A 114196-nucleotide genomic window follows, 5' to 3' on the forward strand; every position below is an offset into this window, starting at 1 on the left:
AGGCCCGGGGGCCAAGGCCCGGGGGCCAAGGCCCGGGGGCCAAGGCCCGGGGGCCAAGGCCCGGGGGCCAAGGCCCGGGGGCCAAGGCCCGGGGGCCAAGGCCCGGGGGCCCGCCCCATCTCGTCCCGCCTCAACTCGCCCGCCCCACGACGGACCGGTGCCGCCACACCCGTCCCTCCGCTCCCCGCCACGCCACGATCCGCCCTCCGCCCCCGTCCCCCGACGGGTCGCCCGTCCGAGGATCCATGCCCGTCATGCCCGCCGTGCCCACCCCGTCCGCCGTGCTCGCCCTGCCCACCGCGCACGCGCTCCCCGGGCTGCTCTCCGCCTTCGTCCCGCTCTGGACCCTGACCGCGGTCGGCTACCTGGCCGGCAGGACAGGGCTGCTCGGCGCGGACGCGGAAGAGATCCTGGGGCGTTTCGTCTTCAACATCGCCATGCCGGCGGCCCTGTTCACGCTTCTCGCCCGGGCTCCGCTGGCCGGCTTCGCGAACGCCTCGATGCTCGCCTTCGCGGCCGGCACCGCCGTGGCCCTCCTGCTGGGGGCGGTCGCGTCCCGCCGGCTCTTCCACCGCAAGCCCGCCGAGCAGGCGGTCGGCGGGCTCGTCGCCGGCTACGTCAACTCCGGCAACCTCGGCATCCCCGTCGCGGCGCAGGTCCTGGGCGACGCGTCGGTGGTGGCGCCGGTGATCCTGTTCCAGGTGCTGGTGGTGACGCCCCTGATGCTGGCGGTACTCGGCGCCGGTACGGGCGAGGGCCGCCGACGCGCCGGGCACGCGCTCCTGGCGCCCGTCCGCAACCCCATCGTCCTGGCCGCCGCCGCGGGTGCCGTCTTCTCGGCCGCGCACTGGCGGCTGCCCGGCGCCCTGGACGGCTCCTGCGACCTGCTCGGCCGGGCGGGCGTGCCGACGGCGCTGGTCATGCTGGGCCTGTCGCTGCACGGCCGCGGCCGCCACCCGGACGCCGGGGCGGGAACTGCCGCGTCACGGGCGGAAGCAGGGATCGCCGTCCTCCTCAAGACCGTGGCCCAACCGGCGACGGCCTACGCCACCGGCCGCTTCGCCCTCCACCTCCCGCCCCACCAACTCCTCGCCACCGTCGTCTGCTCGGCCCTCCCCACCGCGCAGAACGTCTACGTCTACGCCCGCGAGTACGGCGCGGCCACGGCCCTCGCGCGGGACGCGGTGGTCGCCTCGACCCTGGTCTCGATGGCGACGCTGTCGGGGTTCGCGCTGCTGCTCGCGCCGGGCGGCTGAGGGGACGGGGCCCGGGCGGCGCGCCCCCCTAACGCGTGGTGAACGCTCCCCCGTTGACGTGAATCGTCTGCCCGGTGATGTGCCGGGCTCCCGGCGAGGCGAGGAAGTGCGCGGTCCGGGCGATGTCCTCGACCGTCCCCGGACGCTTGACGTGCGTCTCCTCCACCAGCGCGCGTTCGCGCTCCTCGCTCAGTCCGCCGTGGAAGAAGTTGGTGCCGGCGACGTACCCCGCGGCGATGACGTTGCAGGTGACGCCCTGGGGGGCGAGTTCGGCGGACAGCGAGGCGTTCCACGCGGCCAGGGCGGCCTTGGCGGCCCCGTACGCGCCGCCCCGGCGCTCGGCGCCGATCGAACCGATGCTGACGACGGAGCCGCCACCGGTGAACTTGTCGCGCACCGAGGCCGTGGTGAGGACGGCGGTCAGCAGGTTCTGTGCCAGGTTCTCCTGCCACTGCGCGAGGAGCGCGTCAAGGCCGGGTTCCTCCCGGGCACCCGTCCGGGCCAGTCCGCCGGCGGCGTTGACCAGGACGTCCAGGCCGTCGAGCCGGGCGGCGAGCGCCTCGGCCTGCCGGGGGTCGGCGGCGTCGCAGACGAGGCCGCGCACCCCCAGTTCCGCGGCGGTGCGCTCGACGGTGTCAGGGGTGCGTCCGGTGATGAAGACCTCGGCCCGGTCGGCGGCGAACGCCGCGGCGACGGCCCGGCCGATGCCGCTGGTGCCGCCGGTGATGAGAACGGTGCGTGTCACGGGATCCTCCTGTCCACTGCTACGTTTAGATCTAAACGTAGCAGTGGACGCCAAGCCAGGGGATCAGCAGTGGACGCCAATCCGAGGGATCGCACCGCGCCGGACGCCACATCGGCCGTCTCCGCGATCCCGGTCTCCGGACCGCCCGAACCCGTTCATTCCGCCGCCGAGATCGCCGCGGCCTGGCGCCGGGAACGGCCGGGCACACCGACCGGATCGATCGAGATCGTCACTCCCGTCTGGCAGTTGGCCAAACTCTTCGCGGACGACCGCAACCGGGCCCTCCGGCAGGCGGGAATCGACGCGGCCACCCTGGACCTCCTGTCCGTCATCCGCCGCTCCGGGCCGCCCTACGCCCTCACCACCCGCGAACTCACCCGCCGCACCCTCGTGACCGCCGGGGCGATCTCGCAACGCGTCGCCCGGGCCGAACGCGAGGGACTCGTCGAACGCACACCAGGCACCACGGGCAGGCGAGCCGTACTGGTCACCCTCACCCCCGAAGGCCACGCCCTCATCGAACGCTCCGTCGACACGGTCCTCGGCCGCGAGGCCACCCTCGTCGAGGGCCTCTCGGACACCGAACGTGCCACGCTCGCCGGTCTCCTGGCGAAACTGACCGCCGACGTCCGCGGCTGCACGGCACGCACGGAATCCTGAACGGGTTCGGACCGAACCACACCGGACCGGACCGCGCTGGAGGGCGGCGGGGCGGCGGGGGGGGGCGACCGAGGCGGCGGACGAGCCGGCTTCAGACGGAGAAGCCGGTGACCTTCCGGGGCGTCACCCGGACGATGAGCCGGAGCACGTCGTCCGACTCGGGCGGCGGATTCTCGCCGAGGTACTTCTGGGAGAGCTCGCGCGACAGCGACTTCTCCCGGTCCTCGATCAGCTCGGCGGTGCCGCGGATGTCCACGGACCGGTACGGGTTCGCCGTGTCGAAGACCGTGAGGCTGATCCGCGGGTCGCGGGCGAGGTTGCGCGCCTTCTGGCGGCCCGCCGTGGTGGAGAACAGCACCGCGTCGCCGTCCCTCGCGACCCAGACCACCGAGGTCTGCGGCGCGCCGTCCCGGCCCAGCGTCGCGATGGTGGCGAAGTTCCTCCCGTCCAACAGCTTGCGCGTCTCCTCGCCGAATGCCACTGACACGGCTTCACCCTTCCGTCGAGCGTTCATGATCCATTCCTTGCGCAGAACAGACGCGGGGGCCGAATCCTTCCCGCTCCCCCACGCGAAACACGGGAGTGTGAACTCGGTTGACAGTCGCCAGGACTGTGAAATGATATGGGGACACGGAGGCACGTGACGGCCAGTCAGGCGGCCCGTGTGGCCGTGCCCTGTTCACCACCCACTACGGAGATTGAGACGTGAACCGACTTCCTGGCCTCGCCGCACTGGTGGCCGCCGCCACGCTCGTCGTGACCGCCGCGGGTGCGGCCGTGGCCGATGACGGCCCCGGACGGTCCGCCCTGACGGCGCGCCAGAAGCTGGCACGGGTGCTGCCCGGTGACGCGCCGCACTTCCCGCTGGAGGTCGTCGACGGCGGCGGCAAGGACTTCACCTACATGTGGGGCATGGGAGGCAAGTTGGAGCCCCGCATGGACGGGCTCCTCGATCTGCCGAAGCTGCGGGCGGCGACGCAGGTGGACAGTGACGCGGACAACTACTACGACGGGGACGCGTACTACCTCACCACCGACGGCAAGGTGATCCTCGACAAGCCGCTGGACGGGGTGCGACGCCAGGTGGCGTCCGACTGGGGCGCGTACGACACGTTCTTCTCACCGGGGAACCTGGGCGGGGCGAAGCAGCCGGACATCCTGGTCCGGGACGGGCAGGGGGTGCTCTGGCTCTACCTGGCCAAGGCGGACGGCTCGCTCACCGGCAAGAAGAAAGTGGGGCCGGGCTGGGGGCAGTACACGCAGATCACCGGCAAGGGCGACCTGACGGGCGACGGGAAGACGGACATCGTCGCCCGCGACAAGGACGGGGTGCTCTGGCTCTACAAGGGCACGGGCGACTGGACCAAGCCGTTCGCGGGCCGGACGAGGATCGGCGGCGGCTGGAACCAGTTCAATCTGCTTCACGGCGCCGGCGACACGGACTTCGACGGGCGTACGGACCTGGTGGCCCGCGACAAGTCCGGAGCGCTGTGGCGCTACAAGGGCACGGGCAAGGCGTCCGCGCCCTTCGCGGCCAAGGAGAAGATAGGCAACTCCGGCTGGAACCAGTACCGGATCGTCTACTGACCCCACGAACCAGGGGGCAGGCCGGCGCCGACGTACATCAGGAGGGGAACGCCGGCGCCGGCTTGTCCCCGACTCGGCCGTGACTCGGCTCGGGCGCGGCCCGGGACCGGCTTTGGCTCGGGCTCGGCTCGGGATCGGGCTCGGCTCGGGATCGGGCTCGGGCGCGCCGGGGTTTCTCAGCCCCGGCCCACGTGCCGCAGGTAGGCCGCGCGGTTGAGCGGGTCGCCGTCCGTCCGGGCCCGGACCGGCGGGGTTCCGGGGCAGGGCAGGTCGTCGGTGGGGGCCGACCACCAGAGCCCCTCGCCCCGGGACAGCGCCGGAAGGCGCCGCTCCACCGCCGCCACCCGACGCACCGGGATGGTGCCCTTGACCAGCCAGGTGCCACGGCCGGGCACGGTGTCCCGGATCCTGGCCCCCTGCTCGGCGAGGAGGCCCGTCACGGCGCTCAGCGCGTCGGCGGGCACCTCCGCCTCGTAGGCGTGGCACGGCTCGTACACCCGGGTGCCGGCCTCGTCGAGGGCGCGCATCAGGACGAGGGGGGTGAGTGACCTGAAGTCCGTCCCGGTGCTCACCGGGCTGGCGTAGCCGGAGTGGGTGAGGGTGACGACGCAGTCGGTGACCGGCCAGCCGTACAGGCCCTGTTCGAGGGTGCGGCGCGCGGTCTCCTCGATGGCGCGGTCGAAACCGAGGGGGATCGCGCCGAGTTCCGTCTCCCGGCGGAACGCGACGCCGGAGCCGGGCGCGCCGGGGTCCACCCGGAGCCCGATCGTCGCCCAGAAGGCGGGCGTCCGGTGGCGGTCGATGCCCTCGTAGGCGGCGCCACTCCCGGTGGGGCGTTCGCGGAAGACCGTGCGGCTCTCCTCGAAGACGGCCTCGATCCCGAACTCCTCGCCGAGGGTGGCCGCGATGATCTCTTTCTGGACCTCGCCGTAGAGCAGAAGGGAGGTGCCGGCACCGTCCGGCAGGGGGCGGGTGCCGATCAGCGGGTCCTGGTCGGCGAGCGCGGCCAGCGCGGCGTAGAGGCGCGGGGTGTCCTCCGGGTGCCGGGGCCGGACGACCGTCTCCAGGCTCGGCGGGGCGAATCGCGGCACCACGCCACCGTCTCCACTCGCGTCGTCGGACGCGGGCGTGGGCCCGAGGCGGTCGCCGACGCGGACGCCGGGCAGGCCGCGGAGCCGGGCGATCCCGCCGGGGGTCAGCCGGTGGTCGGCGCCGGGCGGCGCTCCGACGACCTCAAGTGCCGTGATGCGGCCGGTGAGTTCACCGGCGCTGCCGTCGGGGCCGTGCCGGTGCAGGGTGACGCGGTCGCGGCGGTGCAGGGTGCCGGAGAAGAGGCGGAGGTACGCGGTCTTCTCCCCGTTCGCGCCTCGCTCGACCGCGAACACGGTGCCGACGGGGGCGGCGGAAGCGGCCGGTCCGGCGGGCGCGTGGTCCTCGGTGGTCCGCTCCGGGGCGCCCCGGCCGGGGAGCCAGTGCGCGATGCCGTCGAGGAGGTCCGCCACGCCCTGCCCCGAGTGGGCGGAGCCGAAGCAGAGGGGGTGCAGCAGGCCGCGCGCCGTGTGGTCGGCGAGGCCGGACCGGAGCCGTCCGGCGTCGGGGACGCGGTCCTCGACGAGGTCGGCGAGCAGCGCGTCGTCGTCCTCCGCCAGCGCTTCGGCGACGCGTTCGCGGAAGGCGGGGTCGTCGAAGGAGCCGGGCAGCGTCCGGGCGTCCCGGGTGCCGATGGCGTGGACGGTGTTCATGGGGACGATGCGCGGCGTGAGGCGTGTCCGGATCGCGGACAGCGTCTCGGCCTCGCGCGCCCCCGTCCGGTCGATCTTGTTGACGAAGACCAGGGTGGGCAGCCCCAGCCGGCGCAGGGTCTTCATCAGCACCCGGGTCTGCGCCTGCACCCCCTCGACGGCGGACAGCACGAGCACCGCCCCGTCGAGCACACCGAGGGCGCGTTCCACCTCGGCGATGAAGTCGCTGTGGCCGGGGGTGTCGATGAGGTTGACGTGGAGGCCGCCGACGGTGAACGAGGCCACGGCGGAGCGGATGGTGATGCCGCGCCGGCGCTCGATCTCACCGGAGTCGGTACGGGTGGTGCCGGCGTCGACGCTGCCGAGCCGGTCGATGGCGCCGGTGTCGAACAGCAGGCGCTCGGTGAGGCTGGTCTTACCGGCGTCGACGTGCGCCAGAATGCCGATGTTCAGAAAGCCCCGGGCAGTCGGGGCCGGGCTGGAGGTGCGCATCAGGGGAGAAGTCCTCGGGAACGGTCGTCCGGTCAGGGCGCTGGATGTTTCCGAGGGCCTGGCGCATCGTCCGGTCGTCTCCCTTGTGCGGCGTGGTGGTGCGCGATGTGGTGCGCGCGGGCCATGGTGCCAGGGGCAGGGATGGCGCGCGAGGGATTTTCCCCTCCGCCGCCCGGACGGCGATCGCCGCCGCCCGCCGGAAAGGCCTGGTCAACGGGCGGGCGGGACGAGGGGGCAGCGATCTTCGCAGCACTCCCGGCCGAAGTCCACCCCAAGCTTTGTGAATTGGTTCACACCGGCCTCTTGGCCGGGCCCGGTTCCGCGTGCTGTGATCGGAGCAGGCTTGGCTTCCAGCTCGACGGCGCGCTTGGGGAGGGCACTGTGGCGGATACCGCCATGCGGAATTCTGGCTTGACGGAACCATGGGGACCACAGGGGCCGAGCCCGCAGGACGGACCGCTGGAGCGCGCGGTGTGGCGGCTCCGTTCGCGGGCCTGCTGGGAGGACGCCGCCGAGCTGATCGCCCCGCGCGCGGCGGCGGACCCGGGCGCCGCGCGGTGGCGCACGGCCGTACTGATCGAGCGCTGCGTGTTCACCGCCGAGGGCTGGAGCGCCGCCGAGGACGCGCTGCGCGGCGCGGAGGCGCTGGCCGCGGACGACGAGGAGCGGGGCGCGGCGGCCTGCGAACGGGGTCACCTCGCCTACCTGTCCACTCTTTTGGGGGTACGCGACCGGGCGGACGAAGCACGTTCCGCTCTGGGGCGCGCGGCGGCACTGCTCGCGCCCCACTCCCCCGGCCGCCCCCTGCTCGACTTCCGCCGCGGCCTGATCGCCCAGCACCTCTCGGACAACCCGTCCGACGCCACGGCGGCCTTCCGGCGGGCCCACGCGGGGGCGACCGAACACGGCCACCGGCTGCTGCTCTCGTTCACCTGGCGGCACTTGGCGGCCATGGCGGAGCACGACGGCCGCACCGCCGACGCCCGGCACGGCTACACCGAGTCGCTGCGCATCCGCGAGGAGCTGGGCTACCTGGTGGGGATCGCGCCGGCCCTCGTCTCGCTCGCCGCCGTCCTTCCGGACCCGGCCGAGGCGACCCGGCTGCGCGAGGAGGCGGGCCGGCTGGTCCGGCTGCTGGGCGGGGTCCCGTCCTGGCTGGCGGACCGGCTGCCCCCGCGCCCGACGGGGGCGGCGGACACGGCGGAGGCACCGGGCGGCGCGGCGGGCGGCTGAGCGCCCCCGGCGGGCGGGCTCAGTGCGCGGCCCCCGTGTAGTGGCCGCGGAGCAGGGACTCGACGGCCGGCAGGTCGCGGGCGGCGAGCGCGTCGAGCAGGGCGACGTGCTCGGCCGCGTCGGCGACGAGGTCCTCCGTGCGCCGGACCGGGGCGTCGGGGGTCGGCCACTGCGCGCGCCGGTGGAGCTCGTCGGTGACGGTGACGAGTTGGCGGTTGCCCCCGAGGCCGAGCAGGGCGCGATGAAAGGCGCGGTCGGCCTCGGCGTAGGCGGCGCGGTCACCGCCCCGGGCGACGGCCTCCGCCGTCTCGGCGAGCGGCAGCAGTTCCCGCCAGCGGGCCGCGGGCAGCGTACGGGCCAGCCGGAGCAGGACGGGCACCTCCAGCAGTCCGCGGACCTCGGCGAGTTCGGCCAGGTCGCGGGCGGACCGGCTGGTGACCCGGAAGCCCCGGTTGGGCACGGCCTCGACCGCGCCCTCGGCGACCAACTGCTGCATCGCCTCCCGGACCGGCGTCGCCGAGACCCCGAACCGCTCGGCCAGCGCGGGGCCCGAGTAGACCTCCCCGGGGATGAGCTCACCGCTGACCAGGGCCTTGCGCAGGGCGTCGAGGACCTGGCCGCGGACGGAATAGCGCGTCGGCATGCGCCGGGCCGCCACACCGACACCGACGCCAACGCCGACACCGGCCGCCGGCGCACCGGCGGCCCCGTACGCGTGCGCGTGCCCTCCACGACCGGGGGCACCGCGACCGTACTCACCGCGCTCGCCATGTTCCCCGTGCTGGACGTGCTCACCGTGCTGGACGTGCTCGCAACGGTCTCCGTGCACATGCTCACCACGCGCCCCGGCGCCCTCGGTGAGCGGTACGCGCGCGGGCGCGGCGGTGCGCGGGTACGGCACCGCCGGGTGGGGTCTGCCCTGCTCCATGAGAGGTCCTCCTATGTCTCATTCGAACCATAGGCGGAGGATCCGACGGCTCAAACCCCGATCGTCACGAAGTAAGGCCCGACCGTCTCGGAACGGAGGATGTCCGGGTCCGCCCTCCGGCCGACCGGCCGATGACGCGGCAGCCGACACGAGCACCACACGACACCCTTCGTATCACCCGACCGAGCACAAGCTGATCATCTCCAATCCACTCGAACGGGTGGATTGGTTAGAACCCAATTACCGTCGCGCAGCAGGGCGTTCGAAGCAATACACACCTATCCGTATGTCCTTGGCGTCCATTGGCGGCGAGTTGCCCGGAAACCGCTTGGCGCTCTGGCCGATTCCGTCAGGATGGCGCGCGAAAGGCCGGTACCGCGATGCAAGGGACGCAAGATGAGAGTGACCGACATACCGCTGAATTGGGTATTGCCCAGTGCCGTGGCCCTCGCCGGAGCCGTGGTGGCGGTGACGGTGTTCTCCCGGGGCCGCCACGGCGGTCCGGAGGACGCGACGGCCACGGATTCCTGGGAACGCACCGAGGAACGCAGGAGGCGCAAGGAGGCGCTGTACGGCAGCGCGTCCTACGTACTCCTCTTCTGCTGCGCGGCGGTGGCCGCCGCCCTCTCCTTCCATGGTCTGGTCGGCTTCGGACGGCAGAACCTGGGCCTGACGGACGGCTGGGAGTACCTGGTGCCCTTCGGGCTCGACGGCGCCGCCATGTTCTGCTCGGTCCTGGCCGTCCGCGAGGCCAGCCACGGCGACGCGGCGCTCGGCTCCCGCATGCTCGTGTGGACCTTCGCGGGCGCCGCCGCCTGGTTCAACTGGGTGCACGCGCCGCGCGGCATGGACCACGCGGGGGCCCCGCAGTTCTTCGCCGGCATGTCGCTGTCGGCCGCGGTCCTCTTCGACCGCGCGCTCAAGCAGACCCGCCGGGCCGCCCTGCGCGAACAGGGCCTGGTCCCCCGCCCGCTGCCGCAGATCCGGATGGTCCGCTGGCTGCGGGCGCCGCGCGAGACGTTCGGCGCCTGGTCGCTGATGCTGCTCGAAGGCGTACGGACGCTGGACGAGGCCGTGGACGAGGTCCGCGAGGACAAGCGGCAGCGCCGCCAGCACCGGCTGCGCCGCCGGGAGGCCGGCAAGCTGGAACGCGCGCGGCTGAAGGCGTACAACCGGCAGCACCGCGTGCTGTGGGGGCGCGCCCGCGGCGGGCGGCAGGTGGAGGTGACGGCGGTGCCGGCGGCACCCCAGCCGGCGCAGATCGGCTCGCAGTCCGGGGCGGAGCCTTCCATAACCGAGCAGGAGCAGCTCCCCGCGCGCGGCCGGCCGCTCCAGGCCGTGAACACGGCGGGCGCGGCGGGCGCCGCGAGCAACACCGCAGGCCACCCCGGCCCCATCGACCTCACCGCCGAGGACGACACCCAGCCCATCCGACGGCTCGACTCCCTGGAGGAGAAACTGGCACGCATCGAGCGGCAGTTCGGCTGACCCGTTCGCTCCGGGCGCGTTCACCGGCTCGGAGCGGACGGGCGGCGTCGCGTCACCCTTTCCGCCCGTTCCTTCGTGCCGTCCCTCACCGCCCTTCGCCGGCGCCCTTCGTCAGCGCTCCTCGTCAGCGCTCCTCCGCCGCCAGCTCGAACCAGACCGCCTTGCCCGTGCCGTGCGCCCGGACCCCCCAGTCGTCGGCCAGGGCCTGGACGAGCAGCAGACCGCGCCCGGAGGTCGCCGCGCCCTCGCCGGCACACCGGCCCTCGTCCGTCCGCGCAGCGCCCTCCCGGGCCGGTGGCCCGGCGTCGGACGCCCGGAGCACCGGGCGCCGGGGCAGCGTGTCCCGCACCTCCACGCGCAGCAGCCCCTTGACGACGGCCGGCGGGCCACCGCCGAGTACGGCCGTCACCACCGCGCCGCCGTCGGTGTGCACCAGGGCGTTGGTCACGAGTTCGCTCGTCAGCAGCTCGGCGGTCTCCGCCCGGCCGGGCGCGCCCCAGTGGGCCAGGAACCGGCGCAGCCCCGCCCGTACCCCCGCGACCGCCGCCAGATCGTCGCGCCCGAGCCGTCTTTCCCAGAAGGGCTCGCTCTCCCCGCCGTTCACCTCGTTCCGAGCCGTGACGCCCGCGGACCCTTCCCGACCTTCGCGGTTCCCCGCGCCCAACCAGTGTGCAGTCCGCCGCTTCATTTCCGTTCGCCCCGACCCCTCCCCGGCGCCCCGGCATCGAACAGGCTCACGGCAAATGCATGCCCCGCCTGCACAGAAACGACTCCTGTTGAGTCATCAACATGGTGATGCGGCGGAAATGCGGAAACCTCTCGCGGCGCACGGCACCGGCGGAACGCGCCGGTGACGCGCCGGTATTCGATCTCCGGACAGGGCAACCGGATACCGCGGGGAAAGGCCGTCCTCCCGTGCTCTCCTACGCCTCCCAGATCGCGGCGGCCGAACGGTCGTCCGCGTACCCCTTGACGCGCAGCTGAGCGTCGGACAGGAACTCGGCCAGCCCCGGCGGCTGTGCGCGCGTTCCCCACCGCTCGGCGAGAGCGTCGGCCAACGCCGGTTCGCCGCGCAGGGGTTCGGCGAGACCGGCGCTGCAGAGCAGCAGGGCGTCACCGGGCCGGGCGACCGCGGCCCGGAACCGGAAGGGTTCGGTCGGCACCTCCTCGGGATCGATCACGGGGGTCGTGCCGGGGGTGGGGATGCCCAGGTCGACGGTGATGCGGTCGTCGCACAGCGCGTCGCCGCCGGTGCCGTCGGCACCCTGATCCGCGCCGGCCGGGCGCGTGGCCGGGTCGAGGTCCTGCCAGGCGCCCTCGCGGAGCCGGAACAGCCCGCCGCCGCCCACGCCGAAGAACACGCGGGTACGGCACCGGGGGTCGGCCGGCAGCAGGAGGCAGCGCAGGGCGGCGGTGTACTCGGCGGGCGGCAGGCCGAGTTCGGCGGCTCGGGTGCGGAGGCGTCCGTACGAGCGGTCGGTGAGCCGGTGCAGCCCGGAGCGCAGTTCGCCGCGCCGGCCGGCCCGGATGTCCTCCCCCAGCCGGGCGTGGCTGCGCCCGACCGCGCTGCCCAGCCAGGCGCAGATGTCCCGCGCCGCCCGGTGCGCGCCCTCGGCCGCGCGGGCGCCGCTCGCCACGGCGACGAGCAGCACGGCCCCGTCCCCGCTCCCGAACCGGGCGGTCAGCAGCGCGTCCCGCCGCGGCTCGCCGCGGTAGCGCGCGGAGTCGCCGCGCAGGGAGACGGCCCGCAGCGTCATGGCGCCGTACCGGGCGCCGTCGAGGACGGTGTCGGGTACGAGGTCCTCCAGCCCGCCCGGGTCCGCGGCGGGCCAGGCGGTCGGCTCGGCCTCGTAGGTCGGCGGCCCCTGCCCGACGTACTCCTGCGCCCGCGGCCGGACACCTTCCCGGCGCCGCGGCCGGGGCACCTGCGGCACCACGGCGGCCTCCAGCGACGCGGCCGACTCGCACGCCACCGGAGGATCGGACGCGAAGGCGCCGAAGGCGCCGGAGGCATCGGGGGTCGCGGGGGGATCGGAGGCGTCCGACGGCCCCGACGCCTCCGCCACTTCCGGCGGGCCGGCGGCGACGTGGGGTACGGGGACATGGGGGAAGGTGTGGACTTCGGGGACCCGGGGCGCGCCGATGAGCGCGGAGAGGTCGGGGAGGGTGGGGAGTTCGGGACGGGCGGGGTGGGTAAGGCGAGCGGGGCCGGTGGTACGAGGGGCGGCTTCGGGCGCCCCGGAGGATTCGGGCAGCGCGGGAACGTCAGCCCGCGCGGAACGGCCGGACGACGTGGAACGGCCGGACGACGCGGGGGCACCGGACCTCGCCGGGGCGTCCGGTCGGGCGGGGGTTCCGGGTTGAGCGGAGGTTCCAGGCTGGGCGGGGGTCCCCGGCTGGGCGGAGGCTCCCGGCTGGGAAGGGCCTTCCGGCCCAGCGGAGACCTCCCGCCGGGCGGAGGTCCCCGGCCGAGGGGAGGCCACCGGCCGATCAAGAGCTTCCGCTTCCACGGAGACGTCCCGTCCGGCGGATGCCCCGCGCCCGGCGGAGACATCTCGCCGGGCGCGACCTTCCGACCCAGCGGAGGTGAAGGCACCGGACGGGTGTGCGGCATCCGAACCGGCAGAGGCGTCCGGTCGGGGGGAGGCTTCCAGCCCGGCGGAGACGTCCCGCCGGGCGAAGCCCTCCGACCCGCCGGAAGCCTCCGGCCGAGCGAAGGCACCCGACCGATTCGCGGCATCCGAACCGGCAAAGGCGTCCGGGGAGCCTTCCGACCCGGCGGCGGCAGGCCTCCGAGCGAAGCCCTCCGAGCCGCCGGGAGCCTCCGGCCCCGTGGCGGCCTCCCGCCGGGGCGAAGCTCCCGGCCCGGCAGAGGCACCTGGCCCATTGGTGGTTTCCGGCCGATCCAAGGCTTCAGCCCCAGCGGACGCCTCCGGCCGACCAGGGGCACCCGGCCCACCGGAAACACCCCGCCGGGCGGAAACCTCCGGCTGGCCAAAGCCATCCGGCGATCCGGCGAAGGCATCCGAACGGTTCCGGCCAGCCGGTCCAGCGGAGGCACCGCGCCGCCGGGAAGCTTCCGGCCCAGCGGAGGCAGCCGACCGGTCGCCGTCCTCCTGACCGGCCAAACCTTCCGATCCGGTGGACGCCTCAGGCCGATCAGGGGCATCCGACCCGGCGAAGGCATCCCGTCGCGCGGGAAACTCCGGTCCGGCGGAGGCAGCCGACCGGTTGGGGGCCTGCTGCCCAGGCAAGCCTTCCGGTCGGATGGCGGCGTCCGGGCCGCCGGTGAAGGGTTCCGGTCGCCGGGTAGTGGGTGCGGGGCTGGGGCCGTTCTGGCCGTTGTCGGGGCGGGGCGGGGTTCCGTTCGGATCGGGGAGCGGTGCGGGACGCCTGCCGCCGCCGGTGGGACGGCGTGCGGGGGCTTCACGCCGTCCCGTACCGTCGGGTCGTCCGGTTCCGCCGCTCATCGGTTCCCGCGCGTCCGGCGTGCGCGGGCCGTCGACCGCCGCGCCGCCGGAGGCCCGCGCGGGCCCGGGGGCGTCGGGTGTGCCGGAAGCGAAGCCGTCGTCGGCCGCTCCCGGCCGGTTTCCGCCCCTTGGCGGCCGGTCGGCGGGGGCGCTCGATCCTTCGGAACGGCCGGTCGCGTCGGGCCGGTTGGCGGCGAAGGGCTGACGGCTCGCCGACCTCGGCCGGTCAGGGCGGCCCGGGGGATCCGTACGACCGGAGCGGTGCGGGCCGTCCGGCCGGTCGGCCGTCTCTCGTCGCCCGCCGGCCCGGCGTGGGTCGCTTCCCCCGGCCCGGCCGCCCGCCCCGGGCCGTTCCTCTCGCCCGGAGCGGCCGTCCCCCCGGTTCGGAATCTCGGGCCCCGGCGGTGAGGAGGAGGGCGTGCGGCCCGGCGCCGTGGTCCCCGGCCGGGCGCCGCGCGGCGGTGTGTTGAGGTCCCAGCGGGAGGCCGCGGACGGCGGTGGCGGGGGCGGTGGGGGTGGAGGTGGTGGAGGAGGCGGCGGGGGTGGCGGGGTGCCGCGGAGCGGGCCCGCCAGGTCGGGGAGCGGGGGCAGCCGGGAGGGATCCGGAAGTCCGCCGGCCCGGGAGACCGACCAGGCCGCGCGGGCCGGCAGCCCGCTCGGCGGGTGCGCGCCGCGGGCCGGGCGGCCCGGCGGGCGGGGGGAGCCCTGGGGCGGCGGGTCGCCGCCGACGACGGCCGCGGCGGAAGCGAACCGGTCGTCGAGGCTGTCCTCCTCGGCGGCGGCGCCCGGACCGTCCGTGGTCCGGCCGTACAACTCCGCCCACCAGGCGTCCTCTTGTCCCTGATCCCCCAGCTGACTCATGCCCTTATTGTCCACACTGCTGGGTATACGGGAAGAGTGCACGAGGGGCCTCACGCGGCGATGATGGCGGGAGTCGCAACACGGTCGTGGGGAGGGGTGTCACGTGCCCGGTGCCATAGGTCCGGCCGCCGTCGGGGACCTGGAACGCGGAAGAGCCGCAGGACAGCGCAGGCAGGAGCGGTCGGAGGACCGGTCGGGCGGCCCCGGTGCGGCGGTCGAGGCGGTGACCGGCGCGGCGGCCGTCACCGACCGTCTGACGGGGCTGCGACGGCGGGCCGTCGAAGAAGTGTGCGCACTGGTCAAGGACCGCCCCTGGGTTGACATCGGCCGTCCCTGGGTTGACACGGGCACCGGACACCCCGTCCGGCGCGAACACCCCGTCCGGCACCGCACGGTCGTGGACCGCGCGGGGAGCCCCCTCCACGTCCCCATCCCCGCGGGAGCCGGTACGCACCAGGTCCGGATCGCCGACCGCGTACCGGCCGAGCTCTTCCTCGCGGACCGGAGGGAGGCGCTCCTTGTCCTCCCCTCCGGCAGCGCGGGCCCCGCGGCGCTCGTCGTCGGCGAGGGGGAACTGCTGGACTCGCTGGCCGCTCTGTTCGAGACCGTCTGGCACGAGGCCCGCCCGCTGCCGCCCGTCGAGGACGCTCCCTTACCGCTGCCGCCCGCCTCCGACGTCCCCGACGCCACGGACCTGGCGGTCCTGTCGCTGCTGCTGTCCGGCCTGACCGACGCGAGCGTCGCCAAGCAACTGGGGCTGGGGTTGCGGACGGTGCAGCGGCGGGTGAAGCGGCTCATGGAACTGGCCGGAGTGACGACCCGGCTCCAGCTCGGCTGGAAGGCGGCGGAGCGGGGATGGACGACGGGAAGCCCGGGGCCGGCGAGGGCGACGGCGGCGCAGTGGCGGCCGACGGCGGCGCGGAGCTGAGAGGGGGCGCCCCGGGCGGGCGCCCTCACATCCCCGGCAGCCCGTCCTGCACCGGCCGCTCCCCCGCCTCCAGCGCGAGCAGCAGGCGCTTGCGGTCGAGGCCGCCCGCGTACCCGGTCAGCGACCCGTCCGCGCCGATGACGCGGTGGCACGGGCGCAGTACCAGCAGCGGGTTGGCGCCGATGGCCCCGCCGACCGCGCGGACGGCCGCGCGCGGAGCGCCGACGCGGGCGGCGAGTTCGCCGTAGCTGGTGGTCGCGCCGTACGGGACGGCGTCGAGCGCGTCCCAGACCCGGCGGCGGAACTCCGTCCCCTCGACGGCGTACTCGAGCGCGAACTCCTTGACCTCACCCGCGAAGTAGGCGGCGAGCTGGCGCCGGGCCTCGGTGAAGGCGTCCGGCGCGCGGTGCCAGTCGGGGCGGACGGTCGCGCCGTTGGGCTGGCCCGGGACGGAGAGGGAGACGAGGGCGGTGCCGCCCGGGGCGGTCGCGGAGGGACGGCCGGTGAGCAGCAGGGTGCCGAGGGGACTGTCGATCTCGGTGTACAGCGTCGGAAGCATCGGGTGCCGTCCTTACTTCCCCGCAGCAGCGGGCGCGTGGTTCCAGAGGTGGTGCAGTGCGTACGAGCGCCAGGGCCGCCAGTCGTCGGCGGCGTCCGGACCGGCGCCCAGGGCGGCGAGTCCGTGGCGCGCCCCGGCGTCGCCGGGGAGGAAGACGTCGGGGTCGCCGAGCGCCCGCATCCGGATGTAGCCGGCGGTCCAGGGGCCGACGCCGGTCAGGGCGAGCAGCCGCCGTTCGGCGTCGTCGCGGTCGGCGCCCGGGTCGAGCCGGACGGTGCCGTCGGCGAGCGCCGCCGCCACCGTCCGCAGGGCGCGCCTGCGGGACTCCGGCATGCCCGGGTCGTCGGGGCCGTCGAGACCGGCTTCGGCGAGGACGCCGGGTTCCGGGAAGACGTGGGTCAGCGTGCCGTCGGGTACGGGCAGCGGGGTGCCGTGGGCGGCGACGAGCCGCGCCGCGAGGCGGGCCGCCGCGGCGACCGAGACCTGCTGCCCGAGCACGGCCCGGACGGCGAGCTCCTCCGCGTCCGCCGCTCCGGGCGACCGGAGGCCGGGCCGGGCGGCGACGAGCGGGCGGAGCCGGGGGTCGGCGCCGAGGCGTTCCGCCACGGCGTCGGGGTCGGCGTCCAGGTCGAAGAGGCGGCGCATGCGCTGGACGGCGTTGGCGAGGTCGCGCAGGTCGGTGAGGTGGAGGCGGCAGGCGAGCCAGGCGCCGCGGTCGTTCCGCCCGCCCGTGCGACCGTGCCCGGCGGGCGGCTCCTGGACCTCGGCGATGCCCGTGCCGTAGGGCAGGCGCAGGGTGCGCCGGTAGACGCGGGCGCCGACGGTGCCCGTCACCTCTTCGATCCCGGTGATCGCGCGGCGCTCCAGGAAGTCGAAGACCTCCCGCGCGGCGTACGGGCCCCGGTGGGCGAGCCGCAGCGGCACGCCCGCCGGGGTGGTTCCCTTGCCCGCCCGCGCCGGCCTGCCGGTCCTGGCCTGCGCCCGGAGGGCGGTCGGCGTCTGGGCGTAGATCTCGCGGATGGTGTCGTTGAACTGCCGCACGCTCGCGAAACCCGCCGCGAAGGCGGTCTCCGTGACCGGCAGGTCCGTGGTCTGCAGCAGTACGCGGGCGGTGTGCGCGCGCTGCGCCCGGGCGAGGGCGACGGGCCCGGCGCCCAGCTCCTCGGTGAGCTGCCGGTGCACCTGCCGCTCGCTGTACCCGAGCCGCGCGGCGAGCCCCGCGACGCCCTCCCGGTCCACCACCCCGTCCGCGATCAGCCGCACCGCCCGTCCCACCAGGTCGGCCCGGATGTTCCACTCGGCCGACCCGGGCGCCGCATCCGGCCGGCACCGCCGGCAGGCCCGGAACCCCGCCCCCTGCGCCGCCGCCGCGGACGGGTAGAAGCGGACGTTCACCCGCTTCGGCGTCACCGCCGGACAGCTCGGCCGGCAGTAGATCCCGGTCGTCGCGACGGCGAAGAAGAACTCGCCGTCGAAGCGGGCGTCTCTGCTGCTTACGGCCTGGTAGCGGAGGTCGTCGGGGTGGGGGGCGGTTGTTGTCACGTGTTCCAGTGTGCGGGAGGTCGGGTGGGAGGACTGGCGGAAATCGGACGCGGGGCTGGGCCCTCCGGGCGGGGTGCCCCGGTCCCGCCCTTTCACCGTTTCTTGCGGGGGCGCTGCCCCCGCACCCCCGAAGCGCCCTGCGGGCGCTGTCCTCAGACGCCGGACGGGCTGATCTCAGCCCGTCCGGCGTCTGAGGACGAGCGGCGAAGCCGCGAAAAAGGGGGGGTCTGGGGGCGCAGCCCCCAGGAATCGGCGAAGGGGTGGGACCGGGGCACAGCCCGCCGCAGGCGCCTAGCGCGAGCGCCCCCGCTTGCGTTCGACCATGTACGCCCCCTCCGCCCGCCGCAGCTTCCACTCCCGCCGCAGCTCCGCCCGCAGCCGCGCGTCCGTGCGGGCCGCGAGGCGCTGGTTCTCACGGAGAAGCTTGCGGTAGTTGTCGAGGCGGCGAGGAGCCAGCACGCCCTCCTCGATGGCCGCCGTCACCGCGCACCCGGGCTCGCTGTCGTGGCCGCAGTCGTGGAAGCGGCACTCTCCGGCGAGGGCCTCGATCTCGGAGAAGGTGCGGGAGACCCCGCCCTCGGCGTCCCAGAGGCCGACGCCGCGCAGTCCGGGGGTGTCGATGAGGACGCCGCCGCCCGGCAGGGGCAGCAGGTTGCGGGTGGTGGTCGTGTGGCGGCCCTTGCCGTCGCGGTCGCGAATCGCCCGGACGTCCTGGACGTCGGTGCCCACGAGGGCGTTGGCGAGGGTGGACTTACCGGCGCCGGACGGCCCGAGGAGCACCGACGTACCCCCGGACAGCACGGCGGCGAGCACATCGACGCCGTCCCCCGTGGCCGCGCTGACGGCGAAGACCTGGACGCCCGGCGCGGCCGTCTCGGTGTCGGCGAGGAGGTGGCCGAGCACGGCCGGGTCCTGGACCAGGTCCGCCTTGGTCAGGACCACGACGGGCTCGGCCCCGGATTCCCAGGCGAGCGCCAGGAAGCGTTCCACCCGGCCGAGGTCGAGGTCGGCGGAGAGCGGGACGGCGATCAGGGCGAGTTCCACGTTGGCGGCCAGGATCTGGCCCTCGGACCGCTGGGAGGACGTGGACCGCACGAACGCCGTGCGGCGTGGCAGCAGCGCCCGGACGTGACCCGTCGTCAGATCGACGGCCGCCCAGTCACCGGTGCACATGATGCGCAGCGGGTCGCCCGTGGTGACGGGCGAGGTGTCGCCGTGGACGGTGCGGACACCGTCGTCGGCGGTCTCGTCGGCGACGACGAGGTCGCAGCGGCCCCGGTCGACGCGGACGATCCGGCCGGGGGCGAAGCCCTCGGCGGCGTAGGGGGTGAAGGCGTCAGCGAAGCCCTCGTCCCAGCCGTAGCGGGCGAGGGGGTGCTGTGCGGAGTGCGGGAACGACTCGGAGGACAACGCGGTGTTCCTTCGGAAGGAGGGAGGTGAGAGTGGTCGATCGCCGGGTACGGGCCGTCGTGGCCGCCGTGGTGACAGTCATCCCGGGCTCACCTCCTGATTCCGCGCGCGGCACCGCTGCCGCTGTCTCCTGCGCCGCTGGTCGCGGCTGTCGGGGGGACTCTAGGGCGCGGCGGGCCGCGCTCGCGAGCGATTATTCGAGCGCGCTCGCGACCCGGCCCGTAACCGCTCCCCCTACCGCCTCCGGTGCTTCGCGTGCTTGGGCTCCCCCTTCGCCGCCTTCCCCTGCTTCTCCGACCGCACGTGCTGGAGCCGTGTCCGCACGTCCTCGGGCGGCAGGAACTGCGCCCACCGCTCCGGGAACTCCGACGGCGGCTCCCGGTCCCGCAGTCCGTCCTCCGCGTAGTCCTCGGGGTCGTCCTCGTACTCGTGGACCATCGCCAGCGCCGCCCGTTCGGCCGCCATCGCCGCCGCGGCGGCGGCCTTGCGGCGGTCCGCCTCGGCGCGGGCGGCGGCGGTGGTGACCGACGGCCAGACGCGGTCCATGGCCGCGTTGACCGCCGCGCCCACGAGCACGGCGAAGGCGGAGACGCCGATCCACAGCAGGACGGCGACGGGCGCCGCGAGCGAGCCGTAGATCGTCAGACCTTCCACCGTGTGGGTGAGGTAGATCCGCAGCAGGAAGCTGCCGATCACCCACATGGTGAGCGCCACGAGCGCACCGGGAATGTCCTCCCGCCACGGCGACCGCACGGGCACCGACACGTGGTACAGCGTGGTCAGGAAGGCGACGGACAGCACCAGGACGACGGGCCAGTACAGCACCTGCACGACGCCGGCGCTCCACGGCACGATGTTCTCCACCGCCTCCGGCCCCACCACCATCAGCGGCATCACCACCGCCCCGATCAACAGGGCGACGATGTACAGAAGGAAGGCCAGCAGTCTGGTGCGGACGATGCCGCGCCGGCCCTCCAGCCCGTACATGATGGTGATGGTGTCGACGAAGACGTTGACGGCCCGCGACCCGGACCACAGGGCGATGGCGAAGCCGACCGAGACGATCTCGGGCCGGCGGGCGCCGTTCTGTACGTCGTTCAGCAGGGGTACGGTGATCTGGTTGACGCCGCGGTCCGACAGGACGGCCGAGGACGCGTTGATGATGTTGCCCTGGAGGCTCCTGATGGTGTGGGTGCCGGTCCAGTCGTCCAGGTACCCCAGCAGGCTCATGAAGCCCAGGAGCAAGGGCGGCAGCGACAGCAGGGTGAAGAACGCGGCTTCGGCGGCGAGGCCGGTGACGCGGTACTCCATGCAGGAATTGATCGTGTCCTTGAGGAGCAGCCACGCCATCCTCCGCTTCGACACATTTCGGTACAGGGCCCGGGCTCGGTGGAGCCGGCCCTTCCGCTGCCCCGGTGGTTCATTTGTTGCTGCCTGCACGCCCTAACCGTATCCGTCTCCGACCGGTCCGTTCATCCGTCGGACGGCCGTGCGGGGGGCCACCGGGGACCTCCGCGGCGCGCGTGGTTGGGTGAGGCCATGGACAACCGATCGGACACCAGAACGACCCCGGTGACCACCTGGTCACTCCACATGACCGCACCGGACGCCCTCGTCCCCGCCGGCGCTCCCGGTCCGGGCCCCGATGTCCGCTTCGTACGGTCGGAGGTGCCGTCGCCCGAGTTCAGCCGGTTCCTCTACACGGCCGTCGGCGGCGACCACGCCTGGACGGACCGGCTGGCCTGGCCGTACGCGCGCTGGCAGGAGTACCTGGACCGGCCCGGCGTGGAGACGTGGGTCGCGTACGACCGGGGGACGCCGGCCGGCTATGTGGAGCTGGCGCCCGGGGACCCCGGCCCCGAGTTCGGAGGCGCCGGCCCGGCGGGCGACGCCGCGTCCGTCGAGATCGTCTACTTCGGGCTGCTGCCCGCCTTCCAGGGCCGGCGCATCGGCGGCCACCTGCTGACCCACGGCGTCCGGCGGGCCTGGGACCTGGCCGGACGCCATCCGGAACTGCCGCCGACCCGACGCGTCTGGCTGCACACCTGCTCCAAGGACGGCGAGCACGCCATGGCCAACTACGAGCGCCGCGGCTTCACCGTCTTCGCGACGAAGACGGAGGACGAGCCGGACGTTCCGGCCCCCGGCCCCTGGCCCGGCGCGCGTCCGGCCCCATCCCCGGCCCCCGCCGGCACCCCCGCCTGACCATCATCCACATCTCATATCGCAAGATGACCCGTCTCACCATGCGGCGAACAGTGGACTGCCCCCAAACGCCCGTGCCACGCTTCCCTCATGTCTCGAGCTGGAGTTGCCTTGGTGAGTCGGCGTCACGTCGACCTAGGCCGCGTGTCCAGCGCCATCTGTCCAGCGGGCTGACAGGCTCAGCACCACCGCTTCCCTGACCGCCGTCCCCGAAGGCGCGGACCGGCGGGCCCCACCCGATTCCGTCCGTTCTCGGGCCGTCCGCTGCACCCTCCCCACCCTGCTGCTCGCCATACCCGCAGGTCAGCGCCGTCATGCCGTCATACAAACGGCACCGGCGGCCGGCCCGCCGGACAGGCGTGCCGCCGGGATGTGCGGTGCCGGCCCGGCGGGCGGACCTCCCGAAGGACAGAACGCCATGGCCGCCACCGCGCAACCCCCCGCAGCCGCCGCGCCGGAGACATCCCGCCGCAAGGCCGGCCGCCACCGTGGCGAAGGCCAGTGGGCCGCGGGCCACTTCACCCCGCTCAACGCCAACGAGCAGGTGAAGAAGGACGACGACGGTCTCAATGTGCGGACACGCATTGAGACGATCTACGCCAAGGCGGGCTTCGCCGCCATCGACCCCGCCGACCTGCGCGGCCGGATGCGCTGGTGGGGGCTGTACACCCAGCGCCGGCCCGGCATCGACGGCGGGAAGACCGCGGTGCTGGCACCGGAGGAGCTGGACGACGAGTACTTCATGCTGCGGGTGCGCGTCGACGGCGGCCGGCTGACCACCGCCCAACTGCGCGTGATCGGGGAGGTGTCCCAGGAGTTCGCGCGCGGCACCGCGGACATCACCGACCGCCAGAACATCCAGTACCACTGGATCCGCATCGAGGACGTCCCCGAGATCTGGCGGCGGCTGGAGGCCGTGGGCCTGTCCACCACCGAGGCGTGCGGCGACACTCCCCGCGTCATCCTCGGCTCGCCGGTCGCCGGCATCGCCGAGGACGAGATCATCGACGGCACCCCGGCCATCGAGGAGATCCACCGCCGCTTCATCGGCAACAAGGACTTCTCCAACCTCCCCCGCAAGTTCAAGACGGCGGTCTCCGGCTCCCCGCTGCTGGACGTCGTCCACGAGATCAACGACGTGGCGTTCGTCGGCGTCCGCCACCCCGAGCACGGCCCGGGCTTCGACCTGTGGGTGGGCGGCGGGCTGTCCACCAACCCGAAGATCGGCGTCCGGCTCGGCGCCTGGGTGCCGTTGGCGGACGTACCGGACGTCTTCGGCGGCGTGATCGGCATCTTCCGCGACTACGGCTACCGGCGGCTGCGCAACCGGGCGCGGCTGAAGTTCCTCCTCGCCGACTGGGGGCCGGAACGGTTCCGCGAGGTCCTGGAGCGGGAGTACCTGGGCCGCCCGCTGCTCGACGGACCCGCGCCCGAGCGCCCGGCGGAGCGCTGGCGCGACCATGTCGGCGTCCACCGGCAGCGCGACGGCCGGTACTACGTCGGCTTCGCGCCGCGCGTCGGGCGGGTGGACGGCAGCACCCTGACGAAGATCGCCGAGCTGGCCGAGGCCCATGGCTCGGGCCGGCTGCGGACCACCGCCGAGCAGAAGATGATCGTCCTCGACGTGCCGGAGGACCGCGTCGCGTCGCTGACCGCCGGCCTGGAGGCGCTGGACCTGCGGGTGACCCCGTCCCCGTTCCGGCGCGGCACGATGGCCTGCACCGGCATCGAGTTCTGCAAGCTGGCGATCGTCGAGACCAAGGCGCGCGGCGCGTCCCTCATCGACGAACTGGAGCGCCGCCTCCCCGAGTTCGACGAGCCGCTCACCATCAACCTCAACGGCTGCCCCAACGCCTGCGCCCGTATCCAGGTGGCGGACATCGGTCTCAAGGGGCAGCTGGTCACCGACGAGCAGGGGCGCCAGGTCGAGGGCTACCAGGTGCACCTGGGCGGGGCGCTCGGCCTGGAGGCCGGGTTCGGCCGCAAGGTGCGCGGCCTCAAGGTGACCGCGGACGGACTGCCCGACTACGTCGAGCGGGTGCTCCGCCGCTACCTGGCCGGCCGCGCGGACGGCGAGCGCTTCGCCGCCTGGGCGGCCCGGGCCGGCGAGGAGGAACTGTCGTGAGCGAGCGCGCCGCCCCCTTCCACTGCCCGTACTGCGGCGACGAGGACCTGCGGCCCCACGAGGAGGGCCACGGCGCCTGGGAGTGCGCCGCCTGCAACCGGGCGTTCCAGCTGAGGTTCCTGGGGCTGCTGTCCCGGGGCCTCTCCGGAGGGCCGGACGACCGGAGGAACGGAGGATCGGATGACCGATCGTGAGTGGACCGCTCGCGACCAGACCGATCGCGAGCGGCTCGCCCTCCGCGCCGGCCGCGAACTGGAGGACGCCCCAGCCGAGGAGATCCTGCGCTGGGCCGTGGACACCTTCGGCGACCGCTTCTGCGTCACCTCCTCCATGGAGGACGCCGTCGTCGCCCACCTCGCCTCCCGCGTCCGGCCCGGCGTGGACGTCGTCTTCCTCGACACCGGCTACCACTTCCCGGAGACCATCGGGACGCGCGACGCGGTGGCGGCGGTGATGGACGTCAACGTCATCACCCTCACTCCGCCGCAGAGCGTCGCCGAGCAGGACGCCGCGTACGGCCCGGCGCTGCACGACCGCGACCCGGACCTGTGCTGCGCACTGCGCAAGGTGCGGCCGTTGCGGGAGGGGCTGGCGGGGTACGACGCGTGGGCGACCGGGCTGCGCCGCGACGAGTCCCCGACCCGGGCCGCGACGCCCGTCGTCGGCTGGGACGCCCGGCGCGGCAAGGTGAAGGTCGCGCCGATCGCCCGCTGGACGCAGGACGACGTGGACGCGTACGTCGCCGAACATGGCGTGCTCGCCAACCCGCTGCTCATGGACGGGTACGCGTCCATCGGCTGCGCGCCCTGCACCCGCCGGGTGCGGGAGGGCGAGGACGCGCGGGCCGGCCGCTGGGCGGGCCGGTCCAAGACCGAGTGCGGGCTGCACGGATGACCGGATACCACGCGCCACACGAGTCGTACGCGCCACACGCACCTCACGCGTCGTACGCGCCCCACGAACCGAACCGACCGACCTCCTGGGAGAACCGGATGACGGGTGCCACGGTGTGGCTCACCGGCCTGCCGAGCGCGGGCAAGACGACGATCGCCCGCGCGCTCGCGGACCGGCTGCGGGCCGAGGGACGCCCGGTGGAGGTGCTGGACGGCGACGAGATCCGCGAGTTCCTCTCCGCCGGCCTGGGCTTCTCCCGCGCCGACCGGGACGTCAACGTCCGGCGCATCGGCTTCGTCGCCCAACTGCTCGCCGCCCACGGCGTGACGGTCCTCGTCCCCGTCATCGCCCCGTACGCCGACACCCGCGAGGCCGTGCGCAAGCGCCACCAGGCGCTGGGCACCGGGTACGTGGAGGTGCACGTGGCGACACCCGTCGAGGTCTGCTCGGTGCGGGACGTCAAGGGCCTGTACGCCCGCCAGGCGGCCGGCGAGCTCACCGGCCTGACCGGTGTCGACGACCCGTACGAGGCGCCGGACGACCCCGACCTGCGCATCGACGCCCACGAGCGGACGGTGGCGGAGTCGGCGGACGCGGTGCACGCGCTGCTGGCGGGGAGGGGAGTGCTGTGACGGCTCGCGGTGACAGCCCGTACGCCCTGTCGCACCTCGACGCGCTGGAGTCGGAGGCGGTGCACGTCTTCCGGGAGGTGGCGGGCGAGTTCGAACGGCCGGTGCTGCTGTTCTCCGGCGGCAAGGACTCCGTCGTCATGCTGCACACGGCGCTGAAGGCGTTCGCCCCGGCCCCGCTGCCGTTCGCGCTGCTGCACGTGGACACCGGGCACAACTTCCCCGAGGTGCTGGCCTACCGCGACCGCGTCGTCGCCCGGCACGGGCTGCGGCTGCACATCGCGTCCGTCCAGGAGTTCATCGACGACGGACGGCTGCGCGAACGCCCCGACGGCACCCGCAACCCGCTGCAGACCGTGCCGCTGCTGGACGCCATCGAACGGCACCGCTTCGACGCGGTGTTCGGCGGCGGCCGGCGGGACGAGGAGAAGGCGCGGGCGAAGGAACGCGTGTTCTCGCTGCGCGACGAGTTCGGCGGCTGGGACCCGCGCCGGCAGCGGCCCGAGCTGTGGGACCTCTACAACGGCCGGCACTCGCCCGGCGAGCACGTCCGCGTCTTCCCCCTCTCCAACTGGACCGAGCTGGACGTCTGGCAGTACGTAGCCCGCGAGGGGATAGAACTCCCCTCCATCTACTACGCCCACGAGCGCGAGGTCTTCGCCCGGTCGGGGATGTGGCTGACCCCCGGTGAATGGGGTGGCCCCCGGGACGGGGAGCGGGTCGAGAGACGCGTGGTGCGCTACCGGACGGTCGGTGACATGTCCTGCACGGGCGCCGTGGAGTCGGACGCCGCCACCGTCGACCGCGTCATCGAGGAGATCGCCGCCTCCCGGCTCACCGAGCGGGGCGCGACGCGCGCCGACGACCGGCTGTCGGAGGCCGCGATGGAAGACCGCAAGCGCGAGGGGTACTTCTGATCATGAGCATCTCCAGCACCACCGGAATCGCCGGCATCGCCACGGAGCCCGCCGCCGCCACCTCGCTGCTGCGCTTCGCCACCGCCGGTTCTGTCGACGACGGCAAGTCCACGCTGGTCGGACGGCTGCTGCACGACTCCAAGTCGGTCCTGGCCGACCAGTTGGAGGCCGTCGAGCACGCCTCCCGCGACCGCGGCCACGACGCGCCCGACCTGGCGCTGCTGACCGACGGGCTGCGGGCGGAGCGCGAGCAGGGCATCACCATCGACGTCGCCTACCGCTACTTCGCCACCGCCCGCCGCCGGTTCGTCCTCGCCGACACCCCCGGGCACGTGCAGTACACCCGCAACATGGTCACCGGCGCGTCCACCGCCGAACTGGCCCTCGTCCTGGTCGACGCCCGGCACGGCGTCGTCGAGCAGACCCGCCGGCACGCCGCCGTGGCCGCGCTGCTGCGCGTCCCGCACCTGGTGCTGGCGGTGAACAAGATGGACCTGGTGGACTGGTCCGAGGCCGTCTTCGCCCGGATCGCCGAGGAGTTCACGGCGTACGCGGGCTCGCTCGGCGTCCCCGACGTGACCGCGATCCCGGTCTCGGCGCTCGCGGGCGACAACGTCGTGACGCCCTCGGCCCACCTGGACTGGTACGGCGGCCCGACCGTCCTGGAGCACCTGGAGACCGTCCCGGTGATCGCCGACCCCACCGGCGACCCGGCCCGGTTCCCCGTCCAGTACGTGATCCGCCCACGGACCGCCGGCCACCCCGACTACCGCGGCTACGCCGGCCGGATCGCCTCCGGCGTGCTGCGCGTCGGGGAGCGGGTGACCGTCCTGCCGTCCGGCCGGACGAGCACGATCACCGCGATCGACGCGCTCGGCACGCCGGTGGACGTGGCGTGGGCCCCGCAGTCGGTGACCGTGCGGCTCTCCGACGACCTCGACGTCGCGCGCGGCGACCTCATCGCCCCGGCGGCGGGCGCGCCGGAGCCGGTCCGGGACGTCGAGGCGACCGTCTGCCACGTCGCCGACCGGCCGCTGCGGGAGGGCGACCGGGTGCTGCTGAAACACACCACGCGCACGGTGAAGGCCGTCGTCAAGGCGCTTCCCTCGCGACTCGATCCGGCGGACCTGGCCCTCCGCCCGTCCCCGGGCGCGCTGGCCGCCAACGACATCGGCCGGGTGGTGCTCCGCACCGCCGAGCCGCTGGCGCTGGACGACTACGCGGTGTCCCGGAGCACCGGCGCCTTCCTGCTGATCGACCCGGCCGACGGGACGACGCTGACCGCCGGCATGGCGGGCCCGGCGTTCACGGCGGCGTCCGAAAGGCCGGGGCCGGACGCCACGCCCCCGGCCACGGACGACGGCTGGGACTTCTGATGCCCGGCGAAGGGGGCCGAGGCGAACCGCGCCCGAGCGGACCGTCCCGGGACCGGCGGGTTCCCGGCCGCCGGCCGGAACGCCCGACGACGAACGGCGACGGCCGGCGCGGGCCGGGCGCGGGCGGACACGGACCGTGGAGCCACGGCCCCCGGCCCGGACTTCCGACACCGGACGGCAACAGCCGGTACGGAGGGAACGAGGACGGACACCAGCCATCGGGCCCCGGACGACACCCGTGGCTTGCCACGCCGGACGGCAGCGGCCGACGCGGGCCCGGCACGGGCGATCACGAATCGTCAGGCCCCGGCCGGCGGCCGGGTTCTCCGGCCGCGGAGGGTCCGGAGCCCGTTCCGGGCGTCTTCGCGACCTTCGGTCGCCTGGGCGGCCGGGTCGGCGGCGGGACGCTCGGCAGCGGCCGGGGCGGTGTCGCGCGATGTGCGGGCGGGCGGCCCGTGGCGTACGCCGGGTGACGGCGGGCGGTGCGGCGCAGGCCGCTCCCGTGGAAGCCGCTCCGCTGGAGGCCGCTTCCGTCGAGGCCGGGTGACGGGCGTGGCGGGGGCTCGTCCGTCACCCGCGACGGGCCGACGTCCGGGGCGCCTCCGACGCCGGGGGCCGTCCGTCCCGCCGGGCGCGCGGTACACGGAGGAGGCCCCCGCATCCGGCGGCGGCCGCCGTACCGCCACGCGTGCGACGCGTCCGGCGTCCGGTGCCGACCGGTCGGCGACGGCGCCCGGTGCCGGGCACGGGCCCGCCGTGCCGCACCGGCACCGCGCCCCGCGGCACGGCGCCCGTACGGTCGCCGCCGCCGCACCGGACCACACGGGCCGCGAGGCCCGCGCGGCACGGCGGCCCCGCCCGTCGTCGCCGCACCACGCACCGCCCCGCAATATCCGTGCAACAGCCGCGCAACACCCCTGTCGGAACCTCCTGTTCAAGCCCCCGCCGCTCCCCCGCGCCTCGCGCCGACGCTCCCCCACCGCCCCGCCGAGAGGAACCACCCCCATGCCCGCCTCCGCCCGCCGCCGACCACGCGCGGCCGCCGTTCCCCTCCTGGCCCTGGCCCTCACCCTGACTCTGGCGTCCTGCGGCTACGGTTCCGCGAAGGACGACACGCGCCCCGCCGGCCAGGCCGCCGCCGGGGCGGCGAAGCTGTCGGCCGACTCCGTCACCATCGGCTACTTCCCCAACATCACGCACGCCACCCCGCTGGTCGGCGAGCAGGAGGGCATCCTCCGCAGGGAGTTGGGCGGCACCAAGCTGAAGTCGACCACGTTCAACGCGGGCCCGTCCGAGATCGAGGCGCTCAACGCCGGGTCGATCGACATCGGCTGGATCGGCCCCTCTCCGGCGATCAACGGCTACGTCAAGGCCAAGGGCGAGAACCTGCGGATCATCTCCGGCTCGGCGTCGGGCGGCGTCAAGCTCGTCGTCGACCCCAAGAAGATCCGCACGCTCGACGGCGTCAAGGGCAAGCGGATCGCCACCCCGCAGAAGGGCAACACCCAGGACGTCGCCTTCCTCAACTGGATCGCGGGCAAGGGCTGGAAGGTCGACCCGCAGAGCGGCAAGGGCGATGTGTCGGTGGTGCGGACGGACAACAAGGTCACGCCGGACGCGTTCAAGTCCGGTGCGGTGGACGGCGCGTGGGTGCCCGAGCCGACCGCGTCGAAGCTGGTGTCCGAGGGCGGCAAGGTGCTGCTGGACGAGTCGTCCCTGTGGCCGGGCGGGAAGTTCGTCATCACGAACGTGATCGTGTCGCGGAAGTTCCTCGATCGGCACCCGGACGTCGTCGAGGCCGTGCTGCGCGGCTCGGTGCGCACCAACGCCTGGATCGCGGCCAACCCGGCGAAGGCGAAGGAGTCCGCCAACGCGGCGCTGAAGAAGCTGTCCGGCAAGGCGCTGCCGGCCGACGTCCTGGACCCGGCGTGGGCGTCCATCCGGACCACCGACGACCCGCTGGCGGCCACGCTGCGGGCCGAGGCCGACCACGCGGTCACCGCCGGCCTGCTGGACAAGCCGGACCTGTCCGGCATCTACGACCTGGCTCCGCTCGACAAGGTCCTCAAGACCGAGGGCCGGCCGCCCGTCGACGCGGCGGGGCTCGGCCGGCAGTAGGCGGTACGACCCGTTCCCGCACGCACCACCGACCGCACACAGGAGGTCCGGATGGCCCCGACCCCGACCACCACGACCACCGACACGACCGGCACCCCCCTCGCACCGGCGGGCGACGCGCCGCCCGCCGTCCGGATCGACCGCGTCCACAAGCACTTCGGCCGGTCCGGCGACGGCCGCCCGGTCCTGGAGGACATCACGCTCGACGTCCGCCCCGGGGAGTTCGTCTGCCTGCTGGGGGCCAGCGGCTGCGGGAAGTCCACGCTGCTGAACCTGGTCGCCGGACTGGACCGGCCCACCGCGGGCACCATCGACGTGCCCGGCGGCCGGCCGGCGCTGATGTTCCAGGAGCACGCCCTGTTCCCGTGGCTGACGGCCGGCCGCAACATCGAGCTCGCGCTGCGGCTGCGCGGCGTGCCCCGGGCCGACCGGCGCGCGGAGGCCGAGCGGCTGCTCGACCTCGTCCGGCTGGGCGGCGCGCACCGCAAGCGGGTGCACGAGCTGTCCGGCGGCATGCGGCAGCGCGTCGCCCTCGCCCGGGCGCTGGCGCAGGACAGCCGGCTGCTGCTGATGGACGAGCCGTTCGCCGCGCTCGACGCCATCACCCGGGACGTGCTGCACCACGAACTCACCCGGATCTGGTCGGAGTCGTCGGAGCCGGGGTCCGCGCTGTCGGTGCTGTTCGTCACGCACAACGTGCGCGAGGCGGTACGGCTGGGGCAGCGCGTGGTGCTGCTGTCGTCCCGGCCGGGCCGGGTGGCGCGGGAGTGGACGGTCGGCATCCCGCAACCGCGCCGCATCGAGGACGCGGCGGTCGCCGACCTGTCCGTGGAGATCACCGAGGAACTGCGTGGGGAGATCCGCCGCCATGGCAAGCACTGAGACCGCCTCCACGGGGACCGCCTCCACCGACCTGGCCGGGCTGGAGGCCGGACTCGACGCCCTGGACGCCGTCCCGGTCGAACGCCCGCCGCTGCGGCGGGTGCTGCTGCACAAGGTGCTGCCGCCGGTCACGGCCGTCGTCCTCGTCGTCGCCGTCTGGAAGCTGCTGGTCGTCGCCGGGGTCACGGAGGACTACAAGCTGCCCGACCCGTCCGCCGTCTGGCACAGCCTCCGCGAACTCTGGCTCCAGGGAACGCTGTTCGACATCATCTGGACCAGCGTCTCGCGCGGCCTGCTCGGCTTCCTGGCCGCGCTCGCCCTGGGCACGCCGCTCGGCCTGCTGGTGGCGCGCGTGCCCTTCGTCCGCGCGGCGCTCGGCCCCATCCTCTCCGGCCTCCAGTCGCTGCCCTCGGTGGCGTGGGTACCGGCCGCGGTCATCTGGCTGGGGATCACGGACGCGGCGATGTACGCGGTGATCCTGCTGGGCGCCGTCCCGTCCATCGCCAACGGGCTGGTGTCCGGCATCGACCAGGTGCCGCCGCTGTACCTGCGGGCCGGCCGCACCCTGGGCGCGACGGGGGCCCGGGGCGCACGCCACGTCCTGCTGCCGGCGGCACTCCCCGGCTACCTCGCCGGCCTCAAGCAGGGCTGGGCGTTCTCCTGGCGCTCCCTGATGGCGGCCGAACTCATCGCGTCCTCCCCCGACCTGGGGCTGGGCCTGGGCCAGTACCTGGAGAACGCGCGCACCGACTCCGACATGCCGGGGGTGCTGCTCGGCATCCTGCTGATCCTCTTCGTCGGCATCGCCATCGACCTGGCGGTCTTCAGCCCCCTGGAACGCCGGGTGCTCCGCACCCGGGGACTGGCGGCGAAGTGACGGACACGCCCCCCGCGCTGCTCCTCGTCGCCCACGGCAGCCGCGACCCGCGCCACGCGGCGACCGTCGCCGCCCTGCGCACCCGGGTCGCGGCCCGCCTCCCGGGCGTACGGGTCGCGGCCGGCTTCCTGGACCTCCGCGCCCCCGACGTACCGACGGCCCTCGGCCGCCTGGCGGAGGACGGGGTACGGACGGCGGTGGCCGTACCGCTGCTGCTGACGCACGCCTTCCACGCGTCGACGGACATCCCCGACGTACTCCGTACCGCCACCCCGCCGGGGCTGGCGGTCCACCGGACGCCGGTGCTGGGCCCGTCCCCCCTCCTCCTCTCGGCTCTGGAAAGACGCCTGCGCGAGGCGGGCGTCCCCGCGCACGCCCGCCGCACCACGGGCGTCGTCCTGGCCGCCGCCGGCTCCTCCGACCCGACGGCCACCGCCGCCGTCGAAGCCCTGGCCCGCACCTGGCAGTCCACCGGCTGGCACACCGTCCGCCCCGCCTACGCCTCGGCCACCGGCCCCCGCACGGACGACGCGGTCCGCGCCCTCCGCGCCGACGGCTGCCACCGCGTCGCCGTGGCCCGCTACATGCTGGCCCCCGGCCGCCTCCCGGACCGCATCGCGGCGGGCGCCCACGCGGCGGGCGCCGACGCGGTGGCGGAACCGCTGGGCGCGGCGCGGGAGGTGGTGACGCTGCTGGTGCGGCGGTACGAAGAAGGGGCGGTGGGGGCCGCGGCGCGTACCGGCACGCGGGAGGCGCGCGCGGCGGCTTAGCGCCGGGAGCGGCCGATGGCCGCCTCCGGCCCGCCCGGCCGGGCGCCCCTCACTTCCGCCCGGCCGCCTCCGCCCGCAGGCGTTCGGTCTGGGTACGGCCCACCTCCGAGGCGCGGCGGAGGTAATCACCGATGACGGCGAGTTGTTCGTCGGTGTAGCCCGCCAGTACGTCGCCGAAGGCCCGGCCCGGTTCGCCCCATGCGGCGCGGACGGTGGCGAGGGAACCGGGGGTGAGGGAGACGAGGGCGCGGCGGCGGTCGGTGGGGTCGGTGTGGCGTTCCGCGAGGCCGGACTTGATGAGGCGGTCGACGAGGCGGGTGGCGGAGCCCGGGGTCAGGCCGGTGAGGCGGGCGATCTCGCCGGTGCACAGCGGGTGGTCCTGCTCGGCCAGGACGCCGACGCACTGGAGGTCGGTGGGGTGCAGGCCCAGGCGGTCGGCCAGGGCCTGGTTGAACAGGGTCCACACCGCGTAATGGCTCCGGCTCTCGGCCTCGATCCGCGCGAGCAGCTCGGCGCGCTCCGGTACTCGGTCTCCGTCCGCCATGGAAATCCCCTTGCGTTAGTCGATCTTTGCGCGACACAATCTTTGCGTGGCGCACGGTTCGTGTGCCTCCCCCATGCTACGGAAGGCTCTCCAGATCATGACGACTCTCGTGACCGGCGGCCGCGGGCGCGTGGCCCGTGCCCTCGTCGACCTTCTGCGCGCCGACGGCCGTCCGGTCCGCGTCGCCTCGAACGCGCCCGAGCGGCTGGAGCTGCCGGACGGCACGCCCACCGTGCGCTGTTCGCTCGGCGAGCCGGAGACGTTCCCCGCCGCCCTCGACGGTGTGACGTCGGTCTTCCTCTACGCCCGGGCGTCGCACGCCGACGCCTTCCTCGCCGAGGCGGCGCGGGCCGGGGTGGAGCACATCGTCCTGCTGTCGTCGACGGCCGCGCTGGCGCCGGAGGACGTCCGGAACCCGATCGTCGACATGCACCGGGACGCCGAGCGGGCCCTGGCGGCGTCCCCGATCGTCTCCACCGCGCTGCGGCCGGGCGGCTTCGCCACCAACGCGCTCGGCTGGGCCCACGCCATCCGCTCCGAGGGCGTCGTCCGCCTCCCCTACCCCGACGCGCACTCCGCCTCCATCCACGAGCGGGACATCGCCGGGGCCGCCCACGCGGTGCTCACCTCCGAGGCGCACCGCGGCACCGGGCACACGCTCTCCGGACCGGAGTCGCTCACCTACCGGGAACAGGTGGAGCACATCGGGCGCGCCGTGGGGCGGACCCTGACCGTCGAGACCGTGAGCCCGGAGGAGTGGAAGCGGTCGGTCTCCGCCTTCATGCCGGAGGTCAACGCGGACACGCTGCTCGCCGCGTGGCGGGCCGCGGACGGCGTTCCGGAGGCGGTCGCGCCCGGCGTCGAGCTGCTGACGGGGCGTCCGGCCCGTACGTTCGCGGCGTGGGCCGAGGAGCACGCGGCGGACTTCACCGCCTGAGCGGACTTCGCGCCTGAACGCGCTTCGGGCCTGAGCGGGCTGCACGCCTGAACGGGCCTCACGCCTGAGCGGCCGGGAATCAGACCACCGACTCGGCGGCCGTCCCGAGGCCCAGCGCCAACAGGACGCCTCCCGTGGCGCGTTCCAGGTTGCGGTGGACGCGGGGGCGGCGCAGCCAGGCCATGAAGCGGGTGGCGCCGAGGGTCACGAGCAGCAGCCAGGCGGCGGCGATCACCGCGTCGATCACCCCGAAGAGGAGGGTGGTGGTGAGCGGGGACGCGCCGTCCGGCAGGAACTGCGGGGCGACCGCGACGAAGAAGACGCCGACCTTGGGGTTGAGCAGGCAGCTCAGCACGCCCTGCCGGAAGGCCGCGCCGGCGCCGAGCGCCCCGGGCGCGTCGCCCTCCGGCACCACGGCCGGCGGCTCCTTGGACAGGGCGACGGCGCGGCGCTGCGCCCAGAGCGCCTGGGCACCGAGGAAGACGAGGTAGGCGGCGCCGGCGAGTTTGACGAACGTGAACGCCGCGTCCCACCGCTGGAGCGCCGCCGCCAGGCCGAACGCGGCGGCCACGCCCCAGCCCAGCGAACCCACGGCCGCCCCGAGGCCGGTGGCGGCGCCGGCCCGGCGCCCGCCGCGCAGGCAGTTGCGCAGCACGAGCACGAGGTCGGGGCCCGGTGAGACCGTCACCAGGAGGGAGAAGAGGGCGAAGCCGAGTATCGCGGTCGTCATGCAGCACTCCAGTCACACGTCGGTGACCGGAGCCTAATGCGGCCGCCAGGGACGGCTACGGGGAGTTCCGAGGGCCGCCGGTGACGGAGACGACCGCCGTGCCCCGTGGGGGTGAGGCACGGCGGCCGAGGGGACCGTACCAGGCGGTCGGTACCCCGCGCGTCCGATCGCCGACGGCCGGACGGCCCGGTTCCGCCGCGCCGGGCCGGTCCGCGAGCCGCGGGGCGCGTCCGACGAGGGCAGCAGTGGTTTCCCGCCTCTTTCCCCCTCTTCCCGGCCCCTTCCACCTCTCTTCCGCCTCTTCCTCGCCTCGGCGATCCGTCCACGGGGACGGACGTTCGACGGCCGGCGGCCCCGGCGGACGGCCGCCGGTGCGGACCCCGGCGCCGGCAGACGGCAGAATGCCCGGGACACCCCTCACAGGGACGCCGGGCGCCGGACGCCCGCGTCGCGGGGCCGAGGGGACGGAACGAGAGCGAGGGTACGGACGGTGGCCGACGTGTCGGAGGCGGCATTCACGGAGCGGCGGGCGCGCGCCCTCCTGACACGGGCCGGGGTGACGGAGCCCGCGGCACGCGACGCGACGCTGCTCGCCCTGGGCGAGAACGCGGTGTTCGCGGCCGGCGGCCTGGTGGTGAAGGTCGGACGGCACGCCACGCTCGCCGACCGCGCGCGCCGCGAACTGCGCGTCGCCGCCTGGCTGGCGGAGAGCGGCGTCCCGGCCGTGCGGCCTGCCGAGGCGGACGTGGTGATGGCGGACGGGCACCCGGTGACGCTCTGGCACCGCCTCCCCGACGCCGTCCGCCCCGCGGCCCCCGAGGACCTGGCCGAGCTGCTCCGGCTCGTCCACGCCCTGCCCGTCCCGGACTTCGGCCTGCCGCCGCGCGAGCTGCTCGACGGTGTCGAGCGCTGGCTGCTGCTGGCCGGCGAGGCGATCGACCCGGCGGACGCCGCGTACCTGCGCGAGCGGCGCGACGGTTTCGCCGGGGCCGCCGCCGCGCTCGTCCCGCACCTGCCGCCGGGCCCGGTGCACGGCGACGCGCTCCCCCGCAACGTCCACGTGGGTCCGGACGGGCCCGTCCTGGTCGACCTGGAGACCTTCGCCGCGGACCTGCGCGAGCACGACCTGGTCGTCATGGCCCTCAGCCGCGACCGCTACGGCCTCGACCCGCACGCCTACGACGCCTTCGTCCGCGCCTACGGCTGGGACGTCCGCGAGTGGGACGGCTGCGCGGTGCTGCGCGGGGCGCGCGAGACGGCCAGTTGCGCCTGGGTCGCCCAGCACGCACCGGGCAACCCGGCCGCGCTCGCCGAGTTCCGCCGCAGGGTCGCGTCCCTGCGGGACGGCGATCCGGCGGTCCGCTGGCGGCCTTTCTGACGGCCGGCGGCCGGCGCACGCTCCGCCGGACACGGCGTCAGACACTGCGCGCGGTGATGTCACCGTAGGAGGTGGTCGCGCGGATCTTCAGGCCGGCGTCCGCGCCCTCGCTGTTCTTGAGGGCGTTGTGGATCCGGCCGTAGGCGGTGCCCGCGTCCAGCGACGCGGAGACGCCGCGGGCCGCGCCGACCGACACCTCACCGGCCTCGGTGTGCAGCACGACTGTGCCGCGCATCGCCTCGGCGACTCGGAGGTCGCCCTTCCGGGAGCTGATCTCCGCGTCGCCGCCCAGGCGTCCGACCGAGACGTCACCGGCCTGGAGAACGAGGCGGGCGCTCGCGGCCTCGTCGAGCTTGACCTCGCCCCGCGCGCTCTCGAAGGCGACGTCGCCGAGCCGTCCGACGCCCCGGAGTTCACCGTCGGCGGTCTTCGCGTCGACCCGGGAACCGGCGGGCAGCCGGACGGTCACCTCGGCCGATCCGGAGCTGCCGAGGACCGGGCTCTTCGCCGGCTCGGCCGTGATCCGCAGGACACCGTCGTCATAGGTGACCGCGATCCGCTCCGCGGCCTTGACGTCCCGGGCCTTGGAGGCGTCCGTGGGCAGGACCTCGACCACGGTGTCGGCCCGGTCGGCGGCGATGAACCGGACGCGGCCCGCGGGGATGGCGAGGACGGCGGAGATGGGGGCGGGGGTGGCGAACTTCTGCACGGTGGTCTCCTTGCTCGATCTCTTTCCGACGAAGGAAACGCTACGTTGCATTTACGAACCCCACAACGACTCCGTTGCATGAACTCTCCATTCCTGCAGGTAGATCGGGGTAAATCATTGCAACGACCCTGACAGGTAACGCAACATCAACCCGCCTACCGTTGCAATGAGATGAAAGCGAACGCTATGGTGGCGGCTCCCCGGGACCAGGACCGTGAAGGAGGACGAGATGCCGGGAGGCAGACTCACCCAGCAGGAACGCCGACAGATCGCGCTGGGCCTGGCCGACGGCCTCGCCTACGCGGAGATCGCCCGCCGTCTCGACCGTCCGACCTCGACGGTCACCCGCGAGGTGATGCGCAACGGCGGCCCCACCGCCTACCGCTCCGACCTGGCCCACCGTGCCACCGAGCACCGCGCCCGGCGGCGCGGACGGGCCGCGCCACGGTCCGCGGAAGCGCCCCCGCAACTCCACGGACGCGACGCCGAGGCCGTGCGCGCGTACGAGGAGACGTTCACCACCGTCCTCATGGCGTCGGGCGTGCCCAGGATGATGGCCCGGGTGCTGGCCTGCCTCACCCTCACCGACTCCGGCAGCCTCACCGCCGCCGAACTCGTCCGCCGCCTCCAGGTGAGCCCGGCTTCCGTCTCCAAGGCGGCCGCGTTCCTCGAGAGCCAGGGGCTCATCCGCCGGGAGCGCGACCAGGGCCGCCGGGAGCGCTACACCGTCGACGACGACGTCTGGTACCAGTCGATGATGGCCAGCGCCCGCTCCCTCGCCGGGCTCGTCGGGACCGCGCGGCAGGGCGTCGGCGTCCTCGGCTCCGACACCCCGGCCGGCATCCGCATGGAGAACATCGCACGCTTCCTCGACTTCGTCTCCGAGAGCACCTTCCGCGCCGCCGAGCAGGCCCGGGAGGTGCTCCACACGAAGCCGCGACCGGCCCGGGAGCAGGGCCTCCAGGCCGAACCCGACGACGCTCGGTAGCCGCACCCGGTAGCCGGCAGCCGCGCCCGGCAGCCATCCGGCGGGCCCCGCTCCCCGCCTTACCGCAGCGGCCACCTCCCGTCCACCACGGCCCCCTCCTGCCCCTGCCTCCGCAGCCACGCCTGGTAACCCGCGGCCCACTCGCCGTACCAGCGCACCTGCCGGCGATGCAGGTCCGTCAGATCGGCCTCCCCTATGCCCGGGTGCCGCTCGGCTATCGCGCGGGCGACCCGTACCGCCGCAAGGGCGTCGGCGCCCGCCTCGTGGGCGGCGTCCAGGACGACCCCGTACTCGGCGCAGACCGCGCCGAGGGTACGGCGTCCCTTGCGGTAGCGGTCGACGGCACGGTCGATGGTGAGGGGGTCGACGACCGGGCCGAGCCCCTCCGGCAGCAGCGGCGGCAGGCCGTACCGGCGCAGCTCGGCGGCGAGGAGGCTGAGGTCGAAGGCCGCGTTGTAGACGACGACCGGGGTGCCCGCCGCCCAGTGGGCGGCCAGTGTCCGCCCTATCTCCGCGACCACCTCGTCCGCGGGCCGGCCCTCCGCCGCCGCCCGTTCCCCGGTGATGCCGTGGATGGCCGCGGCCTCGTCCGGGATCGGCACGCCGGGGTCTGCGAGCCAGCTCCTCCGGCCCACCGGCTCACCGGCCTTGGTCTCCACGACGGCCGCCGTGACGATCCGCGCCTCCGCCGGATCCGTCCCCGTCGTCTCCAGGTCGAAACCGACCAGCAGCTCCCCGTGCCAGCCCATGGCACATCCCCCCTCGGTGGTGCTTTCCCCGTTGGAAGACCAGCCTCGCACGAGGCACTGACAACGGGCTGATGCCGCGTCATGCCAGCCGGCAGACAAGGAAGGGCAGGTGGGCGCCAGGCGGGGCGGACCTCAGGAGACCGGCCGCGAGTCCTGCCAGACCCCTTCGAACTCCTCGCGATAGGTGTCGAACAGCCCGTGCTCGTCGGGCGCCTGCGCCCGCACCTCGGTGCGCCGGCCACCCCGCAGCACCAGCACCGGCGCCTCCATCCCGCGCGCCTTGCGCAGGTAGGGCTGGACGACGGCGAGCCCGTCCGGTCCGTCGCCGTTGACGAGGTAGGCGGTGAAGCGCGGGGTCTCGTCGAAGACGCGGATCTCGAACGAGGTGGGATCGGTCAGCCGGTCGCGCACCCGCCGCATGTGCATGATGTTCATCTCCACGGACCGGCTCATCTCGCCCTTCTTCAGGCCGAGCTCGCGCTCGCGGCGGCGGACCGCGCTGCTCGCCGGGTTGAGGAAGAGGAGCCGCGCCCGGCAGCCGTGCTCGGCGAGCCGCACCAGCCGGCGCCCCGAGTAGTTCTGCACCAGCAGGTTGAGGCCGATGCCCACCGCGTCGAGGCGGCGGGCGCTGCCGAAGAGGTCCTCGACGGGCAGCTGCCGCTGCAGCCGCACCCGGTCCGGGTGGACGCCGACGACGTCCGCGTACCGGTCGCCGACCAGGTCCTCGACCGCGTCGACGGGCAGCCGGTCGACGGAGTGCCCGCCGGGGCCGCTGCCGAGAATGTCCAGGAGCCGGGTGGACGCCCGTTCCGCCTGGTCGAGGACGGTCCGGGAGAGGGCCCGGTTGCGGGAGACGACGTTCCGGGTGACCTCCAGCTCGTCGAGGGCCAGTTCGAGCTCGCGCCGGTCGTCGAGGTACGGCTCGAAGCACGGCCAGTGCTGGACCAGCAGTTCCCGCAGCTGGGGCAGGGTGAGGAAGCTGAGGACGTTGTCGTCGGCCGGATCGAGGAGGTAGCCCTTGCGGCGGCTGACCTCGCGGACGGCGACGGCCCGCTGCACCCACTCCTGCCCGGCGGGGCCGGCCGCGGCGACGACCCACTCGTCCTCGCCGTGCACCGGCTCGTACACCGGCCGCAGCACGGCGGCGACGACGGCGCGCAGCCGCTGCTCCACCAGATTCAGCCAGATGTAGGCGCGGCCGGCGCGGCGGGCGCGGGTGCGCACCTCGCTCCACGCGGCGGCGTCCCAGTCCAGCTCCGCCCCGATCTCACCGGGGCGTACCAGCGAGACCGCGCCGAGGGGTGCACTGCCGGGCGCTTCCTCCCCCGCGTCGCCGTCCGCAGGGGGCAGCTCCAGCCCGCCCGAGCTCACCCGTCCACCGCCTTCCGCCCCCGTTCAATGATCAAGGCAGACTACTGCGCCCACGGGAGGCGGCGCACACGGGCCGGTTGACCACACGGTGAACTCACGTGCCGGATGAGGCGGTTGTCGGAGGACGCCGAGACGGGAGTGACCTGACTCATAGTGATATGCGGCACTGAGCACGGAGAAAGGCCGAAACCCGCTTGCGGAAGGCGTGCGTCCGAGGGGGAAATCCCGCCCGTCACCCGGGTGGACGTGGCCCGCCGGGCGGTGGGGGCGGCGCTTTTGGGGAAGATCTGTATCTCGACGGTCCGGGGCAACGGTGCCCGGGAGAGCCGGAGACGCGAGAGAGTCGAGCCTATGCAGGTCTGGCCGGGACAGGCGTATCCCCTCGGTGCCACCTATGACGGTGCGGGCACCAATTTCGCGGTCTTCTCCGAGGCGGCGGAGCGGATCGAGTTGTGCTTGCTGCACGACGACGGTTCGGAGACGGCGGTCGAGCTGCGGGAAAGCGACGCGTTCGTGCGCCATGCCTATCTGCCGGGGGTGATGCCGGGCCAGCGGTACGGCTTCCGGGCCCACGGTCCGTACGCCCCCGAGCGGGGGCAGCGGTGCAACTCCGCCAAGCTGCTCCTGGATCCGTACGCACGAGCGGTGAGCGGTGCCGTCGACTGGTGTGAGGCCGTCTACGGCTATCACTTCGCCGACCAGGACGCCCGCAATGACCTGGACTCCGCTCCGCACATGATGACGTCCGTCGTCGTCAATCCGTACTTCGACTGGGGCGACGACCGGCCGCCGCGCACCGAGTACCACCGCACGGTCATCTACGAGGCGCACGTCAAGGGTCTGACGATGCTTCACCCGGAGCTGCCGGAGGACGTCCGGGGCAGCTACGCGGCGCTGGCGCACCCGGCGATCGTGAACCACCTCAAGGACCTGGGGGTGACGGCGATCGAGCTGATGCCGGTGCACCAGTTCGTCAACGACCACCGCCTGGTGGACCTGGGCCTGGCCAATTACTGGGGTTACAACACGATCGGTTTCTTCGCCCCGCACAACGCCTACGCCTCGTGGGGCGACCGCGGGCAGCAGGTGCTGGAGTTCAAGTCGGCGGTGCGGGCGCTGCACGAGGCCGGCATCGAGGTGATCCTGGACGTCGTCTACAACCACACGGCCGAGGGCAATCACCTGGGGCCGACGCTCTCGTTCCGCGGTCTGGACAACGCCTCGTACTACCGGCTGGCGGACGACCCGCGGTTCTATATGGACACCACCGGCACCGGGAACTCGCTGCTGATGCGCAGTCCCCATGTGCTCCAGCTCATCATGGACTCGCTGCGCTACTGGGTCACCGAGATGCGGGTGGACGGGTTCCGGTTCGATCTGGCGGCGACGCTCGCCCGGCAGTTCCACGAGGTGGACCGGCTGTCGTCGTTCTTCGACCTGGTGCAGCAGGACCCGGTGGTGAGCCAGGTGAAGCTGATCGCGGAACCGTGGGACGTCGGGGAGGGCGGCTACCAGGTCGGGAACTTCCCGCCGCTGTGGACCGAGTGGAACGGCAAGTTCCGGGACACCTGCCGGGACCTGTGGCGCGGTGAACCGGCCACCCTGGCCGACTTCGGCTCCCGGCTGACCGGCTCCTCCGACCTCTACCAGGACGACGGCCGCCGCCCGCTCGCCTCCGTCAACTTCGTGACCTGCCACGACGGCTTCACCCTGCACGACCTGGTCTCGTACAACGAGAAGCACAACGAGGCCAACGGCGAGGACAACCGGGACGGCGAGAGCCACAACCGGTCGTGGAACTGCGGCGCCGAGGGCGAGACCGAGGACCCGGCCGTGCTCGCCCTGCGCGAGCGGCAGATGCGCAACCTCATCGCCACCCTGCTGCTCAGCCAGGGCGTGCCGATGATCAGCCACGGCGACGAGTTCGCCCGCACCCAGCGCGGCAACAACAACGCCTACTGCCAGGACAGCGAGCTGTCCTGGGTGCACTGGCCCGGCCCGGACGGCACGGCGGCCGAGCGGGCGCGGCGCATGCTGGCCTTCACCCGCGCCATGGTCTGGCTCCGCCGGGACCACCCGGTCTTCCGCCGCCGCCGCTTCTTCCACGGCCGCCCGGAGCAGGGCACCTTCAACGAGCTGTCCGACATCGCCTGGTTCACCCCGGATGGGGAGGAGATGCGGGACGCCGACTGGCAGGCCGCGTACGCCAAGTCGCTGACGGTCTTCCTCAACGGCGGCGCCATCTCCGAACCGGGGCCGCGCGGGGAGCGGGTGGCCGACGACTCGTTCCTGCTGCTGTTCAACGCCCATCACGGGCCGCTGGACTTCGTCATCCCGCCGGACCACGGGCGGCTCTGGCAGGTCGTGGTCGACACGGCGCTCCCGGACGGGGTGACGGACGACGGGCGGAAACTCGCCGCCGGCGACCGGCTCACGCTGACCGACCGGAGCATGGCCGTCCTGCAACGCCCGCTCTAGGGGGAGCACATGGCCCTCCGGCTGGGTACGGATGTTCCCATGAAGCGCGACAGCCCGGCGCCTCCGACGGCGACCTACCGCCTCCAGCTCCAGCCCGCCTTCCCGTTCGCCGCGGCCGAGCGGGCCGTGCCCGCCCTCGCCGCCCTCGGCGTATCCCACCTGCACCTCTCCCCCATCCTCGAGGCCGTCCCCGGCTCCGCGCACGGGTACGACGTGACGGACCACACGGCGGTCCGGGCCGAGCTCGGCGGCGAGGAGGGGCTGCGCGCGCTGTCCCGCACCGCCCGCGCCCACGGGCTCGGCCTGGTCCTCGACATCGTGCCCAACCACATGGCCGTCCCCGCGCCCGAGCACCTCAACGGGCCGCTGTGGGAGGTGCTGCGGGACGGCCCGGTCTCCCGCTACGCCCGCTGGTTCGACATCGACTGGGCCGAGCACGGCGGCCGGGTGCTGCTCCCCCTGCTGGCCGGCCGGCTCGGTGACGAGCTCGGCCGCTTCACCGTCCACGAAGGCACCCTGCGCTACTACGACCACGTCCTCCCCCTGCGCCCCGGCACCGAGAAGCTGCCGCTGCCCGAGCTGCTGGACGCCCAGTGGTACCGGCCGGCCTGGTGGCGGCTGGCCCGCACCGAGCTCAACCACCGTCGCTTCTTCACCGTCTCGGAGCTGATCGCCGTCCGTGTCGAGGACCCGGCGGTCTTCGGGGCCACGCACGCCAAGGTGCTCCAGCTGCTGCGCGAGGGGGTGGCCGACGGGCTGCGGATCGACCACCCGGACGGGCTCGCCGACCCGGCCGGCTATCTGCGGCGGCTGCACGAGGCCACCGGGGGCCGCTGGACGGTCGTCGAGAAGATCCTCGCCCGCGACGAGACGCTGCCCGCCGGCTGGCCGGTGGCCGGCACCACCGGCTACGACGCCCTCCACCACATCGACGGCCTCTTCACCGACCCGGCCGGCGCCGAGCGGCTCACCGCGGCCTACCGGGCGTTCGCCGCGCCGCCGCCCGACCGCGGCGGCGACTGGGCGGCGACGGCCCGGCGGGCCGCCTGGCGGATGGTCTCCCACGAGCTGGTGACGGAGGTCGAACGCCTCGTCCGCGTCGCCGGCCGGATCTGCGACGGCGCGCTGCCGCTCCGCGACCACGCCCTCTGGGCGCTGCGCACGGCCCTCTGCGAGATCCTCGTCCGGCTGCCCGTCTACCGCCCCTACGCCCGGCCCGGCGAGCCCGTGGCGCCCGCCGACGCCGTCTTGCTGGAGGAGGCCGCGCGGGAGGCGCGGGCGGCGTTCGCCGTGCCGGAGGAGGCGGACGCGGTGGACGTGGTGAAGGACGCGGCCCTGGGACGGCTCGGCGACGGCCCGGAGCACCGGGACTTCTGCGCCCGGTTCGCCCAGACCGCCGCCGCCCTGCACGCCAAGTCCGTCGAGGACACCGCCTTCTACCGCTACGCGCCCCTGCTCTCGGCGACGGAGGTCGGCGGCTCCCCCGGCCGGCCCGCCGTCGCGCCCGGCGCGTTCCACGCCTTCTGCGCCCGGCTGCAGCGCGACTGGCCCGCCACCGGCACCGTCCTGTCCACCCACGACACCAAGCGCGGCGCCGACGTCCGGGCGCGGATAGCGGTCCTCGCCGAGTACCCGGACGAGTGGGCGCGGCTGCTCGCCCGGCTGACGGAACGGACGCCCGCGCCCGAGCCGCACGTGGCCTGGACGGCCTGGCAGACCGCCTTCGGCCTGGGCGAACCGGACGCCCTGCGGCTCGTCCCCGCCGTCCTCAAGGCCGTCCGGGAGGCGGCGTTGCGGACGACGTGGACCGAGCCCGACGCGGCGTACGAGGAGGCGGTGGAGCGCTTCGTCGTCGCGGGGCCCTGCGGCCCGGCCCACGAGGAGCTCACCGCCTTCGCGGCGGCCACCGCGGCGTCCGTCCGGGCCGGCACGCTGGGTGCGGCGCTGCTCCACCTCACCATGCCCGGCGTCCCCGACGTCTACATGGGCACCGAACGCGTCTCCCGCACCCTCGTCGACCCCGACAACCGCCGCCCGCCGGACTTCGCGGCCGGGGAGCCCACGGATCCCACCTCCTTGGCCGCCGAGAAGCTCCACCTCACCCGTACCGCCCTGCGCCTCCGTCGCGCCCACCCCGCCTGGTTCGGCCCGGACGCCACGTACGTCCCGCTGACCGCCGCCGGCCCCGCCGCCGACCACTGCGTCGCCTTCGCCCGCTCGGGCGAGGCGGTGACGGTGGTGACACGGCTGGCACGGGGGCTGGAGGCGGCGGGCGGCTGGGGCGATACGGCGCTGGGCCTCCCCGAAGGCGGAGGCGGCGGGTGGCGCGAGCTGCTGACGGGCCGGGCGTGCGAGGAACGGGTGCTGCTGGGACGGTTGTTGCACCGGTACCCGGTGGCGCTGCTGACGCGGGAGTGAGGGGCCGGGCCCGACCCGGACGCCGCCCGCGCCCCGGGAGCGGTGGCGGGGCGGCCCCACTCGCCCGAAAAGCCGTCGGTGATGCCTGAATTTCGGTGCATTTACCTGGAGTCCACAACACCGGAAAGGTAAATGGCGACGCTTAGGGCACCCTTTACCGAAAACCCCCCTCCCGGGCCGACGAAACCACCGAAACAGAGTGCGCCGTTCCGCAACTCCATTGACTTCAGGGCCAATTCTGGGTTGCCCGCGGTGATCCGCCGTGGTTACGGTTGATCGTCTTCCCGGGAAGGACACCCGGTTTCCGGACAAGCCGCGGACGTGCAGCTCGATCATGCCTGTGAACAGCACGCTCGCGTCGTTCCCCACCGGGAAAACACCGTATCCACCGTATGCACCGCATCTACAAGGAAGAGGGTGAATGTGCGATGAAGAACGACGAGGCGACTGAGCTGCGTGCGCTCGCACCGTACGAGGCTCCGCAAATGTTCGAGGCCGGCTCTTTCCAGGAGGAGACCGGCTACCTCGGCCTCGAGGGCGTCGAGCCGATCACTCACAGCTTCTCGAAGTTCTGGTAATCCCGTTCGAAGTCCTGGTGAATCCGTCGTGATCCGGCGGCCCGTACAAGGAGGTTGAGGTGACCGGTCAAGGAGAACGGTTCTTCGTGGTTCTGCCGGACCACGAGACGGCGGCGGCGGCCGCCGGCCGGCTTCCTCCGGGCCATACGCGGATCATGACGCACCCGTCCGGCCGCCCCTGGGTGGTCGGCCGGACGGGCGCCGAACCCGTCGTCGCCGTCGCGGCGGGCACGACGCGACTCGTCGTCGTCGGCCACTGCTCGGCGAGCCGGTCGGAGCTGACGGCCCTCGCCGCCCGCACCACCGATCCGGCGCGGCTCGACGGGCCGGCCTCCCGCTGGGCCGGCAGCCACCACCTCATCGCCTCCGTCGGCGGCCGGATCCAGATCCGGGGCAGCGCCTCCGGCCTGCGCCGCGTCTTCCACGGCAGCCTCGACGGCCTGGCCGTCGCCGGCGACCGCGCCGACGTCCTGGCCGCCCTCACCGGCGCGCCCCTCGACCGGACCGCGCTGGCGCTGCGCCTGCTCGGCTCCCTTCCGCACCCGCTGAGCGACCGTCCGGCGTGGCGGGGCGTGGACGCCGTCCCGCCCGGCTCCCGGCTGACCCTCTCCCCCGACGGCCGGCGGCACCGCGTCGACCGCTGGTGGCAACTCCCGGAGGCGGTCCGTCCGCTGGCGGAGGCGGCGGCACCGCTGCGGCGGGCCCTGGAGGAGGCGGTCCGCGTCCGCACCCGGGACGCTTCCACGCTGACCAGCGATCTCTCCGGCGGCATGGATTCCACCTCCATCACCGTGCTGGCCGCCCGGGAGCCCGTCGCGCTGACCGCCTTCACCGTGGAGAACGACGACGGCGTCGACGACGACGTGTACTGGGCCCGGCTGGCCGCGGCCCGGCTGCCGCGGCTGAAACACATCGTCTTCCCCGAGCGGGACCTGCCGTCCTTCTTCAGCGGTCTCACCGGCCTCGCCGGGCTGCCGGACGAGCCGTCGACCGCCCTGCTGAGCGCCCCCAGACTGCGGGCCCTGCGCGCCATCGCCGCCGGACACGGCTCCCGTCTGCACCTCGACGGGCTCGGCGGGGACCAGAACCTGACCGGCCACCCGGCCCGCTACCACGACCTGCTGCGCAGCCGCCCGTTGACCGCCGCCAGGTCCCTGTACGCCTACCGGCGGCTCGCCGGCTTCCCCCTGGCCGACGCGGCCCGGACGCTGCTGGACGGCGACTCCTACCGCCGCTGGCTCACCGCGGAGGCCGCCGCCCTGGTCCGGGGCCGCGCCCGCCGCGCCCGCGACCGGGCCTTCGACTGGGGCGGCGCCCTGCGCCTGCCCCCGTGGGCCACCCCCGAGGCACGGCACCTGATCACCGTCGCCCTGCGGGAGACCGTCCGGACGGCCGTACCGCTCGCGCCGGCCCGCGGCGCCCACGCCGACCTGCTGGCGCTCCAGGACGCCGGACGGCAGGTCCGTGGCTTCCACCAGCTCACGAGCACCGACGAGCTCCTGTCGGCCTCGCCGTTCCTGGACGACCGGGTGGTCGAGGCGTGCCTCGCCACCAGGCCCCAGGACCGCGTCACCCCATGGGAGTTCAAACCGCTGGCCAAGGCCGCGATGCGCGGGATCATGCCGCCGGAAGTGCTGGAGCGGCGGACGAAGTCGGACGGCGGGACGATCGCCGCCGAGGGCTTCGCCGCGCACCGCCGGGAACTCGCCGCGCTCTGGGACTCCTCCCGGCTCGCCGCCCTGGGTCTGGCCGACCCCGCGCCGCTCCGCGCGCTCTGCGAACGCCCGTACGCGGCCCGCTCCCACGAGGGGGACTTCGCCACCGCGCTGGCCTGCGAGCTGTGGGCGCGGTCCGCCGGCTGACCCGCCCCGCTCCGTCCGCGCGCCCGAACATCTCACGATCTCACGGAGAGAAACGAACGATGGCCCTGCACCTGCGTCCCGACGTCTCGACCACCGACACCGAATACGGCACGGTGCTGCTCGACGGAGCCACCGGACGCTACTGGCAGCTCAACGCCACCGCGTCGCTGGCCCTCCGCACCCTCCTGGCCGGCGGAACGGTCGACCAGGCGGCAAACGCCCTGACCGAGGGCTACGACGTCGACGGGGAGCGGGCCCGTGCCGACGTGGAACGGCTGCTGAACGGCATGCGTGCCGCCAAGGTGGTGCGCGGATGAGCGCGGTCGTCCCCCGGCGCGCCCCGGTCCGGCTCTCCCCCGGCCAGCGGCTGCTCACCCTGGCCGCCGTCGCGCTCGCCGGCCGCCTGGCGCGCCGGCCACCGGCCCGCATCCGGGCCGTCCTCACCCGCCTAGCCCGCGGCGCCCGCCCGGCCACCTACGCCGAGGCCCGCGCCGCGCGGGCGGCCGTGGAGGCGGTCAGCCTGCGCTGCGCCTCGGACGAGGGCTGTCTCCCGCGCTCCCTGGCGACCGTGCTGCTGTGCCGGGCGCGGGGCCGCTGGCCCGCCTGGGCGGTGGGCGTCCGGGCCCGTCCGCCGTTCGGCGCGCACGCCTGGGTGGAGGCGGAGGGCCGGATGGTCGAGGAGCGGGTCGACGCGTCGTACTTCCGCGTCCTGTTCACCGTTCCGGCGCCGGAAGGGCGAGGGCGGCTCGGCTGACGTCCGGCGCGAACGCTTCCGGTGCGGGGACGTCCGACGCGGGCGCGTCCGGCATGAGCGCTTCCGGACCGAGCACGTCCGCCCTCCGCCCGTCCGTCCCCCGCGCGTCCTCCCCGCCCCCGAACCCCACCTCCCGGCACACCCCGACGAAGCGCCGCACCGCCCACGTCAGCTCCACGCGGGAGAATGCCGTCAACTCCCGCCGCCACGCCGGGTTCACGGGAACGGTGACCGCTCCCGCCGTCGTCCGGGCCACGTCGACCGAGGCGGCGACGATGCCGACGCCCGCCGCCGCCAGCCGTACGGCGGTGGAGGCGTGCTGCGTCTCCACCGCCGTGAGCGGCTTGAAGCCGTGCTGTTCGCAGACCCAGTCCAGCCACCGCCGGCCGTCGATCACCGGCTCCAGCACGCACCGCACCCAGGCGCGGTGCCTGAGGTCCGCCAGGCGGACGGCGGTGGCGCGGGCCAGCGGGTCGTCGCGGGAGACGACGAGCCTGATCTCCTCCTCCCCCAGCGGCACCACCGGCCCCTGCCACCCCTCGGGCCGGGGGCCCACCGCGAGGTCGGCCACCCCGCGGTCCATGTGATCGCGCAGCTCTTCCGTGGTCAGGTACTCGTGGAGGTGGAGCCGGACGCCGGGGAACTCCCGCCGCCAGGTGGCGAGGACGGCCGGCAGCGCGCCGACCGCCAGCGCGTGCAGGGTGGCGATGTGCAGTTCACCGCCCTCGGCGCCGGCGGCCGCCCGGGCCGCCCGGCGGGCCATCCCCGCGCTGCGGACGGCGAGTTCGGCGTGCGGCAGGAAGGCCCGCCCCATGGGCGTCAGCCCGACCCCGCGCGGCAGCCGCTCCAGCAGGTCGCCGCCCACCTCCCGTTCGAGCGCCTTGATCTGGTGGGACAGGGCGGACTGAGTGACGTTGAGCGTCTCGGCGGCCCGGGTGAAGGACCGCTCCTCCACCACCGCCACCAGATACTCCATCTGCCGCAGACTCACGACTCCCCCATGAACATCGCTCATCGCTCCGATCGAAACCTTGCGTTGGACTCATATTCGCTGCTGGGCGGAGGGTTGTCCCATGCATGAGACAGACGTCATCGTCATCGGCGGCGGCACCGGCGGCTACAGCACCGCACTGCGCGCGGCGCACCTCGGCCTGGACGTGGTGCTCGCCGAGCGCGACCTCGTGGGCGGCACCTGCCTGCACCGGGGCTGCATACCGAGCAAGGCGATGCTGCACGCGGCGGAACTGGTGGACGGCATCGCGGAGGCGCGCGAACGCTGGGGCGTGCGGGCGACGCTGGAGTCCGTCGACTGGGCCGCGCTGACCGCCACCCGGGACGACATCGTCGGCCGCAACCACAAGGGCGTCGAGAGCCACCTGGCCCAGGCGGGCGTCCGCGTCGTGCGCGGCTCCGCCTCCCTCACGTCCGCCCGCACGGTCCGGGTGGACTCGGGCGCCGAGGCGGGTACGGAGTGGCGCGCCCGGCGCGGCGTCGTCCTGGCCACGGGGTCCCGCCCGCGCACCCTGCCCGGCCTGGAGCCGGACGGCCGGCACGTGGTGACCAGCGACGACGCGCTGTTCGCACCGGGGCTCCCGGCGTCCGTCCTGGTGCTGGGCGGCGGCGCGATCGGCGTCGAGTACGCCTCACTGCACCGGTCGATGGGCGCCCGCGTGACGCTGGTGGAGGCGGCGGACCGGCTGCTTCCGCTGGAGGACGCGGACGTGAGCCGGCACCTCACCCGAGGCCTGAAGAAGCGCGGCATCGACGTCCAGACGGGCGCGCGCCTCGAAGAGGCGCACCCCTTCGAGGGCGGCGTACGGGCGACGGTCCGCACCGCCCGCGGCGAGGTCCGCGAACTGACCGTGCACCGCCTGCTGGTGGCCGTCGGCCGGGTGCCGGTGACGGACGGCCTGGGCCTGGCGGCGGCCGGACTGTCCACCGACGCCCGCGGCTTCCTCGCCCCGGCCGACTGGTCGCGCCTGGAGACGGCGGTGCCCGGCGTCCACGTCGTGGGCGACCTGCTGCCGCCGCCCTCCCTCGGCCTGGCCCACGCCTCGTTCGCCGAGGGCCTGCTCGTCGCCGAGACCCTGGCCGGCCACGCCTCCCGCCCGGTCGACTACGCGGCCGTGCCCCGCGTCACCTACTCCAGCCCGCAGACCGCGTCCGTCGGCCTCTCCGAGGAACAGGCCGTCGCCGCCGGCCACGACGTCACCGTCAACTCCATGCCCCTGACCGGCACCGCCAAGGGCATGGTCCACGGCCAGGGCGGCATGGTGAAGGCGGTGGCGGACAAGAGCGGCCGCATCCTCGGCGTCCACCTCGTCGGCCCCCACGTCTCCGAAATGATCGCCGAGGGTCAGCTGACGGTCGGCTGGGACGCGGAGGCGTCCGATGTGGCGCAGCACATCCATCCGCATCCGACACTGTCGGAGGCGGTGGGCGAGGTGATGCTGTCGCTCGCGGGGCGGGGGCTGCACCAGGTCTGAGCGGGGGGCGCCTGCGGCGGGCTGTGCCCCGGTCCCGCCCCTTCGCCGATTCCTGGGGGCTTCGCCCCCAGCCCCCCCTTGTCGCGGCTCCGCGCTTCGGGGGTGCGGGGGCTTGCCCCCGCAAGAAACGGGAAGGGGCGGGGCAGGGGCAACCCCCACTCCGACCCGAGGAGCCGCCGGTGCTGTACGAGGTATGGGCCCCGCACGCGACACGCGTAACGCTGCACACGGACGCCGGCACCCACCCCATGCAACCCACCCCCACCCGCCCCGGCTGGTGGCACCGCGAAGCGCCCGGCGCCCGCTACTCCTTCGCCCTCGACGACGCCCCACCCCTCCCCGACCCCCGGGCCCGCCGCCTCCCGGACGGCCCCGACGGCCCGGCGGCCGTCATCGACCCGGCGCGCTGGGAATGGCGGCACCCATGGCCGGGCCGCGACCTCCCCGGCGCGGTCCTCTACGAGCTCCACACCGGCACGTTCACCCGGGAAGGCACCTTCGACGCGGCGACCCGCCACCTCCCCCACCTCGCCGCCCTCGGCGTCACTCACATCGAGCTGATGCCCGTCTGCCCGTTCCCCGGCCGGCACGGCTGGGGGTACGACGGGGTCGCGCCCTGGGCCGTGCACGAGCCGTACGGCGGCCCGGACGGGCTGCGCCGCCTCGTCGACGCGGCGCACGGGCACGGCCTGGGCGTCGTCCTGGACGTGGTGCACAACCACCTGGGCCCGTCCGGCAACCATCTCCCGGCCTTCGGCCCGTACTTCACCGACCGCCACCAGACCCCGTGGGGCGCGGCGGTGAACCTCGACGGCCCGGGATCGGCCGACGTCCGGGCGTACCTCATCGGCAGCGCCCTGGCCTGGCTGACGGACTACCGCCTCGACGGCCTGCGGCTGGACGCCGTCCACGCGCTCGTGGACACCAGCCCGCGCCATTTCCTGGCCGACCTGTCCGAGGCCGTGGACGGCCTCGCCGAACGCCTCGGCCGCCCCCTCTTCCTCATCGCCGAGTCCGACCGCAACGACCCCGCCACCATCACGCCGCGCGCGTCCGGCGGCCTCGGCCTGCACGCGCAGTGGAACGACGACTTCCACCACGCCCTGCACACCGCGCTGACGGGCGAGTCGCAGGGCTACTACGCCGACTTCGCGGCGGACCCGGCGTTCGCCCTCACCAAGACGCTGCGCGGCGGCTTCTTCCACGACGGCACCCACTCGTCGTTCCGCGGCCGCCCGCACGGCCGCCCCCTGGACCCGGCCGGCACCCCGGCCCACCGCCTGCTCGGCTACGCCCAGACGCACGACCAGATCGGCAACCGGGCGCTCGGCGACCGCCTCGCCGCCCGCCTCTCCCCCGGCCTCCTCGCCTGCGCCGCCGCGCTGGTGCTGTGCGCGCCGTTCACGCCGATGCTGTTCATGGGCGAGGAGTGGGGGGCCCGGACGCCGTGGCAGTACTTCACCGACCACACCGACCCGGAACTGGCCGAGGCCGTACGCCGCGGCAGGCGCCGCGAGTTCGCCGCCCACGGCTGGCCCGCGGAGGAGATCCCCGACCCCCAGGACCCGGCCACCCGGCTGCGCTCCTGTCTCGACTGGGACGAGCCGGCCCGCACCCCGCACGCCGAACTCCTGTCCTGGTACCGCCGGTTGATCACGCTCCGCCACGCGGAACCGTCCCTGACCGCCCCCGACTGGACCGACACGGACCCGGCGGCCGCCCCGGACCGCTGCGTCACCTTCCGCCGCGGCCCCCTCCTCGTGGCCGCCAACCTCGGCCGCGCCCCGGCCGAACTCCCCGTCCCCCCGGCCACCAGCGTCCTCGCCGCCTGGCGCCCCCTTCCGCACCCGGACGAGCACGGCCTGCTCCACCTGCCCCCGGAATCGGCGGCGGTCCTGAGGATGAGCGCGTAGCGGACCGGGGCCGAACGGTCCCGAACCGGCCCGTTCGGCCCCCGTGCGACGGCACCCGGTCAGGGCAAGGTGGTGGGTGACCGACCGGAGGACGCCGTCCCCGGTCGTGGTCGGGGGCCGGCCGGCCATCCCTCACCCGCCCGGCCGGCCGGTCCCGGCCGCGGCCCCTCCGTTCGCTCACCGGCCGGAGCCGGCCGTCAGCGCCCCCCGTCGCCGACGGCCGGCTCCGGCCGGCCCACTCGCCGTACCGGCCGCCCCGGCCGGGCTCAGTCCTCCGCCGGCTCCAGGCGCAGCGCGATGCTGTTGATGCAGTAGCGCTGGTCCGTCGGGGTCGGGTAGCCCTCGCCCTCGAAGACGTGCCCGAGGTGGGAGCCGCAGCGGGCGCAGCGGACCTCCACGCGGACCATGCCGTGCGAGCGGTCCTCCAGGAGCTCGACGGCGTCGGAGTCCTTGGGGTCGTAGAAGCTCGGCCAGCCGCAGTGGCTCGCGAACTTCTCGGTGGAGCGGAAGAGTTCGGCTCCGCAGGCGCGGCAGGAGTAGACGCCGGACGTCGTCGTGTCCGTGTACTCGCCGCGGAACGCCGGTTCCGTGCCGGCGCGGCGGAGCACCTGGTACTCCGCCGGCGACAGTTCCGCGCGCCACTGCTCGTCCGTCTTCTCGACCTCGTAGGGCATGGGCCGTACGTCCTCTCGGGGCTCTCGGGGGTCAGCTCTCCAGGCGGGCCAGGATCCGCGGACCGAGGTCCGTGACGTCCCCCGCGCCCATGGTGAGAACGAGATCGCCGGGGCGGACCATTCCCGCGAGGACGTCGGGGACGGCGGCCATGTCGTGCTCGGCGCGCACGTCGGCGCCGGCCTCGCGGGCCGCGTCGATGATCATGGCGCTGGTGACGCCGGGGATCGGGTCCTCGCGGGCGGGGTAGATGTCGAGGACGACGGAGGCGTCGGCCAGGGCGAGCGCCCGGCCCATCTCCGTGCCGAGCTCCTGCGTGCGGCTGAACAGGTGGGGCTGGAAGACCACCAGGACGCGGGAGCCGGCCGCTGCGCCGCGCATGGCCTCCAGGTCGGCGGTCATCTCGGTGGGGTGGTGCGCGTACGAGTCGATGACCTGCGCGCCGGCGGCCTCGCCCTTGAGCTGGAGGCGGCGGCCCACGCCGGTGTACTTGCCGAGGGCGGCGGCCAGGTCGCCGGCCGGGATGCCGAGGGCGACGCCGGCGGCCAGGGCGGCGACCGCGTTGTGCGCGTAGTGCCGGCCGGGGACGGAGACGCCGAAGGTCAGCTCGCGGCCGTCGAGGAGCACGGTGACCTCACTGGTCAGGCCGCGCGGGGTGACGTCGAGGATGCGGACGTCGGCGCCCTCCGACTCGCCGTAGGTGACGACCCGGATGCCGTCCGTGCGACCCGCGAGGCGGCGGGTCAGCTCGCGGGCGCCCTCCTGGTCGGCCGCGACGACGAGCGTGCCACCCGGGCGGATCCGGCCCACGAAGATCTCGAACGACTCGTGGATCTCCTCCATCGAGGCGTAGTTCGCGTGGTGGTCCAGCTCCGCGTTGAGGATGATCGCGACCTCGGGCGCGTACTTGTGGAAGCTGCGGTCGCTCTCGTCCGCCTCCGCCACGAAGATCTCGCCCGCGCCGTGCCGGGCGTTGGTCCCGGGCCCGTGCAGGTCGCCGCCGATCGCGTACGACGGGTCGAGCGCGAGCGCGTCCAGCGCCACCGCCAGCATCGACGTGGTGGTCGTCTTGCCGTGCGTGCCCGCGACGGCGATCGGGCGCAGCCCGTCCATCAGCCGCGCCAGCGCGTCCGAGCGGTGCACCACCGGGATGCCGCGCCCGGCGGCGGCGGCCAGCTCGGGGTTGTCCTGCCGGATGGCGCTGGAGACGACCACGCAGGTGGCGTCCTCGGCGAGGTGCCCGGCGGCGTGGCCGATGTGGACCGTGACGCCGAGGGCGCGCAGCGCGGCCGCGGTCGCGGACTCCTTCGCGTCGCTGCCCGCCACCTGGGCGCCGCGCTGGGCGAGGATCTTCGCGATGCCCGACATGCCGGCGCCGCCGATGCCGATGAAGTGGGGGCGGTCCATCGTCGGGGGGACGGCCGGTGCCATGTGCGGTGCTCCCTGGATTGATCTCGGCTGCTGTCGTCCCCGGGGGTCCGGGGACGGTGACTGCGCCGATTCTCGCACCCGGTGCGGGCGGGGCGGCCTCCGGCCGGGGGTGCCCCGGTCCAGCCCTTTCACCGTTTCCGGGGGGGCTGCGCCCCCGCACCCCCGCGACTCAAGCGCCGGACGGGCTGATCGGTCAGCCCGTCCGGCGGAAACTCACCTGTCCGGATGGCGGCGGGCGGACGGTCCCGTTTGACGCCTACTCCGCGCCGGCCGCGGGCCGCTCCTCGTTCTCGTCGGCGTCCGCGTGCGCATACAGCTTGAGGACCGGCACGCCGACCTTGTGGCGGGCGCGCGAGGCCCAGTCGCGGTGGAAGAACTCCTCGACGAGGTGGGGCGCGGTCAGCACGATCACCTCGTCCGCGTGGGTCTGCTCGACGACGGAACGGAGCAGGTCCAGCGGGTGGTCGTCGATGATCTGGCCGACGGCCTCGCTGCCGGCCCCGCGCAGGAGGCGCAGGGAGTGCTCCAGGGCGAGGGCGGCGGGCCGCAGCGCGGCCTCGCCCTCGGGCTCGTCCGCCTCGTGGACGGCCTGTTCCAGCTCGCCCAGGGCTACGTCGTCGATGGCGCGCAGCAGCCGGTCCTCGGCGCCTCTGGGCTGCATCAGGACCACGAAGGACATCTCGTCGTCGTGCAGGCCGGTGACGAAGTCGACGTCCGTCGCGGACAGCGGTTGCTCGATCATCAATACGCTCGTGAACACGGTCGGCGCCCTTCTCCTCCGTGGGCCCCGGGCCCACACAGAAACCATCCTGCGCGTGCTCCCTCGGAGCTCGCTGTTTCGAACCCGTGCCCCCGGGGGAGCGTCCGACACAATTCTGCCCGTCGGACGATAAGCGGAACAGGGGATTCCGCCGATTGTCAGATGCCGGTTTCCCGTGTCCGGGCCGCGCCGCCCGTCCCCGTCCGGTACCGGGTGAACAGGAACCCGTCCTGCTCCAGCACCGACGCCAGCGCGAACCGCCGCGGCACCTCCAGCGGGGGGCCGCCGGCGATCCGGGGCGCGACCCCGGCGGCGACCACCGGGGCGAGCGAAAGGCACAGCTCGTCCAGCACCCCGGCGGCCGTGAACTGCCCGAGCAGCCGCGGCCCGCCCTCCGTCAGCAGCCGCGTCATCCCGCGGGCGGCCAGCAGCTCCGGTATCCGCGCCACGTCCACCGTCCTTCCCTCGCCGGCCACGACGACCTCCACCCCCGCCGCGGCGGCCGCGTCCCGCCGCTCCGCGGGGGCCGCCTCGCCGGTCAGCACCAGGGTCGGCACCAGCGGCTCGGCGAACAGCGGCAGGGAGAAGTCCAGGTCGAGCCCGGCGCTCACCACCGCGATCACCGGCGCCGGCGACTGCCCGAGCCCGGTGCGCCGGGCGGCGAACGCCTCGCGGGCGCGCGCCGGGCGGTAGCCCTCCTGCCGTACGGTCTCGGCGCCGACCACGACGGCGTCGGCGAGCGCGCGCAGCGTACCGAAGATCCGCATGTCCGCGGCGGAGGACAGCGGCTGCGAGCGGCCCTCGTGGTGGGCGGCGCCGTCGAGCGACGAGACCATGTTGGCGCGCAGCCACGGGCGCCCCTCCGCGGCGGCCTCGGGGTAGGCGTAGAGGTCGGCCAGCTCGTCGAGCCCCCATTCGCGGTCTTCGAGGTCGGCGGGGGCGGTGGGCGAGGGGAACAGGCGTCGCATGGGCGCAGTGTGACACGCCTCGCCGCCCCGAGTGTGACGTGCCTCGCTCCGCTCCCGGCCGTCCCGCGCCCCTCGGCGAACTACCCTGGAGAGTTGTGTCGTCCTCCACCGCAGCATCCCCGGAAGCCCGCCCGACGAGCGGGCAGCCCGTCGCGCTCACCTCGCGCACCCCGCACGTCCCGGCCGAGCGCCTGGTCGCCGAGATGGTGCCGCCGCCGCGCTTCGACGCGGTGCGGTTCGACACCTACATACCGGACCCGAACCAGCCCAGCCAGACCGAGGCCGTCCGGGTGCTGTCCGGCTTCGCGGCCGGGCTCGGCTCCCCGGCCGCAGGCAGCGGCCGGAAGCGCTGGTTCCGGCGGGAGGCCAAGCCCACGCCGGCCGGCCCGCGCGGCGTCTACCTCGACGGCGGCTACGGCGTCGGCAAGACGCACCTGCTGGCCTCCCTCTGGCACGCGGCGCCGGCCGCCCCGGAGCGGAAGGCGTTCGGCACCTTCGTCGAGCTGACGAACCTGGTGGGCGCCCTCGGCTTCCAGCAGACCGTCCGCACGCTCGGCGGGCACGAGCTGCTCTGCATCGACGAGTTCGAGCTGGACGACCCGGGCGACACCGTCCTCGTCTCCACCCTGCTCGGCAAGCTCGTCGAACAGGGCGTCGCGCTCGCCGCGACCTCCAACACGCTGCCCGGCAAGCTCGGCGAGGGCCGGTTCGCCGCCGCCGACTTCCTCCGCGAGATCCAGGGCCTCTCGGCCCACTTCCGCGCCCTGCGCATCGACGGCGAGGACTACCGCCACCGGGGCCTGCCGGAGGCGCCGGCGCCGTACGACGACGAGACCGTCAAGCGGGTGGCCCACTCGGTGGAGGGCGCCTCGCTGGACGACTTCCCCGCCCTGCTCGGGCACCTGTCCCGGGTGCACCCGAGCCGCTACGGCGCCCTCTGCGACGGTGTCCGCGCGGTCTGCCTCACCGGCGTCGAGCCGGTGCCGGACCAGTCGACGGCCCTGCGGCTCGTCGTCCTCGCGGACCGGCTGTACGACCGGGAGGTGCCGGTGCTGGCGTCCGGGCGGCCGTTCGACCGGCTGTTCAGCGAGGAGATGCTCGCGGGCGGTTACCGAAAGAAGTACTTCCGGGCGATTTCGCGGCTCACGGCGCTGGCGCGCGACGCGAAGTCCTTGGCGGACGGCTGAGGGGTGGGGGCGCCCCGGTCCCGCCCTCTCACCGTTCCTTGCGGGGCGAGCCCCCGCGCCCCCGCAGCGCCCTGCGGGCGCTGTCCTCAAACGCCGGACGGGCTATCCAGCCCGTCCGGCGTTTGAGGACGAGCGGCGAAGCCGCGAAAAGCCGGGTCTGGGGCGGCAGCCCCAGGAAACGGCGAAAGGGCGGGACCGGGGCACACCCCACCGGGGTAACGTCCCACCGTGCCCCGCGTATCCCGCCCCCTCCTCGCCCTCACCCTCCTCTGCTGCATAACCGCCTGCGGCGGTGCCGGCAGCGCACAGAAGGAGACCGCGGCCCCCAGCGACAAGCCGACACCCGTCGCACCCGCCACGACGAAACCGTCACCCACAGCCGCCGCCCCGACACTCCCCCCGGGCAAAGACGGCGAAACCCCGATTTTCTCGCACGGCCGCCGCGACCACGGAAAGCGCATAGCCCTCACCTTCGACGCCGACATGACGTCCGACCAGGGCCCCCGCGCCGCCCGCGGCGAGCACTTCGACAACCCCGCCCTCATCGCCACCCTCCGCCGCCTCAAAGTGCCCGCCACCCTCTTCATGACCGGCAAATGGGCCGAGCAATACCCGGACCAGGCCCGGTCGATCGGCGCGGACCCGCTCTTCGAGGTCGCCAACCACTCGTACAGCCACCACGCGTTCGCCTCGCCCTGCTACGGCCTCCCGCCGGTGAAGGGCGGGGCACGGGCGGACCTGGAGAAGGCGTTCGCCGCGTTCCGGCGCGCGGGGGTCGAGCGGACGGTGCCGTACTTCCGCTTCCCGGGCGGGTGTCACAACCCGTCCGTGCTCAAGGAGTTGGGCCCCGCGAAGGTGACGGCCGTGCAGTGGGACGTGATAAGCGGCGACGCGTTCGCCAAGCGGCCCGGGCCGGTGGCGGACGAGGTGCTGGCGAAGGCGCGTCCCGGCTCGGTCGTGGTGATGCACTGCACCCGCAGCGCGGCCCCGGCCACGGAGGCGGCCGTCCGGACGATCGTCCCCCGGCTCCGGGAGCGCGGCTACGAGCTCGTCCGCGTCTCCGACCTGATCGCCGGCGGCTGACCGCCGGGGACGCTCACCGCCGCGAACTCAGCGCGCACGCCACCGCCGCCGCCCCGGCCGCGAACACCGCCGCGACGGCCAGCGGCAGCAGCGGCCAGCTCACCGCGCCGCTGCGGGAGGCGCTGACCAGCTCCGTGACGGCGGCGTTGGCGGGCGAGCCGCCGGGCAGCAGCACCAGGAACACGGCGAGCACGGTGGCCGGTACGGACCGGGCCGCGCTGCGCAGCAGCGGCCGGTTGCAGAGGGCGCCGACGGCCGTGCCGAGCAGGGCGCAGCTCACGGCGGCCGTGAGCCCCGCGCCGACGGCCGGTGCCAGGGGGACGGCCACCCGCCCGCTGGAGCTGTGCGGATCGGATATCAGCGCGACGACCGCGGTCCCGGCCCCCGCCAGGACGAGCGAGGCCCCCAGGCCGGTCAGCACCCCGGCCAGGTGGACGCGCCACGGCCGGGCCGCCGCGGCGGCGCAGTCCCGGGCGGCGTCCGGCTCGTTGGTGACGCAGACGCGCACCAGCCAGGCGGCCACCGGCAGCAGGAGGCCGGCGGCGAGGCCGAGGGAGTCGAGGAGGGGCTCCCCGGCCCGTACCCCGATCGTCAGGAGGACGGCGTACAGCATCAGCGGCGGGAGCCAGCGGTGGGAGCGGAGGAGCAGCGCGGCCTGGTAGCGCAGCAGGGCGGTCATCGGTGCGGTTCCTCCGGGGCGGGCGCGGCGGTCACCGAGCGGATGTGCCAGGGCGGTGCGGTGGTGAGCAGGGCGTGGAGCAGCGCGTCGGAGTCGGCGGCGGCGACGGTGAGCCGGACGGCGCCGGAGAGCCGTTCGCGGACCGGGTCGCCGGGCAGCCCGTCCGGCAGCGGACCGGCGCCCTCCGCCTCGACCCGGACCCGTCGGACCCGGGCCCGGGGGCCCGCGGACACGTCCACGAGCCGTCCGCCCTCCACCCGGTGGACCGCGCCGCACTCCCCCGCCAGCCGGCGCGGATCGTGGTCGACGAACACGACGGCGCCTCCGTCGGCGACGCGGTCGAGCACGGCCCGGTCGAGGACGCGGCGGGACTCGCCGTCCAAGCCGGTCCACGCCTCGTCGAGGACGAGCAGCCCGGGCGCACCGACGAGACCTTGCGCGACGGCGACCTTCTGGGCCGTCCCCTTGGACAGCTCCCGCAGCGGTGTACGGGCGTACCGGCCGGCGTCGAAGCGTTCGAGCCAGTCGCGGGCGGCGCGGTCGGCCGCGCGCCGGCCGAGACCGTGGACGCGGCCGAGTCGGGTGAGGTAGCCGAGGGCGGTGAGCGGCAGGGCGGCGGGGAAGCGCTCGGGGACGTACGCGGTGCGGGGCCGGCCGGTGATCCGTCCGGCGCTGGGGGCGTCGACGCCGGCCAGCAGCCGCAGCAGCGTCGACTTGCCGCTGCCGTTGCCGCCCTCGACCCTCAGCAGCGTGCCGCCCGGCACCCGCAGTCCGACACCCCTGAGCACCCACCGGCCGCGCACGCCGTACCGGCGGCCGACGTCACGGAGTTCCACAGGATCCCCACCCCTCCCCGATGCCCCCGATTCCCGGATCACCATAGCGGCCCCGGGGCCCCGGCGGTCGGCTGGCAGACTGGCTCCGTGACCAGCTCAGAAACCGGCATCCCGGCCGACTCCGCCGACCCCCGCGACACCGCGCCGCAGTTCGTCCTGCCCCTGGTGGTACGGATCGAGAAGGCCGCCCCGCCGGCCCGTACCGACGCCCTGGAGACGGCGGCCCGCGCGGTGCTCGTCCTGCTGTCGGACGAGCGCTCCACCGGGGAAGGCGAGTGGGCCGAAGCCGTACGGGACTGGCAGGACGCCCGGATCCGCAAGGTCGTCCGCCGGGCCAGGGGCGCCGAGTGGCGCCGGGCCTCGGCCCTGCCCGGGATCACGGTGACGGGCGAGACGGCCGAGGTACGCGTCTTCCCGCCGGTCCCTCTCGACGGCTGGCCGCCGGAGCTGGTGAAGCTCCAGGTATCCGGCACCGACCTGGACGACCCCGCCGCACCGGGCCCCGCCACCCCCGAGCGGCCGGTGCTCTGGCTCAACCCGGAACTGGAGATGTCCGCGGGCAAGGCGATGGCCCAGGCCGGACACGGCGCGCAGCTGGCCTGGTGGCGCCTGGACGACACGGCCCGCAAGGCGTGGCGCGAGGACGGCTTCGCCCTCTCCGTACGCACCGCCGCCCCCGCCCGCTGGGCGGCCCTGACCTCGAGCGGCCTGCCCCTCGTCCGCGACGCCGGCTTCACGGAGATCGCCCCCGGCTCGGCGACGATCGTCGCCGACCACCCGGCACTGCGCGGGCGCTCCTGACCGTTCCCGCGGGCCGACGCCCGTAGCCGGGTGAGTTCTCCGACCACGGGTGGCACCCGGCGCCCGGCCGCGAGACGGTTCGGGGCCCTCGTACGGGGATGAGTCGCCGTCGCGCGGCACGCGGGGCCGGAACCGGGAGGACAGCCGGGAGGCCGCGGGCGGGGCGTGTTCGCCGGCCGCCCTGCCCGACGGCGGGCGTCGCCGCGAGCGCCACAGGCCGGCCTCCACGAGCGCCGGCCACCGGCCGTCGCGCTTCGCCGGCGATGTGACCCACGTCGCGATGGGCGGTCTCGGCGGGTCCGCCCCTCGCGCCATGCGCTGACGACAGGGGCAGTGGTACGTCTCCCGTCGACGGTGGTCACACGGGTGCGCGGACGCCTCGGGGCAGAAAAGGCCGCGCCCATGGGGATCGATATCTGTTCCCGTGACACGAGAAAATGGGCACGGGGCTTGTCGAATAATTTTCGACCGCCGACCGGAGCGGAATTATCGACCGTGCAAGGCCGATCGCACCGTGCTACCGTCGATCCCAGTTGCAGGTGTGGTTGCCAGAAGGTTCATTTCCTACGGGGTAATCACCACGGCGACACGGAATTTGCGCAGGGTGAATTCCCGACACCGTCTCCCGAGGAGAATGACATGGCCAGTGGCACCGTGAAGTGGTTCAACGCGGAAAAGGGCTTCGGCTTCATCGAGCAGGACGGCGGCGGCGCCGACGTCTTCGCCCACTACTCGAACATCAGCGCCCAGGGCTTCCGCGAGCTGCTGGAAGGCCAGAAGGTGTCGTTCGACATCGCGCAGGGCCAGAAGGGCCCGACGGCCGAGAACATCGTCATCGCCTGACACCGGCACCGACGTACTTCGCAGCCGGGGCCCGCACCATGGGGGTGCGGGCCCCGGCTCGCTGTTTTTCAGGGCGCGCGGCGGAAGGCTCCGCCGCATCTCCGACCGACCGGTGGCACATTCCCACCGGTCCGGCCCGGCCCATTTCACATCCGGCTCGTCTCTCGAGATTCTCTGCGCCGATCGCCTGCTGCGGGAATTCCTTGCCACGTGCCCGTCAAGGAAGGTTCCGCATGCAGCGTTCCCGCCCCACCCACACGTCCGACCGCTTCGGAGGAGGCGCGGCCGGCCGCTCCGGTGGCCCGCGCCGGCCCAAAACCCACGGAAACGGAAATCGCCAGGCCGTGCGGGGCGAATTCGCGCCGCCGAAGACGCTCACGCCGGCGCTGCCCGCCGTCGGGGCCTTCGCCGATCTCGCCATGCCCGCACGGCTGCTGGCCACGCTCGGCCACGAAGGCCTGACCGTACCGTTCCCGATCCAGGCGGCGACCCTGCCGAACTCCCTGGCCGGTCGTGACGTGCTCGGCCGGGGCCGCACCGGCTCGGGCAAGACCCTCGCTTTCGGCCTCGCCGTACTGGCCCGTACGGCGGGGCGGCGTGCCGAACCGCGGCAGCCGCTCGCCCTCGTCCTCGTCCCCACCCGGGAGCTCGCCCAGCAGGTCGCCGACGCGCTCGCCCCCTACGCCCGCTCCGTGGGCCTGCGGCTGGCCACCGTCGTCGGCGGGATGTCCGTCGGGAGGCAGGCCGGTGCGCTGCGCACCGGGGCCGAGGTGGTCGTCGCGACGCCCGGGCGGCTCAAGGACCTCATCGACCGGGGCGACTGCCGGCTGGACGGCGTCGGCATCACGGTCCTCGACGAAGCCGACCAGATGACCGACATGGGCTTCATGCCCCAGGTCACGGCCCTGCTCGACCAGGTGCGTCCCGACGGGCAGCGCATGCTCTTCTCGGCCACTCTGGACCGCAACGTCGACCTTCTGGTCCGCCGCTATCTGACGGACCCGGTGGTTCACTCCGTCGACCCGTCGGCGGGCGCGGTCACCACGATGGAGCACCACATCCTCCACGTGCACGACGCGGACAAGCATCGGACGACCACCGAGATCGCGGCGCGGGACGGCCGAGTGATCATGTTCCTCGACACCAAGCACGCGGTGGACCGGCTGACCAAGCACCTGCTGAGCAGCGGTGTCCGCGCCGCGGCCCTGCACGGCGGCAAGTCCCAGCCGCAGCGCACGCGGACGCTGGCCCAGTTCAGGAGCGGGCACGTGACGGTACTGGTGGCGACCAACGTCGCGGCGCGCGGGATCCACGTCGACGACCTCGACCTGGTCGTCAATGTGGATCCGCCCGGCGACCACAAGGACTACCTGCACCGCGGCGGCCGCACGGCCCGCGCCGGCGAGTCCGGCAGCGTCGTCACCCTGGTGACCCCTGGTCAGCGGCGCGCGATGAGCCGGCTGATGGTCTCGGCGGGCATCACCCCCCGCGTCGCCCAGGTGCGTTCGGGCGAGGCGGAGCTGAGCCGCATCACAGGCGCCCAGGCCCCTTCCGGTGTCCCGGTCGTCATCACCGCGCCGGACGCGGAACGCCGCCGTGGACCGTCCTCCTCGTCCCAGGCCCGCCGGGGGCACCGGGGCCACGCCGGCCGGGGCCGGTCCGTCGGTGAAGCGGGATCCCGCGGACCACGGCGGCGGACCGGCTTCGGCTCGGCCGCGTAGCACTGCTGTGATCGCGAGTCCCCCCCTTTCCGCTTTCCGCCAGGAGGCGCGCATGACACCGTCGCGAACGCAGCGGCACGGAGTGGATCCCTCCCCCAGGGCCGTGGCCGGGGCCCTGCCCGACGACAGGGACACGTCCGGTCCACGGGTCCGTGACGACATGACGGTCGAGGTGGCCCTGGCCCTCATGGCCGGCGCCCGTGTCGATCACCTCGTCCTCTGCGACGGGGACGACCAGAGCACCGGCCTGATCACCCTGGCCCGGCTCACCGTTCTCCGCGGCAGCCTCACCTACACGGACCGGCTCCGCCTGCGGGACGTCCTCGCCGGACCGTCCGGCCCGCCCGGCGCCCGGGCCGGGGCCGTCGGTGAGCACGGCCGTGCCCCGGACGTCCTCGCCCTCGCCCGCTGATCCCTCCGCGGTAAGGCATCACGCGCCGCGTCATCGCCCGGTACCCGTTCGAGCCGACCAGGAGCGGGGCGGTGGCCTCGATGAAGGGGCGTCGCGCCCGGGTTCGTCACGGACGAGTCCGTGACCATCGGCCGCCGCCACCCGGTCAGGCAAGCGGGCCAGGTCGGCACCCGACAGGACCGCCGCGACTTCACCGGCGGCGAAGCGATCCGGTCTCCGGCCTGCCTCGGCTTCACCTGCCACGATCGCCCCGCGGCCGCGCCACCGAGTGTCCCCGACGCGCTCCGGACCGCGTCGGCGCCGCTCGGAGGCAGCACCTTCCCGGAGGTGTGAAGACGGGCGGTCGACCGCCACCGGAGCCTTGTGAGGGCCCTGCCGACACGCGTCGGCAGGGCCCTCACCGTTCTCCGCGGCCCCGACGGCTCGGCTCCCCGTGCCGTTGTCGCAGGCCACGATGCCTGCGGCCGGCGAACACCAAAATCTGTTTTTGTCGGCGTAGACATTGGCTCCCGGCACGGTTAGTCTTTTTCTCGTCGACACGGTCCAGAGAGACCCGGCAGACACGAACTGGCGGGTAGCAGCATTCGAAGTTCGCAGGACGGTGCGGATCCGGAGCTCCGAAGCCAAGGCGTTCGCAGGACGGCGACGGGGCTGGGAACCGCACTGGGCGGCTCGCAGGTCGAGGGGCCGCCACCGGTAGCACCGAAGCAGTACCGCAGTACCCGTTTCACCCAGTGTTCGGTTCACAGCAAGGACGGAGGAGCAGACGCCATCAGGATCGCCCGGTCCGGGAAGCTCTCGGTCCGGGTACCGCAAGACCCCCGATTGGATGGTGGTCCCCGGTCACGCAGCCGCGATCCCCGCACCCCTCCCCCTCACGGGCCGGGTAGCGGAAACAGAAGGTCGGCAGAGCATTAGGGCCGACGGATGGTGTTGAATTTCCTTCGGGGCCCTGGTGCCATACGGCACCAGGGCCCCTCGACGCGTTGCACAACGAGGTGACATGACAGCAGACACACCGCTCAGCGACCGCCTGGACGACGATGACTATCCCGCGTACACCATGGGCCGGGCCGCCGAGATGCTCGGCACGACCCCTGCCTTCCTCCGGGCCATCGGTGAGGCTCGTCTGATCACTCCGCTGCGCTCGGAGGGCGGACACCGCCGGTACTCCCGTTACCAACTGCGGATCGCCGCCCGCGCCCGCGAACTCGTCGACCGGGGCACCCCGATCGAGGCCGCTTGCCGCATCGTCATCCTCGAGGACCAGCTCGAGGAAGCCCAGCGCATAAACGCCGAGTACCGCCGTGCCTCGCAAGAGGCCTCCGGCGCTTCCGGCCCCGGTCCGGGCTGATCGCGGGGCGCGGGGGCGCTCGCGGACCGGCAACCCCTGGCGACGACTGCCCCCTGCCGGCCGCGCCCCCGGCCGACGGCGTCCGCCCTCCCGCCCTCACCGGGCTCGCACCCGGACCGGGGACGACGGCCGCCGGCCACCCGGCGTTGCCCGGGCGCTCCCGACCGCTTCCGCGCCTGGCCCGACGCGGGCGGGCTGCCCGCGCCTCCCGACGCCGGCGCGAGCCTGTGGCCCGTTCGCACCGCGGCGGGTCCAAGGCCCCTCCCGCGCCCAGCACACCTGTTGCCTCGTCAGGCAACTCCCCGCCAGGGTAAGTCGACCGCGCGACCGGCTCGCGAGGACCCGTGCGCGGACTCGGCCGGCCACGCCGGTGCTGCGGCGCCCGGCGCGGGTGCTGGTGCGGTGCCCCCGTGACGGAACCGGGCCCGACACCCAAGGTCCTGGGCTGCTGCCCGAGTTCGCGCTGCCCGTCGATCCGGTGGCCCACTCCGGCCCCCGGGAGGAGGAATTCCGGACGGGCTTCTCCACTTGACGCGGTGCACCGGGCACCGCGCGGCTGTCCCTGGGGCGGCCGCGCGGTGTGCTCGGCAGACGGCTGCGCGCCGACGAAGAGGCGGCAAGGTGACCCTCGTCGGCGCCGGGCTGCTCAACCGGCCCGAGTGCACCGCGCGCACGCTCGGCGCGCTCACTGAGGCGGACGTCCCCACCACCTGGATCCTCGCCTCGCGGCTCCGGGCAGGAAGCCCTTCTCCCGGCACGGCGCCGGTACACCGGTGGGCGCGCCAAGGACGCGGGTCCACTCCGCTGCGCAGAGGTTCGACTTTCAGACCCCACCGCGTCGCTGTCCGGCCGGTCGACCCCGTCGCCGACCGGCCCTCCCACCGGGTCGGCCACCCCTTCCCCAGCCCCCGGGGCGTTCCCGGCACCCCCTGCGGCGCCGGAGGAGGGCACCGTCTCCGCGGACTCGCCGCCGCGCGGCAGCAGCGTGGTCAGGGCGATGACGGTCAACCTCGTGAACATCCTGCCGCTGTGCGGGGCAGGCACTCGCCCACCCGGACCCGGACCTGCCACCGCTCGCCCTCGTCCTGTCCGGCGCGGTGTGCTGCCTGGCGTTTTACCGCGGCCGACGGCTGTCCTCCCGGACGCGCCGCGACCGGCCGGACGGCGTCTCCCTCACCTTCGCCACCGGCATGAACAACAGCAGTACCGCCGCCGTGCCGGCCGCCTGCCGGTTCTCCCACCGCCCCGAAGTGCTCTGCCGGTCCCCTCCTGTCAGCCTGCCGCAGAAGGTCGCCGCCGGAGGCGGAGGCGTCCGGGCGTCAAGGTTGAGTCAAACACTTGCGTCCAGACGCAAGTGTCGCGCTATGCTGCTGGACGTTCGACAACGTTTGAGGCACCTCGTTCGGTGAGGCGTCTTCACGGACACAGGCCACTGACCCCACGACGTCGAGAGACGCCCAGGGTCAGGACAGATCTCCCCGGCCTAAGGGGTGATCCCAAGTGGCTGCCCCTGCCGGGGGATTACGCCGTGGAGTGCCAAAGCTCTGACGAGTTGGGGTGAGCCGCTCCCTTCCGGGCCGGCTGGCTCCTTGCCGTGTCCGTTACGGCGCCCGCGCGCGCCCCGGCCGGGAGGAGGCGAGAGACATGGACGGCAACAGCCACAGTCCGGGCCACAGTAGGCCCCTCATCCATATGTCCTCGTTGACCTCCGGCACACGGTAACGACCTTCCCCGCGCTCTTCCGCGCGACAGCCGACGCGGCCCGTTCCCGTCGCGGCACCCCGCCGCCTCGGGTCCTCGTGCTGCCCGCTCGCGGGGAGGATCGCTGCCGCGCGCCCCAGACCTCCCCCGACGGGGGAACCGGGAGGCTGTCATGACCGACCTCACCACCACCGCTCCGGCCGTACCCGCGCCCCGCACCGCCGCCGTGCTCGACGACGCCCACGTCGGCGACATCCGCGGCGCCCTGGGCACCATCAGGCTGGACGACACGGCTCCGCGCCGGGGCCTGTCCGCCAAGCTCAAGACGCTGCTCGCGATCGTCGGCCCCGGCCTGATCGTGATGGTCGGCGACAACGACGCCGGCGCCTTCGGCACCTACACCCAGGCGGGGCAGAACTACGGCACCAGCCTGCTGTGGACCCTCGTCCTGCTGATACCCGTGCTGTACGTGAACCAGGAAATGGTGCTGCGGCTCGGCGCCGTCACCGGTGTCGGGCACGCGCGGCTCATCCTGGAGCGGTTCGGCAGGTTCTGGGGCGCGTTCTCCGTCATCGACCTGTTCCTGCTCAACGCCCTCACGCTCGTCACGGAGTTCATCGGCATCACCCTGGCCGTCGGCTACCTCGGGCTGCCGAAGGTGCCGAGCGTGCTGCTGGCCGCCGTGATCGTGGTGGCCGCCGCGTCCACCGGCTCGTTCCGCCGCTTCGAGCGCACCGCGATCCTCCTGTGCGCCGGCTCGCTGCTGCTCGTCCCCGTCTACTTCATCGTGCACCCCGCCACCGGGCGGATGGCGCACGACCTCGTCGTCCCCGGCATGCCGCAGGGCGCCCGGCTGTCGGACGTCATGCTGCTGATCATCGCGATCGTCGGCACGACCGTGGCGCCGTGGCAGCTGTTCTTCCAGCAGTCGTACGTGATCGACAAGCGCATCACCCCGCGCTTCATGCGGTACGAGAAGGCGGACCTGTGGCTGGGCATCGGGATCGTCGTCATCGGCGCGGCCGCCATGATGGGCTTCTGCGCCGCCGCGTTCGCCGGGCACGGGGAGGTCGGCCACTTCACCGACGCCGGTGACGTGGCGACCGGTCTGGAGAGGTACGCGGGGAAGACCGCGGGCGTGCTGTTCGCCATCGCACTGCTCGACGCCTCGATCATCGGCGCCTCCGCCGTCTCCCTCTCCACCGCCTACGCCATCGGCGACGTCATGGGGCTCAAGCACTCCCTGCACCGCGGCATCAGGGGCGCCAAGGGCTTCTACGCCGTCTTCGCCGGGCTCATCCTCACCGCCGCGGTCATCGTCGTCATCCCGGGCTCACCGCTCGGCCTGCTGACCGAGGGCGTACAGACCCTCGCCGGCGTCCTGCTGCCCTCCGCCTCGGTCTTCCTGCTCCTGCTCTGCAACGACAAGGCCGTCCTCGGGCCCTGGGTCAACGGACGCGCGATGAACGTGTTCACCTCCCTCGTCGTCGCCGTCCTCGTCACCCTGTCCGTCATCCTGACCGCGGCCGTCCTCTTCCCGGACATCACCTCCGCCACGATCCTCGACATCATGGGGGTCTGCGGCGTCGCCGGCATCCTCGCCCTCGGCTACGCCGAGACGCGCCGCCGCCGCAAGGGCTGGGCCCCCGCCGGGCCCGTCGACCGCACCGGCAAGGAGAACTGGCGGATGCCGCCGCTGCACGAGCTGCCCCGGCCCCTCGTCTCCACCGGCCGCAAGGTCGGCCTCACCGCCCTGCGCCTCTACCTGCTCGCCGCGACGGTCCTGGTCGTCGTCCGTATCACGCAACTCGCCCTCGGAGCCTGAGCGTTGCCGGGCGGCGCGGCGGGCCTGCCGCGCGGGCCCGCCGTCCGGCGGCAGGGCCGGCACCCCCGAGCCCGGGGGATCAGGCGGCACCGGTCCACGCCGGAGCGTCAGGTGCTGATGGTGGCCGCGGTGTCGAAGCCGTACGTGCGGGCGTAGCCGTTCTCCACGCCGACGAGGAGGTCGACGACCTCGAAGTAGTGGTCCCAGAACGGCGTTTCCCGCAGCGCGTCGATCAGGAGCTGGTACGCCGCGTGGTCGCGGGCCTCCCAGAGCCAGACGTCGGTGACGCGCGTCGAGTAGAACTCGGTGTCGAAGAAGCGGGACCGGACGCCGGTCGTCCTGGCCTCGATCACGGGGACGATCTCGGTGGTGAGGGCGCGCATCCGCTCCTCGGGGGTCTTGTCGAGCCATGCGCGCGTGGTCTTGACGAGCATGAAGGCGGTGACAGGGGCTTCGGTTTCCTGAGCGGACACAGTGATTCCTTTGGTGGAAGGGGGATTGCGGTGCGCGGACTCGCGTCCGCGGTCAGGACAGGACGGTCAGGACGGCGGGCTTCAGCACCCGGGCGCACCAGTCCTCGAAGGCGGTCGGGGTCGCGGTGTCCGGGGTGCGGGTGACGCCGGCGTCGAGGCCGTCGTCCTTGGCCCGCTTCATGTCGACGACACCCCGGACGAACGCCTCGTCGAGGCCGTGTCCGGCGAGCTCCGCCCGCAGTTCGTCGAGCGACCGGCGCTCGTAACGGACCGGGCGGCCCAGCAGCCCGCTCATGATCCGCGCGAGGTCCTCGGGCGAGACGTCCTCGGGGCCGAGGACGGGGACGCTGCCGGTGCCGGTCCAGCTCCGGTCCAGCAGCAGGCGGGCGGCGACGGCGGCGACGTCCGCGACCGCGACGAGGGGGGCCTTGCGGCCGGCGTCGACGGTGTCGGTGAAGACGCCCCGCTCGCGGAGGGAGGCGGCCTCCTCCAGCAGGTTCTCGAAGAAGGACGGGCAGGCGAGGGCACGGTAGGCGACGCCGGTGCCCGCGATGAGGTCGTCCATGGCCAGGGAGGCCGTGACGAGCCCGGCGCGGCCGGCGGCCGGGGTGCCGCGGCCGAGCGCGGAGACGCCCACGACGTGCCCGACCCCGTGGGCGGCGAGGGCCTTCGCGGCCGGGCGGGTGAAGCCGGAGAAGCCGTCGTCCGGGGACAGGGACGGGTCCGGCGGGACGAGCCAGAAGACCGCGTCCGCGCCGTCGAAGGCCCGGTCGACGACCTCGGCGTCGCCGTGCGAGCCGGTGACCACCTCGACGCGGTCGCGCACCGCGTCGGGGAGCCGGGCCGGGTCGCGGACGACCACGCGCAGGTCCTCGCCCCGCGCGGGGGCGGATTCCAGGAGCAGCGGCAGCAGCCGGCGGCCGATGTTCCCGGTGGGAGCAGTGATGACGATCAAGGGAAACCCCAGGGTTCGTGCCGGATCGGTACGCCTCTCATCCTGGGAAGTGACACCCTGTTGCCACAATGGGAACTTCGGCAACGCATCATTGCCGGGAACGGAATAACCCTGGTGAACAGCCCTGAACCGGTGATCGACGCCCAGCTGGCCGTCGCCCTGAACGCCCTGCTGGTCGAGCGGAGCGTCACCCGCGCCGCCGCGCGCCTGCACACCTCGCCCGCGGCCATGAGCCGCACCCTGGCCCGCCTCCGCCGGGTCCTCCAGGACCCCCTCCTCGTCCGGGCCGGGCAGGGCATGGTGCCGACCCCGCGCGCCCAGGAGCTGCGGGACGAGGCGGCGGAGGTGGTACGCCGCCTCGGGGCGCTGCTCAGCCCCGGCTCGGAGGTCGACCCGGCCTCCCTGCGCGGCACCTTCACCCTGCAGGCCGCCGATCTGGTCGGCGCGGCGCTCGCCCCCGGGCTGCTGGAGCTGGCCCGGGAGGAGGCGCCGGGGGTCTCGCTGCGGCTGCGGGCGGAGGAACTGGAGGCCGGGCCGGCCCTCCGCGACGGGCGGATCGACCTGGAGGTCGGGGTGATCGACCACGTCGACCCCGAGACCCGCGTCGAGGAGCTGGTCACCCTGCGGATGGCCGCCGCCGTCCGGCCCGGCCACCCGCTCGCCGGGGAACCGCCGACCCCGGCCCGGCTCGCCGCCGCGGAACACGTCGCGGTCAGCCGCCGAGGCCGGTTCACCGGGCCCCTCGACGCCGCCCTCGCCGAGCGGGGCCTCCGCCGGCGGGTCACCGCCGTCCTCCCCAGCCACCTGGCCGCGATGCACCTCGTCGCCCACAGCGACGTCGTCTGCCTCGTCCCCGCCGCCCTCCCCGGCGCCGCCCCCTCCCCCCTCACCCGGACCGCCACCGCCCTCGGCCTCCGCCTCCTCGACATCCCCCTGCCGCTCCCGCCCGTGACCATGGGCATGGCCTGGCACCCGCGCCACGCCGCCGACGGGGCCCACCGCTGGCTCCGCGAGGCCGTCCGCCGGACGCTGACCGGGGGCGGCCCGTCGACGGAGGACCACCTCCCGGCCCCCGAACTCCCGCCCGGCGACAGCGCGTTGTAACAGGCAACCCTGGTCGCCGGCTGGTCCCACTCGACCGGGCCCCGCGACCGGTTCTCCTTCGAGACCCGGCTCGGGCTGGGCCGCACGGACCGCGAACCGTTCAAGCGGTTCTCCGCGCTGACCGGCTACGGCGCGGCCGCCCTCGACGGCTTCGGCCACGACGGACTCGCGCGGTACCTCGACGACCCCTGGCCGCCCGTCGGCATGCTCCGCCGGACCGAGCCCGGGCTGCGCGTCGACATCCGCGGCCTGCTGCCGCGCATCACCGCGCCGACCCTGGTCGTGGGGTTCGCGGACGACGCGATGATCCCGTTCGCCGGTTCGCGGGACCCGCGCGCCGCGATCCCCGGCAGCCGCCTCGTGGAGAGCCCCGGCCAGGGCCACATGGACTGGTTCGCCGACCCGAACGAGCCGGCGTTCCTCACCCGCGCCTTCCTCGACGGCACGACGGCACCCGCCGCGTGACCGCGAGCCCGGGCGCACCCCCTCCGTTCCGCCGCGTTTCCGGGCGGCCCCTTACACTCGTCTGTCGGGTCCGTGACCGGACCCCTGCACCACGTGATCACGTCGTGCACGCCGGACAGCGGAGGAAGCGAGGACATGGGAGCGGGCACACCTGCCGCCGCGGTACGCCGCGGCCGCCGCCGCGCGAGCGGCACGCTGGAGTGCGAGGTCCTCGCGGCCCTGCGCCGAGCGGGCACCCCGCTGACCCCGCGCGAGGTCCAGCGGGAACTCCCGGGCGCCCTCACCTACTGCACCGTCGTGATCATCCTCCGCCGCCTGCACGGCAAGCACGTGCTCACCCGGACACCCCGGGGCCGGGGGTACGCGTACGCGGCGGTCTAGAACGCGTTCCGCCACCCGGCGGTCCGGGCCGGGCCGCACCCGTACGCGGTCAGCGAGCGTCTCGCTCCGCCTCGCGCTCGGCGGCGAACTCGTCGAGCAGCTCGAACAAGGTCTCGATCGCCCTCTCCTCGTCCTCCGGCGGCAGTGCCCAGAAGTCGTCCCAACCGCGCGGGAGCGCGATGTGCAGAACCTGGCCGGGCCAGGCATGCTCGCAGTCGCGGCCGCGACGGCCGACGAGCCAGTCGCGCCACCCGGCCAGACCCGGGCCGCCGTGCCGGACGGCATGCTGGTCGTAACCCGTCAGAAAGGCGGCCAGCGCGTGGAAGGACGGCTTGCCGACGTACATGCCGGGACGTCGGCCGACGCAGGCGAAGTACTCGCGCTCGGTCATCTCCGCGAGCGGCTTCAACCGCACACCGCCTGCTCGTCGGTGCCGTCGCCCCAGCCGGAGCGGAGCCTGCGTCGGGCCGCCTCGAGGCGCTCGGCGTAATCCGCCGCGAAGATTTCGGGCAGTGCGGTGTCGAGCGCGCCCGCGAGCCGGTGAACAGGCGCCCACACCGCCGGATCGTCGACGAGCCGGCTGAGGCCCGTCATCCGCACCCGTTCGAGCCAGTCCGACAGAACCAACGCCTCGTCAGGGGTGAGTCTGATGACGATCTCCGCATTCTCCACGGCCCGAACTGTAGCCCGGCGACCGCACGGAGGCGTTGGCGGCCCCTCAACAGCCGAGCCACAGCCGCCTGTTGCGCGCCACCGTGTGAACGCGATCCACCCGGTCCGGATGGAGGACGCCCCCGAGGACCCCCAGCCCCGCCACCTGACGGAGCATCAGGACGCGGACGTCGCCGCGCTCGGACTCGTCGTGCACCTCCGTGGCGCCGGTCAGGACGACGACCGGGCCCACCGGGACCGGGAAGCCGCAGCCGCGGGTGAGGACGAGGGAGGCGCGGGCGGCGGTCTGGCGGGCGTGGCGCACCGCGGGGCGGGGGTGGCGTTCGCGGGGGAGGCGGATCACGGCGTCGTCCGCGAGCGCCGGGGCGCGGCGGGTCGGTTCGACGAGGACGGCGAAGACGCCGCCGGGACCGATCAGCAGGTGCGGGATGACTGCGTCGCCGGGCAGGACGACAGAGTGCAGCACCTCCCAGCCGCCCGTGGTCAGCCCGTCCAGGGCCGCTCCGACCTGCTGTTCGGCGGCCAGGGCCCGGCGCCAGCGGTCCTCCACGGGCCGGCGGCCGAGCAGCCGGGCCAGCAGGAGGGTGCCGTGGCCGGCGCGGGACGTGTCGAGCCGGGCGCGGAGGGTCTCGCCGGGGCGGTTGGGTGCCAGGTCGTCGTCGGGCGGCAGGAACAGCCGGTCCGGGTCGTACCTCCGCCCGACCGCCCCGCCCTTCGCCCCCGGACCCGCTCCGGCTCCCGTTCCCGGCCGCTCGCGCACGCCCATCACCCCCACCCGCCATCTTGCCGCAGGACGGCGGCGCCGGACCCGTACGCCGCTCGCCGGGTCGGGCGCGAATCCTTCGCACCACCCAGCCAAATCCCGCATTCCGGACACGGAGGTGCGCGAGAGGCGGACCGTCGAGTAGAACACCCGTATGTGGGTCGTTCTGCTGATCGTGACGTGCGTGGTCGCCGTCGCCGCCTGCGCCCGTCTGTGCCACGCCGCGATGGCGGCGGCGGGCCCCGCGCCCGGCCCGGCCGCCGCCGGGTTCGACGCCCTGACGCTGTACGAGACGGCGTTCCTGAACGGCGGCCCGCACCGGGTCACCGACCTCACGCTGGTCGCGATGGCCCGGCAGCGGCGGCTGCTGCTGGCCCACACGGGGTGGGCGACCGTCGTCGACCCGGTGGGCCGGGACGAGGTCGAGCGGTCGGTGATCACCGCGATGGGCCCCGACGGCCAGTCCCCCGTGCCGCGGATACGCGCCGCGCACGGCACGGCCGACGCGGTGCGCGCCCTCGCGGACCGGCTCACGGCCGCCGGCCTGGTGGTGCCCGCGCGGGTCCGCCAGGAGGTCGCCGGCGCCGTCCGGCAGGTCCGGGCGGCCTGTGTGCTGTCCCTGCTCACCGCGGTGGCCACGTTGCTGACGCTGCCGGACGGCGCCGCGTTCGGGCGGACCGCCGGCTGGCTGGCCGTGCCGCTGGTACTGACGGCCGGCTGCCTGGCCATCGCGCGGTACGAGGTGAACCCCGACACCCTCTGGGCCTCCACCGCCGGCCGGGCGCTCCTCGACCAGGCGCCGGTGATCCGCCCGGCCGACGACGCCGGGCAGGACGACGTCGGCCTGCTCACCTCCCTGGCCGTCCACGGCCGCCGCGCCCTCCGCGACCCGGAGCTCCGCGCCGCCCTCGCGGAGACGCTGGCGGCCCACCGCTACTGACGCGCCGCGGGCCGCGCGCGGGGGCCACCCGGAGCCCATCGGGCCCAACTCCCCCGACATCTCCCCCCGGTGCTTTACTTCGCCGGTCTGCGAATCGAATATCCCTTTTGTCGCAAATAGATATGAAGGGACGCCCGTGCGCGCAGTCGCCCTCTACGGAACCGTCGGATCCCTCCTCCTCACCGGCCTCACCACCCTCACCTCCGCTCCGGCCGCCCACGGCGCCGGAACGCTCCGCTCTCCCGCGGCCCCCGCGGCCCCCACAGCTCCCTCCGTCGCCGACAGCCCCGCCGAGGCCCGCGGCGTGGTGCTCGCGGCCGAGCGGGCCGCGGCCAAGGGCATCGCGTTCGGCGCGTGCCCGTCCGTCGAGGGCCTGCCCGCACCCGTGGAGTGCGGCACGTTCTCCGTCCCGGTGGACTACGCCCGCCCCAACGGCAAGCACATCAGCCTCACCGTCAGCAGGGGCCACGCCACCGGTGACCGCTCGCTCCGGCAGGGCGCGCTCGTCTTCAACCCCGGCGGCCCCGGCGGCTCCGGGATGATCTTCCCGCTGCTGGCCGGCCTGCCGGCCTGGAAGAGGCTCGCCGAGGCGTACGACTTCATCGGCTACGCGCCGCGCGGCGTCGGCCGCTCCGCCCCGCTCTCCTGCGTGGACCCGGCCCGCTTCGAGCGCGGCCCGAGCGTCGCCCCCGAGCACCCCACCGCCGCGTACAAACGGCAGCGGATCGCCCAGGCCAAGGCGTACGCGCGGGGCTGCCTCCGCAAGGCCGGCCCCGACCTCCGGCACTTCACCAGCCGCAACAACGCCCGCGACCTCGACGTCCTGCGCGCGGCCCTCGGCGAGCGGCGGCTCAACTACATCGGGGCGTCGTACGGGACGTACTTCGGCGCCGTCTACGCCACCCTCTTCCCCGGGCACGTCCGGCGCATGGTCTTCGACAGCGTCGTCAACCCGTCCCCGCGCAAGATCTGGTACCAGAACAACCTCGACCAGTCGGCCGCCTTCGAGCGCCGCTGGTACGACTGGCGCCGCTGGGCGGCCCGGCACCACGCCGTGTACCGCCTGGGCCGCACCGAGCACGAGGTGCTGGCCGCGTACCACAAGGCCGTCGACCGGCTGCGCCGCCGGCCCGCGGGCGGCAAGGTCGGGCCGGCGCAGCTCCAGGCCCTGTTCCTCAAGGCCGGCTACACGGACACCGCCTGGGCGCGGGCGGCGGGGGCGCTCGCCGCGTATCTGCGCGGCGACGAGGGGCAGTTGGTCGCGCTCGCCGGCGGCGCCTCCGGGAGCCCGGCCGCCGAGAACGGCAACGCCGTCTACACGGCCGTCGAGTGCAACGACGCGCCCTGGCCGCGCGACTGGTCCCGGTGGAACCGCGACAACGACCGCCTCGCCCGGCGGGCGCCGTTCGAGACGTGGAGCAACGCGTTCATGAACCTGCCGTGCGCCTACTGGAAGGCGCCGCGGCAGCGGCCGTTCGAGGTGGGGACGGCCCGCAGGGCGCTGCCGCCCGTCCTGCTGCTGGCCGCCGAACGGGACGCGGCCACCCCGTACGCGGGCGCCCTGGAGCTGCTGCGCCGGCTGCGCGGCTCGGCGGCCCTGGTCACCGAGCGGGACGCGGGGACGCACGGGATCGGCGGCGGGCCGAACGCCTGCGTCAACGGGTACTTCGAGAAGTACCTGCTCACGGGTGAGCTGCCGGCGCGGAACGTGACGTGCGCGGGCCGCCCGGAGCCGCGAGCGACCTGAGGTCACGACGACGACGGCCGCCGGCCGGGCCTTCCGGGCCCGGCCGGCGGCCGTTCTTCGTCACAGGGCGCCGCACCGGGCTCAGGCCAGCCCGGCCACCAGGTCCGCGACCGCCTTGCGGCGGCCGGTGAAGAACGGGACCTCCTCGCGGACGTGCATCCGCGCCTCGGACGCCCGCAGGTGGCGCATCAGGTCGACGATCCGGTGCAGCTCGTCGGCCTCGAAGGCGAGGATCCACTCGTAGTCGCCGAGCGAGAAGGACGCGACCGTGTTGGCCCGGACGTCCGGGTAGCCGCGGGCCATCTTGCCGTGGTCGGCCAGCATGCGGCGGCGGTCCTCGTCGGGCAGCAGGTACCAGTCGTACGAGCGGACGAAGGGGTAGACGCTGACGTACTCGCGGGGGTTCTCGTCCGCGAGGAACGCCGGGATGTGCGACTTGTTGAACTCGGCGGGGCGGTGCAGCGCCATGTTCGACCACACCGGCTCCAGGGCGCGCCCGAGGCGGGTGCGGCGGAAGCGGCTGTAGGCGCTCTGGAGTGCGTCCGAGGTCTCCGAGTGCCACCAGATCATCACGTCGGCGTCGGCCCGGAGCCCGGAGAGGTCGTACGTGCCGCGCACGGTGACGTCCTCCTTGGCGAGGGCCGCGAACAGCTCCTCGACCTCTTCCGCCCAGCCGGAGCGGTCCTCCGGGAGCACGTCGCGCAGCTTGAACACCGACCAGAGCGTGTAGCGGATGACCTCGTTGAGGTCCTTGGCCTTCTTGCCGGCGTTCGGGGTCTTCCGGTCGTCAGTCGTCATGCCCCCTATTGTCCCCCCGCGTCCCCGGCGCTCTGCGGCAGGGTGGCCATCAGCTCCTCGGCCGCGCGGCGGGCGCCGCCGACGCAGGCCGGGATGCCGACGCCGTCGTAGGCCGCGCCGCAGACCCGCAGCCGGGGCAGCCCGGCGACCCGCTCGCGGACGCGCGCCACCCGGTCGAGGTGGCCGACGGGGTACTGCGGGAGGCCCTGGTCCCAGCGGGTGACACGGCCGGCGATCGGCGTGGCGTCCAGGCCGACCGCCTCGTGGAGGTCGGCCAGCGACAGCTTGACCAGGTCGGCGTCGTCGCGGTGCAGGTCGTCCTCGTCACCGTGGCGGCCGAGGGAGGTGCGCAGCACGAAGACGTCGGGGTCGGCGGCGGCGATCCAGCCCCACTTGTTGCTGGCGAAGGTGGACGCCTTGATCCGGCGGCCGTCGCCGGGCGGCACGAGGAAGCCGCTGCCGGCCGGGAGCCCGGCCACGTCGGAGCGGCGGAAGGCCAGGGTGACCAGGGCCATCGAGGCGTACTCGACGCCGGCCAGGTCGGCCGCGGCGGCGTCCGCCGTGCCGGCGAGCAGCCGGGCGGTGGCGGGCGCGGGCGTGGCGAGGACGACGCCGTCGGCGGTCAGGTGGGCGTCGCCGAGGTCGAGGCGCCAGCCGTCGGCGGTCCGGTGCAGGCCGGCCACCGGCGTGCCGGTGCGGATCTCGCCGCCGGCCGCGCGCACGGCGTCGGCGGCGGCGAGCGGCAGCCGGCCGATGCCGCCGTCGATGCCGGCGAAGACCGGTCCCGCGTTCGGCGGGGCGGCGGCGATCAGCGCGCGGACGCCCTCGGTGAGCGAGCGCCGGCCGCGGGCGGCCTCGAAGAGGGTGGGGACGGCGGCGCGCATCGAGGTGCGGTAGGCGTCGCCCGCGTAGACGCCGCCGAGCAGCGGTTCGACGAGCCGGTCGACGACCTCGGGGCCGAACCGCCCGGCGACGTAGGCGCCCACGGCGACGTCCTCGCCCGGCTCGGTGGGCGGCAGGTCCGCCTCGCGGGCGGCGGCGGCCAGGCCGTCCGGCGAGAGGACCCCGGAGGCGGCGAGCGCGTCGAGGTCGCCGGGGACGCCCATCAGCTGGCCCTTGGGCAGCGGGCGGAGGCCGTCGCGGGTCCAGACGCCGGCGGTGGCGGTGGCCGGCGGCTGGAGGCGGTCGCCGAGGCCGACGGCGCGGGCGAGCGCGACGCCCTCGGGGCGGCGGGCGAGCATCGACTCGGCGCCCAGGTCCACGGGGACGCCGGCGATCTCCCCGGCGAGCAGCTTGCCGCCGACCCGGCCGGAGCCTTCCAGGACCGTGACGCGCACACCCCCCTCCAGCAACCGGAGGGCGGCGGCCAGTCCGGAGATACCGCCGCCGACGACGGCCACGTGGGGCACGCGGGTGTGGGCTTCGCTGCTCATGGCCTCACTGTCTCAGACGGCGCCGGACCGCCGCTCCGCACCCCATTGACATGCGGCGGGGAGCCCGCCAAGACTCTCGACCGAACGGTCAGTCGGCGCTTCCGGGGGCCGTTCGCCGAGGCCCGCCGTCCGTTCGGCCCCTCCCGCCGTCCGCCCGACCGCTTACGGAGACCGCATGAACGACCGCATCCGCGACGTCTACGTCGTCGACGCCGTCCGCACGCCCCTCGGCCGCTACGGCGGCGCGCTCGCCGGCGTCCGCCCGGACGACCTGGCCGCCCACGTCGTCCGGTCCCTGGTGGCCCGGGCGCCCGCGCTCGACCCGGCGCGGATCGACGAGGTGGTGCTGGGCAACGCCAACGGCGCCGGCGAGGAGAACCGGAACGTGGGCCGGATGGCCGTCCTGCTCGCGGGTCTGCCGGTGACCGTCCCCGGCTCGACGGTCAACCGGCTCTGCGCCTCGGGGCTGGAGGCCGTCGTCCAGGCGTACCGGGCGATCGCCGTCGGGGACGCGTCGGTGGTCGTCGCGGGCGGCGTGGAGTCGATGAGCCGCGCGCCCTGGGTGCTGCCCAAGCCGGACCGCGCCTTCCCGGCCGGCCACCAGGAGCTGTACTCGACGACCCTCGGCTGGCGGATGACCAACCCGGCGATGCCGGAGCGGTGGACGGTCTCCCTGGGCGAGGGCGCCGAGCTGATCGCCGGCAAGCACGGCATCTCCCGCGCCGACCAGGACGCGTACGCCCTGGCCAGCCACCGGAAGGCGGCCCGCGCCTGGAGGGAGGGGGCGTTCGCCGACGAGGTGGTGTTCCTGCCGGACGTGGAGCTCGCCCGCGACGAGAGCATCCGCGACACCACGTCGGAGGAGGCGCTGGCCCGGCTGAAGCCCGCGTTCCGGCGGGAGGGCGGTACCGTCACGGCGGGCAACTCCTGCCCGCTGAACGACGGCGCGGCCGCCCTGCTGCTCTGCGACGAGGAGGGCCTGCGGGCGACCGGCCGGGAACCGCTGGCCCGCGTCCGGGCGTCGGCCGTCACCGGCACCGAGCCCGACCTGTACGGGCTGGGTCCGGTCGAGGCGGTGCGCCGGGCCCTGGCCCGGGCCGGCCGCTCCTTCGCCGACCTGACACACTTCGAGCTCAACGAGGCGTACGCCGCCCAGGCGCTGGGATGCTTCGCGGAGTGGCCGGAGCTCGACCCCGCCCTGGTGAACCGGCACGGCGGGGCGCTGGCGATCGGACACCCCCTGGGGTGCTCCGGCGCCCGGCTCGCCGGTACGGTGGCCCATCAGCTCGCGGCGGCCGGTTCCGGTATCGGGGTGGCGGCGCTGTGCATCGGCGTGGGGCAGGGGCAGGCGCTGGTGCTGGAGCGCTGATCCGCCCCTCCGCTGATCGAGAGGCAATCCCCGCATGCGCACCACCGTCGGCATCATCGGAGCCGGCCCCGCCGGACTGCTGCTCGCCCGGCTGCTGCGCCGGGCGGGCGTCGACTGCGTGGTGCTGGAGGCGCGCGACCGGGAGTACGTCCAACGGCGGCAGCGGGCCGCGCTCCTGGAACAGGGCGCGGTGGACGTGCTGCGGGCCTGCGGCGCGGCGGACCGGCTGGACCGGGAGGGCGTCCGGCACGACGGCTTCGAGCTGCGGCACCGCGGGCGGCGGCAGCGGTTCTGGGTCGCGGCGCTGACCGGCGGCCGGGCGAACACGCTCTACCCGCAGACCGAGATCGTCAAGGACCTGATCGCGCTGGCGACGGCCGACGGCACACCCCTGCTGTTCGAGTCCCCGGTGACCGCGATCGAGGGGCTCGACGGCGACCGGCCGGTGCTCCGGTACACCCGCGACGGCCGCGAGGAGACGCTGGAGTGCTCCTACGTGGCGGGCTGCGACGGCTCGGTCGGCGCCGCCCGCCGGGCGCTGCTCGCCACCGGCGCGGCCCGGCTGCACGAGCGCGGCTACCCGTACGCGTGGCTGGGCGTCTTCGCCGACGCGCCGCCCGCCTCCGACGAGTTGATCCTCTCCGGGCACGAGCGCGGCTTCGCCCTGCACAGCATGCGGTCGCCGGAGGTCTCCCGGCACTACCTCCAGGTCCCGGCCGGCACCGCGCCGGAGGACTGGCCCGACGACCGGATGTGGGCCGAGCTGGACGCCCGGCTGGCCGTCCCCGGCCACCCCCTCCACCACGGCCCGGTGACGGCCAAGGCCGTGATCCCGCTGCGCGGCCAGGTCGTCGAACCGATGCGGTACGGGCGGCTGCTGCTGGCCGGGGACGCCGCGCACCTCGTCCCGCCCACCGGCGCCAAGGGCCTCAACCTGGCCTTCGCGGACGTCGTCACGATGGCCCGGGGCCTCGCCCACCGGCGGCGGACCGGCTCGACCGCGCTCCTGGACCGCTACTCGGAGCTGTGCCTGCGCCGGGTGTGGCAGGTGCAGGAGTTCTCGCACGCCATGACCGTCCTGCTGCACGCGGCGCCGGACAGCGACGCCTACGAGCGGCGGCTCCGCACGGCCCGGCTCGACCGGCTGACGGGACCCACCGCCGCGGCGGCGGAGTTCGCGGAGAACTACGCGGGGCTGCCGATGGACGCGCCCCTCATCTGACGGGCCGTCCGGCGGGCGGGCGGGGCGGTGGCCGCCGCCCCGGGTAATCGGGGCCCGCTCCTGGGTAACCACAGCCCATGACGCCCCTCGACACCCTTCCGACCCCACCCCCGCCCCCATACCGGGGCATACCGCAACGCAGACCACAGCAGCCACCGCTGTCCCTGTTATGCGACCCCGACGCGGTCGAACTCACCGGCCCGGTCTTCGGCCCGGCCGACGTGGACCCTGCCGACGCCGATCTGACCCGGTGCCACCCGGGCGAGCCGATCGGGGAACGGATCACGGTCGCCGGGCGCGTCACGGACCGGCGCGGCCGGCCGGTGCGCGGCCAGCTCGTCGAGCTGTGGCAGGCCAACGCGGCGGGCCGCTACGCGCACCCGGACGACCGCCACCCCGCCCCGCTGGACCCGAACTTCACGGGCGCGGGCCGCTGCCTCACCGACGACGAGGGCCGCTACCGCTTCGTCACCATCAGGCCCGGCGCCTACCCCCTCGACGGCCACTCGGCCGTCTGGCGCCCGGCGCACCTGCACTTCTCGCTGTTCGGCACGGCCTTCGCCCAGCGGCTGGTGACCCAGATGTACTTCCCGGGCGACCCGCTGCTCGCCCACGACTCCATCGCCCACGCCGTGCCCGGACCCGCCGCGCTCGCCCGCCTGATCGCCGCCTACGACCCCGGGCTGAACGTCCCGGGCCACGCCCTGGGCCACCGCTGGGACATCGTGCTGGACGGCCCGGCCGCGACCTGGACGGAGGGGAGCCGCTGATGGCATCCGGCACACCGCCGCAAACGGCCGGCCCGTACTTCGGCGCCGCCCTGCCGTTCCCCGGCGGCGGCGACCTCGCGCCCGCCGGGCACCCGGAGGCGGTCACCCTGCACGGGTACGTCCTCGACGGGGACGGCGCGCCGGTGCCCGAGGCGCTGCTGGAGTTCTGGCAGCCGGCCCCGGACGGCTCCCGCGCGGGCGCGCCGGGCAGCCTGCGCCGGGACGGGGTGACGTTCACCGGTTTCGCCCGGGTGGCGACGCGCGGCGACGGGCACTACGCGCTGCGCACCCTGCCGCCGGGCGGGGTCCCGTATCTGGCGGTGTGCCTGCACGTACGGGGGCTGCAGCGGCACCTGTTCACCCGGGCGTACCTGGCCTCCCCCGCCGACGACCCACTGCTCGCGGCGGTCCCGGAGACGCGGCGGGGCACCCTGCTGGCCGTCCCCGAGCAGGGCGGGCACCGCGCGTACCGCTTCGACGTACGGCTCCGGGGCCCGGGGGAGACGGTCTTCCTGACGGTGTGAAACCCTTCCGGGCGCCCGCTAGCGAGCCGTCCGCTCGTGCACGAACTCCACCAGGCGCGTCAGCGCGGCCGGGTCCGTGGTGGGCAGGACGCCGTGGCCGAGGTTGAAGACGTGCCCCTCCAGGCCGCGGGCGGCCTCCAGGATCTCGGCCGCCTTGGCCTCCACCGCCTCGCGCGGGGCGAACAGGACGGCCGGGTCCAGGTTGCCCTGGATCGCCTTGCCGGGACCGACGCGCCGGGCCGCCTCGTCCAGCGGCACCCGCCAGTCCGCGCCCACGACGTCCGCGCCCGCCTCGCCCATGAGACCGAGCAGTTCGCCCGTCCCCGCGCCGAAGTGGATGCGCGGCACGCCGTAGCCGGCGACGGCGTCGAAGACCTTGGCGGAGGACGGCATCACATGGCGGCGGTAGTCGGCCGGGGCCAGGGCGCCGACCCAGGAGTCGAAGAGCTGCACCGCGGAGGCGCCCGCCTCGATCTGGACCTTCAGGAAGGCCGCGGCGATGTCCGCGAGCCGGTCCAGCAGGTCGGCCCAGAGCTCCGGGTCGCCGTACATCAGCGCCTTGGTGTGCTCGTGATTGCGCGAGGGGCCGCCCTCGACCAGGTAGCTGGCCAGGGTGAAGGGCGCGCCGGCGAAGCCGATGAGCGGGGTGGCGCCCAGCTCGGCGGTGAGCATCCGGACGGCCTCGGTCACGTAGGAGACGTCGCCTGCCTCCAGCGGACGCAGCTGCTCCAGGTCGGCGCGGGTGCGGATCGGCCGCTCGACGACCGGGCCGACGCCGGGCTTGATGTCGAGGTCGATGCCGATGGCCTTCAGCGGCACCACGATGTCGCTGTAGAAGATCGCGGCGTCCACGTTGTGCCGGCGCACCGGCTGGAGCGTGATCTCGGTGACCAGCTCGGGCCGCATGCAGGACTCCAGCATGGGGATGCCCTCGCGGACCTTGCGGTACTCGGGGAGCGAGCGGCCCGCCTGCCGCATGAACCACACCGGTGTGTGCGGCACGGGCTCGCGCCGGCACGCCCGCAGGAACGCCGAATCGTATGCCGCGCCGCGGCCCGTCTGCTGCTCGCCCATCTCACTCATGCCCCAAATCTTCGCACGGGCCGAACGAGTGACCCGCGCATGTGGGTGTCCCTACCCGGAACCGGGGGTCGTTCCGCCTAGTCTTCCGGGCATGGCTGCGGCGCACGGACACCACGAGGACAGTCCGGACGACGTGGGTGGGGAGGGTTCCCCGTCCGTCTTCCGGCAGGCGGTCGCCGGGCTGCAGGGCGTACTCCTGCGGCCCGAGATCGAACTCGACGCCACCCCGCCGCCCCAGCGGCTGGCCCCCTTCTCCTACGCGCTGGAGGCGGCGGTCGTGGTGGACGACGAGGAACTGGCGGACGGGCGGCTGATCCTGCTGCACGATCCGGCCGGGCACGACGCGTGGGGCGGCACCTTCCGCCTGGTCACGCTGGTGCACGCGGATCTGGAGGAGGAGATGGCGGCGGACCCGCTGCTGCCGGAGGTGTGCTGGTCCTGGCTGACCGGGGCGCTGGAGGCGCGCCGGGTGCCGTACGCGGCGCCGAGCGGCACGGTGACGCGGGCGGGCTCGCACTACTTCGGGGGCCTGCGGGAGCGTCCGCCGTCCACGCAGATCGAGATCCGCGCGTCGTGGTCGCCGATCGAGCCGGGCGGGCAGGGGGCCGGGGCCGTCCCGGACACCGCGGCGCACCTGTCGGCCTGGTGCGACCTGCTCTGCCAGATCGCGGGGCTGCCGCCGGGCGGGGCCCCGGAGGCCGGGATCGTGACGCTGCCGCAGCGCCGGGGACCGCAGAGCCGCTGACGGCGGGGGTACGGGCGGGGTGCGGGCGAAGGTGCCGCGCCGGGGGCGAGCCCGGCGTGCGCCGATGCGGCCATCGGGGTGACCGTCGGGATGACCACCCCCAGGCCTGAATTGCCCGAATTGTTACTCATCAATTCGTGATCATTCCCTAAAGCCGGGCGGTTTGTCTGCCGAAGGGACTTGTGACCCTTCCCGTACGGATCGCCCCGGCTTACCCAAAAGTCGGCACCCGTCCCCGCCACTCCCTCTGGAGGCCTGGTGTCCGTTCTCCTCGAGCAACCTGCGAGCCTCGCCTACCGCCCGACGAAACCGACCGCCATGGTCGTCGTCGCCGACCCCCGCGTCCGCTCCACCGTCACCCGCCACCTGTGGGCGCTGGGGGTGCGGGACGTGATCGAGGCCTCGTCCATCGCGGAGGCCCGGCCCCGCATCAGCAACCCGCGCGACATCTGCGTCGCCGACGTCCACCTCCCGGACGGCTCCGGCCTGACCCTGTTGTCCGAGACCCGCGCCGCGGGCTGGCCCAACGGGCTCGCCCTCTCCGCCGCCGACGACATCGGCGCCGTGCGCAACGCCCTCGCGGGCGGCGTCAAAGGCTATGTCGTCACCGGAACCCGCACCAACCTCGGCGTGCCCGGCCGCCCCGGGCTCTCCCCGATCGGCGCCGCGGCCGCGCGGATGCAGCGCCGCCCTCCCGGCGCGCCCGGCCACCCCGGCGGCTACCGCGAACTGTCCGGCCGCGAGGTCGAGGTCCTGCGGCTGGTTGCGGAGGGCCAGTCGAACAAGGCCATCGGCGTCTCGATGGGCCTCTCGGCACTCACCGTCAAAAGCCACCTCGCCCGCATCGCCCGCAAGCTGGGCACCGGCGACCGGGCCGGAATGGTCGCCGTCGCCCTGCGCACCGGCATCATCCACTGACTCCGCCCGCCCCCCACGCCCGCCGACGGAACGTTCCGTCGGCGGGCTTCCGTCATCCCCGGATACCCTTGACCGGTGACCGACGCCCAAGACACCGCAGCAGACCCACCACTGCGAACCACCGGGGGCGGCCCCCCGGACGACGTCGAATCGGCGCCGATCCCTTTGCTGGAACCACGTGAGGGCATCCCGCCGGTCGTCGCCGACCGCGACGCCCTGGCCGCCGTCGTCGCCGCCTTCGCCGGGGGCCGCGGGCCCGTGGCCGTCGACGCCGAACGCGCCTCCGGCTACCGGTACGGACAGCGCGCCTACCTCGTCCAGCTCCGCCGCGAAGGGGCCGGCTCGGCCCTGATCGACCCCGTCGGCTGCCCCGACCTCTCCTCGCTCGGCGAGGCCATCGGCGACGCCGAGTGGGTCCTGCACGCCGCCACCCAGGACCTCCCCTGCCTCCGCGAGATAGGGATGACACCGGCCCGGCTCTTCGACACCGAGCTGGCCGGACGGCTCGCCGGGTTCGCGCGGGTGGGACTCGGCGCCATGGTCGAGAACGTCCTCGGCTACGCCCTGGAGAAGGGCCACTCGGCCGTCGACTGGTCCACCCGCCCGCTTCCCGAGCCCTGGCTGCGCTACGCCGCGCTCGACGTGGAGCTGCTGGTCGACCTGCGCAACGCGCTGGAGAAGGAGCTCGACCGGCAGGGCAAGCTGGAGTGGGCCCACCAGGAGTTCGACGCCATCGCCGCCGCGCCGCCCGCCCCGCCGCGCAAGGACCCGTGGCGGCGCACCTCCGGCATGCACAAGGTGCGCCGGCGCCGGCAGATGGCCGTCGTCCGCGAACTGTGGACCGCACGCGACCAGGTCGCGCAGAAGCGCGACGTCTCGCCGGGCAAGGTGCTCGGCGACGGCGCGATCATCGAGGCCGCCCTCAACATGCCGCCCAACGCACACGCGCTGGCCGCGCTGCCCGGCTTCGGGCCGCGGATGAGCCGCCGTCAGCTGGAGCAGTGGCAGGCGGCGGTGGACCGGGCGCGAGCCGTCCCGGAGTCCGAACTCCCGCAGCCCGGCCAGCCGCTGACCGGACCGCCTCCGCCGCGGGCCTGGGCGGACAAGGATCCTGTGGCGGCGGCGCGGTTGTCGGCGGCGCGGGCCGCCGTGTCGGCGCTGGCGGAGCGGTTGACGATGCCTCAGGAGAATGTGATCACGCCGGATACGGTGCGGCGGGTTTGCTGGGAGCCGCCGCAGGATCTTTCGCCGGAGGCCGTCGCGGCTGCCCTCACCGGGCATGGGGCTCGGCCCTGGCAGGTGGAGCAGGTGACGCCGGTGCTGGTGCGGGCCCTGCGGGAGGCTTCTGCCTGAGGGGTGGTGCCCCGGTCCCTCCCTTTCACCGTTTCTGCGGGGGCAAGCCCCCGCACCCCCTGAAACCGCGCTCCGCGCGGTTGTCCTCAAGCGCCAGACGGGCTGAAGTCAGCCCGTCCGGCGCTTGAGGACCAGCGGCGAAGCCGCGACAACGGGGTCTGGGGCGCAGCCCCAGGAAACGGCGAAGGGGCGGGACCGGGGCACAACCCACCGTATGTGACCTTCGCCGCTCCCGCCGGAGGGACTGTGCAGCCTGGTTACCCGTAAGTAGCATGAGGTGGTCAGCCCGCACCGCGGCGGAGCCGTATCGGCATGCCCGCGCGCAGCGATCCGCACCTGGAGGAGAGCCAACGTGCCTCGTACCGCTAGGGACGTCGTTTTCGTCGACGGCGTCCGCACCCCGTTCGGCAAGGCGGGCCCGAAGGGCATCTACCACGAGACCCGCGCCGACGACCTCGTCATCAAGTGCATCCGTGAGCTGCTGCGCCGGAACCCGAACCTGGACCCCGCGAAGATCGACGAGGTCGCCATCGCCGCGACCACGCAGATCGGCGACCAGGGCCTGACCCTGGGCCGTACGGCCGGCATGCTCGCGGGTCTGCCGCAGACCGTGCCCGGCATGTCCATCGACCGGATGTGCGCCGGTGCCATGACCGCCGTGACGACCGTCGCCGGCGGCGTCGCCTTCGGCGCGTACGACGTCGCCCTCGCCGGCGGTGTCGAGCACATGGGCCGCCACCCGATGGGCGAGGGCGTCGACCCGAACCCGCGGTTCCTCTCGGAGAAGCTGGTCGACGAGTCCGCCCTGGTCATGGGGATGACGGCGGAGAACCTGCACGACCGTTACCCGCAGCTCACCAAGGAGCGCGCGGACGCCTACGCGGTCCGCAGCCAGGAGAAGGCCGCCAAGGCCTACGCCGACGGCAAGATCCAGGCCGACCTCGTGCCGATCTCCGTGCGCCGCACCACGCCCGAGGGCGGGGAGCTGGGCTGGGGCCTGGTCACGGCCGACGAGCCGATGCGCCCGGGCACCACGATGGAGGGCCTGGCCAACCTCAAGACGCCGTTCCGCCCGCACGGCCGGGTCACCCCGGGCAACGCCTCGGGCCTCAACGACGGCGCCACCGCCTCGCTGATCGCCGCCGAGGACGTGGCGCGCGAGCTGGGCCTGCCGGTCCGGATGCGCCTCGTCTCGTACGCCTTCGTCGGCGTCGAGCCCGAGGTCATGGGCTACGGTCCGATCCCGGCGACCGAGAAGGCCCTCGCCAAGGCCGGCCTGTCGATCGACGACATCGGCCTGTTCGAGCTCAACGAGGCCTACGCCGTGCAGGTGCTCGCGCTCCTGGACCACTACGGCATCGCGGACGACGACCCGCGCGTCAACCAGTACGGCGGCGCGATCGCGTTCGGCCACCCGCTGGCCTCGTCCGGCGTCCGCCTGATGACGCAGCTGGCCCGGCAGTTCGAGGAGCAGCCGCACGTCCGCTACGGCCTCACCTCGATGTGTGTCGGCCTCGGCATGGGCGGAACGGTCATCTGGGAGAACCCGCACTTCGAGGGGGACAAGTGAGCACCACCACCGAACTGTTGAAGGGTGCGGCCGAGCTGTTCCCCGGCGAGGTCGTGACCCAGGCGCACGTGCGCCACTTCGACCTCCCGCTGGGTGCCGGCACGTTCGCGCTGATCACGCTGGACAACGGCCTGGACCACACCAAGCCGACCACCTTCGGCCCGCAGTCGCTGGCCAACCTCGACGCGGCGATCGACCAGGTCGAGGCGGAGGCGAAGGCCGGGAAGATCGTCGGCGTCGGTGTCACCGGCAAGCCGTTCATCTTCGCCGTCGGCGCCGACCTCAAGGGCGTCGAGCTGCTGAAGACCCGCGAGGACGCGCTGGCCATCGGCAAGGGCGGGCACGAGGTCTTCAAGCGGCTGTCGTCGCTCGCGGTGCCCACCTTCGCGTACTACAACGGCGCGGCCATGGGCGGCGGTGTCGAGGTCGGGCTGCACTGCTCGTACCGGACCGTGTCCAAGGCGATCCCCGCCTTCTCGCTGCCCGAGGTCTTCCTCGGCCTGCTGCCCGGCTGGGGCGGCTGCGTCCTGCTGCCGAACCTCATCGGCGCGGACCGCGCGGTCTCGGTGATCATCGAGAACTCGCTCAACCAGAACCGGCAGCTCAAGGGCAAGCAGGTCTTCGAGCTCGGGATCGCCGACGCGATCTTCGAGGGCGCGGACTTCCTGGAGCAGTCGCTGGCCTGGACCGCCGCCGTCCTCAAGGGCGAGCTCCAGGTCTCCCGCCCCGAGGTGGACCGCGGCGAGGCATGGGACGCGGCCGTCGAGCGCGGCCGGGCCTTCGCCGACTCCAAGGTGCACGGCGCCGCCCCCGCCGCCTACCGCGCGCTGGAGATCATCTCCGCTGCGAAGAACGGCGACCTGCGGCAGGGCTTCGACGCCGAGAGCGGGGCGCTGGCCGACCTCATCATGGGCGAGGAGCTGCGCAGCGGCATCTACGCCTTCAACCTGGTGCAGAAGCGCGGCAAGCGCCCGGCCGGGGCCCCGGACAAGTCGCTGGCCCGTCCGGTCACCAAGGTGGGCGTCGTCGGCGCCGGCCTGATGGCCTCGCAGCTGGCGCTGCTGTTCGCCCGCCGCCTGGAGGTGCCGGTCGTCATGACCGACATCGACCAGGAGCGCGTCGACAAGGGCGTGAAGTACGTCCACGACCAGATCGACATGCTGCTGCTCAAGGGCCGGGTCAACCAGGACAAGGCCAACCGCCTCAAGGCCGCGGTGACGGGCTCCCTCGACAAGGCCGCCGCCTTCGGCGACGCGGACTTCGTCATCGAGGCCGTCTTCGAGGAGATGGGCGTCAAGCAGCAGGTGTTCGCCGAGGTCGAGGCGGTCGTGCCGGAGCACACCATCCTCGCCACCAACACCTCGTCGCTGTCCGTCAGCGAGATGGCGTCGAAGCTGAAGCACCCCGAGCGGGTCGTCGGCTTCCACTTCTTCAACCCGGTCGCGATCCTGCCGCTGCTGGAGATCGTGCGCGGCGAGCGGACCGACGACGCGGCGCTGGCCACGGCGTTCGGTGTGGCCAAGAAGCTGAAGAAGACCGCGGTGCTGGTGAAGGACGCCCCGGCGTTCGTCGTCAACCGCATCCTGGTCCGCTTCATGGGCGAGATCCAGAACGTCATCGACGAGGGCACCCCGGTCGCCGTCGCCGAGAAGGCCGTCGAGCCGCTCGGTCTGCCGATGTCGCCGCTGGTGCTGCTGGAGCTGGTGGGTCCGGCGATCGGTCTGCACGTCTCCGAGACGCTGGCCGGCGCGTTCCCCGACCGCTTCAAGGTCTCCCCCAACCTGGCCGCCGTGGTCAAGGCGGGCAAGCGCGGCTTCTACGTGTACGACTCCGGGAAGCCGGAGCTGGACCCCGAGGTCGCCGCCCTCCTCCAGCAGGGCGACACCGTCCTGACGGAGGAGCAGGTCCGCGCCCGCGTCCTGGACGGCGTGGCGCAGGAGATCGGCCTGATGCTGGACGAGGGCGTCGTCGCCGAGGCGCAGGACATCGACCTGTGCCTGATCACCGGCGCCGGCTGGCCCTTCCATCTGGGCGGCGTCACGCCGTACCTGGACCGTGAGGGCGTCTCGGAGCGCGTCAACGGCAAGCGGTTCCTGGAGCCGGGCGTCGCGAGCGTCCCGGCGTAGCACCTGGGCCGTAGGGGCCGCGTGGACACCGTCCGCGCGGCCCTTCGCCGTCTCCGCGTACCGCCCGTTATTCGTTGGCCGACGCGTCGCGGGCTCTGTTAGCTTCCGGGTGCGGGGCGGCTCCGAACGTGCTTCCTTCTCCCTTTCAGACGCCAGTGCGTTCACTTCCCGCCCCGCACCCTCACGTTGGGAACGCGGAGAGCGATGACGACCACCACCACCGGCACCCGGCGGAGCACCGCCGCCGTGCTGCTGTCCCGGCGCGGGGCCGTCCACCTCCCCGCCTCGGCCGGCAACCCGGCGGAGCATGCTGCCGACATACCCGTCACCCTGCTGGAAACCGACCTGCTGGAACGCGGGTTCCTGGTCTCCGCGGACCTCCGCCGGGCCCTGACGCGGCTGGAGCCGGCCGCCCTGGCCGCCGAAGGACGGGCCCTGCTGCGGGAGACCGACCGCCTGCTGGGCGCGCACCGCCGCCACGAGCCGCTGTTCCACGGCTTCCCGTACACGGTCCCCGAGGACACGCTCGCCTTCTACGTCGACCGCGTCCTCGCCCACCTCTTCCAGTCGCCGCGCCGGCCCTGCGTCCTGTGCGGGACGGAGGGCACCGTCCACGCGGTCGACCCGTGCGCGCACCTGGTGTGCCGGTCCTGCTTCGACGGCGCCGAGTTCACCGCCTGCCCGGTCTGCCACCGGCGGATCGACGCCGGCGACCCGTTCCTGCTGCCGAAGGCGGCGCGGCCGGAGGCCGGCCCCGGGCGCGCGCTGCCCGCCCGGCTGCGCGTCCTGTCCCACGGCGGCGGCCCCGACGCCCTGGAGACGGCCGCCCGCGCCGAACTGACCGCCCTGCTCTCCCGCACCGGCGCGCTGTCCCCGCAGGACACCGACGACCTCGACGACCTGCTGGCCGGCCGGGACCGCGCGTCCCTCGACTGGCTCCCGAGGGACGTCCCCGGCCGGGAGACCAAGGCCCGGCTCCTGGCCTGGCTGCTCGCGGACCCGGCCGCGCACCCCGTCACCCTGCCCGCGGCCACGGCCCTGATCACCACCGCGACGGACGTACTGCGGCTGCTCGCCGTCCGCTCCGGAGGCGACGCGGGACTGGTGGACGTCCCCCGCTTCACCGCCGTACCCCGCCCGCTGCGGCGCGCCCTGCTGGCCGTCCTGGACGGGCTCGACCCGCTGCTGGTGGCCGAGGACCTGCGGCGGCACGCCGCGCTGTGGAAGCGGGCGGCGGAACGGCTGCACCCGTTCGAGCACGCGGACCGGTATCCGCGGGCCGCCCTCGCCTTCGCGGACCTGCGCGGCTTCCGGCTCTCCGACGACGCGCTGTCGGCGCGGCTGCGGGCGGTGCACCCGGCGGGTGCCCTCACGGGCGCTCGGGTCGCGCTGCCGCGCTGGGCCGCGCTGGTGGAGACTGCGCTGGCCGCCGGGGACGTCGACGCCGCCCTGCCGCTGCTCGCCCGGCGCCCGGGCGAGCTGCTGCGGCGCCTCGACCACCTGCTGCGCCTCGCCGGCACGTCCGGCACGGACCGTACGGACTCCGTCCTCGCGGCGCTCGGGCCCGCCGCGGCCCGGGTGTCCCCGGCGGTCCTGCTGTCGGCGCTCGGCGCGCTGCGCACCCGGGCGGCGGGCGGGGGCCGGGACCGGGTCTTCTTCCCCAAGGGCGGCACCGCCCGGGCGCACATCGTCCCGGACGGGCGCGCGCCCCTGCCCGCGGCGACGGTCGGCCGCGTGGTGGACGTCCTCACCGGCGAACTCCTGCGCCGGGCCGGCACCCTGCCGCCGGCCGAGGTCGCCGTCGTCGACGCCGCGCTGGACGGGGTCGTCGCGCCGTTCACCGAACGCACCGCGTCCCGCGCCCTCGTGACGCTCCCGCGCGGCAGCGAACTGCCGGTGCCCGAGGGGCGCACGCTGCGGCTGTTCCTCCACTGGACCGAGAGCGCGTCCTCCGGAAGGACCGATCTGGACCTGTCCACAGCCTTCTTCGACGCGTCCTGGCGGCACATCGGCACCTGCGACTACACCAACCTGCGGTTCCGGAAGACCGCCGCCGTCCACTCCGGCGACCTCACCAGCGCGCCGCCGCCCGACGGGGCGAGCGAGTTCGTCGACCTGGACCCGCGCAAGCTGGCCGCGGCCGGCGTCCGGTACGTCGTCGCCGTCGTCTTCTCCTTCAACAGCGTGCCGTTCGAGGAACTCGCGGAAGGGTTCGCCGGGCTCATGGTCCGCGACCAACCCGGCGGGCACGGCCCGGTGTTCGACCCGCGCCAGGTCGAGCAGCGGTTCGACCTCACGGGGCGGGCTCATGCGTGCGTGCCGTTGGTGGTCGATGTGGCGGACCGTACGATGCGGTGGCTGGACGTCGTCAAGGGCGTCACCGGGACGCACCATGCGGTGTATCGGCACGCGGATGATCTGGCGTTGCTCGGGCGGGGGCTCACGGAGCTGTTCGCCTCCGGCGCGCGGGTGGGGCTCGGTGAGCTGGCGCGTCTGCACGCGGCGGGGCGGGCTCGGACGGTTGTGGTGCGGGGTCCTGACGGGGCGCGGCGTGCTTACCGGCGGCGGGTCGGGGAGGACGTCGTGTGCTTCGCGCGGCGGATCGGCTCCGCCGAGGGGGATGGGGTGGCTGATGTGCCGGCGCCTGAGCTGGCGTTCCTATATCGCGGGGATGTGGAAGTGACGCCGGGGGCGGAGGTGTTCGCTCTGCATCCGCGAGGGTTGGCTGCTGAGGCGGTGCGGCTGGTGACGGCCGCGGATGTGGTGGCTGCGCTGGGGTGAGGGTGCCCCGGTCCCGCCCTTTCACCGTTTCTTGCGGGGGCAAGCCCCCGCACCCCCTGAAGCGCGCTGCGCGCGCTGTCCTCAAACGCCGGACGGGCTGAAGTGTGTGCCCGGGCGCTCTATCCAGCCCGTCCGGCGTTTGAGGACGAGCGGCGAAGCCGCGAAAAGGGGGGGCTGGGGCGCAGCCCCAGGAATCGGCGAAGGGGCGGGACCGGGGCACCGCCCGCCGCAGGCGTTACACCCGCACCCAACGCCCCAGCGCCAGCCCCGCCTCGTCCTTCTGCCGCGTCACGCACAGCCCGCCGTCCGGCGCGAAAGCGGCCAGCACCACCCGCCCCGCCGCGTCGAGCGCCATCGCGGGCGCCCCCACGCACGCCTCACCGGTCTTCGACCAGAAGGCGCCCGCCTTCTCGTCACCGGTCGGGTAGGCGGCGACGGCCGGCAGGCCGGACGCCGTGCGCTGGGCGAGGACCGTGCAGTCGTGGCCGTCGATGGTGGTGCGGAGGGCGGCGACGGGGCCGGTGCCCTCGTCGTCGGAGGGGCCGAGGGTGACGGGGGTGACGTCGTCCTCGGGGTCACCGACGGCGCGGGTGTGGACGCGGAGGGCGGAGTCGGCGGCATCCCGCCAGAAGTGGCTGACGCGGCCCTCGCCGGCGGCGAGGCAGGCGGCGGAGCCGGCCAGCGGCTCGGCGGTGATGTTGCGCACCCGCTTCAGCGGCCCGCCGGGCTCCTCCTGCCGCCAGCTCTGGACGCTGCCGTCGCAGGGGGCGAGGAGTTCGGCGCGCCCGTCCTCGGTGACCGCCGTGGCGAGGGAGTCGAGGACGTTGCTGCCCTTCATGTCCGTCCAGGCGCCCCAGACGCCCTTGGCGTCCTGGCGCCGGCCGCAGACTCCGCCGCCCGCGTTCCGGAGGAAGACCTGCGGGCCGTTCCTGTCCACGACCGCGGCGGGGGCGCCGATGCGGGTGGCGCGCTCCTGGTCCTGCCCGTAGGGGGTGCCGATGGAGCGCCAGGGGGTCAGGGCCCGGCCCGGCTGGAACTGCGTGGCGTAGACGACGTCCGTCTCGGTCCGGCCGTCGTCCGTCTCCCGGGCGCGGACGCCGAAGAGGTACACATACCCCTGCGGGGTGCGGCAGAGCGAGAGGTGGGGCTCCAGGCCGGGGACGGTGATCCGCTCGGGGCCCGTCCAGTCGGGGCCGCCGGGGGCGGTCTCGGTCCAGCGCAGCAGGCCGTTGGCGGCGGGCGCGTAGGCCGTGAGTCGGCCGTCCTGTCCCCGCAGCAGCCAGCCGGTCGTGGGGGTGGCCGTCCGTGCCATGACTCGCTGCCAGCCTCTCTCTGCCCCAATTCCGCGTCGCGCGGAGCCGTTTCACCGGCGTTTTCCGACCCCCGACAATAACATTGCGCAGGTGAGCGCATTCCGGTTCGCATCCGGCGTGCGAGCCTGGTCGGTATGAACGCCGATGTGAACGCCGGTGGGGAAGCCCAAGCGGCCGGGCCCGGTCCGCTCCTCGTCGTCGATGCCGCGAACGTCGTGGGCAGCGTCCCCGACGGCTGGTGGCGGGACCGCCGCGGGGCCACCGAGCGGCTGCGCGACGCTCTGGCCGGGTACGGGTCCGGCGGGCTGCCGGACGCCGTCCCGCCGCTGCCCGGCCCGCTGGACGTCGTCCTGGTGGTGGAGGGCGCGGCGCGCGGGACGGAGCCGGTGCCGGGGGTGCGGGTGGAGGCGGCGGCCGGCAGCGGGGACGACCGGATCGTCGAGGTGGTGGCCGGGGAGCGGGCCCGGGGGCGGCGCTGCGTGGTGGCGACCGCCGACCGGGAGCTGCGGGAGCGGGTCGCGGCGCTGGGCGCGGAGACGGTGGGGCCGCGGACGGTACGCCCCTGACGGCGCCGGCCGCGACCGTACGGCGACGGCCTCACCGCCGCGCGTACAGCACCGCCCCCTCCACGCTCCCCACCCGCGCGTACCCGCCCCGCAGGAAGGCCCGCAGCGTGGGCACGCGGGCCACCGCGTAGGGCCGGCCGCGGGAGTCGTCCACGACCAGCGCCGGCGGGCGCGCCCGGAGTTCGCGGCGGAGGACGGGCCAGCCGCCCGGTACGCCGTACGCCTCGCCGACGGCGGAGGCGTCCCGGCCGCCGCTGTAGTTGGTGAGCAGTCCGGCCGTCAGGAAGCGGCCGGCGGGCGGGCGGCGGGCGAACCAGTACTGCTCGGGGTGCATGCCCCAGATCAGCACCGGGTCGGCGGGGGCGGTCCGGGCCCGTACCGCGTCCGCGACCCGCAGCGAGTGCGGCAGTTCGGGCGGGGTGACGACCAGTCCGGCGGTCAGGAAGGCGGCGCAGGACAGGGCGCTCAGCCCGGTGGCCACGCGCCGCGCCGCCTCGGGGAGGGTGTGCAGGGCCGCGGTGGCCAGCAGGGTGAGGGGCGGGATGAGCTGGAGGTAGTAGTGGCCGAAGAAGTGGAAGCCGGTGGTGACGGCCATGGCCGAGGCGATCAGCCACAGCCACAGCTCGGGCGGCGCGACCCGGCGGCGGGCCAGCAGAAGGAGGCAGACGGGTGCCAGCAGGCCCGCGCAACTGGTGGTCAGCGTACCGGCGTTGGTGAGGGCACGGGCGGCCGAGGCGCCGACCGTGCCGTCCACGGAGGCGTAGGTGCCGGAGCCGGTCACGCACCAGAACAGCAGCCGGGCCGGGCCGCAGACCCAGGCGACGGCGACGACGGGCAGGGTGAGGCCCGCCGCGAGGGCGGCCGTGCCGCGGCGGGCCCGTCCGCCGGACGGGCGGGTGCGGGCGGTCCAGAGCATGAGCAGGACGGGCGCCAGGACCGCTCCCCCGGTCTGCTTGGTGAGCAGGGCCGCGGCCGTGGCCAGGCCGGCCCGGCCCCAGCGGCCGCGGTCGGCGCACCACATGGCGGCGGCCGTCCACGGCACGGCGAACACCTCGAAGGTGGCGGCCTGCGCGTCCTCGGGCTCCAGGCCGATGGAGACCAGCAGGTAGAGCACCCCGGCCGTGCGCCCGGCGCGCTCGCCCCAGCGGCGCCGGGCGAACGAGGCCAGCAGCACGGCCGTCACCAGCTGGGCCGCCACGGCGAGGCCCTTGACGGGCAGCAGCGAGCCGTCGCCGAAGGCGCGGAAGCACGCCTCGTACACCCAGGGCAGCAGGGGCGGCTTGCGGTCGACGACGGTGCGGTAGAGGACGGCGCCCTGGGCGAGCATCCGGGCCTGGGTGGCGAGGAAGCCCTCGTCCGGGTTCCACAGCGGGCGGAGGAAGGACGGCAGCCGGGTGGCGAGGGCCAGGGCGGTCAGGACGGGCAGCAGTCCGCGCCAGAAGGGCAGCCCGCGCCGGGGTCCCCTGGACGGCGGCTCCGCGCTCGCGCGGGGGCGCGGGACGGCGGCGGGGGCCGGGACGGCGACGTGCTGGACGGCGGGCATGCGGCCAACCTAGGGGTCGGTCTGTTCCGGCGGCGGGTGACATACGGGGCGGTCAGGGGGGAATCGGGGACGGGCCGGGGGTGGCGTCGGGGACAGGCCCGGGGAAACCCCGTGACCGGTCCCGGAGCGCACCCCGTCACCGTCCCCGCGACCCCGGCCGCGCCGCCTCCGCCGCCACCCTGCTGTGCCGCTTCCCGTACGCGAAGTAGACGACGACGCCCAGGGCCATCCACACGGCGAACCGCAGCCATGTCTCCGCCGGCAGATTGAGCATCAGCCAGAGCGAGGCCAGCACGGACAGCACCGGCACGAACGGCACGAACGGGGTGCGGAAGGCGCGCGGCAGGTCGGGGCGGGCGCGGCGCAGCAGGATGACGCCGAGGGCGACGACGACGAAGGCGAAGAGGGTCCCGATGTTGACGAGCTCGGCCAGTACGTCGATGGAGGTGAACCCGGCGACGACGGCCACGACGCCGCCGAGGAGGAGCGTGGAGCGGTAGGGTGTGCCGAAGCGGGGGTGCACGGTGGAGAAGACGCGCGGCAGCAGCCCGTCGCGGCTCATCGCGAAGAACACCCGGCTCTGCCCGAGCAGCAGGATCATGCACACGGCGGTGAGGCCGATGGCCGCGCCGAAGCTGATCAGCCCGGCCCAGAAGGGCTGTCCGGCGTCCTTGAAGGCGTCGGCGAGCGGCGCGTCGACGGAGAGCCGGCTGTACTTCTCCATGCCGGTGACGACGATGGACACGGCCACGTACAGCACCGTGCAGATGGCGAGCGAGCCGAGGATGCCGCGCGGCACGTCGCGCTGCGGGTTGTGGGTCTCCTCGGCGGCGGTGGCGACGATGTCGAAGCCGATGAAGGCGAAGAAGACCACGGCGGCGGCGGAGAAGATGCCCATGACGCCGAACTGGGAGGGTGTGAAGCCGAAGAGGAGCTGGGAGAGGGGGGCGGCCAGGCCGCTGCCGCCGGCGGTGCCCTGGGAGGGCGGGATGAACGGGTCGTAGTTGGCGCCGCTGACGAAGAACGATCCGGCGATGATGACGATGAGGACCACCGTCACCTTCACGCCCACCACCACGGCGGTGACGCGCGAGGACAGCTTCATGCCGGCGATCAGGATCGCGGTGAGCACCAGCACCAGCACGCAGGCGAGGAGGTCGAAGCCGAAGTCGCCGTGGTGCGGCCCGGAGAGGGCGGCGGGGAAGTGCCAGCCGGCGGTGTCGAGCAGCGAGCGGATGTAGCCGGACCAGCCGACGGAGACCACGGCGCAGCCCAGCGCCAGCTCCAGGATCAGGTCCCAGCCGATGATCCAGGCGGGCAGTTCCCCGAGCGAGGCGTACGAGAAGGTGTACGCGGAGCCGGCCACCGGCACGGTGGACGCGAACTCGGCGTAGCACAGCGCCGCCAGCGCGCAGACGATGCCGGCGAGGACGAAGGACAGGGCCACGGAGGGGCCGGCGGTCTCCTTGGCGACCTTGCCGGTGAGGACGAAGATGCCGGTGCCGATGACGACGCCCACGCCGAAGACCGTGAGGTCGAGGGCGGAGAGGGACTTCTTGAGGACGTGTTCGGGTTCCTCGGTGTCCCGGATGGACTGCTCCACCGTCTTGGTCCGGAACACCCCGCTCCTGCCGCGGTCGTTCCGGGTCGGTCGCTCCGTGGCCATCGGCCCACCTCCACCAGTCGCGGCTCGCGCCGCCCCGCGTCGTCCCTGAACTGAGCGAGTGTCCGCGATGTTCGGGGCCCGGCCCGGGGGGCCACAGCCTCCCCGCACCGGATTCACCCGATGGAGGGCGGCCGGGGGTATGCGCGAGGGCCGGCCGGACCACCCGGGAGGATGGTCCGACCGGCCCTCGTCGGGGTCGGGGTGGCCCGGTCAGTCGCGGACGGGCTCGCCCGGCTCGTCCGCGCCCGGGAGCACGGCGGCCTCGGCGGCCTCCGTGACGCCGACCCCGACGGACGTCCCGTCGAGCTTGGCGACGAGGCCGGTGACCTGGCGGGCGATGTCCGGGGCCGTCAGCCCGATCTCGGCCATGACCTCCTTGCGGGAGGCGTGGTCGAGGAAGCGCGGCGGGATGCCGAAGTCGCGCAGCGGCAGGTCGACGCCGGCGTCGCGGAGCGCCTGGGCGACGGCCGAACCGACGCCGCCCACCCGGCCGTTGTCCTCGACGGTGACGACGACGCGGTGCTCCCGGGCGAGGCCGGGCAGCGCCTCGTCGACCGGCTTGACCCAGCGCGGGTCGACGACGGTGGAGGAGATGCCCTGCTTGTCGAGGAGGTCGGCGATCTCCAGGCACATCGGGGCGAGCGCGCCGACGGAGACGATCAGGACGTCGGCCCGGTTCGCGCCGTCCGCGGGGCGGCGCAGCACGTCCATGCCGCCGACCCGGCCGACGGCCTCGACGGCCGGTCCGACCGTGCCCTTGGAGTAGCGCACGACGGTGGGGGCGTCGTCGACCTCGACGGCCTCGCGGAGCTGGGCGCGGACCTGGTCGGCGTCGCGCGGGGCGGCAATCCGCAGGCCGGGCACGACCTGGAGGATCGACATGTCCCACATGCCGTTGTGCGAGGCGCCGTCGTCACCGGTGACGCCCGCGCGGTCGAGGACGAAGGTGACGCCGCACTTGTGCAGGGCCACGTCCATGAGGACCTGGTCGAAGGCGCGGTTGAGGAAGGTCGCGTAGACGGCGAAGACCGGGTGCAGACCGCCGGTGGCCAGGCCGGCCGCGGAGGTGGCGGCGTGCTGCTCGGCGATGCCGACGTCGTAGACGCGGTCGGGGAACTCCTTGGCGAACTTGCCGAGGCCGACCGGCTGCATCATCGCGGCGGTGATCGCCACGATGTCCTCGCGCTCGCGGCCGAGCGCGACCATCTCGTCGCCGAAGACGGACGTCCAGCTGGCACCGGACGCGGAGACCGGCAGGCCGGTGTCGGGGTGGATGACGCCGATGCCGTGGAAGCGGTCCGCCTCGTGCTGCTCGGCGGGCTGGTAGCCGCGGCCCTTCTCGGTGAGGCAGTGGACGATCACGGGGCCGTTGAAACGCTTGGCGCGCTGGAGCGCGGACTCCAGGGCCTCGATGTCGTGGCCGTCGATGGGTCCGACGTACTTCAGGCCGAGGTCCTCGAACATGCCCTGGGGAGCGATGAAGTCCTTGAGGCCCTTCTTGGCGCCGTGCAGCGTCTCGTAGAGCGGCTTGCCGACGACCGGGGTGCGCTCCAGCAGGTCCTTGCCGCGGGCCAGGAAGCGCTCGTAGCCGTCGGTGGTGCGCAGGGTGGCCAGGTGGTTGGCGAGGCCGCCGATGGTGGGCGCGTAGGAGCGCTCGTTGTCGTTGACGACGATGACGAGCGGGCGGTCCTTGGCGACGGCGATGTTGTTCAGCGCCTCCCAGGCCATGCCGCCGGTGAGGGCGCCGTCGCCGATGACGGCGACGACGTGCCGGTCGTCGTGGCCGAGGACCTGGTTGGCCTTGGCGAGGCCGTCGGCCCAGCCGAGGACGGTGGAGGCGTGGCTGTTCTCGATGACGTCGTGCTCCGACTCGGCCCGCGAGGGGTAGCCGGAGAGGCCGTCCTTGGCCCGCAGCCGGGAGAAGTCCTGGCGGCCGGTGAGCAGCTTGTGCACGTACGACTGGTGCCCGGTGTCGAAGAGGACCTTGTCCTTGGGCGAGTCGAAGACGCGGTGCAGGGCGATCGTGAGCTCGACCACACCGAGGTTGGGGCCGAGGTGGCCACCGGTCTTGGAGACGGCGTCGACGAGGAAGGTGCGGATCTCCGCGGCCAGCCGGTCGAGCTGCTCGGGGCTCAGCCGGTCAAGATCGCGCGGTTCCCTGATGCGGGTCAGCAGGGCCACCCGTGCCTCCTTAAGCTGTCGAGCTTTTGCCGGTCGGTCGAGTCTAATCTTCCGCTTGGCGTGGCGGTGAACGGGTGAGGGGATGTATGTCACCCGGATGCCCCGTGGCGGGCATGGATGTGGGAGTGCCCCGGTCCCGCCCCTTCCCCGTTTCCTGCGGGGGCAAGCCCCCGCACCCCCGAAACCGCGCTCCGCGCGGTTGTCCTCAAACGCCGGACGGGCTGATATTCAGCCCGTCCGGCGCTTGAGGACGAGCGGCGAAGCCGCGAAAGGGGGGGCTGGGGGCGCAGCCCTCAGGAAACGGTGAAAGGGCGGGACCGGGGCACCAGCCCGCCGCAGGCGCTACACCCGCCCCGCCGTCCGCTGCGTCCGCCGTGAAACGGAATCGATCACGACCGCCGCCAGCAGCACCGCACCCGTGATCATGTACTGAACGGCCGAGGCGATCCCCAGCAGCGCCATCCCGGACGCGATCGACTGGATGACGAGCACACCCAGCAGGGCCGACCAGGTCTTGCCCCGCCCACCGAACAGGCTCGTCCCACCGATCACCGCCGCAGCGATCGCGTTCATCAGCAGGCTGCCCGCCCCCGACGACTGGTTCGCCGCGTTGATCTGCGAGGCCAGGAACATCCCGCCCAGCGCCGCCATGGTCCCGGAGAGCGCGAAGACCGAGATCCGCACCGTCGCCACGTCGATGCCGGCCCGGCGGGCCGCCTCGACGCCGCCGCCGACGGCGAAGACCTTGCGGCCGTAGCGGGTGCGGCGCAGCACCAGGTCGAGGGCGACGACGACGCCCACGAAGATCACCACGGCCAGCGGGAGGCCCTTGTACTGGTTGAAGACCCAGGCCACCGCGTAGGCGGGCACCGCCAGGGCGGCCGTGCGCAGCACGATCTCGGCGAACGGCCGGCTGGGCACCTGGGCGGCGGCCCGGCGGCGGGCGTCCCGCCAGGCGACGAGGAAGTAGGCCAGGACGGTGGCGGTGGCCAGTCCGTAGGCGGCGGAGATGTCCTCGAAGTAGTGGTTGGTGAGCTTGGCGACCAGTCCGGAGTCGTCGAGGTTGATCGTCCCGTTGGCGCCCAGGACCTCCAGCATCAGGCCGTTCCAGCCCAGCAGGCCCGCCAGGGTGACGACGAACGCGGGGACGCCGATCCGGGCGAAGAAGAAGCCGTGGAGCACCCCGGCGACCGTGCCGGTGAGGATCGCCAGGATCAGGGCGAGCCACTCGGGCATGCCGTGGTTGACGTTGAGGACCGCGAAGACCGCCGCCGCCAGTCCGCTGACCGAGCCGACGGAGAGGTCGATCTCGCCGAGGATGAGGACGAAGACGATGCCGACGGCGATCAGGCCGGTGCCCGCGGCGGTGATGAAGAGGTTGGAGAGGTTCTCGGCGCCGAGGAAGGCCGAGTCCTGGAGCTGGAACACCAGGCAGATGACGATCAGGCCGACGACGACGGGCAGCGAGCCCAGTTCGCCGCTGCGCAGCTTGCGGAGGAACTCGGACCAGTAGCCGGCGAAGCCCTCCTCGCGGACGAGCAGCCGGGGGTCGACGGGGGTGACGGTGGCCGGGGCGGCGGGCTGGGGGCCCTCGGGGGTCTTGGAGAGGTCGGTGGTCATGCCCGGTCCTCCGCGATGCGGGCCTTACGGCGGGTGACAGCGTTGTCAGTGGCGCCGGTGATGGCCGAGACGATCTCTTCCTGGGAGGTGGTGCGCACGGCGAAGACCCCGTTGTTCCGGCCGAGGCGCAGCACCGCGACGCGGTCGGCGACGGCTTGGACGTCGGCCATGTTGTGGCTGATGAGGATGACGCCGAGACCTCGCTCGCGGAGCCGTTCGACCAGGTCGAGGACCTGGGCGGTCTGCTCCACGCCGAGCGCGGCGGTGGGCTCGTCGAGGATCACGACCTTGGGCTCGCCGAGCAGCGAGCGGGCGATGGCGACGGTCTGCCGCTGGCCGCCGGAGAGGGCGGCGACGGGGATCCGGACGCTGGGGATGCGGATGGACAGGGCGCCGAGCAGTTCGCGGGCCCGGCGCTCCATCCCGACCTCGTCCAGCACCCCGGCGCGGGAGATCTCCCGGCCGAGGAAGAGGTTGCCGACGACGTCGAGGTTGTCGCAGAGGGCGAGGTCCTGGTAGACGGTGGCGATGCCGAGCTCCTGGGCGGTGTGCGGCCGGTCGATGGTGACGGGCCGCCCCTCCCACTCGATGACGCCGTCGTCGGCGGGCGCGACGCCCGCGATGGTCTTGACGAGGGTGGACTTGCCGGCGCCGTTGTCGCCCACCAGGGCGACCACCTCACCGGGACGGATCTCCAACTCCACGTCGGTCAGCGCCTGGACGGCACCGAACCGCTTGGAGATCCCGCGCAACGCCAGAACGGGCGCAGCGGACATGTGGATCAGCTCCTCGGGCGCGCGCCCTACTTGAGGCCGGCGGCGTCGCAGGCGGACTTGTACTTGTCGGTGCAGATCTCGCGGAGGGTGAAGAAGCCCTCCTTGCCGACGTACTTGGGGATGTCGGCCTTGGTGAGGGCGAACGGGTCGACGATGATCGCGGGGATCTTCTTCTCGCTGCCGCTGTCGACGGTGGTCTTGGCGGTGCCGTCGAGCTTCTTGCCCTGGGCGAGCGCGACGGCCATGGTGGCCGCGGCCTCCGTCTCGGGTACGTAGGGCTTGTAGACGCTCATGAACTGCTCGCCGGCGAGGATCCGCTGGACGGCGGAGAGTTCGGCGTCCTGGCCGGTGACCGGGGGCAGCTTGTCGAAGCCGGCGCTCTTGAGGGCGGTGATGATGCCGCCGGCCATGCCGTCGTTGGCCGAGTAGACGCCGACGATGTTCTCCTTGCCGAGCGAGGAGATCGCGCCCTTCATGTTCTCGTTGGCGTTCTCCGGCTTCCACTCCTTGGTGTCGTACTCCTTGCCGATCTTCACCTTTCCGTCGAGCACGGAATGGGCGCCGTCCTTGTACATTTTGGCGTTGGGATCGGTGACCGAGCCGTTCATCATGACGATCTGGCCTTTGCCGGCGTTGTCGCCGAGTTCCTTGAGCAGCGACTCGCCCTGGATCTTTCCGACCCGTTCGTTGTCGACGGAGGTGTAGGCGTCGACCGGGCCCTCGGCGAGCCGGTCGTAGGCGACGACGGGAATTCCCTTGTCGTGTGCCTTCTTCACCGAGCTCGCTATCGACTTGGCGTCCACGGCGTCGACGATCAGCGCGTCGACCCGCTTGGTGATCATCGTGTCGACCTGCTGCTGCTGGACGGAGGCGTCCTGCTTCGCGTTCTCGTAGACGACGGTGGCGCTGGTGCCCGCCAATTCCTTGATCTTCTTTTCGAGCAGCGGCTTGTCGAAGCGCTCGTACCGCGCGGTCTGGTTCTCCGGGAGGAGCAGCCCGATGGTGAGCGACCCCTTCTTCTCCTGCTTGTCCCCGTTGTCGCCGGCCTGTTTGGCCTTGCCGCAGGCGGCGAGGGTGACGGCCGTCGACAGAGCGACGACGGCCACCGCGGCGCGACGCAGATGCGTGTTCACGTACGGATACCTCCCTGACATGGCCGCGCCGTTGCGGCCGAGGTGACCGGAAGTCAACTCGGACCGCAAAGGGGCGTCAAGAAGTTAATCCTTAACGAGATGGCAACGATGCCATGCGTTATGTGCGTGAACTCAAGGGGTGTGTTGCCGGAGGTGCCCGGAAAGCGATCAGAAGGGACCGGGCGCGTCCGCCGCCGGCAATCCGTCCAGCAGCGAGGAGTCGCCCATCTCGCTGAGCACGAGGGCGAGCGCGCCGAGCACCTCGGCCCGGCCGCCCAGCGCGCCCGGTACGACCTCCAACTGCCGTGCGGCGCTGGGGATCGCGTACCGGCCGACCGATTCCCGGATCGGCGCGAGGACGAGCTCCCCGGCCTCCGCGAGGTCCCCGCCGAGCACCACCCGGCTGGGGTTGAGCAGGTTGCACAGGCTCGCCACGCCGCTGCCGATGTGCCGGCCGACGTCCGCGATCACCCGGCGGCAGCCGGCGTCGCCGTCGCGGGCGAGCCGGACCATGCGCGGCGCGGTGAGGTCCGGGCCGTGGGCCGAGTGCAGCAGCGGCAGGACGTAGCGGTGGGCGGTGAAGGTCTCCAGGCAGCCGCGGTTGCCGCAGCGGCAGACGGGCCCGGACTCGTCCAAAGTGATGTGGCCGATCTCGCCCGCGGTGCCGCCGGGGCCCCGGTAGATCTGCCCGTTGATCACCAGGCCGGCGCCGACGCCGCTGGCGACCTTGATGTACGCGAGGTCGGCGGCACCGCGGCCGGCGCCCCAGACCAGTTCGCCGAGCGCGCCGAGGTTGGCGTCGTTGTCGACGTGGACGGGGACGTCGAGCCGGGTGGCGAGCTCGTCGCGGGGGTTGGTGCCGGCCCAGCCGGGCAGGATCGCCGTCGAGCCGAGGACGCCGGACTCGTCGATCGGCCCGGGGACGCCCAGGCCCACCCCGATGATCTTTCCCGGCTCGATGCCGGTGGCCGCGATCAGCGTCTTGACCAGGTGCTCGGCCCGTTCCAGGCCCTGGGTGGCGGAGGCGTCCACGTCCAGCGGCTCGGCCTCCTCGGCGAGCACCCGGTGGGCCAGGTTGCCGATCGCCACGCGCAGGTGGGTGTGGCCGAAGTCGACGCCGACGACGATCCCGGCGTCGCCCGAGAGGGAGACGCTGCGGGCCCGCCGGCCGCCGGAGGAGGTGGGGGTCACCTCGACGGTGCCGTTGTCCTTGAGCTCGCGGACGATGTTGGAGACGGTGGCCGCCGACAGCCCGGTGGTCCGGGCGATCTCCGCCTGGGTGAGCGCCCCCGACCTGCGCACCGCGCGGACGACCCGCTCCAGGTTGGCCCGGTGCAGCGACGACTGCGACCCCGGAGTCTCCACGCCCATCCACTCCCGCCTCGTCGGCACGGCACGACCGCCGCCCCGGCCACCGGGCTGCGACAGTGGAGCCCGGTATCCGTACAACATATGAACTCTAAGCTCAGCCGCACACCCGGGAGCGCGTCAAGGCTCCGGACACCGCGACAGCGTCGGGCGGGGCCCTCCCATGGTACGGATCACCGCTCGGCGGCGGTCGGGGTGGAGGGGCGGGGGCCCTCCGACGGCAGCGAGAGCGGTTCCGGGGGCTCAGTCCCGCTCGCGCCGCACCCGGTGGGAGAGGTGGTCCGCCGCGTAGGCGATCGGCCCGGCGAGGAACATGAAGAACCAGCTCCCGGTGGCGTAGCTGACGCTCGCGGCGGCGACCGCGCCGACGGGGACGCCGAGGAAGGCGCCGGTGAAGCGGCCCGGGCGGTCGGCGGCCTCCGGGGCGGCGGACCGGGCGGGAACCGGGGCGCCTGTGCCGGACCGGGCGAGGGCGGTGCCCGAGGCCGCGTCGACGAGGATCGGACGGGGCTCGGGGAGGTCCTCGAAGAGGGCCAGGACGTCCGCCCGCGTCCGGGCCTCGTTGAGGGCCTCCAGCCGCTCTCCGTACTCGTCGATGGTCAGCCGGCCCTGGCGGCTGTGCGTCGTCAGGGCTTCGATGGCTTCGTCGCGTTCGTCGTCGCCGATACGGAGCTTGGTGCTGTCGAGCTGGGTCACGCGCATGATCGTATCCCCGGACGGAGTGGCCGGATCCGTTCCGCCGGCGGTCCGGACGGGAGGCCCGGCGCCTACTTGAGCGCGCCGGCCGTCAGCCCGGACTGCACCTGGCGCTGGAAGACGATGTACGCGGCGAGGACGGGCAGCATCGCGATCACCAGGCCCGCGAAGAGGCCCGACCAGTCGCCCTTGTACCGCTGGCTGGCCGCCAGCGCCACCAGGCCCTGGGGCAGCAGCTTCTTGTCGTCGTCACCGACGTTGAGCACCGCCGGCAGCAGGTACTGGTTCCACTGGCCGAGGAAGTTGAAGATGCCCACGCTGATCAGGCCGGGCTTGGCCATCGGCAGCATCACCTGGAAGAAGGTCCGGGTGTGCGACGCGCCGTCGATCAGCGCCGCCTCCGCGACCGAACTGGGCAGCGTCCGGAAGAAACCGGTCAGGAAGAAGACCGTGAAGGGCAGTGAATAGGCGATGTAGACGAGGATCAGCCCGTGGTACGTGTTGAGCAGCGCCATGTTCTTCATCACGAAGAACAGCGGCACCAGGGCGAGGATCACCGGGAAGCTCATCCCGCCCACGAACAGGTAGTAGACGAAGCGGTTGCCGGGAAAGTCGAAGCGCGCCAGCACATAGGCGGCCATCGCACCCAGCAGCATGGTGCCGAACAGCGAACCGGCCACCACCACGATCGAGTTGAGGAAGTACTCGCTCATGTGCGCCTGGGACCAGGCGCGGCCCCAGGCCCCGAAGTCCGGGCTCTTCGGCAGCGACCAGGGCGAGGAGAAGATCTCCTTGTCGGTCTTGAAGGCGCTCATCACCGCCCAGAGCAGCGGCAGGGTGACCATCAGGCCCCAGATGACGAGGACGCCGTGCGAGAAGACGTTCAGGACGCCGCCCTCGCGCTCGCCGCCCGCGCCCCGCGCCCGTTTCTCCGGCGGGGCGGCCGGCGCGGGGGCGTCCGGACGGTCCGACGGCTCGGCTTGCACGGTCACGGTGCCACCCCCGGGTGGTTGTGCGGACGGACGGAACAGACAGGCGCTGCGGGGCCGGGCGCGCGCATCAGTACTCCAGCCGTTCGCGCCGCCCGAGCTTCATCACGATGCCCGCGAAGAGCAGGGTGACGATGAGCAGCGCGACGCCCAGGGCCGTCGCGTAGCCGGCCTGCCCGTCGGTGAACGCCTTGGTGTAGAGGTAGTAGGTGAGCAACTCGGTGGAGTAGTCCGGGCCGGGCCCGTCCATCATGATCTGGACGACCGCGAAGCCGTCCAGGGCCATGATGCCCATATAGACCCAGCCGGTCTGGACGGTGTCCCAGAGCAGCGGCAGCGTGATCCGGAAGAAGGTCTGGACCCGGTTGGCGCCGTCCAGCAGGGCGGCCTCGTAGAAGTCCTTGGGGATGGCGCTCATCCCGGCGGAGAACAGCACCACGTAGAAGCCGACGTTGCTCCAGACCATCACCGCCGTCACGCACCACAGCGCCAGGTCCGGGTCGCCCAGCCAGTTGGGGTGGAGGGAGTCCAGGCCGATCGCGTCCAGGAAGGAGTTGATCGCCCCGCTGTTGGGGTTGTAGGCGAACTTGAACAGCAGGGCGACGATGGCGATGGACAGCACCTGCGGGAAGAAATAGACGATCTTGTAGAAGCCGGAGCCGCGGACGCCGGCGACCGCCGCGTTCTTCCGGCGGCGGCCCCCGACGTTGAGCATGAAGGCGAAGAACAGGCCGAGTCCCAGCGTCACCAAGGGCAGCAGGAGGAGCAGCAGAAGGTTGTGCCCCAGCGCCTTCCAGAACAGCTCGTCGTCCCACAGGCGTTGGTAGTTCTTCAGCCCCGTCATCTTGAACTTCGAACTCAGGCCCGTCCAGTTGGTGAAGGAGTAGTAGATGGCCTGGACGAACGGCGAGACGACGAAGACCCCGTAGATCGCCAGGGGAACCAGCAGGAACCCGGCGATGAAACGGTACTTACCGTGCTGCATGACCTCGGACCCCGATCTTCGAACTGCCGTGACGGGTGCCGCCTTGGCGCGGGACGGTGCGGGACGGGTTACTTGTGCTTGTACTTCTTGACGGAGTCGTCCTTGCGGGTGTCGTCGGTGTACTTCTGGATCTTCTTGATGGCCTCGTCGGGGGTGAGCCGGCCGTCCATCATCAGACCGAGCGCCGCCTTGCCGATCTTCTCCTTCTGGAGGGAGACGTACCAGTCCTGGAGCCGGGGATTGACCACGTTCCGGCCGGCCTTGGTGAGCGCCTCTTGGGACGACGCCAGCCCGGGCGGCAGGGTGAGGCCCTCGGTGCCGCCGTTGAGGGAGGTGAGGGAGGAGACCGCCTTGATGAAGTTCTGCGTGGACTTCCTGCCCAGCATGATCCGCAGCAGCTCCATGCCGCCCTGCGCGTTCTTGGCGTTCTTCGGCACGATGAACGGCTCGCCGCCGGACGCCCAGATGGTGCCGAACGGCATCTTGTCGCTCTTGTCCAGGCTGGACGGCGCGCCGACCGCCATCCGGAAGTCCTTCGGCGTCATCTTCTTGGACTCGTTCTCCACCCAGGAGCCGTTCGGGATGAACAGCGCCTTGCCCTCGTTCCACGCCGTCTGCGACTGGATGTGGTCGAGGCCCGCGGTGCCCCGCAGGATGTAGCCCTTCTTGTAGAGCTCGTAGTACGCCTCGAAAGCGGCCTTCACGGCCGGGTGCTTCCAGGCGTCCGGCTCCAGGTTGTCGATGCGGTCCAGCACCTCGGTGCCGCCGATCTTGGCGATGAACGGGTACAGGCTGAACGGGATGTAGTACGGGTGCTGGCCCGCGTACGTCCAGCCGGCGATGCCCTTCTTCTTCGCCTTCTCGCAGAGCTTGAGCATCTCGTCCCAGGTCTCGGGGTACTGGGCGTCGAGCTTCTCCAGATTGGTCTTCGAGTACCAGACGCCGTAGACGGTGTAGGCGTAGTAGAAGACCCACACTTCGTCGCCGTCGAACTGGCCCATCTCGACGACGCCCGGGCGGAGGGTGTCCCGCACCTTCTTCTTGGGGTCGTCGAGGGAGGGCGCGTCGAGCAGGGCGTTGAGGTCGGTGAGCTGCTTGAGGCCGACGAGGGTGCCCAGGTCCATCTGCTTGGCGCCGGAGTTGTCGATGAGGTCGGGCGGGGTGCCGCCGTTGAAGCGGGGCTGGATCTGCGGGGCGATGTCCTGGGTGCCGGTGTGCTTGATCTCGGCCTGCGGGTACGCCTTCTTGTACTCGGCCTCGGCGTCCTTGGCGTACTGCTGGCCGAAGCCGCCGTCGAAGATGACCACGTCGAGCGGGGCCGAGGCGTTCACCTTCAGCGGCTTCATCTCGCCCGCGCCACCGCCGCCGCCGGCCGGCTTGTCGGGCTTCGCGTCATCGTCGTCGCCGCCGGACGCGCAGGCGCTGAGCGCGCTCATCGCCGGTACGGCCACCAGGCCGAGCGCCGCGGCGCGTTTGATGAGGTCGCGCCGGCTGAATTCCGAGGTGGATCCCATGCTCAAGTCCTCGCCTTCTCCAGGACTCAGGCGGTGTGGCGGTCTCCCCTGTGCAGTCGGCTCGACGAAGGGCACGACACCGCGGTTCGGTGGAAGCTGGGCGTGCTGGATGTGCTGAGCGTGCTGGACGTGCTGGGTGTACGCCGGGGAGGTGCCCGGGCGGAGCCGTCGGCTCGTCCCCTCGATGGGCCCCGGTGCTCCCCCGGTTCCGCCACGGCGACACGGGGTCGCCCCGGACGGACAGGTATAGTCCACTTCTCACCAACTGGGCAAGATCGGAAGCGTCTTTGACCGTCAGTCTTTCCCGAGTTGAGACCTCTCCGACACCGGGCGACACCAGCCCCGGGACCCTTGACACCACTGGAGCCTCACGCCCTACTTAACAGAGCGCGATCCGGGTGACAACGTTGTCTGCCTTCGGGAGAGGCAAGGGATGAGACAGAGACTCAGACGTCGCCGGCGGGCGCTCGCCCGTCCCGCGGCCGTCCTTGTGGCCGCCATACTGGTGACGGCCCCTCAGGTCGTCCCGTCCGGCGCCGCCGCGGCGCCCGCCGGGAGGGCCGCGGACACGGCGGCCGGCGCACGAGCGGAAGAAAGCGGCGCACGAGCGGAAGAAAGCTTCGCGTCCTCCTTCGAACCGGGCGATCCCCGCCCCGACTGGCGCAACACGGCCGAGACCGGCCCGGACGGCCGGGCCAGGTCGTCGGGGGTCGACGGTGGCGACGGCCAGGGCATCCCCGGCAACGCCACCGACAAGGTGACCGCCGTCCGGGCCAGCGGCGAGAACGCCGAGGGCGGGGAGATCAAGGAGAACCTGGTCGACGGCGAACCCTCCAGCAAGTGGCTGGTCCGGCAGCGGACGGCCTGGCTGGAATTCGACCTCTCCGAGCCCGTCGCCGTCGCCCGGTACGCCCTCACCTCCGCCAACGACGCCCCCGGCCGCGACCCCCGGGACTGGACGCTGCGCGGCTCGGCGGACGGGAAGAGCTGGACGGTCCTCGACACCCGGCACGGCGAGAACTTCGAAAAGCGGCTCCAGACACGGCAGTTCACGCTTGCCACCGGTGGCGCCTACCGCCACTTCCGCCTTGAGATCACGGGCAACGCGGGCGACGAGCTCACCCAGCTCGCCGAGGTGCAGTTCGCCACGGCCGACCCCGGCACTCCCCCGCCCGCGGCCATGCGCACGTACCCCGACACCGGCCCGGCCGCCTCCCCCACGGCCAAGCCCCGCGCCGGCTTCACGGGGAAGCACGCCCTGCGCTACGGCGGCACCCACCGCGCCAAGGGCCGCGCCTACGCGTACAACAAGGTCTTCGCCGTGAACGTGCGGGTCACCGCGCGCACCCGGCTGGCGTACAAGATCTTCCCCGCCATGGCCGAGCGGGACCCCCGCTACCCCGCCACCCACGTCTCCCTCGACCTCGCCTTCACCGACGGCACCTACCTCAGCCAGCTCGACGCCCGGGACCAGCACGGCGCGCCGCTGACGCCGCGCGGCCAGGCGGACTCCAAGACGCTCTACGTCAACCAGTGGAACAACAAGGAGGCGGAGATCGGCCGCGTCGCCGCCGGCAAGACCGTGGCACGCGTCCTCGTCGCCTACGACGCCCCCGACGGCCCCGCGCCCTTCCGGGGCTGGATCGACGACGTCTCCCTCGCGCCCGCGCCCGAGGAGAAGACCCCGGCGCACCCCGCGGACCGCGCCCTCACCACCCGCGGCACCCTCTCCAGCTCCTCCTTCTCCCGCGGCAACACCTTCCCCGCCACCGCCGTCCCGCACGGCTTCACCTTCTGGACGCCCGTGACCGACGCGGGCTCCACCAGCTGGCTCTACCGGTACGCGGCGGCCAACAACGCCGACAACCTGCCCACCCTCCAGGCGTTCTCAGCGAGCCACGAGCCCAGCCCCTGGATGGGCGACCGGCAGACCTTCCAGGTGATGCCCTCGGTCGCGGCCGGCACCCCCGACGCCTCGCGCACCGCCCGGGCTCTCCCCTTCCACCACTCCCGCGAGACGGCCACGCCCCACCACTACGGCGTCACCTTCGACAACGGGCTGAAGGCCGACATCGTGCCCACCGACCACGCCGCGATGATGCGATTCACCTTTCCTGCTGAATCCGCGAAAAACGCCAACGTCATCCTTGACAACGTCACCAACGCCGGCGGTCTGACGCTGGACACCGCGCACGGGACGTTCACCGGCTGGTCGGACGTCAAGAGCGGGCTGTCGACGGGGGCCGGCCGGCTGTACGTCTACGGCGCCTTCGACGCCCCGGTGACCGGCGGCGGGAAGCTGGGGCGCGGCGGGGCCGGGGACGGGAGCGACGTCACGGGCTACCTGCGGTTCCGGCCGGGCGCCGACCGTACGGTCACCCTGCGGATCGCCACCTCGCTCATCGGCACCGACCAGGCGAAGGCCAACCTGGAGCAGGAGATCCCGGCCGGGACGCCGTACGCCCGGGTCCACGACCGGGCCCGGGACGCCTGGGACGCCCTGCTGGGCCGGGTGGAGGTGGAGGGCGCGACCGCCGACCAGCTCACCACCCTGTACTCGGGCCTCTACCGCCTCTTCCTTTACCCCAACTCCGGCTTTGAGAACACCGGTTCGGCCGACCGCCCCACCCGGCGCTACGCCAGCCCGTTCTCCCCGCCCACCGGCGCGTCCACCCCCACCCGTACCGGCGCCCGGATCGTCGACGGCGAGGTCTACGTCAACAACGGCTTCTGGGACACCTACCGCACCACCTGGCCCGCGTACTCCCTGCTGTCCCCCGGGCAGGCCGGGCGGATGGTGGACGGTTTCGTGCGGCAGTTCAAGGACGGCGGCTGGGTCTCGCGCTGGTCCTCCCCCGGCTACGCCGACCTGATGACGGGCACCAGCTCCGACATCGCCTTCGCCGACGCCCACGCGAAGGGCGTCCGCTTCGACGCCGAGGCCGCGTACGAGGCGGCGCTGAAGAACGCGACGGTGGCGCCGACCGACCCCGGCACCGGCCGCAAGGGCATGGACACCTCCGTCTTCCTCGGCTGGACGAGCACGAAGACGCACGAGGGCATGTCCTGGGCGCTGGACGGCTATCTCAACGACTTCGGGCTGGCGCGGATGGGCCGGTCCCTCTACGCGCAGACGCACAAGGAGCGTTACCGGGAGGAGTCCGAGTACTTCCTCAACCGCGCCCGCGGCTACGTCAAGCTGTTCGACCGGCGGATCGGCTTCTTCCAGGGCCGGAACGAGGACGGCTCGTGGCGGCTGGCCCCCGAGGCGTACGACCCGCGGGTCTGGGGTTACGACTACACCGAGACCAACGGATGGAACTTCGCCTTCACCGCCCCCCAGGACACCCGCGGCCTCGCCGCGCTGTACGGCGGCCGGTCCGGGCTCGCGAAGAAGCTCGACGCCTACTTCGCCACCCCGGAGACGGGCGGGCCGGAGTTCGCCGGCTCGTACGGCGGGGTCATCCACGAGATGACCGAGGCCCGGGACGTCCGCATGGGCATGTACGGGCACAGCAACCAGCCGTCCCATCACATCGCCTACCTGTACGACGCGGCCGGGCAGCCGTGGAAGACGCAGGCGAAGGTGCGCGAGGCGCTCTCCCGCCTGTACCTGGGCAGCGAGATCGGGCAGGGCTACCCGGGCGACGAGGACAACGGCGAGATGTCCGCCTGGTACGTCTTCAGCGCGCTCGGCTTCTACCCGCTGGTGATGGGGCAGGGCGAGTACGCGATCGGGTCGCCGCTGTTCACCAAGGCGACCGTGCACCTGGAGAACGGCCGCGACCTGGTGGTCAAGGCTCCGCGCAACAGCGCGCGGAACGTCTACGTGCAGGGGCTGACCGTCGACGGCAAGCCCTGGAACTCCACGGCGCTGCCGCACTCGGTGGTGGCGCAGGGGGCCACGCTGGAGTTCGCCATGGGCCCCGAGCCGTCCTCCTGGGCCTCCGGCGAGGGCGCCGGGCCCACCTCGATCACCCAGGACGACAAGGTCCCGGCCCCGCTGTCCGACGTCACCGTCCCGGACGGCTCCGCCCTCACCGACAACACCTCCCGCACCGCCGCCACCGTCACCACCGTCCCGCTGGAGGTCACCGCCGGCTCCCGCGTCACCTCGTACACCCTCACCTCCGCCGACCGGGCCCGGGCGCCGCACGGGTGGGTGCTCGAAGGTTCCGACAACGGACGTGACTGGAGTGGAACCGATCGACGTGAGGGGGAGTCCTTCACATGGGACCGGCAAACGCGGGTGTTCTCACTCCACTCTCCGGTCACCTACCGTCACTATCGGCTGAAAGTCATCGGTGGCGAGGCGAGCTTGGCCGAGATGGAGCTGTTGGGTTCCCCACAGCGGTAGTTGAGGCCGGGAAGCCTGTGTAGAGTCTGTGAAGATCCAGTGCTGCTCTCCGTGCACGGCGAGCAGCACTGCTGCACCTTTTCTCATGGTTGGGGGGAAACTTTCCATGACTACTGTTTCGCGTGTTTCTCGACGTGGTCTCTCGCGCCTCGTCACGGCCGCCGTCGCGGTGGCCCTGGTCGGGGGGACGGCCGGGGTGGCCGCCGCGCACACGTCGGGCGCCCAGGTGGCCGCCGCGAAGAAGCCGTCGGCTTCCGCGCCGGTCTTCCCGCTCGGCGCCGTCGCCAAGAAGGGCGACGCGTTCTACTACTACGAGGCCGACGGCAAGGGCGGTCTGAAGCCGCGCCAGACCAGCGGCGCGAAGTTCACCGGCGTGACGCAGGCCACCTGGGTCGACCGGGACGCGGACGGCCGCCAGGACGGCAACTACTACGTCGAGCACGGCGACCTGAAGTTCATCGGCCTCGCGGGCCACGCCCGCAACGTCGTGCCGGACTTCGGTCACTTCAACGACATCATCCTGTCGCCGGGGAACCTCGCCGGGTCCCGGCAGTCGGACCTGCTGGCCCGCAGCAAGAGCGGCCACCTGTCGCTGTACACGGTCAAGGAGGACGGCACCTTCTCCGGCCAGACGCGGATCGGCGGCAAGGAGTGGGCCCAGTACACCGACATCACGGGCCGCGGCGACCTCACCGGTGACGGCAAGACGGACATCGTCGCCAAGGACCGCGACGGCGTCCTGTGGCTGCACAAGGGCACCGGCAAGGCGGACAAGCCCTTCGAGGCCCGCACCCGGATCGGCGGCGGCTGGAACAAGTACACCAAGGTCTTCTCCAACGGCGACCTGAACGGCGACGGCCGCAGCGACCTGCTCGCCGTCGACGGCAAGGGCGCCCTGTGGCTGTACAAGGGCACCGGCAAGGCCGCCGCGCCCTTCACCTCCCCGGTGAAGATCGGCAACTCGGGCTGGAACCAGTACCGCCTGGTCTACTGACCGCCCATGCGGTGAAGCGTCACCGGGCCGTGCCCCGCTCGCCGGCGGCACGGCCCGTTCCCGGCTCCGCCGGACTCCATCTCTTCACGTGGCTTTTGTGAAGATCCAGTGCTGTTCTCCGTGCACGGTGAGCGGCACTGCACACCATTTTCATGGTTGGGGGGAACTTTCCATGACTACTGTTTCGCGTGTTTCTCGGCGCGGTCTCTCGCGCCTCGTCACCGCGGCCGTCGCCGTGGCCCTGGTCGGGGGGACGGCCGGGGTGGCCGCCGCGCACACGTCGGGCGCGCAACTGGCCGCCGCGAAGAGCCCGTCGGCTGCCGCGCCGGTGTTCCAGGTCGGCGCCGTCACCGCCAAGGGCGACGACTTCTACGTCTACGAGGTCGACGGCAAGGGCGGCCTGAAGCCGCGCGAGGCCCGCGGCCCGTGGAAGGACCTGAG

100 protein-coding genes and 1 riboswitch (1 of these 101 cut by a window edge) are annotated in these 114196 nt (G+C 73.8%); of the genes, 58 read left to right on the forward strand and 42 right to left on the reverse strand.

From position 1 onward, the window contains the following. The first annotated feature begins 245 nt into the window (after positions 1-245). On the forward strand, positions 246-1256 hold the full coding sequence (locus ACH4PU_RS13015; RefSeq protein WP_398270427.1) for an AEC family transporter: 1011 nt from the start codon (positions 246-248) through the stop codon (positions 1254-1256). A gap of 28 nt (positions 1257-1284) precedes the next feature. Here the strand turns inward: ACH4PU_RS13015 and ACH4PU_RS13020 are convergent, their stop codons facing one another. Beyond that, complete coding sequence (locus ACH4PU_RS13020; RefSeq protein ID WP_398270430.1) at positions 1285-2001, reverse strand: SDR family NAD(P)-dependent oxidoreductase; 717 nt, start codon at positions 1999-2001, stop codon at positions 1285-1287. 126 nt (positions 2002-2127) lie between these two features. Between ACH4PU_RS13020 and ACH4PU_RS13025 the strand changes: the two genes are divergently transcribed. Beyond that, positions 2128-2661 carry a MarR family winged helix-turn-helix transcriptional regulator gene (locus tag ACH4PU_RS13025; RefSeq protein ID WP_398270902.1) on the forward strand — a complete coding sequence of 178 codons (534 nt, stop codon included), beginning with the start codon at positions 2128-2130 and terminating at the stop codon, positions 2659-2661. 91 nt (positions 2662-2752) lie between these two features. Here ACH4PU_RS13025 and ACH4PU_RS13030 read toward each other — a convergent pair whose 3' ends face one another. Then, positions 2753-3148, reverse strand: a complete 396-nt coding sequence (locus tag ACH4PU_RS13030) for a PPOX class F420-dependent oxidoreductase (protein WP_398270433.1) — start codon at positions 3146-3148, stop codon at positions 2753-2755. A 218-nt stretch (positions 3149-3366) separates the two neighbouring features. On the opposite strand from ACH4PU_RS13030, the gene ACH4PU_RS13035 reads away from it, so the two are divergent. Next, complete coding sequence (locus ACH4PU_RS13035) at positions 3367-4248, forward strand: FG-GAP repeat domain-containing protein (RefSeq protein WP_398270436.1); 882 nt, start codon at positions 3367-3369, stop codon at positions 4246-4248. 176 nt (positions 4249-4424) lie between these two features. Here ACH4PU_RS13035 and ACH4PU_RS13040 read toward each other — a convergent pair whose 3' ends face one another. Then, a complete protein-coding gene (locus ACH4PU_RS13040; RefSeq protein WP_398270438.1) occupies positions 4425-6482 on the reverse strand; it encodes a GTP-binding protein in 2058 nt (685 codons plus the stop codon). Positions 6483-6878: 396 nt separating this feature from the next. Here ACH4PU_RS13040 and ACH4PU_RS13045 point away from each other — a divergent pair, with 396 nt between their 5' ends. Beyond that, a complete protein-coding gene (locus ACH4PU_RS13045; protein WP_398270441.1) occupies positions 6879-7715 on the forward strand; it encodes a hypothetical protein in 837 nt (278 codons plus the stop codon). Between the two features lie 19 nt (positions 7716-7734). On the opposite strand, the gene ACH4PU_RS13050 is transcribed toward ACH4PU_RS13045, so the two are convergent. Beyond that, positions 7735-8544 carry a GntR family transcriptional regulator gene (locus tag ACH4PU_RS13050; RefSeq protein ID WP_398270905.1) on the reverse strand — a complete coding sequence of 270 codons (810 nt, stop codon included), beginning with the start codon at positions 8542-8544 and terminating at the stop codon, positions 7735-7737. Between ACH4PU_RS13050 and ACH4PU_RS13055 the strand changes: the two genes are divergently transcribed. Together ACH4PU_RS13055 and ACH4PU_RS13060 are read left to right on the forward strand one after the other, a co-directional pair. Next, positions 8437-8676, forward strand: coding sequence for a hypothetical protein (locus ACH4PU_RS13055; protein ID WP_398270920.1), 240 nt, complete (start codon positions 8437-8439; stop codon positions 8674-8676). The genes ACH4PU_RS13050 and ACH4PU_RS13055 overlap by 108 nt on opposite strands. A 363-nt stretch (positions 8677-9039) precedes the next feature. Then, positions 9040-10131, forward strand: coding sequence for a DUF2637 domain-containing protein (locus tag ACH4PU_RS13060; protein ID WP_398270444.1), 1092 nt, complete (start codon positions 9040-9042; stop codon positions 10129-10131). 124 nt (positions 10132-10255) lie between these two features. Here the strand turns inward: ACH4PU_RS13060 and ACH4PU_RS13065 are convergent, their stop codons facing one another. Both ACH4PU_RS13065 and ACH4PU_RS13070 read right to left on the reverse strand, forming a co-directional pair. Beyond that, positions 10256-10819, reverse strand: coding sequence for an ATP-binding protein (locus ACH4PU_RS13065; RefSeq protein WP_398270447.1), 564 nt, complete (start codon positions 10817-10819; stop codon positions 10256-10258). Between the two features lie 235 nt (positions 10820-11054). Next, the gene (locus ACH4PU_RS13070) at positions 11055-12104 is read right to left on the reverse strand and encodes a protein phosphatase 2C domain-containing protein (RefSeq protein WP_398270450.1); all 1050 of its coding nucleotides are present in this window, start codon (positions 12102-12104) and stop codon (positions 11055-11057) included. Between the two features lie 2461 nt (positions 12105-14565). Between ACH4PU_RS13070 and ACH4PU_RS13075 the strand changes: the two genes are divergently transcribed. After that, the gene (locus ACH4PU_RS13075) at positions 14566-15390 is read left to right on the forward strand and encodes a winged helix-turn-helix transcriptional regulator (RefSeq protein ID WP_398270453.1); all 825 of its coding nucleotides are present in this window, start codon (positions 14566-14568) and stop codon (positions 15388-15390) included. 25 nt (positions 15391-15415) lie between these two features. Here the strand turns inward: ACH4PU_RS13075 and ACH4PU_RS13080 are convergent, their stop codons facing one another. The 4 genes from ACH4PU_RS13080 to ACH4PU_RS13095 form a co-directional block, all read right to left on the reverse strand. Beyond that, positions 15416-15949, reverse strand: a complete 534-nt coding sequence (locus tag ACH4PU_RS13080) for a methylated-DNA--[protein]-cysteine S-methyltransferase (protein ID WP_398270455.1) — start codon at positions 15947-15949, stop codon at positions 15416-15418. Positions 15950-15961: 12 nt separating this feature from the next. After that, entirely contained in the window at positions 15962-17491 is a 1530-nt protein-coding gene (locus tag ACH4PU_RS13085) for a DNA-3-methyladenine glycosylase 2 family protein (protein WP_398270458.1), read from the reverse strand. Between the two features lie 291 nt (positions 17492-17782). Further along, positions 17783-18901: a ribosome small subunit-dependent GTPase A gene (rsgA, locus tag ACH4PU_RS13090; RefSeq protein ID WP_398270461.1), complete on the reverse strand. Its 1119-nt coding sequence runs from the start codon at positions 18899-18901 to the stop codon at positions 17783-17785. A gap of 234 nt (positions 18902-19135) precedes the next feature. Next, entirely contained in the window at positions 19136-20251 is a 1116-nt protein-coding gene (locus tag ACH4PU_RS13095) for a YihY/virulence factor BrkB family protein (protein WP_398270464.1), read from the reverse strand. A gap of 189 nt (positions 20252-20440) precedes the next feature. Here ACH4PU_RS13095 and ACH4PU_RS13100 point away from each other — a divergent pair, with 189 nt between their 5' ends. The 12 genes from ACH4PU_RS13100 to ACH4PU_RS13155 all read left to right on the forward strand — a co-directional run bounded on the left by ACH4PU_RS13100 (position 20441) and on the right by ACH4PU_RS13155 (position 31694). Then, positions 20441-21106 carry a GNAT family N-acetyltransferase gene (locus tag ACH4PU_RS13100; protein WP_398270467.1) on the forward strand — a complete coding sequence of 222 codons (666 nt, stop codon included), beginning with the start codon at positions 20441-20443 and terminating at the stop codon, positions 21104-21106. 90 nt (positions 21107-21196) lie between these two features. Next, positions 21197-21280 (forward strand): putative leader peptide, encoded by an 84-nt coding sequence (locus ACH4PU_RS13105; protein WP_351506350.1) that lies wholly within the window; start codon positions 21197-21199, stop codon positions 21278-21280. Between the two features lie 244 nt (positions 21281-21524). Beyond that, positions 21525-23231 carry a nitrite/sulfite reductase gene (locus tag ACH4PU_RS13110; protein WP_398270470.1) on the forward strand — a complete coding sequence of 569 codons (1707 nt, stop codon included), beginning with the start codon at positions 21525-21527 and terminating at the stop codon, positions 23229-23231. Beyond that, positions 23228-23425: a hypothetical protein gene (locus tag ACH4PU_RS13115; protein ID WP_398270473.1), complete on the forward strand. Its 198-nt coding sequence runs from the start codon at positions 23228-23230 to the stop codon at positions 23423-23425. Before ACH4PU_RS13110 ends, ACH4PU_RS13115 begins: the two co-directional genes overlap by 4 nt. After that, complete coding sequence (locus ACH4PU_RS13120; RefSeq protein WP_398270475.1) at positions 23412-24125, forward strand: phosphoadenylyl-sulfate reductase; 714 nt, start codon at positions 23412-23414, stop codon at positions 24123-24125. The genes ACH4PU_RS13115 and ACH4PU_RS13120 overlap by 14 nt, the downstream gene beginning before the upstream one ends. Positions 24126-24223: 98 nt before the next feature. Continuing rightward, positions 24224-24757 carry an adenylyl-sulfate kinase gene (gene cysC, locus ACH4PU_RS13125; RefSeq protein WP_398270478.1) on the forward strand — a complete coding sequence of 178 codons (534 nt, stop codon included), beginning with the start codon at positions 24224-24226 and terminating at the stop codon, positions 24755-24757. Beyond that, a complete protein-coding gene (cysD, locus tag ACH4PU_RS13130; RefSeq protein ID WP_398270481.1) occupies positions 24754-25671 on the forward strand; it encodes a sulfate adenylyltransferase subunit CysD in 918 nt (305 codons plus the stop codon). The genes cysC and cysD overlap by 4 nt, the downstream gene beginning before the upstream one ends. A 2-nt stretch (positions 25672-25673) precedes the next feature. After that, positions 25674-27047, forward strand: coding sequence for a sulfate adenylyltransferase subunit 1 (locus ACH4PU_RS13135; RefSeq protein ID WP_398270484.1), 1374 nt, complete (start codon positions 25674-25676; stop codon positions 27045-27047). Positions 27048-28052: 1005 nt separating this feature from the next. Further along, on the forward strand, positions 28053-29165 hold the full coding sequence (locus ACH4PU_RS13140) for an aliphatic sulfonate ABC transporter substrate-binding protein (protein ID WP_398270487.1): 1113 nt from the start codon (positions 28053-28055) through the stop codon (positions 29163-29165). A 51-nt stretch (positions 29166-29216) separates the two neighbouring features. After that, positions 29217-30047, forward strand: coding sequence for an ABC transporter ATP-binding protein (locus ACH4PU_RS13145; RefSeq protein WP_398270490.1), 831 nt, complete (start codon positions 29217-29219; stop codon positions 30045-30047). Further along, entirely contained in the window at positions 30034-30924 is an 891-nt protein-coding gene (locus tag ACH4PU_RS13150) for an ABC transporter permease (RefSeq protein ID WP_398270493.1), read from the forward strand. Before ACH4PU_RS13145 ends, ACH4PU_RS13150 begins: the two co-directional genes overlap by 14 nt. Beyond that, a complete protein-coding gene (locus ACH4PU_RS13155; protein WP_398270496.1) occupies positions 30921-31694 on the forward strand; it encodes a sirohydrochlorin chelatase in 774 nt (257 codons plus the stop codon). Before ACH4PU_RS13150 ends, ACH4PU_RS13155 begins: the two co-directional genes overlap by 4 nt. A gap of 49 nt (positions 31695-31743) precedes the next feature. On the opposite strand, the gene ACH4PU_RS13160 is transcribed toward ACH4PU_RS13155, so the two are convergent. Then, entirely contained in the window at positions 31744-32238 is a 495-nt protein-coding gene (locus tag ACH4PU_RS13160) for a MarR family winged helix-turn-helix transcriptional regulator (protein ID WP_398270499.1), read from the reverse strand. Between the two features lie 97 nt (positions 32239-32335). Here ACH4PU_RS13160 and ACH4PU_RS13165 point away from each other — a divergent pair, with 97 nt between their 5' ends. Continuing rightward, complete coding sequence (locus ACH4PU_RS13165) at positions 32336-33175, forward strand: NAD(P)H-binding protein (protein WP_398270502.1); 840 nt, start codon at positions 32336-32338, stop codon at positions 33173-33175. 79 nt (positions 33176-33254) lie between these two features. Here ACH4PU_RS13165 and ACH4PU_RS13170 read toward each other — a convergent pair whose 3' ends face one another. Continuing rightward, complete coding sequence (locus tag ACH4PU_RS13170; RefSeq protein ID WP_398270505.1) at positions 33255-33905, reverse strand: LysE family translocator; 651 nt, start codon at positions 33903-33905, stop codon at positions 33255-33257. Positions 33906-34404: 499 nt separating this feature from the next. Here ACH4PU_RS13170 and ACH4PU_RS13175 point away from each other — a divergent pair, with 499 nt between their 5' ends. Continuing rightward, positions 34405-35283 carry a phosphotransferase enzyme family protein gene (locus ACH4PU_RS13175; protein WP_398270508.1) on the forward strand — a complete coding sequence of 293 codons (879 nt, stop codon included), beginning with the start codon at positions 34405-34407 and terminating at the stop codon, positions 35281-35283. 37 nt (positions 35284-35320) lie between these two features. Here ACH4PU_RS13175 and ACH4PU_RS13180 read toward each other — a convergent pair whose 3' ends face one another. Further along, positions 35321-35992 (reverse strand): DUF4097 family beta strand repeat-containing protein, encoded by a 672-nt coding sequence (locus ACH4PU_RS13180; protein WP_398270510.1) that lies wholly within the window; start codon positions 35990-35992, stop codon positions 35321-35323. A gap of 229 nt (positions 35993-36221) precedes the next feature. On the opposite strand from ACH4PU_RS13180, the gene ACH4PU_RS13185 reads away from it, so the two are divergent. Continuing rightward, entirely contained in the window at positions 36222-36980 is a 759-nt protein-coding gene (locus ACH4PU_RS13185; RefSeq protein WP_398270513.1) for a helix-turn-helix domain-containing protein, read from the forward strand. A gap of 59 nt (positions 36981-37039) precedes the next feature. Here ACH4PU_RS13185 and ACH4PU_RS13190 read toward each other — a convergent pair whose 3' ends face one another. Then, a complete protein-coding gene (locus ACH4PU_RS13190; protein ID WP_398270516.1) occupies positions 37040-37729 on the reverse strand; it encodes a 3'-5' exonuclease in 690 nt (229 codons plus the stop codon). A gap of 132 nt (positions 37730-37861) precedes the next feature. Then, positions 37862-39100: an SAV2148 family HEPN domain-containing protein gene (locus tag ACH4PU_RS13195; protein WP_398270519.1), complete on the reverse strand. Its 1239-nt coding sequence runs from the start codon at positions 39098-39100 to the stop codon at positions 37862-37864. 351 nt (positions 39101-39451) lie between these two features. On the opposite strand from ACH4PU_RS13195, the gene glgX reads away from it, so the two are divergent. The 6 genes from glgX (at position 39452) to ACH4PU_RS13225 (ending at position 47190) form a co-directional block, all read left to right on the forward strand. Then, positions 39452-41578 (forward strand): glycogen debranching protein GlgX, encoded by a 2127-nt coding sequence (gene glgX, locus ACH4PU_RS13200; RefSeq protein ID WP_398270522.1) that lies wholly within the window; start codon positions 39452-39454, stop codon positions 41576-41578. A gap of 39 nt (positions 41579-41617) precedes the next feature. Then, positions 41618-43996, forward strand: coding sequence for a malto-oligosyltrehalose synthase (treY, locus tag ACH4PU_RS13205; protein ID WP_398270525.1), 2379 nt, complete (start codon positions 41618-41620; stop codon positions 43994-43996). Positions 43997-44388: 392 nt separating this feature from the next. Continuing rightward, positions 44389-44574: a keywimysin-related RiPP gene (locus ACH4PU_RS13210; RefSeq protein WP_398270528.1), complete on the forward strand. Its 186-nt coding sequence runs from the start codon at positions 44389-44391 to the stop codon at positions 44572-44574. 59 nt (positions 44575-44633) lie between these two features. After that, entirely contained in the window at positions 44634-46436 is a 1803-nt protein-coding gene (locus ACH4PU_RS13215) for an asparagine synthase-related protein (protein ID WP_398270531.1), read from the forward strand. Positions 46437-46495: 59 nt separating this feature from the next. Continuing rightward, positions 46496-46753, forward strand: a complete 258-nt coding sequence (locus ACH4PU_RS13220; protein ID WP_398270534.1) for a lasso peptide biosynthesis PqqD family chaperone — start codon at positions 46496-46498, stop codon at positions 46751-46753. Beyond that, positions 46750-47190: a lasso peptide biosynthesis B2 protein gene (locus ACH4PU_RS13225; RefSeq protein WP_398270537.1), complete on the forward strand. Its 441-nt coding sequence runs from the start codon at positions 46750-46752 to the stop codon at positions 47188-47190. Before ACH4PU_RS13220 ends, ACH4PU_RS13225 begins: the two co-directional genes overlap by 4 nt. Here the strand turns inward: ACH4PU_RS13225 and ACH4PU_RS13230 are convergent. Continuing rightward, positions 47150-48205 (reverse strand): LysR family transcriptional regulator, encoded by a 1056-nt coding sequence (locus tag ACH4PU_RS13230; RefSeq protein WP_398270540.1) that lies wholly within the window; start codon positions 48203-48205, stop codon positions 47150-47152. The two genes, ACH4PU_RS13225 and ACH4PU_RS13230, sit on opposite strands and share 41 nt — an antisense overlap. Positions 48206-48263: 58 nt before the next feature. Here ACH4PU_RS13230 and lpdA point away from each other — a divergent pair, with 58 nt between their 5' ends. Then, positions 48264-49676, forward strand: coding sequence for a dihydrolipoyl dehydrogenase (gene lpdA / locus ACH4PU_RS13235; RefSeq protein WP_398270543.1), 1413 nt, complete (start codon positions 48264-48266; stop codon positions 49674-49676). A 179-nt stretch (positions 49677-49855) separates the two neighbouring features. Further along, on the forward strand, positions 49856-51589 hold the full coding sequence (treZ, locus tag ACH4PU_RS13240) for a malto-oligosyltrehalose trehalohydrolase (RefSeq protein ID WP_398270546.1): 1734 nt from the start codon (positions 49856-49858) through the stop codon (positions 51587-51589). Positions 51590-51855: 266 nt separating this feature from the next. On the opposite strand, the gene msrB is transcribed toward treZ, so the two are convergent. The 4 genes from msrB to ACH4PU_RS13260 all read right to left on the reverse strand — a co-directional run bounded on the left by msrB (position 51856) and on the right by ACH4PU_RS13260 (position 55420). Continuing rightward, positions 51856-52263 carry a peptide-methionine (R)-S-oxide reductase MsrB gene (msrB, locus tag ACH4PU_RS13245; RefSeq protein WP_398270549.1) on the reverse strand — a complete coding sequence of 136 codons (408 nt, stop codon included), beginning with the start codon at positions 52261-52263 and terminating at the stop codon, positions 51856-51858. 31 nt (positions 52264-52294) lie between these two features. Continuing rightward, positions 52295-53692, reverse strand: coding sequence for a UDP-N-acetylmuramate--L-alanine ligase (gene murC, locus ACH4PU_RS13250; protein WP_398270552.1), 1398 nt, complete (start codon positions 53690-53692; stop codon positions 52295-52297). 256 nt (positions 53693-53948) lie between these two features. Then, positions 53949-54452, reverse strand: a complete 504-nt coding sequence (locus ACH4PU_RS13255) for an indole-3-glycerol phosphate synthase (protein WP_398270555.1) — start codon at positions 54450-54452, stop codon at positions 53949-53951. A 158-nt stretch (positions 54453-54610) separates the two neighbouring features. Next, positions 54611-55420 carry a pyrimidine reductase family protein gene (locus tag ACH4PU_RS13260; RefSeq protein WP_398270558.1) on the reverse strand — a complete coding sequence of 270 codons (810 nt, stop codon included), beginning with the start codon at positions 55418-55420 and terminating at the stop codon, positions 54611-54613. Positions 55421-55515: 95 nt separating this feature from the next. Here ACH4PU_RS13260 and zapE point away from each other — a divergent pair, with 95 nt between their 5' ends. Continuing rightward, on the forward strand, positions 55516-56607 hold the full coding sequence (gene zapE, locus ACH4PU_RS13265; RefSeq protein ID WP_398270561.1) for a cell division protein ZapE: 1092 nt from the start codon (positions 55516-55518) through the stop codon (positions 56605-56607). 228 nt (positions 56608-56835) lie between these two features. Further along, on the forward strand, positions 56836-57690 hold the full coding sequence (locus tag ACH4PU_RS13270) for a polysaccharide deacetylase family protein (RefSeq protein WP_398270564.1): 855 nt from the start codon (positions 56836-56838) through the stop codon (positions 57688-57690). A 13-nt stretch (positions 57691-57703) separates the two neighbouring features. Here ACH4PU_RS13270 and ACH4PU_RS13275 read toward each other — a convergent pair whose 3' ends face one another. Both ACH4PU_RS13275 and ACH4PU_RS13280 read right to left on the reverse strand, forming a co-directional pair. Continuing rightward, on the reverse strand, positions 57704-58369 hold the full coding sequence (locus ACH4PU_RS13275; RefSeq protein ID WP_398270567.1) for an ABC transporter: 666 nt from the start codon (positions 58367-58369) through the stop codon (positions 57704-57706). Beyond that, complete coding sequence (locus tag ACH4PU_RS13280) at positions 58366-59205, reverse strand: ATP-binding cassette domain-containing protein (RefSeq protein WP_398270570.1); 840 nt, start codon at positions 59203-59205, stop codon at positions 58366-58368. Before ACH4PU_RS13280 ends, ACH4PU_RS13275 begins: the two co-directional genes overlap by 4 nt. 87 nt (positions 59206-59292) lie before the next feature. Between ACH4PU_RS13280 and ACH4PU_RS13285 the strand changes: the two genes are divergently transcribed. The 7 genes from ACH4PU_RS13285 to ACH4PU_RS13315 all read left to right on the forward strand — a co-directional run bounded on the left by ACH4PU_RS13285 (position 59293) and on the right by ACH4PU_RS13315 (position 67862). Next, on the forward strand, positions 59293-60006 hold the full coding sequence (locus ACH4PU_RS13285; protein WP_398270572.1) for an aminoacyl-tRNA hydrolase: 714 nt from the start codon (positions 59293-59295) through the stop codon (positions 60004-60006). 639 nt (positions 60007-60645) lie between these two features. After that, on the forward strand, positions 60646-60849 hold the full coding sequence (locus tag ACH4PU_RS13290) for a cold-shock protein (RefSeq protein ID WP_185943992.1): 204 nt from the start codon (positions 60646-60648) through the stop codon (positions 60847-60849). Between the two features lie 233 nt (positions 60850-61082). After that, the gene (locus tag ACH4PU_RS13295) at positions 61083-62570 is read left to right on the forward strand and encodes a DEAD/DEAH box helicase (RefSeq protein WP_398270576.1); all 1488 of its coding nucleotides are present in this window, start codon (positions 61083-61085) and stop codon (positions 62568-62570) included. A 52-nt stretch (positions 62571-62622) separates the two neighbouring features. Next, positions 62623-62982: a CBS domain-containing protein gene (locus ACH4PU_RS13300; protein WP_398270579.1), complete on the forward strand. Its 360-nt coding sequence runs from the start codon at positions 62623-62625 to the stop codon at positions 62980-62982. A gap of 120 nt (positions 62983-63102) precedes the next feature. After that, positions 63103-63315, forward strand: coding sequence for an SCO5918 family protein (locus tag ACH4PU_RS13305; protein WP_398270581.1), 213 nt, complete (start codon positions 63103-63105; stop codon positions 63313-63315). Positions 63316-63985: 670 nt separating this feature from the next. Further along, positions 63986-64336, forward strand: a complete 351-nt coding sequence (locus tag ACH4PU_RS13310) for a helix-turn-helix domain-containing protein (RefSeq protein ID WP_398270584.1) — start codon at positions 63986-63988, stop codon at positions 64334-64336. A gap of 1390 nt (positions 64337-65726) precedes the next feature. Then, positions 65727-65900: riboswitch (M-box (ykoK) riboswitch) on the forward strand. A 309-nt stretch (positions 65901-66209) separates the two neighbouring features. After that, on the forward strand, positions 66210-67862 hold the full coding sequence (locus ACH4PU_RS13315; protein WP_398270587.1) for an NRAMP family divalent metal transporter: 1653 nt from the start codon (positions 66210-66212) through the stop codon (positions 67860-67862). Between the two features lie 107 nt (positions 67863-67969). On the opposite strand, the gene ACH4PU_RS13320 is transcribed toward ACH4PU_RS13315, so the two are convergent. Together ACH4PU_RS13320 and ACH4PU_RS13325 are read right to left on the reverse strand one after the other, a co-directional pair. Continuing rightward, entirely contained in the window at positions 67970-68335 is a 366-nt protein-coding gene (locus ACH4PU_RS13320) for a darcynin family protein (protein WP_398270590.1), read from the reverse strand. Positions 68336-68387: 52 nt separating this feature from the next. Continuing rightward, positions 68388-69290 carry an NAD(P)H-binding protein gene (locus ACH4PU_RS13325; RefSeq protein WP_398270593.1) on the reverse strand — a complete coding sequence of 301 codons (903 nt, stop codon included), beginning with the start codon at positions 69288-69290 and terminating at the stop codon, positions 68388-68390. Between the two features lie 105 nt (positions 69291-69395). Here ACH4PU_RS13325 and ACH4PU_RS13330 point away from each other — a divergent pair, with 105 nt between their 5' ends. From ACH4PU_RS13330 to ACH4PU_RS13340, 3 genes are all read left to right on the forward strand, one after another. Then, positions 69396-70394 (forward strand): LysR family transcriptional regulator, encoded by a 999-nt coding sequence (locus ACH4PU_RS13330; protein WP_398270908.1) that lies wholly within the window; start codon positions 69396-69398, stop codon positions 70392-70394. 204 nt (positions 70395-70598) lie between these two features. Beyond that, the gene (locus ACH4PU_RS13335; protein WP_398270596.1) at positions 70599-70859 is read left to right on the forward strand and encodes an alpha/beta fold hydrolase; all 261 of its coding nucleotides are present in this window, start codon (positions 70599-70601) and stop codon (positions 70857-70859) included. Between the two features lie 72 nt (positions 70860-70931). Beyond that, complete coding sequence (locus ACH4PU_RS13340; protein ID WP_398270599.1) at positions 70932-71240, forward strand: BlaI/MecI/CopY family transcriptional regulator; 309 nt, start codon at positions 70932-70934, stop codon at positions 71238-71240. A gap of 49 nt (positions 71241-71289) precedes the next feature. Here ACH4PU_RS13340 and ACH4PU_RS13345 read toward each other — a convergent pair whose 3' ends face one another. From ACH4PU_RS13345 to ACH4PU_RS13355, 3 genes are read right to left on the reverse strand one after another with little or no spacing between them, the layout of a single operon-like run. Continuing rightward, positions 71290-71655 carry a hypothetical protein gene (locus ACH4PU_RS13345; RefSeq protein WP_398270602.1) on the reverse strand — a complete coding sequence of 122 codons (366 nt, stop codon included), beginning with the start codon at positions 71653-71655 and terminating at the stop codon, positions 71290-71292. Beyond that, positions 71646-71912, reverse strand: a complete 267-nt coding sequence (locus tag ACH4PU_RS13350) for a hypothetical protein (RefSeq protein ID WP_398270605.1) — start codon at positions 71910-71912, stop codon at positions 71646-71648. The genes ACH4PU_RS13345 and ACH4PU_RS13350 overlap by 10 nt, the downstream gene beginning before the upstream one ends. A gap of 46 nt (positions 71913-71958) precedes the next feature. Continuing rightward, positions 71959-72672: a nuclease-related domain-containing protein gene (locus tag ACH4PU_RS13355; RefSeq protein WP_398270608.1), complete on the reverse strand. Its 714-nt coding sequence runs from the start codon at positions 72670-72672 to the stop codon at positions 71959-71961. 157 nt (positions 72673-72829) lie between these two features. Between ACH4PU_RS13355 and ACH4PU_RS13360 the strand changes: the two genes are divergently transcribed. Together ACH4PU_RS13360 and ACH4PU_RS13365 are read left to right on the forward strand one after the other, a co-directional pair. Further along, complete coding sequence (locus tag ACH4PU_RS13360; protein ID WP_398270612.1) at positions 72830-73615, forward strand: TIGR04222 domain-containing membrane protein; 786 nt, start codon at positions 72830-72832, stop codon at positions 73613-73615. A gap of 136 nt (positions 73616-73751) precedes the next feature. Further along, a complete protein-coding gene (locus ACH4PU_RS13365; RefSeq protein ID WP_398270615.1) occupies positions 73752-75362 on the forward strand; it encodes an alpha/beta hydrolase in 1611 nt (536 codons plus the stop codon). An 81-nt stretch (positions 75363-75443) separates the two neighbouring features. Here ACH4PU_RS13365 and hemQ read toward each other — a convergent pair whose 3' ends face one another. Together hemQ and hemG are read right to left on the reverse strand one after the other, a co-directional pair. After that, on the reverse strand, positions 75444-76160 hold the full coding sequence (gene hemQ, locus ACH4PU_RS13370; RefSeq protein ID WP_398270618.1) for a hydrogen peroxide-dependent heme synthase: 717 nt from the start codon (positions 76158-76160) through the stop codon (positions 75444-75446). 5 nt (positions 76161-76165) lie between these two features. After that, entirely contained in the window at positions 76166-77593 is a 1428-nt protein-coding gene (gene hemG, locus ACH4PU_RS13375) for a protoporphyrinogen oxidase (protein ID WP_398270621.1), read from the reverse strand. Positions 77594-77768: 175 nt separating this feature from the next. Between hemG and ACH4PU_RS13380 the strand changes: the two genes are divergently transcribed. The 4 genes from ACH4PU_RS13380 (at position 77769) to pcaG (ending at position 81478) form a co-directional block, all read left to right on the forward strand. After that, the gene (locus ACH4PU_RS13380) at positions 77769-78962 is read left to right on the forward strand and encodes a thiolase family protein (protein ID WP_398270624.1); all 1194 of its coding nucleotides are present in this window, start codon (positions 77769-77771) and stop codon (positions 78960-78962) included. A 34-nt stretch (positions 78963-78996) separates the two neighbouring features. Next, positions 78997-80184, forward strand: a complete 1188-nt coding sequence (locus ACH4PU_RS13385; protein ID WP_398270627.1) for a 4-hydroxybenzoate 3-monooxygenase — start codon at positions 78997-78999, stop codon at positions 80182-80184. A gap of 77 nt (positions 80185-80261) precedes the next feature. Next, positions 80262-80954, forward strand: coding sequence for a protocatechuate 3,4-dioxygenase subunit beta (gene pcaH / locus ACH4PU_RS13390; protein ID WP_398270630.1), 693 nt, complete (start codon positions 80262-80264; stop codon positions 80952-80954). Further along, a complete protein-coding gene (gene pcaG / locus ACH4PU_RS13395) occupies positions 80954-81478 on the forward strand; it encodes a protocatechuate 3,4-dioxygenase subunit alpha (protein ID WP_398270633.1) in 525 nt (174 codons plus the stop codon). The genes pcaH and pcaG overlap by 1 nt, the downstream gene beginning before the upstream one ends. 18 nt (positions 81479-81496) lie before the next feature. Here the strand turns inward: pcaG and hemE are convergent, their stop codons facing one another. Then, the gene (gene hemE, locus ACH4PU_RS13400; protein ID WP_398270911.1) at positions 81497-82552 is read right to left on the reverse strand and encodes a uroporphyrinogen decarboxylase; all 1056 of its coding nucleotides are present in this window, start codon (positions 82550-82552) and stop codon (positions 81497-81499) included. Between the two features lie 100 nt (positions 82553-82652). Between hemE and ACH4PU_RS13405 the strand changes: the two genes are divergently transcribed. From ACH4PU_RS13405 to ACH4PU_RS13430, 6 genes are all read left to right on the forward strand, one after another. After that, positions 82653-83306: a DUF3000 domain-containing protein gene (locus ACH4PU_RS13405; RefSeq protein ID WP_398270636.1), complete on the forward strand. Its 654-nt coding sequence runs from the start codon at positions 82653-82655 to the stop codon at positions 83304-83306. A gap of 258 nt (positions 83307-83564) precedes the next feature. Next, positions 83565-84224 (forward strand): LuxR C-terminal-related transcriptional regulator, encoded by a 660-nt coding sequence (locus ACH4PU_RS13410; RefSeq protein ID WP_398270639.1) that lies wholly within the window; start codon positions 83565-83567, stop codon positions 84222-84224. A 75-nt stretch (positions 84225-84299) separates the two neighbouring features. After that, positions 84300-85577, forward strand: a complete 1278-nt coding sequence (locus ACH4PU_RS13415; RefSeq protein WP_398270642.1) for an HRDC domain-containing protein — start codon at positions 84300-84302, stop codon at positions 85575-85577. Positions 85578-85929: 352 nt separating this feature from the next. Beyond that, the gene (locus tag ACH4PU_RS13420; protein WP_398270645.1) at positions 85930-87147 is read left to right on the forward strand and encodes a thiolase family protein; all 1218 of its coding nucleotides are present in this window, start codon (positions 85930-85932) and stop codon (positions 87145-87147) included. Continuing rightward, a complete protein-coding gene (locus ACH4PU_RS13425; protein WP_398270648.1) occupies positions 87144-89273 on the forward strand; it encodes a 3-hydroxyacyl-CoA dehydrogenase NAD-binding domain-containing protein in 2130 nt (709 codons plus the stop codon). The genes ACH4PU_RS13420 and ACH4PU_RS13425 overlap by 4 nt, the downstream gene beginning before the upstream one ends. A gap of 204 nt (positions 89274-89477) precedes the next feature. Then, positions 89478-92054 carry an MXAN_6230/SCO0854 family RING domain-containing protein gene (locus tag ACH4PU_RS13430; RefSeq protein WP_398270651.1) on the forward strand — a complete coding sequence of 859 codons (2577 nt, stop codon included), beginning with the start codon at positions 89478-89480 and terminating at the stop codon, positions 92052-92054. A gap of 235 nt (positions 92055-92289) precedes the next feature. Here ACH4PU_RS13430 and ACH4PU_RS13435 read toward each other — a convergent pair whose 3' ends face one another. Then, a complete protein-coding gene (locus tag ACH4PU_RS13435; RefSeq protein WP_398270654.1) occupies positions 92290-93366 on the reverse strand; it encodes a hypothetical protein in 1077 nt (358 codons plus the stop codon). 135 nt (positions 93367-93501) lie between these two features. On the opposite strand from ACH4PU_RS13435, the gene ACH4PU_RS13440 reads away from it, so the two are divergent. Beyond that, positions 93502-93933 (forward strand): NTP pyrophosphohydrolase, encoded by a 432-nt coding sequence (locus ACH4PU_RS13440; RefSeq protein WP_398270657.1) that lies wholly within the window; start codon positions 93502-93504, stop codon positions 93931-93933. Between the two features lie 31 nt (positions 93934-93964). Here the strand turns inward: ACH4PU_RS13440 and ACH4PU_RS13445 are convergent, their stop codons facing one another. The 11 genes from ACH4PU_RS13445 to ngcE form a co-directional block, all read right to left on the reverse strand. Next, the gene (locus tag ACH4PU_RS13445; RefSeq protein WP_398270660.1) at positions 93965-95476 is read right to left on the reverse strand and encodes an ArnT family glycosyltransferase; all 1512 of its coding nucleotides are present in this window, start codon (positions 95474-95476) and stop codon (positions 93965-93967) included. 136 nt (positions 95477-95612) lie between these two features. Further along, the gene (locus tag ACH4PU_RS13450; protein WP_398270663.1) at positions 95613-97142 is read right to left on the reverse strand and encodes an amino acid permease; all 1530 of its coding nucleotides are present in this window, start codon (positions 97140-97142) and stop codon (positions 95613-95615) included. Between the two features lie 210 nt (positions 97143-97352). Next, positions 97353-99323 (reverse strand): 1-deoxy-D-xylulose-5-phosphate synthase, encoded by a 1971-nt coding sequence (gene dxs / locus ACH4PU_RS13455; protein WP_398270666.1) that lies wholly within the window; start codon positions 99321-99323, stop codon positions 97353-97355. A 342-nt stretch (positions 99324-99665) separates the two neighbouring features. Further along, a complete protein-coding gene (locus ACH4PU_RS13460; RefSeq protein WP_398270669.1) occupies positions 99666-100943 on the reverse strand; it encodes a sugar ABC transporter permease in 1278 nt (425 codons plus the stop codon). Further along, positions 100940-101719, reverse strand: a complete 780-nt coding sequence (locus tag ACH4PU_RS13465) for an ATP-binding cassette domain-containing protein (protein ID WP_185943222.1) — start codon at positions 101717-101719, stop codon at positions 100940-100942. The genes ACH4PU_RS13460 and ACH4PU_RS13465 overlap by 4 nt, the downstream gene beginning before the upstream one ends. 26 nt (positions 101720-101745) lie before the next feature. After that, positions 101746-102852 (reverse strand): substrate-binding domain-containing protein, encoded by a 1107-nt coding sequence (locus ACH4PU_RS13470; protein WP_398270672.1) that lies wholly within the window; start codon positions 102850-102852, stop codon positions 101746-101748. Between the two features lie 168 nt (positions 102853-103020). Continuing rightward, complete coding sequence (locus ACH4PU_RS13475) at positions 103021-104223, reverse strand: ROK family protein (RefSeq protein WP_398270675.1); 1203 nt, start codon at positions 104221-104223, stop codon at positions 103021-103023. 240 nt (positions 104224-104463) lie between these two features. Further along, complete coding sequence (locus ACH4PU_RS13480) at positions 104464-104916, reverse strand: DUF1707 domain-containing protein (RefSeq protein ID WP_398270678.1); 453 nt, start codon at positions 104914-104916, stop codon at positions 104464-104466. Positions 104917-104987: 71 nt separating this feature from the next. Continuing rightward, positions 104988-105908 (reverse strand): carbohydrate ABC transporter permease, encoded by a 921-nt coding sequence (locus ACH4PU_RS13485; RefSeq protein ID WP_398270681.1) that lies wholly within the window; start codon positions 105906-105908, stop codon positions 104988-104990. 67 nt (positions 105909-105975) lie between these two features. Further along, complete coding sequence (locus ACH4PU_RS13490; protein ID WP_398270684.1) at positions 105976-106890, reverse strand: carbohydrate ABC transporter permease; 915 nt, start codon at positions 106888-106890, stop codon at positions 105976-105978. A gap of 68 nt (positions 106891-106958) precedes the next feature. After that, positions 106959-108404, reverse strand: coding sequence for an N-acetylglucosamine/diacetylchitobiose ABC transporter substrate-binding protein (ngcE, locus tag ACH4PU_RS13495; protein WP_398270687.1), 1446 nt, complete (start codon positions 108402-108404; stop codon positions 106959-106961). A gap of 433 nt (positions 108405-108837) precedes the next feature. Between ngcE and ACH4PU_RS13500 the strand changes: the two genes are divergently transcribed. From ACH4PU_RS13500 to ACH4PU_RS13510, 3 genes are all read left to right on the forward strand, one after another. Then, a complete protein-coding gene (locus ACH4PU_RS13500) occupies positions 108838-112761 on the forward strand; it encodes a GH92 family glycosyl hydrolase (RefSeq protein ID WP_398270690.1) in 3924 nt (1307 codons plus the stop codon). A gap of 106 nt (positions 112762-112867) precedes the next feature. Then, positions 112868-113755 (forward strand): FG-GAP repeat domain-containing protein, encoded by an 888-nt coding sequence (locus ACH4PU_RS13505; protein WP_398270693.1) that lies wholly within the window; start codon positions 112868-112870, stop codon positions 113753-113755. Positions 113756-113927: 172 nt separating this feature from the next. After that, a protein-coding gene (locus ACH4PU_RS13510; RefSeq protein ID WP_398270696.1) for an FG-GAP repeat domain-containing protein crosses the window boundary here: on the forward strand, positions 113928-114196 show its start. The gene runs 619 nt beyond the window's last position; the window shows 269 of its 888 coding nt (coding positions 1-269); it begins with the start codon at positions 113928-113930; the stop codon falls past the right edge of the window.

This window comes from Streptomyces sp. NPDC021100, from assembly GCF_044333095.1.
In the GTDB taxonomy this organism is placed as follows: domain Bacteria; phylum Actinomycetota; class Actinomycetes; order Streptomycetales; family Streptomycetaceae; genus Streptomyces.

What these genes read in the sequence shown, in the direction of transcription:
- ACH4PU_RS13315 (WP_398270587.1), top strand. Translation starts at nt 66,210, where the DNA reads ATGACCGACCTCACCACCACCGCTCCGGCCGTACCCGCGCCCCGCACC.
- ACH4PU_RS13260 (WP_398270558.1), bottom strand. Translation starts at nt 55,420, where the DNA reads ATGCGACGCCTGTTCCCCTCGCCCACCGCCCCCGCCGACCTCGAAGAC.
- ACH4PU_RS13065 (WP_398270447.1), bottom strand. Translation starts at nt 10,819, where the DNA reads ATGAAGCGGCGGACTGCACACTGGTTGGGCGCGGGGAACCGCGAAGGT.
- ACH4PU_RS13435 (WP_398270654.1), bottom strand. Translation starts at nt 93,366, where the DNA reads ATGGCACGGACGGCCACCCCCACGACCGGCTGGCTGCTGCGGGGACAG.
- ACH4PU_RS13465 (WP_185943222.1), bottom strand. Translation starts at nt 101,719, where the DNA reads ATGTCCGCTGCGCCCGTTCTGGCGTTGCGCGGGATCTCCAAGCGGTTC.
- ACH4PU_RS13015 (WP_398270427.1), top strand. Translation starts at nt 246, where the DNA reads ATGCCCGTCATGCCCGCCGTGCCCACCCCGTCCGCCGTGCTCGCCCTG.
- ACH4PU_RS13185 (WP_398270513.1), top strand. Translation starts at nt 36,222, where the DNA reads ATGCCGGGAGGCAGACTCACCCAGCAGGAACGCCGACAGATCGCGCTG.
- ACH4PU_RS13150 (WP_398270493.1), top strand. Translation starts at nt 30,034, where the DNA reads ATGGCAAGCACTGAGACCGCCTCCACGGGGACCGCCTCCACCGACCTG.
- hemQ (WP_398270618.1), bottom strand. Translation starts at nt 76,160, where the DNA reads ATGACGACTGACGACCGGAAGACCCCGAACGCCGGCAAGAAGGCCAAG.
- treY (WP_398270525.1), top strand. Translation starts at nt 41,618, where the DNA reads ATGAAGCGCGACAGCCCGGCGCCTCCGACGGCGACCTACCGCCTCCAG.
- ACH4PU_RS13120 (WP_398270475.1), top strand. Translation starts at nt 23,412, where the DNA reads ATGACCGATCGTGAGTGGACCGCTCGCGACCAGACCGATCGCGAGCGG.
- ACH4PU_RS13100 (WP_398270467.1), top strand. Translation starts at nt 20,441, where the DNA reads ATGGACAACCGATCGGACACCAGAACGACCCCGGTGACCACCTGGTCA.
- ACH4PU_RS13060 (WP_398270444.1), top strand. Translation starts at nt 9,040, where the DNA reads ATGAGAGTGACCGACATACCGCTGAATTGGGTATTGCCCAGTGCCGTG.
- ACH4PU_RS13110 (WP_398270470.1), top strand. Translation starts at nt 21,525, where the DNA reads ATGGCCGCCACCGCGCAACCCCCCGCAGCCGCCGCGCCGGAGACATCC.
- ACH4PU_RS13230 (WP_398270540.1), bottom strand. Translation starts at nt 48,205, where the DNA reads ATGAGCGATGTTCATGGGGGAGTCGTGAGTCTGCGGCAGATGGAGTAT.
- ACH4PU_RS13135 (WP_398270484.1), top strand. Translation starts at nt 25,674, where the DNA reads ATGAGCATCTCCAGCACCACCGGAATCGCCGGCATCGCCACGGAGCCC.
- pcaH (WP_398270630.1), top strand. Translation starts at nt 80,262, where the DNA reads ATGACGCCCCTCGACACCCTTCCGACCCCACCCCCGCCCCCATACCGG.
- ACH4PU_RS13460 (WP_398270669.1), bottom strand. Translation starts at nt 100,943, where the DNA reads ATGACCACCGACCTCTCCAAGACCCCCGAGGGCCCCCAGCCCGCCGCC.
- ACH4PU_RS13300 (WP_398270579.1), top strand. Translation starts at nt 62,623, where the DNA reads ATGACACCGTCGCGAACGCAGCGGCACGGAGTGGATCCCTCCCCCAGG.
- ACH4PU_RS13380 (WP_398270624.1), top strand. Translation starts at nt 77,769, where the DNA reads ATGAACGACCGCATCCGCGACGTCTACGTCGTCGACGCCGTCCGCACG.
- hemE (WP_398270911.1), bottom strand. Translation starts at nt 82,552, where the DNA reads ATGGGCGAGCAGCAGACGGGCCGCGGCGCGGCATACGATTCGGCGTTC.
- msrB (WP_398270549.1), bottom strand. Translation starts at nt 52,263, where the DNA reads ATGCCCTACGAGGTCGAGAAGACGGACGAGCAGTGGCGCGCGGAACTG.
- ACH4PU_RS13450 (WP_398270663.1), bottom strand. Translation starts at nt 97,142, where the DNA reads ATGGCCACGGAGCGACCGACCCGGAACGACCGCGGCAGGAGCGGGGTG.
- lpdA (WP_398270543.1), top strand. Translation starts at nt 48,264, where the DNA reads ATGCATGAGACAGACGTCATCGTCATCGGCGGCGGCACCGGCGGCTAC.
- ACH4PU_RS13490 (WP_398270684.1), bottom strand. Translation starts at nt 106,890, where the DNA reads ATGCAGCACGGTAAGTACCGTTTCATCGCCGGGTTCCTGCTGGTTCCC.
- ACH4PU_RS13430 (WP_398270651.1), top strand. Translation starts at nt 89,478, where the DNA reads ATGACGACCACCACCACCGGCACCCGGCGGAGCACCGCCGCCGTGCTG.
- ACH4PU_RS13220 (WP_398270534.1), top strand. Translation starts at nt 46,496, where the DNA reads ATGGCCCTGCACCTGCGTCCCGACGTCTCGACCACCGACACCGAATAC.
- ACH4PU_RS13190 (WP_398270516.1), bottom strand. Translation starts at nt 37,729, where the DNA reads ATGGGCTGGCACGGGGAGCTGCTGGTCGGTTTCGACCTGGAGACGACG.
- ACH4PU_RS13045 (WP_398270441.1), top strand. Translation starts at nt 6,879, where the DNA reads ATGCGGAATTCTGGCTTGACGGAACCATGGGGACCACAGGGGCCGAGC.
- ACH4PU_RS13290 (WP_185943992.1), top strand. Translation starts at nt 60,646, where the DNA reads ATGGCCAGTGGCACCGTGAAGTGGTTCAACGCGGAAAAGGGCTTCGGC.
- ACH4PU_RS13210 (WP_398270528.1), top strand. Translation starts at nt 44,389, where the DNA reads ATGCACCGCATCTACAAGGAAGAGGGTGAATGTGCGATGAAGAACGAC.
- ACH4PU_RS13095 (WP_398270464.1), bottom strand. Translation starts at nt 20,251, where the DNA reads ATGGCGTGGCTGCTCCTCAAGGACACGATCAATTCCTGCATGGAGTAC.
- hemG (WP_398270621.1), bottom strand. Translation starts at nt 77,593, where the DNA reads ATGAGCAGCGAAGCCCACACCCGCGTGCCCCACGTGGCCGTCGTCGGC.
- ACH4PU_RS13225 (WP_398270537.1), top strand. Translation starts at nt 46,750, where the DNA reads ATGAGCGCGGTCGTCCCCCGGCGCGCCCCGGTCCGGCTCTCCCCCGGC.
- ACH4PU_RS13170 (WP_398270505.1), bottom strand. Translation starts at nt 33,905, where the DNA reads ATGACGACCGCGATACTCGGCTTCGCCCTCTTCTCCCTCCTGGTGACG.
- ACH4PU_RS13140 (WP_398270487.1), top strand. Translation starts at nt 28,053, where the DNA reads ATGCCCGCCTCCGCCCGCCGCCGACCACGCGCGGCCGCCGTTCCCCTC.
- cysC (WP_398270478.1), top strand. Translation starts at nt 24,224, where the DNA reads ATGACGGGTGCCACGGTGTGGCTCACCGGCCTGCCGAGCGCGGGCAAG.
- ACH4PU_RS13310 (WP_398270584.1), top strand. Translation starts at nt 63,986, where the DNA reads ATGACAGCAGACACACCGCTCAGCGACCGCCTGGACGACGATGACTAT.
- glgX (WP_398270522.1), top strand. Translation starts at nt 39,452, where the DNA reads ATGCAGGTCTGGCCGGGACAGGCGTATCCCCTCGGTGCCACCTATGAC.
- ACH4PU_RS13165 (WP_398270502.1), top strand. Translation starts at nt 32,336, where the DNA reads ATGACGACTCTCGTGACCGGCGGCCGCGGGCGCGTGGCCCGTGCCCTC.
- ACH4PU_RS13335 (WP_398270596.1), top strand. Translation starts at nt 70,599, where the DNA reads ATGCTCCGCCGGACCGAGCCCGGGCTGCGCGTCGACATCCGCGGCCTG.
- ACH4PU_RS13475 (WP_398270675.1), bottom strand. Translation starts at nt 104,223, where the DNA reads ATGGGCGTGGAGACTCCGGGGTCGCAGTCGTCGCTGCACCGGGCCAAC.
- ACH4PU_RS13040 (WP_398270438.1), bottom strand. Translation starts at nt 6,482, where the DNA reads ATGCGCACCTCCAGCCCGGCCCCGACTGCCCGGGGCTTTCTGAACATC.
- ACH4PU_RS13500 (WP_398270690.1), top strand. Translation starts at nt 108,838, where the DNA reads ATGAGACAGAGACTCAGACGTCGCCGGCGGGCGCTCGCCCGTCCCGCG.
- pcaG (WP_398270633.1), top strand. Translation starts at nt 80,954, where the DNA reads ATGGCATCCGGCACACCGCCGCAAACGGCCGGCCCGTACTTCGGCGCC.
- ACH4PU_RS13360 (WP_398270612.1), top strand. Translation starts at nt 72,830, where the DNA reads ATGTGGGTCGTTCTGCTGATCGTGACGTGCGTGGTCGCCGTCGCCGCC.
- ACH4PU_RS13385 (WP_398270627.1), top strand. Translation starts at nt 78,997, where the DNA reads ATGCGCACCACCGTCGGCATCATCGGAGCCGGCCCCGCCGGACTGCTG.
- ACH4PU_RS13080 (WP_398270455.1), bottom strand. Translation starts at nt 15,949, where the DNA reads ATGCTTCCGACGCTGTACACCGAGATCGACAGTCCCCTCGGCACCCTG.
- ACH4PU_RS13145 (WP_398270490.1), top strand. Translation starts at nt 29,217, where the DNA reads ATGGCCCCGACCCCGACCACCACGACCACCGACACGACCGGCACCCCC.
- ACH4PU_RS13160 (WP_398270499.1), bottom strand. Translation starts at nt 32,238, where the DNA reads ATGGCGGACGGAGACCGAGTACCGGAGCGCGCCGAGCTGCTCGCGCGG.
- ngcE (WP_398270687.1), bottom strand. Translation starts at nt 108,404, where the DNA reads ATGGGATCCACCTCGGAATTCAGCCGGCGCGACCTCATCAAACGCGCC.
- ACH4PU_RS13440 (WP_398270657.1), top strand. Translation starts at nt 93,502, where the DNA reads ATGAACGCCGATGTGAACGCCGGTGGGGAAGCCCAAGCGGCCGGGCCC.
- ACH4PU_RS13445 (WP_398270660.1), bottom strand. Translation starts at nt 95,476, where the DNA reads ATGCCCGCCGTCCAGCACGTCGCCGTCCCGGCCCCCGCCGCCGTCCCG.
- ACH4PU_RS13505 (WP_398270693.1), top strand. Translation starts at nt 112,868, where the DNA reads ATGACTACTGTTTCGCGTGTTTCTCGACGTGGTCTCTCGCGCCTCGTC.
- murC (WP_398270552.1), bottom strand. Translation starts at nt 53,692, where the DNA reads ATGGCACCGGCCGTCCCCCCGACGATGGACCGCCCCCACTTCATCGGC.
- ACH4PU_RS13105 (WP_351506350.1), top strand. Translation starts at nt 21,197, where the DNA reads ATGTCTCGAGCTGGAGTTGCCTTGGTGAGTCGGCGTCACGTCGACCTA.
- ACH4PU_RS13295 (WP_398270576.1), top strand. Translation starts at nt 61,083, where the DNA reads ATGCAGCGTTCCCGCCCCACCCACACGTCCGACCGCTTCGGAGGAGGC.
- ACH4PU_RS13405 (WP_398270636.1), top strand. Translation starts at nt 82,653, where the DNA reads ATGGCTGCGGCGCACGGACACCACGAGGACAGTCCGGACGACGTGGGT.
- ACH4PU_RS13275 (WP_398270567.1), bottom strand. Translation starts at nt 58,369, where the DNA reads ATGACCGCCCTGCTGCGCTACCAGGCCGCGCTGCTCCTCCGCTCCCAC.